Below are 112,227 nucleotides of genomic sequence, written 5' to 3'. Positions count from 1 at the left end.
CCAGGCCGGCCCCATGTTCTGGAAGCCGTGGCAGCCGGAGTTGTCGTGCTGGAGGTAGTGCAGCAGTTCCTGGAGGAGCCAGGCGTGTGCGGCGTTGCCGACGCCCTCGTGGCGGATCAGCATCTGGGCCTGGTGGGTGACCTCCGCCCAGGAGAGGTGCCAGAGCGCCACCTTGTGCTTGCGCCGTCGGTCGATCTTGACGTCGACGAGTGGGCTGCCCTCCAGCGCGACGTCGTTCGAGAGCGTGATCACGGCTTCGTACCCGCGGCGGGCGGCGATGTCCATGTACGCCTGCACCTGATCGGCCTTGAGGGCGTTGCCGTTGGTCTTCGTCTCGACCAGGGCCGTCCACAGCTTGCCGGCCCGCTCGACGCGGATCACTCCGTCGGGGCGCCGCGGTGAGTCGCCGTGCGGCAGGGTGACCTCGGCGAAAGTCTCCATGCGGCCGGCCGGCGCTCCGAACGCCGCGGTCAGTCTCCGGCCGAATTCCGGCACCTGTGCCATCACCGACAGCAGCACCGAGGTGGCCCGCATCTCCCGGTCCCGGTCGCTCTTGAGCGCCGACACCGGGAAGAGCCGTGCCTCTCTCCAGGACTCGTTCTCCGCCAGCGTCTTCTTGGCCACCTTGGGCAGGGTGACCTTCTTCTTGGCGGTACGCGGCCGGGTGGCCGGTTTCCGTGACTCGTCGGCTTCGGCCGGCCGGCGGGGAGACGGGACGGCTTCCGGCGTGCTTCGCGGGCCCGGTTCGTCGGCGGGGGCCGGGGCGGTCATGACCTCCTGGTCGTCGGCCGCCGCGTCGTCCTGTGCCTCGACCGCTTCCGCGTCGTCCTCGATGTCGACGCCGAAGTCCGCTGCCAGGCCGGCGAGACCGGTGTCGTAGCCCTGGCCCACAGCGCGGAACTTCCACTCCTCTCCGCGCCGGTACAGCTCGCCGAAGATGATCGCGCTCATCGAGTCGACGTCGTCGATGGGAAAGCGCAGGAGGTCGTCACCGGCCCCGTCGGCCAACGACAGGTGGACGTCATCGAGTTCGCCGAAGCGCGCCGCGTTGTAGCGGCTGGCGGCGACGACTATGCGGTCCACGTCTGCCGGGACCGCGGTGAGGTCGAAGCTGATCCGGTCCTCGTTTCCGCCCGCCGTCGGCGTTTTGCCCAGTAGCTGCACGCTCCCGTCGGCGGCGACCGGGTTGTTGTAGAAGTAGAAGTCGGTGTCGCTGCGGACCTTGCCGTTCACGTCCAGCAGCAGGACGGAGACATCCGCGTCGCCCTCGCCGGTCGGGCTCCCCCAGCCCAGACTGACGATGACCGATCCGACGTTCTCGCTCAGGGATGCAAGAGCCACGTTCGAGCCCTTGACCATTTCATTCATACTGCCCCCCAACCGGCGCGAGTCAGGCGCGAAGGTGGCTGGCCCCAACCGCCCGACGCACGACACAACGTGACGTGTCGCACACATGTAAACTGTAGTGCCCATGGAGTCGGCGGACTCCTGGACCTCGAATCTCGTACGGCAGCTCAAAGGCCCCGGACCGGTGACGGTGCGGGGCCTTTGGTGTCCACCTTGAGATGAGACTCTCTGCCACAGATTGGTGGAGTGGGCGTGGGCTTTGTCAGCCAGATGCCCGGACCTATTCGGGTGCGCTTGGAGGTGGTCTTACCAGCCTCCGCAGTCGGAGCCGACGTCGGTGTACTGGGCGCCCGGGCTGCCCTCGCCGTTGAACAGGTTGCCGAGCACACCGCCGCCGACGTTCACGTTGCCGAAGATGTCGACGTTGAAGTCGTGGGACTTGCAACCGCCGCCATGGCCTCCTCCCATGGGTAGGGCGGCGGCGGGGGCGGCTCCCATGAAGCCGACGCCACCGATGAGGGCGGCCGCCGCAACGGCCGTTCGGAGCTTGCGCATCTGTCGTTCTCCTTCGAATCGGAAGAGCGCACCATCGGAAGATCCACTCGGCGCTCGTTTCGAAGCTAGATCGACTTTCCGCGCGGCGCTCATCGGGGAAGCCATCCGGGGGGTCCGGGAGTTCTCTCGGCTCCCGTCATCGGTCCTGGAGGGACTCCTCGTCGTCGTTGGTGGCGTACGGGTGGACCGGGCTCTCGGCGTCGAAGGGGGTGAACCAGTTCTCCACTCCGGGCGGGGCGTGGTCGAGGGGGTCGTGGGTGGGGTCCTCGTCGAGGGTGTCCGTGAGGGTCTCGAAGGCTGTGGTGACCTCGTCGGTGAGCAGGTCGTAGAGGTCGGCCGCGACCTCGGCCTGGGTGAGCAGGACTCTCAGCAGGATGTCCTCGGCCACGCAGTGGGGGCCGGTGAAGTGGGGCTGGGTGAGGCGGGCCGTCAGGGTGACCGCCGTGACGGTGAGGCGGCGGGCGAAGAGAACGGTGTACTCGCCGGCGTACTGCGAGGGCAGGTCGTCCAGGAGCATGAAGGTGGCGTCGCTCTCGGCCACCGTGGGGCCGTCCTCCTCCAGGCCGGCCAGGTCGGTGAAGAGTTCGTCCACCAGGAGGTCGATGGCGAAGACGAGGGCGCCCGCGGCGATTTCGGCCGCTTCACGGGACACGGTGCGCTCGTTCTCGTCGTCGGAGAAGCCGAAATGGTCGAGGGGGAAGGCCCTCAGGGCCGGCGCCAGGGTGCGGAGTCTGGTGCGCATGGCCTCGACCTCGGCCCGGTCCAGGCGGCCCGGCGCCGGTGCGGGTTCGGCCGCGGCGTGACGGCGGGCGCGTTCCGCCGGGTCGGCGGGCGGGGCGTCGGGGCCGTCGGCGGCGTCGAGGCTCTCCTGCAGGAGCGCGGAGTTCAGTTCCACCGCGCAACGGGTGATCTGCCAGTCGGCGAGCGGTTCGGTGCGTTCCAGGAGTTCCGCCACCACCTCGCGCGCGGCGTCCTCCGCGAACTCCAGCGCCGGTGCGTCCACGAAGAGTTTGAGCAGGGCACCTCCGGGATGGGCGGCTATGACGTCATCCATCAGCTCGATCTCCATGCCGTCCGGTCCCTCGACCGCTTCGAGCGAGTCGAACCCTTTCCGCAGCAGGAAGATGACGCCCTCCCGCTGCAGCGCGTCGAGTTCCGGAGCGCCCTTGGCAGGGGCCATGGTCACGGTCACCACGTAAGTCACGCCCACATCGTGCCCGAGTCGTCCCACATCAGGGGAGGGAATACCGGTCCATCCCCTGCCCAGGGCCCTCCCCGGGCCCGCTCCGGCCTCCGCGCCCGGCCCGCCGTCAGGCCGAGCGCTTGCGGGAGGCCGTCTTCTTCGCGGGGCTCTTCTTCGCCGTCTGCTTCGCCGAAGTGGCTTCCTTGGATGCGGACTTGGCGGTGGTCTTGGCGGTGGTCTCGGTGGTGGTCTCGGTGGTGGTCTCGGTGGTGGTCCTGGCAGTGGATCTGGACGCGGAATCGGCGGGGGGCTCGGACGTCGTCCTCGCGGGCGTGCTCTTCTTCGCGCTCCGGGTGGTTTTGGCCGTCGATTTCTTCGAGTCCGCGGTCTTCTTGGCGGGGGCCTTCTTCGCGGTCGTGGCGGTGGACTTCTTGCCGCCCGTCTCCTTCGGGGCGGAGCGGCGGCGGGTGAGGGGCCTGACCTCGGCCTCCTCCGTCTCCTCGGTGGCCGGGCGCCCGCCCCGGGACTCGCGGGCTGCGCGGACGCTGTTCTCCAGAGCCGCCATCAGGTCCAGCACCTTGCCGCCCTCGGCGGGCTCGGGGGCCTCGGGCGGGGTCTCGCCGGCCGCCTTTGCCGTGATGACCTCCTCCAGCGCCTCGCGGTACTCGTCGTGCAGGTCCTCCAGGTCGACCTCGCCCAGGGTGTCCATCAGGGCGTCCGCGAGGTCGAGTTCCTTGTCCCGGACGGTGACGTCGTCGTCCGGGGCGACACCCTCGGGGGCGCGTACCTCGTCCGGCCAGAGCAGTCCGTGCATGGCGATGGCGTCGCCGACCACGCGCAGCATCCCCAGACGTTCCCGGCCGCGCAGGGCGTACTTGGCGATGGCGACCTTGTTGCTGCGCTTCAGCGCCTCGCGCAGCAGGGTGTACGGCTTGGCGGCCGGGGCTCCGCTCGCGGCGAGGTAGTACGCCGCGTCCATCTGGAGCGGGTCGATCCGGTCGGCCGGCACGAAGGCGACGATCTCGATCGTCCGGGCGGTCGGGAGCGGGAGGTGGGACAGGTCCTCGTCGGAGATCGGGATGATCGTGCCGTCGGCGTCCTCGTACGCCTTGCCGATCTCCGCCTGGCTGACCTCACGGTCCTCCAGCTCGCACACCTTGCGGTAGCGGATGCGGCCGCTGTCCTCGGTGTGGATCTGGCGGAAGGAGATCGAGTGGCTCTCGGTGGCGTTCATCAGCTTGATCGGGATGCTGACGAGTCCGAAGGAGATGGCGCCGTTCCAGATGGATCGCACGTGCCGCGGCCTCCGTTCCGATCGGGCGTTATGCATGCTGCATAGCTATATGCGGCTGCTTGTCTGGGATTGTCATCTTATGACTCCAATCACAGAGGTGGAGGGCCGCAGGGTCGCGCTCAGCAACCTGGAGAAGGTGCTGTATCCGGAGACCGGCTTCACCAAGGGGGAGCTGCTGCACTACTACGTGACCGTCGCGGAGGTGATGCTGCCGCATCTGCGGGACCGGGCGGTGTCCCTGCTGCGCTACCCGGACGGGCCGAACGGGCAGATGTTCTTCACCAAGAACGTGCCGCCGGGTACGCCCGACTGGGTCATGACCGCGGAGGTGCCCCGGTCGGAGGGGCCGGCGCGGATGGTGGTGGTGCAAGATCTGCCGAGCCTGGTGTGGGCGGCGAACCTGGTCGCCGAGTTCCATACGCACCAGTGGCTGGTGCAGTCGCCCGAGGAGGCCGACCGGCTGGTCTTCGACCTGGATCCGGGGGCGCCGGCGACGATCGTCCAGTGCTGCGAGGTCGCGCTGTGGCTGCGGGACCGGCTGGCGGCGGACGGGATCGAGGCGTACGCGAAGACGGCCGGGTCGAAGGGGCTGCATCTGCTGGCGGCGGTGCGGGGCAGTTCGTCGGAGCGGACGAGTGAGTACGCGAAGGCGCTGGCGGTGGAGGCGGAGCGGGCCATGCCGCGGCTGGTGGTGCACCGCATGACGAAGAGTCTGCGGCCGGGGAAGGTGTTCGTGGACTGGAGCCAGAACGCGGCGCGGAAGACGACGGCGGCGCCGTACACCGTGCGGGCGCGGGTCGCTCCGCTGGTTTCCGCGCCGGTGACGTGGGAGGAGGTTGAGGGGTGCCGGGGGGCGGAGGAGCTGGAGTTCTTGGCGGGGGACGTCGTGGCGCGGGTGCGGGGGTCGGGGGATCTGATGAGGGGGCTGGTCGAGGGGCGGGGGGCCAGGTTGCCTTAGGGGTGGTGCCCAGGAAACGAGGGGAACTGTGCGGGGGTGGCTTCAGGGCTTCTTTCGCCCCCGCCGCCCCTTCCCGTCCCTGGGAGGGGACTCCGTCCCCTCTGACCCCTGCTGGGGGCTTGCCGCCCCCAGGCCCCCGCTTCGGCCCTGCGGGGCCAGCCCCCGTCCCGGCCCCGCCCTCAAGGCGCCGGACCGGCTGATGATGCCGGCCCCCGTGCTCAGACGTAGGACCGGCTGATGCTGGCCCCGTCCTCAAGGCGCCGGTCGGGCTGGTCCGGCCTACGCCGCCTACAGCCTCGCCCACGTTCTCCTGTCGCGGGCCATCGCGTGGAGGGCCTCGGCGTCCGCCGGCTTCAGTACGGCGCCCAGGCGGGCCAGGGTCGGGAGGTCCTCGGTGCGGAGGATGCGGAGGCCCCTAGGTGGGGCGGGGGTGCGTATGTCGGTGGGGTCCAGGAGGGCCAGGACGGGGTGGACCTCCGCGGTCAGGGCGTAGGAGGCGCGGTCGGCGTCGGCGCGGAGGCGGCGGAGGACGGGCTCGGGGTCGTGGCGGCCCAGGGTGATCATCGGGTCGGCGACCAGGACCCGCTGCTTGCGGGCGTACAGGGCGTGTACTGCGAAGAGGCCGCCGGGGCCGACGAGCAGATGGTGGATGCGGTCGCTGCCGGGGAGCGGGACGGAGTGCAGGGTGTGCCAGCCTGCGCCTTCCAGGCGGTCCAGGGCCTCGCCGGTGGTCTGCTCGGCGGTCAGGGCGCGGCGGCGCGGGTCGGGGCGGAGCCGGTGGGCGGGGGCGGGGTCGCGGTCCAGGGCGACGAGCAGGGCCTCGCCGGGGCGGTTGGGGGCGAGGTCGTCGTCGGGGTGGAGGGTGAGCCGGGCCAGTTCGGCGGGGGTGGGCACCGGGGGCGGGCCCACGGTCACCGGGCCGGTCAGGAACGGCTTGAGGGCGTCCATCACGTCCGCCTCGCGGTCCGCCGCGATCAGGTTCACCCGGCCGGTGTCACGGTCGTACCAGGCGGCGTTCGCTCCATCCGGCCCACACACGTACAGGCGTTCGTGGCCCTGCCGCCGGGCCGGCACCACGCGCAGTCCGTTCATGCCGCCCTCGCCGCCCATGCCGCTCGTGCCGCTCATGCGTGCATCACCCCCTGAACCATGGGAACAGGCGGGCGCGGTGACGGCAAGAACAAGGTCGGCCTCGGCGGCAGGACCTGGGCGGGCGGGTGAGAAGGCCGCGGTCCCGGTCCCGTTGGCGAGCGGCATCCGCGGCCGGCCGGGCCTCCGGCGCACAGAGCCCGGGGCTCGGGTGTACAGAGCCCGGGGCTCGGGTGCACAGAGCCGGGCCTCCGGTGCGCGGAGCCGGGGCTCGGGGCCTCCGGTACACAAAAAGGACTTTCCTACGAGTTGCACATAGGGTGTACCGGCCCCGGTCGACGCCGTCGCCCTCACTCTCCTCTCTGTCCTCACTGTCCCCTGAAGCACCAGGAGCCCCGTGTCAGCCCGCAGGCCGGCCCGTCGCGGCGCCCGTGCAGCGGCCGTCGTCGCCCTTCTGTCGGTGGCGGCGGTGGGCTGCGGGGACCGGGGCGGGCTCGAGGGCGCCGGGGCGACACCGACGGCGGTCAGCCCGGCGCGGCTCTGGCCGGATCTGCGGCCGGCGTCCAGTCCCGCGTACCCGTACGCCGTGGCGACCCGGGAGAACGTCAAGGGCGTCTCGGTGCCGGGCGACGACATCCGGAAGGTCGATCCGGTGGACGTCGTGCGGGCGGAGATCGCCGCGCACCCGGACGACTACGGGTCGAAGGGGGCGTACCACGCGACCGTGGACCGGGTGCGCGAGTGCGGACCGGGCCGGGTACGGGCGCGGTGTCCGCTGCTCAGTGCGTACTACCGGGATCTGACCGGGGACGGCCGGGACGACATGACGCTCGGATTCCGGCTGTACCCGACCAACCAGACGGCGGTACGGGTCTACACGGTCGAGAAGCACCGGCTGGTGCGGGTGCTGGCCGACAACGACGCGATCATCGGGGTGGAGCTGGCCGGGCGGGCCCTGATCGAGCGCTCTCCGGCCGGGATCGCCGGGTACGAGTACCGGACCACCTGGATCTGGGATCCGGACCGGCGCGCCATGGTGTTCTCCCGGGACGAGTTCCTGCGCACCGGCAGGGTTCCGCACGGCCGCAAGCCGTCCCCGTCGGCATCCGCGGCCCCGCCGGCATCTGCGGCCCCGCCGGCATCCGTATCCGCGACCCCGTCGGCGTCCGCGACGGCGTCCCCCGGCGCGTCCGCGAGCGGCTCATGAGGCTCGCGCTGCCCCGGTGGGCCGGGGCGCTGGCGGTGAAGGCGGCCGCGTTCATCACGGTGATGAGCTGTGCGCTTGCCGCGCTGCTCGGGATGCTGGTGCATGTGTCGGTCACCAACCAGACGGTCGGCAGGGCCCGTGAGCTGGCGCTGTCCCGGCTGGACGACGCCACCGCCGCGTACGAGGCCGGGGACGCGCTGCTGCCGGGTGCGGGTCTGGACCCCGAGGGGCTGCCCGGGCGGCTGCGGGCGCTGGCGGTGGCCGGGAAGCGCGGCACGATGGTCTCCTCGCACCAGGGGCGGCCGACGATGTGGGCGGCGGGTCCGGCCGACGGGCACCGGGCACTCGCGGTGGAGGTCGACTACTCGCAGCAGGCGCGGACGATCGCCGGGCTCGACCGGTCGATCCTTTGGTCGTCGGCGCTGGCCATCGGGGCGACGGTGCTGGTCGGCGCGTTCGCGGTGACCCGGGTGACGCGGCGGCTGAACGGCACCGCGCGGGTGGCCCGGCGGATCAGCGCGGGCGATCTGGACGCCCGGGTGAACGACCCGCGGACCAAGGATCCGACGCGGCCGCAGGACGAGGTGGCCGTGGTCGCCGCCGCGCTGGACTCCATGGCGTCGTCGCTGCAGGGCAAGCTGCTGAGCGAGCAGCGGTTCACCGCGGACGTGGCGCACGAGCTGCGCACCCCGCTGACCGGACTGCACGCGGCGGCGGAGCTGCTGCCGCCGGGCCGGCCGACCGAGCTGGTCCGGGACCGGGTGGCGGCGCTGCGCACGCTCACCGAGGACCTGCTGGAGATCTCCCGCCTGGACACCCGGCGGGAGCGCCGCGAGCTGGACTTCGAGGAGCTGGGCGCGCTGGCCCAGCGGGTGGTGCGGGCCTCGGGGACGGACACCGAGGTGCGGATCGTGCGTGACGCCCGGGTGGAGACGGACCGGCGGCGTCTGGAGCGGGTGCTGGGCAACCTGGTGGCGAACGCGCACAAGCACGGGCGGGGGCCGGTGGTGCTGACGGTGGACGGTCCGGTGGTGACGGTGCGGGACCACGGGGACGGCTATCCGGAGTACCTGGTGGCGCACGGCCCGCAGCGGTTCCGGACGGAGGGCGGTGCCAAGGGCCACGGGCTGGGGCTGACGATCGCGGCCGGTCAGGCGGAGGTGCTGGGCGCCCGGCTGACGTTCGGCAACGCGGTGGGCGGGGGCGCGGTGGCGGTTCTCACCCTGCCCTGAGGGAGGGAGGCGAAGGCCGGCGCGTGCCCGGTTCCGCCCGGCGGTCGCCCGCTGACGCGCCCCGCTGGGGCGCCTGCCCGGCCGGACTGTCCTGTTTGGGTAAGTTCCGGACATGACTGAGGCCGGAACCGCCGTGGCCGAGCCGCGGGCCCCCGCGCACGGCCCACGCCTGCCCCGGCGCCGTGGCGTCGAGCTCGCGCTGATCGTGCTGGCCGTCCTGCTGTCCGTGTACGGCTACTGCGCGGTCGGTCTGGCCAGGAGCGGCAGGGTTCCGCCGGGGGCCGCCGGCTACGGTGCCGGGCTCGGGGTGCTCGCCCTGTTCGCGCACTTCGTGGTCCGCAAGCGGGCGCCGTACGCCGATCCGCTGCCGCTGCCCATCGGTGTCCTGCTCAACGGGCTCGGCCTGGTGCTGATCTACCGGCTGGACCTGGAGACCCCGGGCGACCGGGCGGCGCCGGCCCAGCTGGTGTGGTCGACGCTCGGGGTGGGGCTGTTCATCCTCGTGGTGCTGATGCTGCGCGACCACCGGGTGCTGCAGCGCTACTCCTACGTGTGCGTGGTCGCCGCCCTCGTCGCGCTGCTGCTGCCGATCCTGTTCCCCGCGGTGAACGGCGCGCGCATCTGGATCAGGATCGGCGGATTCTCCATCCAGCCGGGCGAGTTCGCGAAGGTGCTGCTCGCGGTGTTCTTCGCCGCCTATCTGGCCGCTAACCGCAACGCGCTCGCCTACACGGGCCGGCGGCTGTGGCGGCTGCAGTTCCCGACCGGGCGGGTGCTCGGCCCGATCGTGGCGATCTGGCTGCTGAGCGTCGGCGTGCTGATCCTGGAGCGGGACCTCGGTACGTCGCTGCTCTTCTTCGGTCTGTTCGTCGTCCTGCTGTACGTCGCCACCGGCCGCACCGGCTGGATCGCGGTGGGCCTGCTGCTCGCCGTGCTCGGCGCGGTCGCCGTGGGCCGGCTCGAACCGCATGTGGGCGGCCGGATCGAGGACTGGCTGCACCCGTTCGCCACCATCGAGGCCGGGCAGGGCCCCAACCAGCTCTCCCAGTCCCTGTTCGCCTTCGCCGCGGGCGGGGTCCTCGGCACCGGGCTGGGGCTCGGCCACTCCGTGCTCATCGGCTTCGCCGTCAAGTCGGACTTCATCCTGGCGACGGCCGGGGAGGAGCTGGGCCTCGCCGGCCTCACCGCTGTCTTCCTGCTGTACGCCCTGCTCGTGGAGCGCGGATTCCGGGCCGGTCTCGCCCTGCGCGAGCCGTTCGGGCGGCTCCTCGCGGTCGGGCTGGCCTCGATCCTGGCGCTCCAGGTGTTCGTGATCGCGGGCGGGGTCACCGGGCTGATCCCGCTGACCGGCATGGCGATGCCGTTCCTCGCGCAGGGCGGCTCCTCGGTCGTCACCAACTGGGCGATCGTGGCGCTGCTGATCCGGGTCAGCGACTCGGCCCGCAGCCAGTACGACGGGCAGGAGGCGTCGTGAGCGAGTACGGCGCGCGGACCCCGGTGACCGGACTCGACGGACAGGAGGCGTCGTGAGCGAGTACGGCGGCGGGCCGGCCATGACCCGGTACATCCGGCACGCCTCCGCGTTCTGCGCCCTGCTGCTGGCGGCGCTGCTGGTCAACGCCGCCCGGGTGCAGGTGTTCCAGGCCGGTGCCTACGAGTCCAACTGGGCCAACCGCCGTGCCACCATCGCCCGTTACCAGCAGCCGCGCGGTGACATCCTGGTCGGCGGCGAGCCGGTCACCGGGTCCACGGACACCGGTGAACAGCTGCGCTACGAACGCACTTACCGGGACGGCCCGTTGTACGCCCCGGTCACCGGGCACGCCTCGCAGCTCTACGGCACCACGTTCCTGGAGGACGCGGAGGACGGGGTGCTCTCCGGCGCCGACCCGATGCTGGCGCCGCTGCCGCTGTGGAACGACGTGACGCGGGACACCGGTCCGGGCGGCAACGTCGTCACCACCCTCGACCGGAACGCCCAGCGGGCCGCGTACGACGGGCTGCACGGGCGCAAGGGCGCGGTCGCCGCGATCGAGCCGGCCACGGGCCGCGTCCTGGCGCTGGTGTCGACGCCGTCGTACGACCCCGCCGAGCTGTCCGGCAACAGCGAGGCGGCGGCCTCGGCGTGGGCCCGGCTCAACCACGACCCGGAGAAGCCGATGCTCAACCGGGCGGTGCGGCAGACCTATCCGCCGGGGTCGACGTTCAAGGTGGTCACCGCGGCGGCGGCGCTGGACGCCGGGGTGGTCCGGGACCTGGACGCGCTCACCCGCTCCCCCGACCCCTACCGGCTGCCCGGCACCAGGACCCGGCTGACCAACGAGGGCGACGGCTGTAAGGACGCCTCGTTGCGGGAGGCGTTCAAGTGGTCGTGCAACACGGTGTTCGCCAAGCTGGGCGTGGACGTCGGAGTGCCGGGCATGTCGGCCACGGCGCAGGCGTTCGGCTTCAACGACACCCGGCTGCGCGTCCCCTTCGCCGTCTCCCCCAGCACCTTCGACACGCGTGTGGACAGGGCGCAGCTGGCGCTGTCCTCGATCGGCCAGTACAACACCCGGGCGACTCCGCTGCAGATGGCGATGGTGGCGGCGGCCGTCGCCAACGGCGGCCGGCTGCGGACGCCGTATCTGGTGGAGTCGACCACCCGCCGGGGCGGTGAGACGCTCACGGGCGGCGGGATGCGGCCGGACCGGCAGGTGATGCGCCCGTCGACGGCCGCGCGACTGAAGGAGCTGATGACCGACGTGGTCCGGGCGGGCACCGGCACCAACGCGGCCATTCCCGGCGCCACGGTGGGCGGCAAGACCGGCACCGCCCAGCACGGCCTCGGTAACGCCGGTGTGCCGTACGCCTGGTTCGTCTCCTGGGCGCAGGGCGACGACGACCTGGAGCCGAAGGTGGCGGTCGCGGTGGTGGTCGAGAACGCGTCGGCGGACCGGGGCGAGATCAGCGGCGGCGGGGACGCGGCTCCGATCGCGAAGGACGTGATGCGGGCGGTTCTCGGCCTGTGAGACGGGGGTACCGGGAGCGTCACCGGCCGACCTAACGTCCGGTCATGACGGATTCGGAGCCCGTGCACCACCTCGCCCAGGTGAACATCGCTCGCCTCAAGTACCCGCTCGACTCGCCCCAGTTGAAGGACTTCGTCGACGGCCTCGATCCGGTGAACGCGGTGGCGGACGCCTCGGACGGCTTCGTCTGGCGGCTGCAGAGCGACTCCGGCAACGCCACCGACATCGCCTTCCTCGGCGACGCCTGGCTGATCGTCAACATGTCCGTGTGGCGGGACGTCGACGCGCTCACCGCGTTCATGTACCGGGGACGGCACCGGGAGTTGCTGGCCCGGCGCCGGGAGTGGTTCGAGCGTCCCGAGGACGCGGTGACCGCCCTGTGGTGGGTGCCGGCGGGGCACCGGCCCGAGGTCGCCGAGGCGGAGGAGCGGCTGCTGCATCTGAGGGCGCACGGCCCGACGCCGTACGCCTTCACGCTGCGGACCTCGTTCCCCGCTCAGGAGGGGGTGGCGGTCAGCCGATCGACTTGATCATCTCGGAGCGGATCTTCAGGGTGTTGCGCGCCGCGGTGTCGAGGTCGATGTCGGCGGAGTCCTTCCGCTGCAGGTCGACCTCACCCACCACGGCCGCCGTGTTGCCGTCCGCCCAGGTGCAGACCGGGTAGGTGATCGTGACCAGGGCCTGCTTCTGGGTGAGCACCTCGCAGGAGACGGTGACGTCCGCGCCCGCCGGGGTGACGTCCCGCGCGGGCTCGGCGACCGTCACGCCGTCGGCCTCGCCGGCGCCCTTGAGCATGCCGCCGCGGACGTCCGCCTCGTTCTTGAACCGGCCGTACATGCCGGAGACCAGCAGCATGCCCTTTGTGTCGTCGCCGCCCGGGCTGTAGCGGCCGACCACGGCATGGATGTCCTTGGCGTCCCAGGCGCCGTCGGCCTCGTCCTCGACCTTCTGCCCCTCGGTGTCGGAGAGGTCCTCGGCGAGTCGGTACTTCTCGTCCAGCAGCTCGTGGGGCAGGGCCAGTTCGTTCTCGGCGGCGGGGAAGCCGCTCTCGAGCACCGCCCCGACGCCGACGGAGCCGAGCACGACCAGACCGATGACCCCACCCACGATGGCGAGCGCCAGACCGGGCCCGCGCTTCTTCGGGGGCGGACCCATCGGCGGCACGCCCCAGCCGGGGTACGGCTGCTGGGGGTGGGGCTGCGGCGGGTACGGCTGCGCTTGCGGGTACGGGGAGCCGTACGGGCCCGGGGCCGGGGCCGGGGCCGGGGCCGGGGCCGGGGCCGGCGGAGTCTGCGGGCCGTAGGGCCCCGGGGGCCGCTGACCGTAGGGCCCGGGTGGCTGCTGGCCGTACGGGTACTGCGGCTGCTGAGGGGGCGGAGGCATGGACACGCCAGAACGGTACTGCACCTGAGACGGGGCTCAGGCCTCGGCCGCCCCCGACTCGATCGCCTCCCCCACCTCGGCGACCCGTTCCCGTTCCTCCGCGGCGAAGCGCTCCGCGTCCAGCCGCTCGGCGATCTCCTCGTCCTGCGCCATCAGCAGGTCCAGGCTCGAGTCGCCCATCTCGAGAACGCCCATGTCGACATAGGCCCGCTGGAGCCGGACGCCCCACAGGCCGATGTCCTTCACACAGGGCACGATGCGGCTGAACAGCAGCTTGCGGAAGAGCCGGAGGAACTCGGAGTCCTCGCTGATCCGCTCGGCCTCCGGGCGCGGGATGCCGAAGTTCTCCAGCACCTCGACGCCGCGGAGCCGGTCCCGCATGAGGTAGCAGCCCTCGATGACGAACTCCTCGCGTTCGCGCAGTTCGGCGTCGGTGAGCTGCTTGTAGTAGTCCCGCAGGGCCATGCGGCCGAAGGCCACGTGCCGGGCCTCGTCCTGCATGACGTAGGCGAGGATCTGCTTGGGCAGCGGCTTGTCCGTGGTGTCCCGGATCATGCCGAAGGCGGCGAGCGCCAGCCCCTCGATCAGGACCTGCATGCCGAGGTAGGGCATGTCCCAGCGGCTGTCGCGGAGGGTGTCGCCGAGCAGTGCCTGGAGGTTGTCGTTGATCGGGTAGAGCATCCCGATCTTCTCGTGCAGGAAGCGGCCGTAGATCTCGGCGTGCCGGGCCTCGTCCATGGTCTGGGTCGCCGAGTAGAACTTGGCGTCCATGTCGGGCACCGACTCGACGATGCGCGCCGCGCAGATCATCGCGCCCTGCTCGCCGTGCAGGAACTGGCTGAACTGCCAGGAGGTGTAGTGCTTGCGCAGTTCGCCCTTGTCCCGGTCGGTGAGCTTGGCCCAGTAAGGGGTGCCGTAGAGCGACATCGCCTCGTCGGGGGTGCCGAGCGGGTCGTACGGATCCACCTCCAGCTCCCAGTCGATGCGCCGCTGCCCGTCCCACTGCTTGTCCTTGCCCTTCTGGTACAGGGCGAGCAGGCGGTCACGGCCCTCGTCGTACTCCCAGCTGAACCTGGCCGCCCCGCTCGCGGGCACCTGCCAGGGGGAGTCTCCCGGCTCGTCGGTGTACAGGTCATGCGTCGGCATACTTCGCAGGCTCACACGTAGACGCCGAGTCAACAAGTCATGCGCAGGGGATTGACGGGCTTGCTGACAGGCAGTCTCATAAGAAGCGGAACGTACCCCCGGGTAACGAGGTGAGGGAGCCATGACGACCCTGACGGAAGCGGACGCGCTGGACGGACTGCGCGACGCGCTCGGCCTGCTCAAAGACCGTGAACAGGTGGCCGAACGGCTGCTCGTCTCTTCCGCCAAGCACTCCTTCGACCCGGACAAGGAGCTGGACTGGGACGCGCCCTTCGAGGAGGGCAAGTGGTTCTGGCCGCCGGAGCTCGTCTCGCTCTACGGCACGCCGATGTGGGAGCGGATGAGCGAGGAGCAGCGGATCCTGCTCTCCCAGCACGAGGCCGCGGCGCTCGCCTCGCTCGGCATCTGGTTCGAGCTGATCCTGATGCAGCTCCTCGTCCGGCACGTCTACGACAAGGCGGCGACGAGCGCGCACGTGCGGTACGCCCTCACCGAGATCGAGGACGAGTGCCGGCACTCGAAGATGTTCGCGCGGCTGATCTCGCACGGCGGCACCCCCTGGTACCCGGTGAGCCGGGTCCACCAGAACCTGGGCCGGCTGTTCAAGACCATCTCCACCACGCCCGGCTCCTTCACGGCCACACTGCTCGGCGAGGAGGTGCTGGACTGGATGCAGCGGCTGACCTTCCCGGACGAGCGGGTGCAGCCGTTGATCCGGGGCGTCACGCGCATCCACGTGGTGGAGGAGGCCCGGCATGTGCGGTACGCGCGTGAGGAGCTGAGGCGCCAGATGCTGACGGCGCCGAAGTGGTCGCAGGAGTTCACCCGGGTCACGTCCGGCGAGTTCGCCCGGGTGTTCTCGGTGGCGTTCATCAACCCCGAGGTCTACACGAACGTGGGACTGGACAAGCGGGAGGCGATGGCGCAGGTGAAGGCGAGCGGCCACCGCCGGGAGGTCATGCAGACCGGCGCCAAGCGGCTCACCGACTTCCTCGACGACATCGGCGTGCTGCGGGGCGTGGGCCGCCGGCTGTGGAAGTCCTCGGGGCTGCTGGCCTAGGCGGGAACAGAGCGCGGGGGCGGGCCCGACCCGTCGCGCGCGGGGTGCGGGCACGGCCGGGTGTGGCCGTGCCTGCGCGGCTTCTTCACGGTCCGATTACGCTGCTTGGCATGACCCCGCAGGCCGCCACCCCCGCCTACCGTCGTCTCAGTGTCGAGGAACGGCGCAGCCAGCTCCTCGACGCCGCTCTCTCGCTCTTCGCACACCGTGCGCCGGAGGACGTGTCGCTGGACGACGTGGCCGAGGCGGCCGGGGTCTCCCGTCCGCTGGTGTACCGGTACTTCCCCGGCGGCAAGCAGCAGCTCTACGAGGCCGCGCTCAGGTCGGCCGGCGAGGAGCTCCAGCAGTGCTTCGACGAGCCCCGGCTCGGTCCCCTGCTGCCCCGCCTGTCCCGCGCGCTCGACCGCTATCTGGCCTTCGTCGACCAGCACGACACCGGCTTCAGCGCGCTGCTGCAGGGTGGCAGCGTGGTGGAGACCTCCCGTACGACGGCCATCGTGGACGGCGTACGGCGGGCCGCTGCCGAGCACATCTACAGCCACCTCGGTGTCTCCGCGCCGGGGCCGCGCCTGCGCATGACGGTCCGGACGTGGATCACGGCGGTGGAGGCCGCGTCGCTGATCTGGCTGGACGAGGACAAGCAGCCGCCCGTCGAGGAGTTGCGCGACTGGCTGGTCGAGCAGTTCCTGGCCGTCCTGACGGTGACCGCCGGGCGTGATCCGCAGACGGCGGACGTGGTCGGCGCGCTCGCCGAGGAAGGCTGAGGGCCGGACCGGTGAAGAGTGAGGACACCCCGTTCGAGGGCGGGCCCCTGGACGGGCGCGTGCTGCCGGTGCTGCTGGGCCTGACCGGCCATCCCCCGAAGACGTACAGCGTGCCGGTGCCGGACGCGGGCGGCGGCCCGCCCACCGTGCACGTCTACCGGCGCGTGCCGAGGGGGCACAGCAAGCGGCTCGGTCTGGTGCGGGGCTGGAAGTACCGGTACGACCCGGAGGGCGGGCCCGGTGAGCGGCTCAGATGGCCCTGGTCCAAGCCGGACAGCGCGCCGTCCCGCGAGCCGGGTGACCCGACCGGGTGAGAGCGTTGGGCCGTCTCGCCCACAATCGGCACACAAGCCCATGAACACGTCTGAATATCACCGTGCGGATACGGACGGAGGGGCCGTCCGCCCCGCACCGGAGGTGATGACGTGCCGGCAGTACTCCTACGCCTGGCCTGCGCGGCCGCGGTGGCGGCCCAGGCCGTCCTCGCGCCCGTACCCGCGGCGGCCGAGCCCGCACCGCCGCGGTCCGTCTCCCAACTGCTGACGGACCTTCAGCGGCTGTACCGGCAGACCGAGGAGGCCACCGAGTCCTACAAGGCGACCGCGGAGCGGCTGAAGCGGCAGCGTGCCGAGGTGACCCGCCTCGACGGCGAACTGGCCCGCGCCCGGCTCGCGCTCGAGGGCGGCAGGAGCGACGCCGGGCGCCTGGCCCGGCAGCAGTACCAGAACAGCAGCGACCTCTCCCCCTACGTCCGTCTGCTGCTCGCCCGCGACCCGCAGCACGCGCTGGACGAGGGCCATGTCATCGGCCGGCTCGCCCACGAGCGCGCCGAGACCGTGGCCCGGCTCACCGGTGCCGAGCGGAAGCGGGACGCGCTCGCCAGGGCGGCCCGCAAGGCCCTGGACGAGCAGCTCACCCTCACCGGGAAGCAGCGGAAACAGCGCGACGACGTCACGGCCGGACTCGGCGACATCGAGCGGCTCCTCGCCCGACTGACCCCGCAACAGCTCGCCGCGGTGGCGGCGCTGGAGCGGACCGGGGCCGCCGAGGCCCAGCAGCGGCTCACGGCCTCCGGTGCCCTCGGCGACGACAAGCCCCCGTCCGGCGAGGGCGACCGGGCCGTCCGCTACGCCCTGTCCCAGGTCGGCAAGCCGTACCAGTGGGGAGCGCAGGGCCCGGCGTCGTACGACTGCTCGGGGCTCACCTCGCAGGCGTGGGACTACGCCGGCACCCCGATCCCGCGCACCAGCCAGGAGCAGTGGGCCCGGCTGCCGAAGGTCCCGCTGAACGGGCTGCGCCCCGGTGACCTGGTCGTCTACTTCCCCGGGGCGACCCATGTGGCGTTGTACGTCGGGGGCGGCCGGGTGGTGCAGGCACCGAGGCCCGGGCGGCGGATCGAGGTCTCGCCGCTGGCGTCCGCCCCCGTCCTCGGCGCCGTACGTCCGGACGGCCCCCTGCGGGGTCGGGCGACCGAGGCCGGGTAGGCCCACGCCTGCCGGTGGCCATGGGTCGATCACCGCATGGAGCGGCCCACGGCCTGGACGACCAGGGCCTGTCCGGGGCGCGTCACCGACCCCGCACCCGACTGCACTATCACCCGAATGGCCCAACGTGACGCGCCACCCATATGGGTGAAGATCAAGCTGGTTAGTGCCCCAACCGAGGCAATCCGTGAAAGGCGAACCAAATGCGCATTCGACGAATCCTCGCCGCCGTCACCGCCACGGCAGCCCTCGCCGGACTCGGCCTCACAGGCGCTGCCACCGCCACCGCGGCCACCGCACAGGGTGCCCCATCCGTCGTCAGCCCTTCTGAGTGCAAGCAGGGCGGCGGGATGCCCGATCTGACGGACAACGTCTGCAAGGGCGGTACGCACAACGGGGAGCAGGTCGACTGAGCCCCGCAAGGCGCCCCGCGGCCACGCGCCGCGGGGCGCCGACGTGCCCGTCAGGCTCCCGCGACCGAGGCCAGGTACGCGTTCGTCTTCTCCGGCTCGGAGAAGCAAGCCCACGGCCCTGCGGTGCTTCCACCAGCGGTTTCGTCCCGACTGGTCACCGTGCACGGGGCCGTGGGCCGTCCGTGGGCCGTCAGACGGTACGTCGGGCCCTGGCATAGACCGTCGCGATTGCCGTACGGGTTCGCTCCTGGCTACTCGGCATGAGGTGCGCGTAGATGCCGAGGCCCGCAAGGGCGCCGGCGTCTTCGTTCGCGCGTTCCGGCCTCTTCGACGCCGAGGCATCCAGCGCCTTGCCCAGCAGCAGTGGGGCAGCGGCCGTTCCATCTGGTCGGCGGACATCGAGAACCGTGCGCTAGAGGTGGACCAAGTCAGCGTGTCCCAGGAGGCCGCGCCCGATCACGTAAGCGCGGTCCTAGAGCTGGGCGACGAACACACGGTGTGCGTGAGGCGTCGGCGCTTCGTTCTGGATGGGAAGCCCGTCATGTTCGCGACGAGCTACTTGCCCACGTCACTGGTCGCGGGGTCAGCGATCACGCAGGAGGACACCGGGCCAGGCGGAACGTACGCCAGGCTTGCCGAGCTGGGCTACAAGCCCGTGCACTTCCGCGAGGAGATCCGCTCGCGCATGCCTGCGAAGGGCGAGGCTTCTCAGCTGAGCGTATCCGCGGGCACACCCGTCATCCTCATTTGCCGCACCGCGTTCGCGGACGAGGCACCCGTCGTCGCTTCGCTCCTCCGGGCGGGCGCGGGCGGCCGGCGGCGCCCGCGCTCATGTCTCTGCCCCGCTCGGCACCGCCGGCCGCCCGCTCCCGCCCAAGAGGACAGGCACCCAGTGCATGAGGTCAGAACACGTCGTGGCTGGGGCGGTCGCCTCCGCGACTTCAGCCAGCCACTTTGGCGCGAGCCTCGAAGATCATGGCCCCACATCGGGCACTAACGGGCAGGTCCACAAGCCTGCCCGATCCGCGGGCCAGCGTAAGGGGCCATGATCACTCGCGCCAAAGCAGCTCCCGGCCAAAGTCGCTACGCCGACCTAGGTGTGCTGTCCGGCGGGTCGCCCCACCGACCCCGCATCCGACAGCTATGTCACCCGAACGGCCCAACGTGACGTGCCACCCACATGGATGAACATCAAGCTGATTAGTGCCCCAATCAAGGCAATCCGTGAAAGGGGAACCGAATGCGCATTCGACGTATCCTCGCCGCTGGCATCGCCACGGCAGCCCTCGCCGGACTCGGCCTCACAGGTGCCGCCACCGCCACCGCCGCCAACCTCACCCCAAGTCAGGGCGCCGTCAATGCCCTCACCCCGGGTGAGTGCATCGACGGCGGCGGAACGGTCGATTGGACCCCCAACCCGGCCAACCCCGGCACCGGGACGTGCAGGGGCGGCACGGGCAACGGGCAGGCAGTCGACTGAACGCCACTAGGCGCTAGGAACGCTCCGCAGCCACGCGCTGCGGGGCGTTCCTGCGCGAGCGTAGCCGTGGAGAGTCGCAGGGACCGTGCCGACCCGTCGGGCACGCTAAGTGGCCAACAGCCGTCCAGTCGTCCTTGTCTCAGCCCTCCCGCTCGGGGCCGTCTCTGGGCCGTGCGGGGGTGCTCAACGACGACCAACGCTGACAACCACCGACAGCTAAGCCGCAGGTCGCAGCGTTGATCGACTGCACGGCCGCAGGTCAGAGACCCGGCCCTTCACTTCTTCGGCTACTGATCGCATCCAACCGCGCTTGACTCGCCCATTGAAACTCCAGCCCAAAGCCGTTCCACCAACCTTGACCGCTTCGCGCGGTAGGTTTCAGCCCATCGCTGACGGGCTGGAGGTAGTTGTGGCTGATGACCTCGTGTTGGAGTCACTCCACCGACCTCACGTGATTTCGGTCCACGGGCCGGTGGTCTCGTCTTTTGCAATCCATAGCAGTGGTTGCCCCGTGCGACAGCGCTCGTCTGCTCCCTCTTCCCAAGGGAACCGCCCGGCCTTGTCCGGCCAGAACAGCTGCATGATCGGCAATGGCGGGGTCTGGTAGAAGTCGATGCCGGCGCCGAAGAAGTCGTGGTACCAGCTGGGATGCACGGGCCGGACGGCCACGTCGTAGCCGTTGAGGACGTCACCCCGGCGCTGGTCGGGCTCAAGTGGGTTGCCGTCCCGTATTGCTGCCCCAGCGGCGTTCGCCACGCGCATCGCGGTCTGCGACGGCAGGCCGAACACGCTTACCTCGGGACTGCGCAGTGTGTGCCAGAGACCGATGGAGTAACCCCAATCGCCAGGGGCATCATCGCCGGCCACGCCCATGACATGCCAGCCGAAGTCCACCACGTTCTTGGCTACGCGGCTGTCGCGCTCCTCCGACACGGGGCCGCCCCATTCCGTCGGGGCGCACAGGAGGCAGAAGCAAGGGGCGTCGTCCATTCAAGGAGAATAGGCATGCTCGCGCACTGGCCGTCGTCGGGGGTGGCTGTACAGCAGCGCAGTACAGCAACCGTCGCGACCAGCCCCGACAACTACCGGCCCTGAGCACCCGTCCGACATGCCCGGGAAACGTCAGCAACCATCGTGCCCATAGTTCGCATCGAGGGGCTGAACGCCAGTAACGTCAGCGGCCCCGGAGAGGTATCTCCGGGGCCGTCTGTGGGCCGTGCGAGGGCGGCCGACGTCGACCAACAACGACAGACGACGACGGCCGGAGCCCAGGTCAGAGGCCCGTCAGGCTCCGGCGACCGAGGCCAGGTAGGCGTTCGTCTTCTCCGGCTCGTAGAAGAAGTTCTCGAAGTCGGCCGGGTCGTTGAAGGCGTTGGCGAACCGGTCGGCGACGGGCTGGAGCTGGCCGGCCGCGCCGATGAGGTTCAGAATGTGCTCCGGCGGCGGCGCCAGCATGGCGTTCGTCCACTTGGTGACGTGCTGGGCCGTGGCCCAGTACCGGTCGAAGGTGGCCCGCATCCAGTCCTCGTCGAACGGCTTGTCGCCCTGTTCGAGGATCGAGGCGAGGTACGCGGCGGCGCACTTGGACGCGGAGTTGGACCCCTGGCCGGTGATCGGGTCGTTGGCCACGACCACGTCGGCGACGCCGAGGACCAGTCCGCCCGAGGGGAGGCGCCCGATGGGGTTGCGCACGGTCGGGGCGTAGCGGCCGGCGAGGGTGCCGCCCGCGTCCGTCAGCTCGGCCTTCGTCGCGCGCGCGTACTCCCAGGGCGTGAACTTCTCCATGAGCTCCAGGGTCAGGGAGAGGTGCTCGGCCGGGTCCTTGACGCCGTTGAAGACGTCCAGCGGGCCGCCGGGGATGCCCTCCCAGAACAGGATGTCGGCGCGGCCCGAGGTGGTGTACGTCGGCATGATGAACAGCTCGCCGACCCCGGGGACCAGGTTGCAGCGGACCGCGTCGAAGTCCGGGTGCTCCGGGCGCGGGCCGAGTCCGTGCACGTAGGCCACCGCGAGGGCGCGCTGCGGCTCGCTGTACGGGGAGCGCTCGGGGTCACGGGCGAACATCGACACCAGCTCGCCCTTGCCGGCGGAGACCAGCACGAGGTCGTAGGCGCGGGAGAAGTAGTCGAGGTCGCCGACGGCCGCGCCGTGGATGACGAGCTGGCCGCCGCGCTGGGCGAAGGTCTCCATCCAGCCGGCCATCTTCACCCGCTGGTCGACGGACTGCGCGTACCCGTTCAGCTTGCCCACCCAGTCGATCGCGCGCTGGGAGGGACCCGGGTCGAAGGAGCCCGGGGCCGCGACCGAGACGCCGAGGCCCTCGATCTTCGGGGCCTGGGACTCCCAGAAGTTGAGCTGGAGGTCGCGCTCGTGTCCCAGGGCCGTGTCGAACATGCACTGCGTCGACATGACCCGGCCGGAGCGGATCTCGTCCGCGGTCCGGTTCGACATCAGGGTGACCTCGTAGCCGTGCGACTGCAGGCCGAGGGCGAGCTGGAGTCCGGACTGGCCGGCTCCGACGACGAGTATCTTCCGCATGCGGGTGGTGCTCCTAGGTCGGGACTACTCGGGGGTTTCGTCCAGCGCGTGGCCCACGAGGGCCAGAAGGGTCTCGATGGCCGAGATCCGGCGCCGCGCGTCCATGATCATGACAGGGATGTGCGCGGGTATGGTCAGCGCCTCGCGTACGTCCTCCGGCTCGAACAGCTCGCTGTCGTCGAAGTGGTTGACCGCGACGACGTACGGCAGTCCGCAGCTCTCGAAGTAGTCCAGTGCGGGGAAACAGTCCTTCAGGCGGCGGGTGTCGGCCAGCACGACGGCGCCTATCGCGCCGCGCACCAGGTCGTCCCACATGAACCAGAACCGCTGTTGGCCCGGCGTGCCGAACAGGTAGAGCACCAGGTCGTCGTCGAGCGTGAGGCGGCCGAAGTCCATGGCCACGGTGGTGGTCGACTTGCCCGGCGTGGCGGTGAGGTCGTCGGTGCCCTCGCTCGCCTCGGTCATCAGCGCCTCGGTCTGCAGCGGCGTGATCTCCGAGACGGCCGTGACCAGCGTGGTCTTGCCGACGCCGAAGCCGCCCGCCACCACTATCTTCGTGGCTATGGGGGCCTGCGTGCGGTCCTGCTGCCAGGCCTTCAGGTCCTCGTCGGGTTCGTTGAACCCGGCGACGAGGGGGGCGACGCCAGTGGCGTCAGAGACGGCGGAGTCCACTCAGCACCCTTTCCAGCAGAGCGCGGTCCGGGCGGCCGGTGCCGTGACCGGTTCCGGTGCCGTACACACGGATCTTTCCCTGGTCCGCGAGGTCGCTCAGCAGCACGCGGACCACGCCGAGCGGCATCTTCAGCAGCGCGGCGATCTCGGCCACCGTGCGCATACGGCGGCACAGTTCGACGATGGCCCGCAGCTCGGGCATGACCCGGGTGGTGAGGGAACCATTCGTCAGTTCCTTGCGCTCCTCGGGGGCCTCCAGCGCGGCCACGAAGGTCTCCACGAGGAGGACGTGGCCGAAGCGGGTGCGGCCGCCGGTGAGCGAGTAGGGGCGCACGCGGGCGGGTTTGCGCTCGCCCCCGCGCACGGGAAGTTTCTTCGGTGTGCCGCTCATCGGGCGCTCCCCGTCGACTCGGCTTCCAGTGATTTGCGCAGTTCGCTGCGGAGTTCGGGGGTCAGGACATGGCCGGCCCGGCCGACGAAGAGCGCCATGTGGTACGACACGACGCTCATGTCGCACTCCGCCGAGCCGTGCACGCCGAGCAGCGAGCCGTCGCTGATGGACATCACGAACAGGCTGCCCTCGTCCATCGCGACCATCGTGTGCTTGACCCCGCCGAACTGCATCAGCTTGGCGGCGCCGATGGTGAGGCTGCCGATGCCGGAGACGATGGTCGCGAGGTCGGCGGCGGAGCCCCGGGGGCCTTTCACCGGGCGGGACCTGCGGGACTGCTCGGCGTGGCCGGGGTCGGACGACAGGAGCAGCAGCCCGTCCGAGGAGACCACGGCGACGGACTGGATGCCGGGGACCTCCTCGACCAGGTTGGTCAGCAGCCAGTGCAGGTTGCGGGCCTCACTGCTCAGTCCGAAGGTACTGGGCGCGGTCAACTGCTTGCCTCCTCGACGGTGCCCCCCGTGGTGTCTTCGGTACGTTGCGCGATCTCCGCCTCTACGTCCCGGTAGCCGGCCTGCGCTCCCTGGCGGAAGCCGCCGAGCCTGCGGCGCAGGGCGTCGGCGTCGACGGACGTGCCGCGCCGACGGGGCTGGGCGGCGGCGGGAGCGGTGATCTTGGGTGTGCGCTTGGGCAGGCCCTTGCTGGTGAGCCGGTCCTCCGCCTCGTCCGCCGCGCGGTCGTGTACCGCCTCGGCTTCGCCTTCGGCGGGGCGGCTCCCGACCGCACCCGTGCGGCTCTCCTCGTCGGGTGCGGGCGGCCCCTGCGGGGTGTCCTCGCCGTCGGCGGCCGCGGGATCCGTCGCGAGCTCCGGCAGCAGGAGTTCCATCGTCGTCTCGGCCGGCGCCTCCGCGTGCGGCCGCTCCGCCCCCGCCGGACCGGCCTCGGCCTCGGCCTCCCGGGCCGCCTTTTCGGCGAGGGCGACCAGGGGGTCGGTGTCCTTGGTGCGGGCGTGCAGGACGTTGGAGTTGACCTCGGCGTCGGCGCCGGGGAGGGAGAAGCTCTGGGTGTCCGAGAGGCCGGCCGGGCGCGGGGCCGCTGCCGCGGGGGCCTCGGCGAGCAGGGTCCGGGGCAGGACGACGACCGCCGCCACCCCGCCCTGCTTCTGCTCGCGCAGTTGCACGCGGATGCCGTGGCGGTGGGCGAGGCGGGCCACGACGTACAGGCCGAGGCCGAGACCGTCCTCGCCCTCCTGGTCGTACGCCGACTCGGGGTCGAACTGGGCGAGGCGGGCGTTGAGGCGGTCCAGGCGGTCGGTGGTCATGCCGATGCCCCCGTCCTGGACGGACAGCATCACCTCGCCGGACTCCAGCAGCCAGCCGGAGACCTCGACGGGCAGGTCCGGCGGGGAGAACGAGGCGGCGTTCTCCATGAGTTCGGCGAGCAGGTGGGACAGGTCGTCGGCGACGAAGCCGACCACGTGGGCGTGCGGGGGCAGGGCGGCGATGCCGACGCGCTCGTAGCGTTCGATCTCGCTGACCGCCGCGCGGACCACGTCCACCAGCGGGACCGGGCCGTGGGACTGCTGGACGTGCTCGGTGCCGGCCAGGACCAGCAGGTTTTCGCTGTGCCGGCGCATGACCGTGGCGAAGTGGTCGAGCTTGAACAGGGTGGCGAGCCGCTCGGGGTCGTGCTCGCGCTCCTCCAGGCCCTCGATCACGGCCAGTTGCCGCTCGACCAGGCCGAGGGTGCGCAGGGCGAGGCTGACGAAGGTGCCGCCGATGCTGGTGCGCAGCCGCTCCAGCTGGGCGGCGGAGGCGTCGAGTTCGGCGCTCAGTTCCTCGCGGGCGTCGGCCATCTTCTGCCGCTGGCCGACCAGGTGCTTGCGGTCGGCCTCCAGGGTGGCCACTCGCTCCTGCAGGGTGGCGGCGCGCGCGTGCAGGGCGTTGACCGAGCGGACGACCTGGGCGAACTCGTCGTTGCGGCCGGTGAAGGCGACCGGCTCCTGACCGACCGGGTCCTCCGCCTCGGCCAGCCGCGCGGAGCCGCGGCGCAGCACCGACAGCGGGCGGGTGAGGGTGCGGGCCATGGCGGTGGCGATGCCGACGGCGAGGATCATCAGGGCGCCGAGGACGGCGATGCGGATCTCCAGGGCGGTGACGTCGTCGTCCCGGAGCTGCTCGAGGTCCTTGGTGCGGTGGTCGTAGAGGGCCGACTCGGCGCCGCGCATCAGGTCCACGCGGGCGGACAGGGCGGCGTCCAGCTTCCTGGAGTTGGTGGCGGGTTCACTGCCGGTGAAGGTGGGCTGGTCGGTGAGGGTGGCGAGGTACTTGTCGGCGGAGTTGACCTCGGGGCCGGTGACCGTGGAGTCGTAGGAGGCGACGGACGCCTTGGGGGCGCCGGCCCGGAAGTCGGCGAGGGCCGCGTCGGCGCGCAGCCGGGCCTGCTGGGCGGCGGCGGTGAGCGCGTCGCGCTGCTTGCGGCCCTCCTCGGTGGGTTCGCTGGTGGTGCTGGGCAGGCCGGTGGCGGGGTCGATCACCGTCCGGGTGGTGGACGGGATGCCGAGCGCGGCCAGCAGCAGGCCCCGGGCGGCTGCCGACTGCTGGACGGCGGAGTCCAGTTCGGCGAGCGCGTGGCCGCCGGAGCCGGCCCGCGGCGGCATCCGCTCGGCCAGTTCACCGGCGAGCCGGTGCAGTTCCGTGATGGTCCCCGAGTACGCCTGGTGCGTCTCGAGCGCGTCGGACTTGCCGGTGAGCGCGGCGTGCCGGACGGCGGCGATCCGGTCGAGGGCGGTGCGCAGGGCGGCCGGGGTGTCGGGGTCGGCGCGCAGGTCCTCGGCCTGGCGGTCGACGCGGGCGCTGCGCTGCTCGGTGGGCGCCTTGGACTTGGGACGGCCCGCGGCTATGTAGGCGGTGACCTCGTCGCGTTCGTCGGCCAGCGAGTGGGCGAGCGCGAGGGCGTCCTGGGTGCGGGCGGACAGGGTGACCAGGTCCTGGGAGTCACTGACGTCCTGGGAGGCGGTGAGCAGCGAGGGTGCTCCCGCTCCGGCGATGGCGGCGGCCACCACGGCCGCGGCCACGATCAGCCGGGTCCGCACGTGCCGGGGGCGGCCCGTGCCCACGGGGGTCTGTTCGACGCCTCCTTCGGGAGCCGTCCGCCTGCCTGTGCGCCGAGGCCACTTCTTCTGCACCGGTGCTCGCATTCCTGAACTCGTCTGCTCAAGGGCCCGGGTGGCGCCCCGTCGTCTCGGGGCCAAGTGGTGCGTACACCCGGTTCATACGGTTCCCGACCCTCCCAGCGCCGGTGGGCAGGGGTCGCGCATCACCTGACCCGCCACTCGAAGGAGTGAACATCGGAGGGGAGTTGGCGGGCAAGTTCCGGCGGCGCGTGCACCACGCGGGCGCGGCGGGCCGGTTGGACGCGCGCCGCAGGCTTTGGCAGTATTCGCCACCACGCGTTGCCGGAGTACGTCATTTACCCTCAAAGCAGGCACCTGACCTGCGAGGCCGTGCCAATTCGGCGGTAGTTGCCGACCTTTGGCGGAGGCTGTGAAGGGCTGGTGCAGACTGGCCGGATGCGAACCGATCTCGTTTCGGAACCCGGCGACGCGAACCGCCCCAACGAGGACTTCGCGGGCGTCGGACTACCCGCTTCCGGTCAGGGCGGTTGTGTGATCTTGCTGGACGGAGTGACGCCGCCGCGCGGCGCCACGGGCTGTACACACTCCGTTCCCTGGTTCACGTCACGGCTCGGCGGCGCGCTGACCGAACTGGCCGTTTCGGGCCGAGATCTGACGCTGCCGGAGGTCCTGTCACGGGGTATCGCCCGGACGGCAGGGGCCCACGCGGGCGCTTGTGACCTTTCTCACCCGCGCACTCCGCAGGCAACCGTGGCCCTGGCACGCTGGTCCGCCGACCTGGTGGAGTACCTGGTGCTGTCCGACGCGGCCCTGCTCCTGCGGGCACCCGACGGCACGGTCACCGCGGTGCTGGACGACCGGCTGGCACGGCTGCCCCGCTCCGCCCTGGCCACCGACGCGCTGGTCGACGCCAATCTCCGCAACCGGGAGGGCGGCTTCTTCACGGCCGCAGCCGACCCCTCGGTCGCCGGCCGGGCGGTCGCGGGCACTCTCCCGCGCGGCCGGGTCCGTGCGCTGGCCGCGCTGTCGGACGGCGCGACCCGCTGGACGGAGCGGTTCCGGCAGGGCGACTGGGCGGACCTGTTCGCCCTCGTCGCCGAGGAGGGCGCCCGCTCGCTGGTGGACCGGGTGCGCGGGCTGGAGTCGGCGGACCGGGAGGAGCGGGCGTTCCTGGGCCGCGGCAAGACGCACGACGACGCGACGGTGGTGTACGCCGAGCTGTGAGCGCGGGCGCTCAGCGCTCCATGACGCCGTTCAGCTCGTGCAGAAGCCTCGCCAGTTCCGCCACCTCGCGGCGGTCCCAGTGGGCGAGCTGGCTGACGTAGCGGGCGCGGCGGGCCTCGCGGACGGTGCCGACGCGGCCGCGGCCCTCGTCGGTGAGGGTGACCAGCCAGGCGCGGCCGTCGGCCGGGTCGGGCTCTCGGGCGATCAGTCCCAGTTCCTCCAGGGCACGCAGCTGGCGGGACATGGTGGCCTTGCCGACGCCGATGTAGGCGGCGAGTTCGGTGGCGCGCTGGCCGCCGTGCTCGTCGAGGCGGATGAGGAGCCCGTACGCGGAGGACTCCAGGTCGGGGTGGACCTCGCGGGCCATCTCGCCCTGGTTGGCCCGCGCTCGCCTGAGCAGCACGGTCAACTCGCGTTCCAGTGACAGGAATTCCTGGTCTGCACCACTGGGCGTCACCTGTCCGGTGACACGGCGTCCGTCGCCGTTTGCGTCCTCGTGCACGTCAGCACCCCTGCTCGGTTTCGCCGTCCTGAAAGTTTCTGCCAACCGCCGTCATAGCCGCAGCTCTTCAAGTATTTCGCAGGCTTAGACCAACGGCAGCATCCGGATCCCCTTCCCACGGTGTCATCTACGTGCGTAGCTTCTTCATCAGGCAAGCAATGACATGCCCACGCCAGTGGTCAAGCGGTCACCCCACGATCCCCCCACCCCTCTCCCCGGAGGCACGTCATGCCCGTGCACAGACCTGGTTCCCTCCGTCCGCGCCCGCTCGCCGTCCTCGTCACGGCCCTGCTCACGGCGCTCGGCCTCGCCCTTCCGCTCACCTCCGCCCAGGCGGCGACCACCCCCAGCCGCGGCTCGGCGTCCATGGGCATGGGGGTGGCCGCCCACGACGGGCAGCACGGCACCCCCAGCACCGGTGACGCCACCCAGACCGAGGGCGTCGACGTCTCCGGCCACCAGGGCAACGTCGCCTGGTCCACCCTCTGGAACAGCGGCGTCCGCTGGGCCTACACCAAGGCCACGGAGGGCACGTACTACACGAACCCGTACTTCGCCCAGCAGTACAACGGCTCGTACAACGTCGGCATGATCCGCGGCGCGTACCACTTCGCCACCCCCGACACCACGAGCGGCGCCACCCAGGCCAACTACTTCGTCGACCACGGCGGCGGCTGGTCGCGGGACGGCAAGACCCTGCCCGGCGTGCTCGACATCGAGTGGAACCCGTACGGCGCCGCCTGCTACGGCAAGACCGCGAGCGGGATGGTCAGCTGGATCGCCGACTTCCTGAACACCTACAAGGCGCGCACCGGCCGGGACGCCGTGATCTACACGGCGACGAGCTGGTGGACCGACTGCACCGGCAACTACGGCGGCTTCGCCGCCAACAACCCGCTGTGGATCGCCCGCTACGCCTCGACCGTGGGGACGCTGCCGGCGGGATGGTCGTACTACACGATGTGGCAGTACACCTCGTCCGGACCGACGGTCGGGGACCACGACAAGTTCAACGGCGCACTGGACCGGGTGCAGGCACTGGCCAACGGCTGATCCGCACCCCCCTGTTCCGAGACGGCGGCCGTCCCCGCGGACGGCCGCCGTCCCGCTGCGTTGGTGCTCCGCGCCGCCCGGGATCATGCTGGTCAGGGAGAGCCTGCCGGACAAGGGCGAGATGAGCGGCGATGGAGCGACAGTCGACGTACACGGCCACGGCCACCATCGATGAGCAGGGCATCCTCACCGGCTGGAGCGAGGGTGCCCGCCGGCTGCTCGGCTACGAGGCGGCGGCCGTCGTCGGACGGCCGGCCGCCGCGCTGCTCGCCGCCGCGGACGAGCCGGCGGTCCGGCACACCCTGGCCGGCCGGGACCGCTGGCACGGCACGGTTCCGCTGCGGCACCAGGACGGCCGGCGACTGGAGCAGTGGCTGCTCGTCCACCGCCGGCCCCCGCGCGCCGGGGAGTCCGACTGGCTCGTGGTCACCGCCGTGGCGGACCGGCCGCAGCCGCGCGGTGAGCCACTGGAGGAGTGGACCTTCATCCAGTCCCCCTTCCCGCTGGCGATCTTCGACACCGAACTGCGGCTCATCCGCGCCAACCGGCGTCTGGAACGGGCGCTGTCCCTGCCCGAGACGGCGATGCGCGGGCTGCGGCTGACGCACATCGCGCCCGGGCCGGCGCGGGACGAGGCCGAGCGGACCATGCGCCAGGTGCTGGAGACCGGGGAGACGCGCGAGGTGCAGTCCGTCCTCGGCCCCGACCTCGACCGACCCACCGTGCTCACCCCGCTCAAGGACGGGACCGGCGCGGTGCGCGCGGTCTGTCTCGCGACCCACCGCAACGCGCCCGGCCCCGCCGCCCGGCAGCGCGCCCCGGACGAGACCGCCGCGCGCGATCCCATCGCCCCCGGCCTGGAGCGCACCGCGCGCGAACTCGCCGACGCCACGGTCCCCCGGCTCGCGGACTTCATGGCCGTGGACCTCTTCGACTCCCCGCACGACCCCGGCGGGGCGGAGGACGCGTCCGGCACCGGCACCCGCTCGGTCGTCCTGCGCCGCGCCGCGGTACGGGCCGAGTCGGACAACGGCGGCCACCCGGCCGGGCCCGGCGTGGGCGGTATGGTCGCCTACGAGCCGGGGACGCCTCCCGCCGAGTCCCTGGCCACCGGCCGGTCCGTGCTGCACGATGCCCCGGACCCGGTGATCTCGGGGTGGGCGGCCGTGGACCCGGGCGCCGCGTGGCTGAGCGCGTCCGGGACGCACTCGCTGATCGTGGTGCCGCTGCTCGCCGAGGGCAGCACGCTCGGCGTCGCCCTCTTCGGCCGCGACCGGCGCGCGGAGCCGTTCGGCCCGGAGGACCTGCGGCTCGCCGAGGAGCTGAGCGCCCGGGCGGCCACCGGCCTGCACAACGAGCGGCGGTACTCCCGCACGCACGTCACCACCATGAACGCGCAGCGCGGCCTGCTGCCGCACCCGCTGCCCGACCAGGCGGCACTGGACATCGCCGGCCGCTATCTGCCCGCGGCCACTCCGGCCGGGGTGGGCGGCGACTGGTTCGACGTGATCCCGCTGTCCGGGGCACGGGTCGCCCTGGTCGTCGGCGACGTCGTCGGACACGGGACGCGCGCCTCCGCCACCATGGGCCGGCTGCGCACGGCGGTGCGCACCCTGGCCGACGTCGACCTCCCGGCGGACGAACTGCTCACCCATCTCGACGACCTCGTGCTGCGGCTGGCCGCGGACGAGGGCAGTTCGGACCCGGGCGCCGAGACGGCGGGAGGCATCGGGACCACCTGTCTGTACGCGGTCTACGATCCGGTCTCGCGCCACTGCGCCCTCGCCCGGGCCGGCCACCCCCCACCCGCCGTGGTCACCCCGGACGGCGCCGTCCGCTTTCTCGACGTGCCCGCCGGCCCGCCGCTCGGCCTCGGCGGGCTGCCCTTCGAGGCCCTGGAGACCGAGCTGCCCGAGGGCAGCCTGCTCGCGCTCTACACCGACGGCCTGCTCGAGGCCCGCGACCATGACATCGACGAGGCGCTGGACAAGATGTTCGACGCGCTCGGCCGGCCCGCGCCGACCCTGGAGGCGGTCTGCGACCGGGTCCTGACCGAACTGCTCAGCCACCGCCCCGACGACGATGTCGCCCTGCTCGTCGCCCGCACCCGGGCGCTGCACCACGACCGGGTGGCCTCCTGGGAGCTGACGAGCGATCCCACGGTGGTGGCCCGGGCCCGCAAGCACGCGAGCGACCAGCTCTCCGCGTGGCGGCTGGAGGACGCCGTGTTCACCACCGAGCTGATGGTCAGCGAGCTGGTCACCAACGCCATCCGCTACGGCCGGCCGCCCATCCGGCTGCGGCTGATCCACCAGGACGCCACCCTGATCTGCGAGGTCTACGACGCCAGCGGCTCCACCCCGCACATGCGGCGCGCCCGGATCTACGACGAGGGGGGCCGGGGCCTGCTGCTGGTGGCCCAGCTCTCCGAACGCTGGGGCACCCGGCACGACAGGGTGGGCAAGACGGTGTGGGCGGAGCAGTCGCTCACCGGGGGCCGATGACGGCGCCGCCCCGCCGCCGGACGCGGCGAGGGCCCGGGCCCCGCACGGGACCCGGGCCCTCCCTCATCCGGGGGCGTCCGTCACGCCGCCACCGGAACCTCCGGCTCCGCGCCGTTCGCGGCGGGCGCGAGGGCCAGCTCCAGCACCTGGCGGACGTCGGTCACGGTGTGGACGTCGAGCCGGTCCAGCACCTCGGCCGGGACGTCGTCCAGGTCGGGCTCGTTGCGCTTGGGGATGATCACGGTGGTCACCCCGGCGCGATGGGCGGCGAGCAGCTTCTGCTTCACCCCGCCGATGGGCAGCACCCGGCCGGTCAGCGAGACCTCTCCGGTCATCGCCACGTCGGTGCGGACCAGCCGGCCGGAGAGCAGGGACGCGAGGGCGGTGGTCATGGTGACGCCCGCGCTCGGCCCGTCCTTCGGGACCGCGCCCGCCGGGAAGTGGATGTGCACGCCCCGGTCCTTCAGATCGCCCACCGGCAGCTCCAGCTCGGCGCCGTGGCTGCGCAGGAAGCTCAGCGCGATCTGCGCCGACTCCTTCATCACGTCGCCGAGCTGGCCGGTCAGGGTCAGCCCGGCCGCGCCGGTCTCCGGGTCGGCGAGGGACGCCTCCACGAAGAGCACGTCGCCGCCTGCGCCGGTGACCGCGAGGCCGGTCGCCACGCCCGGGACGGAGGTACGGCGCTCGGCCGGGTCCTGTGCGGACTCGGGCACGTGGTGCGGGCGCCCGATCAGCGCGCGCAGGTCCTCGTCCCGGACGGTGAACGGCAGCTCGCGCTCGCCGAGTTCGTGCTGGGCCGCGACCTTGCGCAGCAGCCGGGCCAGGGACCGTTCGAGGGTCCGTACGCCCGCCTCGCGGGTGTACTCGCCGGCGAGCCTGCGCAGCGCGCCCTCGTCGATCGTGACCTCGTCCCGGTCCAGGCCGGCCCGCTCGAGCTGGCGCGGGAGCAGGTGGTCGCGCGCGATGACGACCTTCTCGTCCTCGGTGTAGCCGTCCAGGCGGACGATCTCCATACGGTCCGCGAGCGCCTCCGGGATGGCCTCCAGGACGTTCGCGGTGGCGAGGAAGACGACGTCGGACAGGTCGAGTTCGACCTCCAGGTAGTGGTCCCGGAAGGTGTGGTTCTGCGCGGGGTCGAGGACCTCCAGCAGGGCCGCCGCCGGGTCGCCCCGGAAGTCGGAGCCCACCTTGTCGATCTCGTCGAGCAGCACCACCGGGTTCATGGACCCGGCCTCCTTGACGGCGCGGACGATCCGGCCGGGCAGCGCGCCGACGTACGTGCGCCGGTGGCCGCGGACCTCGGCCTCGTCCCGTACGCCGCCGAGGGCGACCCGGACGAACTTGCGTCCCATGGCGTGCGCGACGGACTCGCCGAGGCTGGTCTTGCCGACGCCGGGCGGGCCCACGAGCGCCAGCACGGCACCCCCGCGCCGCCCGCCGATCACGCCCAGGCCGCGCTCACCGCGCCGCTTGCGCACGGCCAGGTACTCGGTGATGCGTTCCTTGACGTCCTCGAGCCCCGCGTGCTCGGCGTCGAGCACGGCCTTGGCGCCCTGGATGTCGTAGGCGTCCTCGGTGCGCTCGTTCCACGGCATCTCCAGGACCGTGTCCAGCCAGGTCCTGATCCACGAGCCCTCGGGCGACTGGTCGCTGGACCGCTCCAGCTTGTCGACCTCCTTCAGGGCGGCCTCGCGGACCTTCTCCGGCAGGTCGGCGGCCTCGACGCGGGCCCGGTAGTCGTCCGACTCCTCGCCGTCGCTCTCGCCGTTCAGCTCGCGCAGCTCCTTGCGGACGGCCTCGAGCTGGCGGCGGAGCAGGAACTCGCGCTGCTGCTTGTCGACGCCCTCCTGGACGTCCTTGGCGATGGTCTCGGCGACGTCCTGCTCGGCGAGGTGGTCGCGCAGCTGCTGGGTGGCGAGCTTGAGCCGGGCCACCGGGTCGGCGGTCTCCAGCAGCTCGACCTTCTGCTCGGTGGTCAGGAAGGGCGAGTAGCCGGAGTTGTCGGCGAGCGCGGAGACGTCGTCGATGGCCTGGACCCGGTCCACGACCTGCCAGGCGCCGCGCTTGCGCAGCCACGCGGTGGCCAGGGCCTTGTACTCCTTGACCAGGTCGGCGACCTGGCCGGGCAGCGGTTCCGGCGCGGTCTCGTCGATCCGCGCGCCCTCCACCCACAGGGCCGCGCCCGGACCCGTCGTACCGGCGCCGATGCGCACCCGGCCGCGGCCCCGGATCAGCGCGCCCGGGTCGCCGTCGGCCAGCCGGCCGACCTGCTCGACGGTACCGAGCACACCGGTCTTCGCATAGGTGCCGTCGACACGCGGCACCAGCAGGACCCTGGGCTTGCCGGGCTCCGAGCGGGCGGCGGCCTGCGCCGCCTCCACCGCGGCGCGCACCTCGGCGTCGCTCAGATCCAGCGGGACCACCATGCCGGGCAGCACGACCTCGTCGTCGAGCGGCAGCACCGGCAGTACGAGCGTGAACGCCGTGGACTCAGCAGCCATGATCTCCCCTTAGGCAGTCAACTTGAGCTATGCCGACTCAATGCCTGGCGCCCCGCCGTTGTTCCCGGCTCGCCGTTCGCTGTGAGCGATCACCGAAATCGCGGTGCCCCTGACGCCGGATCAGAGCAGGATGGGCACATGACTGCCGTGTACGACTCCCCCGTGGTCCTGGACCGTCGCGAAGGCCCCTACGGCGAGGTGGTGCTGCGCAGGCACGGCGCGCTGCTGCAGATCATCGCCAACGGCTGCTTCCTGATGGACACCTCCGACGGCCGCTCGGAGCGGCTGCTGGTGGACGCCGCGTACGACGCGCTGGACGGACGCCCGGCGCCCGGGGTGCTGATCGGCGGGCTGGGCGTGGGGTTCTCGCTCGCGCACGCCGCGGCCGACGGACGATGGGGGCGGATCACGGTCGCCGAACGGGAGTCCGCCGTCATCGACTGGCATCGCGACGGGCCCCTGGCGGAGCTGTCCGCCGAGGCGCTCGCCGATCCGCGCACCCGGATCGTCGAGGCGGATCTCCTCACTTACCTCAGGGAGACATCGGACACGTTCGACGCCCTGTGCCTCGACATCGACAACGGACCGGGCTGGACCGTCACCGAGGACAACGGCGGCCTCTACTCCCCGGCCGGACTCGCCGCGTGCGCACGGGTGTTGAAGCCGGACGGGGTGTTTGCCGTATGGTCGGCTGAGCCCTCTCCGGAATTTGAAGGAACCTTGCGGAATGCCGGATTCCGTCAGGTGCGTACCGAAGAGGTCCCCGTTGCCCGGGGCGTTCCGGACGCTGTGCACCTCGCCGTCCGCCCTGGATAGCGACGGCGCGGCCTGTCCCCGTAATGTGCTGCCCTGGCGCGGATCATTCAAGCGTCAATCGCAGTCATGGGATCACCCCACTGATTCCGGAAAGCAACAGGGGCGGGCGATGGAGCAGACACACACCTCCCAGACCGGCGCGGCCACGACCACCCCCGGCGCACAGCGCCGGGTGCTGGTGGTCGAGGACGATCCCACGATCGTCGACGCCATCGCGGCCCGGCTTCGCGCTGAGGGATTCCTCGTGCAGACCGCGGCCGACGGGCCGGCCGCGGTGGACACGGCCGAGGCCTGGCAGCCCGACCTGCTGATCCTCGACATCATGCTGCCCGGCTTCGACGGCCTGGAGGTCTGCCGCCGCGTGCAGGCCCAGCGCCCGGTGCCGGTGCTGATGCTCACCGCGCGCGACGACGAGACCGACATGCTGGTCGGACTCGGGGTCGGCGCCGACGACTACATGACCAAGCCGTTCTCGATGCGGGAGCTGGCCGCGCGGGTGCACGTCCTGCTGCGGCGGGTGGAGCGGGCGGCCGTCGCCGCCTCCACACCCCGCTCGGGCATCCTGCGGCTCGGCGAACTGGAGATCGACCACGCCCAGCGCCGGGTGCGGGTGCGGTCCGAGGACGTCCACCTCACGCCCACCGAGTTCGACCTGCTGGTGTGCCTGGCGAACACTCCGCGCGCGGTGCTCTCCCGGGAGCAGCTGCTGGCCGAGGTGTGGGACTGGGCGGACGCCTCCGGCACCCGGACCGTGGACAGCCACATCAAGGCGCTGCGCCGGAAGATCGGCGCCGAGCGGATCCGCACGGTGCACGGCGTCGGATACGCGCTGGAGACGCCGACGCCATGAGCGAAGGGCGGGAGGCCGCACGGAGGAGCCCCGGGAACCCCACGGAGGAACCCTGGGGCGGCGTACGCCCGTTCTCGATCAAGACCAAGCTGGGCGCGCTGGTCGTCATCTCGGTGCTGATCACCACCGGTCTGTCGATGATCGCGGTGCACACCAAGACGGAGCTGCGCTTCATCACGGTCTTCTCGATGATCGCCACACTGCTGATAACGCAGTTCGTGGCCCATTCGCTCACCGCTCCGCTGGACGAGATGAACACGGTCGCCCGCTCGATCGCGCAGGGTGACTACACCCGCCGGGTGAGTGAGGGACGCCGGGACGAGCTGGGCGACCTCGCCGTGACGATCAACGTCATGGCGGACGAGCTGGAGGCCCAGGACCGCCAGCGCAAGGAGCTGGTGGCGAACGTCTCGCACGAGCTGCGCACCCCGATCGCGGGCCTGCGCGCGGTGCTGGAGAACATCGTCGACGGGGTCACCGAGGCCGATCCGGAGACCATGCGGACGGCCCTGAAGCAGACCGAGCGGCTCGGCCGGCTCGTGGAGACCCTGCTGGACCTCTCCCGGCTCGACAACGGCGTCGTACCGCTGAAGACGCGGCGCTTCGAGGTGTGGCCGTACCTGTCCGGCGTGCTGAAGGAGGCCAACATGGTCGCCTCCGCGCGCGCGGGCATCGCCTCGGGCTCCGGCAGCCACACCCGGACGGACGTGCATCTGCACCTCGACGTCTCCCCGCCGGAGCTGACCGCGCACGCGGACCCCGAGCGCATCCACCAGGTGGTCGCCAACCTGATCGACAACGCGGTCAAGCACAGCCCCCCGCACGGGCGGGTGACCGTGAAGGCGCGGTGCGGGCCCCAGCCGGACTCGCTGGAGCTGGAGGTCCTGGACGAGGGTCCGGGCATCCCGCGGTCGGAATGGCACCGTGTGTTCGAGCGGTTCAACCGCGGCGCGGTGACCCGGCCGCACGGTCCGGGCAGCGACGGCGGCACGGGCCTCGGCCTGGCGATCGCCCGCTGGGCCGTCGATCTCCACGGCGGCCGGATCGGCGTGGCCGAATCCGAGCGGGGTTGCCGGATTATCGTCACTCTTCCGGGAGAGACTTCCATCCGAAGTTGACGTAGGGTCCGAACCGGAACCTCAAGATCCACGAGCGTCCGCGCAGCGGGACACGTGTGATCAGGGCCGGGCCCCGAAGACGCGCGCCGGACGGCTGCCGCCGGGCCCCACTCGGCGATCCCGCACATCCACTCACGCATCCGGAACCACACTTGTTTCCCGCCATATCAAGCCCTGAAACAAGATTTCTGGTGTGACTTTCGCGACGATGGACGGGCCCGACCTGACCTTCACGGTCTTGGAGGCGTAGCCTTTATTCCCGCTGTCCATCACCTTGTGAAGCGGAAGAGGGCGGTTGCCGCCGTGTCGCCACAGTCCCCCAGTAACTCGAGCATCTCGACCGACACCGACCAAGCCGGGAAGAACCCCGCGGCCGCGTTCGGTCCCAACGAGTGGCTCGTCGACGAGATCTATCAGCAGTACCTCCAGGACCCGAATTCGGTAGACCGTGCCTGGTGGGACTTCTTCGCCGACTACAAGCCGGGCGCGCCTGCCGCGTCGGCTACGGCGGGTACTGCGGCCGCGGGGGCCGCAGGGACCACCACTCCGGCTCCCCAGGCCCAGCCGGCCGCTCTGGCCCAGGCCGCTCCCGCGCCGGCGGCCGCTCCGAAGCCCGCCGCGGCCCCCGCCGCCGCTCCGGCTCCCGCGCCCGCCCCCGCGGCGAAGGCGCCGGCCCCCGCTCCGGCCAGGCCGGCGACGCCCGCACAGGCGCCGGCCCAGCCGAAGCCCAAGGCCGCCCCGGCCGCGGAGGCCCCCGAGGGCCCGGAGTACGTGACGCTGCGCGGTCCGTCCGCCGCCGTCGCGAAGAACATGAACGCCTCGCTGGAGCTGCCGACGGCCACCTCGGTCCGCGCGGTCCCGGTGAAGCTGCTGTTCGACAACCGGATCGTCATCAACAACCACCTGAAGCGCGCCCGGGGCGGGAAGATCTCCTTCACGCACCTGATCGGCTTCGCGATGGTGCAGGCCATCAAGGCCATGCCGTCGATGAACTACGCGTTCGGCGAGAAGGACGGCAAGCCGACCCTCATCAAGCCGCCGCACGTCAACCTCGGCCTGGCCATCGACCTGGTGAAGCCCAACGGCGACCGCCAGCTCGTCGTGGCCGCCATCAAGAAGGCCGAGACGCTGAACTTCTTCGAGTTCTGGCAGGCCTACGAGGACATCGTCCGCCGCGCCCGTGACGGCAAGCTGACGATGGACGACTTCACCGGCGTGACGGTCTCCCTGACCAACCCCGGCGGTCTCGGCACCGTCCACTCCGTGCCGCGCCTGATGCCCGGCCAGGCCGTGATCATGGGCGTCGGCTCCATGGACTACCCGGCCGAGTTCCAGGGCACCAGCCAGGACACGCTGAACAAGCTCGGCATCTCGAAGGTCATGACGCTCACGTCGACCTACGACCACCGGGTGATCCAGGGCGCCGCCTCCGGCGAGTTCCTCCGCCAGGTCGCGAACCTGCTGCTCGGCGAGAACGGCTTCTACGACGACATCTTCGAGGCGCTGCGCATCCCCTACGAGCCGGTCCGCTGGCTCAAGGACATCGACGCCTCGCACGACGACGACGTCACCAAGGCCGCCCGGGTCTTCGAGCTGATCCACTCCTACCGGGTGCGCGGCCACGTCATGGCCGACACCGACCCGCTGGAGTACCAGCAGCGCAAGCACCCCGACCTGGACATCACCGAGCACGGCCTCACCCTGTGGGACCTGGAGCGCGAGTTCGCCGTCGGCGGCTTCGCCGGCAAGTCGATGATGAAGCTGCGCGACATCCTCGGCGTGCTGCGCGACTCGTACTGCCGCACCACCGGCATCGAGTTCATGCACATCCAGGACCCCAAGCAGCGCAAGTGGATCCAGGACCGCGTGGAGCGCCCGCACTCCAAGCCGGAGCGCGAGGAGCAGCTGCGCATCCTGCGCCGGCTGAACGCGGCGGAGGCCTTCGAGACCTTCCTGCAGACGAAGTACGTCGGCCAGAAGCGCTTCTCGCTGGAGGGCGGCGAGTCCGTCATCCCGCTGCTGGACGCGGTCATCGACTCGGCGGCCGAGTCCCGCCTGGACGAGGTCGTCATCGGCATGGCCCACCGCGGCCGCCTGAACGTCCTCGCCAACATCGTCGGCAAGTCGTACGCACAGATCTTCCGCGAGTTCGAGGGCAACCTCGACCCGAAGTCGATGCACGGCTCCGGCGACGTGAAGTACCACCTGGGCGCCGAGGGCACCTTCACCGGCCTGGACGGCGAGCAGATCAAGGTGTCGCTGGTCGCGAACCCCTCGCACCTGGAGGCCGTCGACCCGGTCCTCGAGGGCGTCGCCCGCGCCAAGCAGGACATCATCAACAAGGGCGGCACGGACTTCACCGTCCTGCCGGTGGCGATCCACGGCGACGCGGCCTTCGCGGGCCAGGGCGTGGTGGCCGAGACCCTGAACATGTCGCAGCTGCGCGGCTACCGCACCGGCGGCACGGTCCACATCGTCATCAACAACCAGGTCGGCTTCACCGCGGCCCCCGAGTCCTCGCGTTCGTCCATGTACGCGACGGACGTGGCCCGCATGATCGAGGCCCCGATCTTCCACGTGAACGGCGACGACCCGGAGGCCGTCGTGCGCGTGGCGCGGCTCGCCTTCGAGTTCCGCCAGGCGTTCAACAAGGACGTGGTGATCGACCTCATCTGCTACCGCCGCCGCGGTCACAACGAGTCGGACAACCCGGCCTTCACCCAGCCGCTGATGTACGACCTGATCGACAAGAAGCGCTCGGTGCGCAAGCTCTACACCGAGTCCCTGATCGGTCGCGGCGACATCACCCTGGAAGAGGCCGAGCAGGCGCTGCAGGACTACCAGGGCCAGCTCGAGAAGGTCTTCACCGAGGTCCGCGAGGCCACCTCGCAGCCGGCCGCCGGTGACACCCAGGCGCCGCAGGACGGCTTCCCGGTCGCGGTCCCGACCGCGATCTCCTCGGAGGTCGTGAAGCGGATCGCGGAGTCCCAGGTCAACGTCCCCGACCACATCACCGTGCACCCGCGTCTGCAGCCGCAGCTGCAGCGCCGGGCGGCGATGGTCGAGGACGGCACGATCGACTGGGGCATGGGCGAGACCCTTGCCGTCGGCTCGCTGCTGCTGGAGGGCACCCCGGTCCGCCTCGCGGGCCAGGACTCCCAGCGCGGCACCTTCGGCCAGCGCCACGCGGTCCTGATCGACCGCAGCACCGGCGAGGAGTACACGCCGCTGCAGTACCTCTCCGAGGACCAGGCCCGCCTGAACGTCTACAACTCGCTGCTCTCCGAGTACGCGGCGATGGGCTTCGAGTACGGCTACTCGCTGGCCCGTCCCGACGCGCTGGTGATGTGGGAGGCCCAGTTCGGCGACTTCGTCAACGGCGCCCAGACGGTCGTGGACGAGTTCATCTCCTCGGCCGAGCAGAAGTGGGGCCAGACGTCCGGCGTCACCCTGCTGCTGCCGCACGGCTACGAGGGCCAGGGCCCGGACCACTCCTCGGCCCGCCCGGAGCGGTTCCTGCAGCTCTGCGCGCAGAACAACATGACGGTCGCGATGCCGACCTCGCCGGCGAACTACTTCCACCTCCTGCGGTGGCAGGTGCACAACCCGCACCACAAGCCGCTGGTCGTCTTCACCCCGAAGTCGATGCTGCGCCTGAAGGCGGCGGCCTCGAAGGCGGAGGAGTTCACCTCGGGCGAGTTCCGTCCGGTCATCGGCGACAGCACGGTCGACCCGGCGGCGGTCCGCAAGGTCGTCTTCTGCGCCGGCAAGGTCTACTACGACCTGGAGGCCGAGCGGCAGAAGCGCGGCGCCACGGACACGGCGATCATCCGTATCGAGCGCCTGTACCCGCTGCCGGGTGCGGAGCTCCAGGCGGAGGTCAACAAGTACCCGAACGCCGAGAAGTACCTGTGGACGCAGGAGGAGCCGGCGAACCAGGGTGCGTGGCCGTTCATCGCGCTCAACCTGATCGACCACCTGGACCTGGCGGTCGGCGCGGACATCCCGGCCGGCGAGCGGCTGCGGCGCATCTCGCGCCCGCACGGCTCGTCCCCGGCGGTGGGCTCCGCCAAGCGTCACCAGGCCGAGCAGGAGCAGCTGATGCGTGAGGTCTTCGAGGCGTAGGCCTCCGGCGGTTCAGCCGTGATCGGGCCTGGTGCCGAGTTTCGACTCGGTACCGGGCCCTTTCGCCTTTTCGGGGGGGTGGTTGGGCTTGTGCGCGGCTGCGGGTGGGTGGGGGTTGGTCGCGCAGTTCCCCGCGCCCCTTGGGGTGGCTGGGATTGTGCGCGGCTGCGGGTTCGTTGTGGCTGGTCGCGCAGTTCCCCGCGCTCCTTTGGGGCGCTCTCGTTGCCTGTTCAGCCCAGGTAGGGCTCGAAGTCCCAGTAGGGGCGGGTTCGCTGGCGGGCCGAGATGGTGTGGGGGTGTTGGGCGCCCAGGGTGCGGGTGAGGCCGAGCAGGCCGTCCTCCTCCAGCTTTCCGGCCTCCTCGTGCTCCCGCGCGGCCCGCAGGTCGGCGGCCAGCGCCACCTGACTGGAGAGCGTGAGCGGATGCTCGTGCCCCAGCGTGTGCCGGGCCCGGCGCAGGGTCTCCCGGCTCAGCTCCACGGCGTCGGTGATCCGGTCGGCCAGGTTGCGGGCGCTGGCCGCGTTGAGGGCGCAGCCGAGGACCCAGGGGTGGTCGGCGCCGAGGGTGGCGGTGAGGCCCGCGAAGGACGCCTCGAACATGGACAGGGCCTCGGCGCGTTCACCGGCGGCCTGCATGACGAGACCGGTGTTGGAGAGCATGCCGGTGGCGACCGGGTGGGCCGGGCCGAGCAGCGCCCGGTAGCCGGCCTCGGCCTGGTCGATCAGCTCCCGGGCCTGCGAGAGGTCGCCGTGCTCCCGCAGGTAGTTGCCGTAGTTGGTGGTGAAGGCGAGGGTGCGGTAGTGCTCACGGCCGTGCACCTGCGCCAGTTGCTCGAGCAGGTTCGCCATCTCGGGCCCCAGGTCCTGGGTGTGGCCGCCTTCCCGGCGGCGGCACATGACCAGCTGGCCGCGGGCAGAGAGGGTCTGCGGATGCCGTGCGCCGAGCACCTGCAGGCTCAGCCGGACCACGGTCTCCTGACGGGCCAGCGCGTCCCGGTACCGGCCCAGCATCCGCAGGTCGTGGGCGACGGCGCCGCCCGAGTTGAGGGTGCTGATGTGCCGGGCGCGCAGTACGTTGTCCCGTCTGGCGAGCGTGTCCAGGTCGAGTTCGTACGCCTCCTGGTAGCGGCCGAGCAGCCGCAGGCCGACGCCGTGGTTGTGCCGGGCGATCAGGGCGGGGCCCTCGTCCGGGCCGAGCAGTCTGCCGTAGCCGTCGAGGACTTCGCTCTGCAGCTCGTGCGCCTCGTCGTAGCGGCCCAGGTGGCGCAGGCTGGCGGCCATGGCGCCCTTGGTGGACAGCTCGGCCAGCTCGGAGCGCGACTCGGCGGCGCCGAGGCGCTGGTGGACGGCGCGGTCGAGCTCGTAGGCGTCGCGGAACCGGCCGCTGGCCCGCAGGATGTTGCTCTCCTGGGTGGTGAGGTCGAGCATGGGCTGGGCCAGCGGGTCCATGATCCGGGACCAGTGGTCGCGGATCCGCCGGGCCAGGTCGAGGCCGCCCTTGTACTCGCCGCTGCGGTAGCAGTAGCGCAGACAGTTCAGCACGGTCTCCTGGACGCGCGGCTGGGCGCTGCTGAGGGCGCCCGAGGGCTCCAGGTGGGGCAGCAGTTCCGCGTACCGGGGCCAGTTGCGGCTGTCCAGCGGGTTGCCGGGGTCGGCCTGGGCCAGCAGGGTGCGGACCGCCTGGCGGTGCACGACCCGGCTGTCCTCGCTGGTCAGCTTGGAGACGATGTCGTGGACCAGCCGGTGCATGTGGACCGACTCCTGGTGCGGGCCCATCTCGACGCCCACCGGGCCGCGGGTCTCCCGGGTCAGCACCGAGTAGTTGACGAGCGTGTCCAGGGCCCGGGTCCAGGCGGTCAGGTCGCCGGACATCCAGCGCAGTTGCTCGGGCAGGTCGGCGTGCGGGTAGGCGCGGATGAGACCGAGCGGGATGCGCCCGGGGGCGAACGAGGTGCACAGGCCCAGGATGTCGATGGTCTGCGGCTGGGCGCCGCGCAGCCGGTTGAGCAGTATCGACCAGGACGTCATGGACGACCGCGGGAAGCCCTCGCCGGTGGCGGGCTCGTCCACGGTGGACAGCCGGCGCTCACGGACCATGCGCAGGTACTCGGGCACCTCCATGCGTGACTCGCCGAGCCAGGAGGCGGCCTGGACGAGCGGCAGTGCCACGTCGCCGAACTCGGCGGCGACCTCGTCGGCCTCGGCGGCGCTGATGTGCGGTGCGCGGCGCAGCAGGTAGGCGGTGGACTCGGCGCGCAGGAAGGCGGGGATCTCGAGGATGTCGGTGTGCTCGCCCCAGCCGCGGTTGCGGGAGGTGACGAGGACGTGGCCCGCGCCCTGCGGGAGCAGCGTGTCGATGCCCTCGGTGTCGTCCCAGCCGTCGAAGATCAGCAGCCAGCGGCCGTAGGGCTCGCCGCGGCGCAGTGCCTCCCGGACGGCCCGGATGCGCTCGCCGGGCTCGTTGCCGACCCGCAGGCCGAGCTCCACGGCGAGTTCGCCGAGCCGGTCGCGCTGGATGTTGCGGTCGTCGGAGTTGACCCACCACACCACGTCGTAGTCGGTGCTGAACCGGTGCGCGTACTCGGCGGCGAGCTGGGTCTTGCCGATGCCGGACATGCCGAGCAGCGTGCAGACGGCGGCGCCCCGGTCGGCGTCCGCGAGTTGCTGGTGGAGGCTGGTGAGCAGGTCGTCGCGGCCGGTGAAGCGCGGGTTGCGGCGGGGGATCTCGCCCCAGATCTCGCAGCGGTTCTCGGGATAGCGGGCCCGGTGGGCGGTCGGCCGTGGGACCCGGCGGCGCTCCAGGCCCAGCCGGCGCAGCAGCCGCTCCTCGGCGGCCTCCTCGCTCAGCCCCCACAGGCTGGCCGGTTCGAGGACCGCGGTGGCCGGCAGCAGTGAGCGGTTGGTGAGGTTGACGGCGGCGAACCGGCCGGCGTTCGCCGCGACGAAGCCGCGCAGCGCGTCGTTCCACTCCCCCGCCGGGCGCGGTCCGAGTTCGAAGAACCAGTCGTCCAGGACGAGCAGCACCGGGCCGGAGGCCAGCAGCAGGTCGGCGAGGGAGTCCTCCAGCGGGGTCTCGCGCGGGGGGTCCCAGCGTTGCAGCGTGGCCTGGTGCCCGTGGCTCTCCAGGCACTGGGCGATCCAGGCCGCCCAGGCCCGGTGGTAGCCGGGGAAGACCACCAGGACGCGTTCGGATGCCGGGGCCCCGTCCCCGCCCGACCGCCGCTGTTCCGCCATCGCACGCTCCCTGTTCCCGCCACCGCACTCTCACGGCACACGCTAACGCACAGAAATTACGCCCCTGCGGAGCGTCACGGTACATTTTGGGCCGTCACGCCGAGACCGGCGTGGTGGCGCGTCATGCCCCGGACGAACTCCCTTCCTGCTTGGGTCAGTTCATCGGATTCCAGGAGGAGGGACAAGGCCTGCCCCACCTCCTCGCGGAACGCCTCGAACCGTTCACCGGCCCGGCGCCGCCACGCCGGGTCGGCCCCGGCGCCGGTCCGCACCCTCCACCACAGGTCGGTGAGCGCCAGATGCGCGTACGCGCCCTGCAGCACCGCCGGTACCGGACGGGGGTCGGGGCGCCAGCCGACCCGGTGCACCGCGTCCCCGCCCGGCCCGCACAGCGGGACCAGCTCGTCCAGGGCCGCCAGCTTGGTGTGGTGGGTCTCGTGCACCAGTGCCTCGGCGAGTTCCCGCGCCGTGTCCGGGAGCTGGATCAGCGCGGCGCCGGGCGCGGACCTGAGCGTGGCCCCCATCGGCGTGGCGCCCGGCCCGGCGGCGGCCAGCGGTACGACGGCGCGCAGTACGGCGCCGGTCTCGGCGGCGCGCCGCGCGTCGACCGCGGCCAGCAGCTCGCGGGCCCGGCGCCAGCGGCCGGCCCAGGTCTCCCAGGGGCAGTCGGGGCGGCCGGCGGCGCGCAGTGATCCCGGAGCGGTGCCGGGCGGGGGTGTCCGGTACGGGTCGAGGTCGTCGAGGCGGACGGTGCCGCCGGGCAGCGTCCGCAGCTCGCTCCAGCCGGTCCCGCCGTCGGCCCGCCGGGGCACGCCGGGCCTGTTCCGCCCCGCCGGGTGCAGGACGGCCTCGGCGTGGCCGCCCTCGTCCGCGATGCGCGCCCCGTCCGGGCCGCCGTCCAGCCGGACCCGGCCCGACGGGCAGCGCAGTACGCCGAGGCCGGGCAGCACCAGCGGACCGGTGGGCACGGCCAGGGTCCCGGTCACCGGGTGGCCCGCGCGGACGGCGGCCGCGACGGCGACTCCGGCAAGGTGGGCCAGGTGCCGTTCGAACGCGGCGCCCTGGGGTGCGGCGAGCGCGGCTGTCAGCCAGGCGCCGGTCGTCGGGTAGTCGAGCACCTCACGGACCGCGGCGGGACCGGTCCGTTCCGCGGCCGCCAGCAGCGCCCAGGCCCGCTCGAAGTCCCGGCGCGCGGCGGGATCCAGCAGCCGGCGCTGCCGGTCGGTGCGCACCAGGAGGGACTTGAGGAGCAGCATGCGACGCGCGTGGATCGCGGCACGCAGTGTCGCCGTGCTCCGGGGTGCGGGGCGGGTGCGGGCGAGCGCCGCGAAGACCTCGGCGGGTATCGGCGCCGAGGTCATCCCCGCTCGTCCGGGGACCGGCCACTCTCGGCGAGTCCGGCCGAAAACGTATGCACGGCGGACGGCTGCACCTCGCCCTCGCTGTCTCCGCTGAACCAGACCTGCTGGCACTCGGTGGCATCCCGCAGGACACGGTCGACGGCGGCGGTCAGGGCGGGATCATCGAGAAACCGCAGGGTACGCAGGTCGACGTCGACGAGGTCGGGCAGGCGCGCGGCACGCCCGGCGTCCCGACCGGGGGCGGCCACCCCGCTCCACTGCTCCGACACGCTCGGCTCCTCCCTGCCCGCGAACGGCCCGCTCCGTCGCCATGGCTGCCCAGTTCTTCCCGACAGCCCGGAAGCGGAAACCCTGACCAGATCAACTCCGGTCAAGTTCCGACCAGTTCGCCCACTCTCCGGTCCACGGCCACCAGGGCGGAGCGATCCGCTCCCATTCCTCGTCCGGCAGCCCCCGTACCGCACGCGCCGGCCCCTCCCCCGTCGCCGGCTCCGCCGCGGCCCGCCGGGTCAGCTCGACGTCCGCCCAGTCGACCTGGCGCAGCGCCCCGGCCAGCCGCTGCCACTGCTCCCGGGCGGCCCGGTAGGCCCCGCGCGCCGCGGCGGGCCGGCCCATCAGGGCCAGCACCACCCCGCTGCCGTGCCGCGCCCGGGCGGAGGTCACCGACCCCGGGTCCTCCCCGTGCGCGGCCCGCGCCTCCCGCTCCGCGTTCTCGTACGCCTGCAGGGCGTCCGCCAGCACCGGCGCCCCGGCCCGGCGCCAGCCCTCCAGCCGCACCCGTCCCAACTGCAGCCAGACCTCGGCCCGTACGGCCGCGTCGGCGGCCGCGCGCACCGCCTGGCCGAGCAGGTGCCGGCTCTCGAACAGGTCGGGCAGGAAGCCGAGGTGCCGGAAGCGCTGGGCGAGCGCGCTGCCGACCAGGCCCTGCAGCCGCCCGCGGTGCGCGGACCGGGCGGGCAGCGCCTGCAGCGCCTCGCGCAGTACGTACTCGGCCCGGTCCACGATCCTCGCGCCGTCCCGCGTCGAGGCCCGCCGCAGCAGCGACTCGCCCCAGGAGGTGAGGAGCTGGCCGCGCAGGGTTCCGTCGGCGGGGGCGAGCAGCGCGGCCCGCTCGTAGGCCTCGTCGGCCTCCGGGGCCTCGCCCGCCGTGTCGTGGAAGGCGGCCAGCGCGGCCAGGCTGGGCAGCAGCAGACCGGGGTCGTCCCCGGCGGCCCGCCGGGCCCGCAGCAGCGCTTGCCGGGTCTCGCCGTCCTCGGCCCCGGCCTCCCGCAGCGCCCGCGCCAGGTCGAGCAGGGCCGGCCCGCGTACGGCGTCGGGGGCCCGCTCCAGGTCGAGCGTCGCGCAGGCCTCGCGGAGTTCGCCGACGGCGGCGGCGGGACGCCGCAGGTCGAGCAGGATCCGGCCGCGCAGCAGCAGCCGGGAGCGGTGGGCGGTGACGGGCCAGGGTGCCTGGCCCGCCCCTGCCGGCACGCGGTGCGGTGCCGCGGTCCCGCCGCGCGCCGTCTCGTCCCCGTCCGCCGGGGCAGCCGGGTCCGTCCCGCCGGGCGTCCCGTCCCCCGTGTCCGGGCCGGGCCCGGCGTCCTCCCCGGTGCCGTCGGACCGCGCGGAGGCGTCGTGGTCGTCCGGATGCCCGGCGCCGGACCAGGCCCGTGCCCGTTCGGTCAGGAGCGGCCAGGGAGCGGCCTCGGCGTCCAGGACGTCCAGGGCGGCGCCGAGTTGGCCGCCCTCCGCCGTCAGACGCCACAACTCACGGCGGCAGGAAGCGAGTTCAAGCGCGGCGTCCGCGCGTTCGCGGCTGCCGGTACCGGCAGCGGCGTGCGCGGCGGCGAGTTCGGCCACCGCCTCACGCAGCAGTTCGGCGCGGCGTCCCGCCGTGCGCGCGGCCGCCGTGCCCGCCTCGGCGCGCAGGATGCGGCCGAGGACAAGGTGGGGCGGGGCGGCGGCACCGGCGCCCGGAAGGACCGTGGGGGCCGGGGCGGTCGCCGCGCGGGCCTGTTCACGGGCGCGGCGCAGCACCTCCGGATCGGCCAGGTGGTGCCACTGGTCGAGCAGGCGCTCGGCCTCGGTGAGCGGGTCGGGCGTGACGAGGTCCGGGAGGTAGAAGCGCAGGACGCGGGCCGGGATGCGGGCGAACAGCTCGGCCTCGACGCTGCCGCCGTCCTCCGGCGGGACGCCGTCCGGGGTGAGGCGGCCGGCGCCTGCGGACGGGTCGTGGTCGGCGAGCCGGGCCGCGGCGAGGGCGGCGAAGTTGCGGGTGCCCCGGCCGAAGTGCCGTTCCACATAGGCCGAGCAGTGTTTCAGGACGAGCCCGGCGGTGTCCTGGTCGAGGGAGGACAGCAGCAGGTTCTGCACCCGTCCCGAGTAGGCGAAGCAGGGCTGCTCGCCGGTGCCCGGAAGCTGTCTGAGCAGTCCGCCGAGCAGCACCTCGGCCAGTTCCATGGGCCCGGTGTCCGGCAGCATCGCCCGCTGGACCAGTTGCATCACGGGCAGGGTGAGCGGGGCCGCGGCCAGGTAGACCGCCAGCCGTACCGCGCCGGGCGAGGCTCCGGCGCGGAAGGCCCGCAGCAGTTCGTCGTCGCTGCGCGGCTCCTCGTGGACGTGCGATCGGCCGTCGTGGACGTACGACCGGTCGTCGCCCTGCGGAACGCCGTCGCCGTCCGGTTGGCCGTCGCCGTACGGGGCCGCGCCGGCAAAGGCCGTGGGCACCGGGGCCGTACCCGGGCGGGTGAGCGCCGCCCAGGCCCGCTCGCGGACGGGGCCGCTGCCGCCGAGCAGCCGGGCGAAGGCCTCGAAGGCCTCCGGGGTGGGCTGCAGCACCGGTACCGGCCGGGCGTGCGGCGCCGGTTCCTCCCAGGGCTCGTCGTCGGGCTCGAAGTACAGCCGTCCGCCCACCCCGGCGGGGCGCTCCAGCAGGCCCGGCTCGGCGGGCAGCTCGGTACGGCCCCACAGCCGGGGCGGCAGTGGCTGGACGACGGCCAGCGGGGCGGTGCGCGGCCACTGGTGCAGCAGCCGCTGCGCGCTGCCGTTCTGCCACAGCGGGCCCACGCAGTCGCTGATGACGAAGGTGACCCGGCGGCCGGTGGGATCGTGCAGCTCGTCTGCCGGGCGCAGCCGGGTGCGACGTCCGGGGCCGGCGGTCGTACCGACGAGGAGGGCGCCGGAGTCGTCGGCGTACAGGTGGTGGACGCCGACGGAGGCGAACGCGCCGGACTGCTGGCAGGCCTGCCGCAGTTCCTCGACCAGTTGTCCCCAGACGGCCATGTTGGGCCCGGTGTCCATGAGCAGCTGGACGTCGCAGCGCCGGCGGCGGTCGGGCCGGACGACCGGGAGCAGGATGCCGCTGGCGGCGGCCTGCTCGGCGGTGGCCTCCTCGTCGATCCGCTCGTCCCGGGGCGGGGCGGCGGCGACCTGGTAGCCGCCGAGGGCGCGCAGCGCCTTCTCCAGGCCGAGCAGCCCGGGCAGGGCGCCGGCGGCGGGCGCCCGGACGGGAACGGCGGTGGGGGTGCCGGCGTCACCGTGCGGGCGCGCCGGAAGGCCGGGGGTGAGCAGGGGCACCGGGGCGGCGGGGGCGTCCACCCGGGGCCGGGGCGGTCCGGCGGCGGTCGTCGCCGCGTCGGCACCGGCGGGTGATGCGTCCGGTCCGGTGGCGGGCGGGGCCGCCGGACCGGTGGCGGGCTGCCGGGCGGGTGCGTCGCGGGGCGGGGCCGCGCCGAACCGCCGGGCCAGCCAGACCGCGTCGGCCACGTCCTCCGCGGTGAGGTCGAGCCCGCCCTGGCGCAGCTTGCCGATCAGCTCGTCCAGGCGCATCCCGGGCATCCGTCCCTCACCTCGTACGGTCGAGCGGCTGCATGAGCATCTCGGCGATCCGCTCCCGGGTGAGGCTCTGCGCGCGCGGGTCGTGGCGGGTGAGGAAGAGGGCGTTGAGGAGCTGGTCGGCGGCGAGCACCTCGCCGGGCTCGCGCTCGAGGAACCTGCGGATGAGATCGGCCCCGCCGGCGACACCGTCCGCGCCGAGGTGCGCCTCGACCATCGCGGTGAGCTGCTCCTCACCGGGCGGGTCGAGTTCGAGCTGGACGCAGCGCCGCAGCAGCGGAGCGGGGAAGTCGCGTTCGCCGTTGGAGGTCAGGACGATCACCGGGAAGGCGGTGCAGGCGATCCGCCCGCCGTGCACGGCGACCCGGTCGCCGTCGTGGGTGAGCACCTCGACGACGGGTTCGCGGTCGGCCAGCCGCTCCAGCTCGGGGATCGAGAACTCGCCTTCCTCCAAGGTGTTGAGCAGGTCGTTGGGGAGGTCCAGGTCGCTCTTGTCGAGTTCGTCGATGAGCAGTACGCGGGGCTGCTCGGCGGGCAGCAGGGCGGTGCCGAGCGGGCCGAGCCGGATGTAGGAACCGATGCCGGGCGCGGCCGTGCCGCCCTCACCCCCGCGGGCCCGCTCGAGCTGGACGTCCTGGAGGCGGCCTATGGCGTCGTACCGGTACAGCCCGTCCTGGAGACTGGTACGGCTGACGATGGGCCAGCGCAGCACCTTGCCGAGCCCGAGTTCATGGGCGATGGCGTACGCCAGGGTCGACTTGCCCGTGCCCGGGTTGCCGGTGACCAGCAGCGGCCGGCGCAGATACAGGGCCGCGTTGACCGCGTCCACCTCGGCCGGCCGGGGCGCGTAGCTCTCCACCAGACGGCGGCGGACACCGAGCCGGCGGGCGCTGCTGGGGTCCTCGGGGCCGGCCTCCGCGTCATCGCCCCGGGAGGCCGTGAAGTCACGCCAGGGCGGCGGGGGCGGCAACCGCCGCATGCCGTCGTGCGGCTGACCCACTCCGCAGTAGATCCGCCAGTCGTTCACCTTGGGCTCCTCCCAAATCCGGTGATCATGCAGCGGGCCCGGCCATTTGACCTACGAGGCTACCGTCAGGCGGCCGTGTCTGCCGAGGTTCGAGCGGCCCGGCGTTCACTTCCGGACCTCCGAACAGCCGTGTTGCGGACGGGGTTTGACGGGTGGTCCGGGCGTGCCGGACGGATCGGGCGCGGGGCGGCCGCCGGATCGATGGTCGGTCCGGCGGTCGGGCCGGCCGTAGGACCAATCGCCGGGCCGACCGCCGGGCCGCCCCGGGATCATCCGTCGGGAGCGGCCAGTGGCGGCGGCCGCATCGTCCCGGCGGCGCGCGGTGGGCGGTCCGGTGGATCGAACAGCACGGCCAGTTTCCCGCGCAGGCCCCGGGCCCGGGCCGACTCGGGGTCGTACAGGCGGATGCGCAGGTCACGCACCGGTTCGTGCAGGTCCTCGGCGTGCCGGGCGGCGCCCACCGCATGGGCGGCCTGCTCATGGAAGGCCTTGCACTCGTCGTGGTCGTGCCGGTCCCGGCGCCACAGCACCACCGGATGGCCCGCCATCAGCGCGTCCCTCATCGCCGCCTGCCCCTCCCCGCTCGCCACGGGGCCGCAATAGACAAGAACACAGGTGTCGTCCAGCGCCGACAGGGTGCCGTAGTACAGGTAGCGGCTCCCCGAGCGGGACAGGGCGGCATGGCCGTCGGCCGGGGTCCGGCCGTGCAGCGGCTCGTGCGTGAGCGGCCCGCGGGCCACGCCCCGCCAGCGCCTGCGCCACTCCGGGGAGGGCGGCCGCTCGCTGCGCCGCAGGTCCCGGATGACGACGGTCCGGCGCATGCCGAGCGGCATGGACCGCTCGTCCACGAAGTCGTCGTCCTCGTCGTCCTCGTGGCCCTCGCCGTCCCAGTCGCCGGGGCCGCGGCCGTCGCCATGGCCGCGGTCGTCGTGGTCGTCGCGGAAGGCGCCCGGGTGGTCGGGCAGCAACTGCCATTCGTCCACCGGCAGGTCGAACAGCCTGCGGGGCAGGAAGACCTCGATACCGGCCAGATGCTCTCCGTGGTCCCCGAGGTTCAGCGCACGGTCCAGCGGGTCGCGCAGCACCGCCGCGAGCTGGTCGACGCGCACCCCCCGGTCGTCGGCGGCGACCGGAGTGACGTCGAGGCCGTCGTGGATCAGCTCCACGCTCCAGGGGTGCAGCCCGCCGTACATGGCCGCGCCGACCCTGACGAGGACGTCGGTACGGCCGGTGGTCACCGCCTCGGCGGTCACGGCCGTCGGCCCGAGGGCACCCCGGGGGTCGGGGATGAACGGGGGCTCGGGCGCGGACCGGAGCTCGGACGTGGCCGGGAGCACGGGCGAGAGGGGGGACGCGGGTAGGGCCTGGAGCTCGGAGGCGGGAGGCGCCACGGTCACCTGGGCGGGCGCGGCCGTGGTCGCGGCAGCGGCCACGGGCGTGATCGCCGCGGTGCGGCCGGCGGCCGGCCCTCCCCCGATCGCTCCGTCCGGTCCCCCGTCCGGCCCGCGGCCGTCGATCCCGTTCAGCAGTCCCCGGATGGCCCCGCTCACCGCCCAGTGCCGATGCCGCCCGGCCTGCGCGCCGAGCCATTCGGTGAACGCGCCGAGCCGGGCCGGGTCGATCTCGCCGGAGCGCTCGCGCGCGGTCTTCCGCACCACGTTCGCCGCGTACAGCAGGACGGCGTCGAGATCGACCAGCGTCCCGCCGCCCTCCGTGTCCAGGGTGCGCAGTCCGTACAGCAGGGCCGCGCCCTCACGCCAGGTCCGCACGTTCCGCGGCACCAGCGAGCGCAGCCTCTCGCCGCGCACCCGCTCCTTGACCTCCTCCACCAGGTGGACGATCTCGCCCGCTCCGGCAGGCGGCGGCAGCTCGGCGAGATGGCCGTAGAGCCGGGCGCGCAGTTCGGCGGTGATCCCGGAGACGGGCGGCGCCAGTGCGGGCAGCCCGGCCTGCAGCGTGGTCCAGTTCGCGTGCGGCGACGGGTCGTCCAGGAGGCGGAGATGGTGCCGGTCGTGTGCGCGCAGTACCTCGCGCAGGACGCCGGACGTGTCGCGCCGGTCCAGCAGCTCGTGCAGCGCGGTGACCGGGACGGCGACGCCCTCCTCCCGCCGGCGGCCCTTGATGACGCCGACGACCGAGCCGTGCCGCAGGTCGAGCACGGGTCCGCCGGACAGTCCGCCGATCGGCAGGCTGCCGCCGAGCAGCAGCGCGCGGGCGTCGGAACCCGCGAGTTCGCCGGTGCCGTGCCGGACGCCCAGCTCGCCGGTCTGCAGGGACCAGCCGTACAGCCCGATCGGGGCGCGGGCCCCGGGCTCCCGGTCGCCCAGCCAGAGACACCGCGCGTCGTCCGCGCCCTCGACCCGGACGAGCGCCAGGTCGGGGAACGGCCAGGGGTCACGGAGCGACTCCGGCTCCTCGGGCCGGGGTGCCAGGAGTACGGCGGTCCCGGTGCCGGAGCGTTCCTCCCAGGCGTCGGTGGCGGCGGGTTCGGTGGTGCGTTCCTGCCAGGTCACGCGTAAGGCGCTCTCCCCTCGGCACACCGCGGCTCCCCCCTTCCCCACGACATGGGCGCAGGTCAACAGCCAGCCCGGGGCTATGAAGAACCCCGATCCCCAGTACGGGTCACGGTCCGTTGCATACCCGTCACCCGCTGCGCCGATGCGCGCGAGAGAGGGGCGCACCATCTCGTCGAAGGCGCTCATGCGGAGCCGGGGGCCGGCGAGCGGGGCGGTGCTACTCCGCCCCCGGATGCCGCGGGATCCGCGCCGTCCCCGGCCGTCGCCGGTTCGGTCCAGGTCAGGGACACCGTCAGGGAGGACGTGCCGCCGCCCTGCGCTATGGCGCTCACGATCCTGCCCGACTGCGCCGTCAGTTCGATTCCGAAGCTGACGGACACCTCGACCGCGGCGGGCGTGTCCAGACCGGCGCGCAAGGAGCGCACGACACCACCGACCGTGCCGGCCAGACCGCCCGCCATGTCGACGACGCGGTCACCGAGCCCCGTGTCCCAGTAACCGCCCTCGTCGAGCGCCTCCTGGTCACGCCCGCCGATCCTGGCCCAGACGACCGTTCCGTCGTCGAGCCGTACGCGTTCGACTCCTCCACCCATGACGCCCCCGTTCACCGAATGGGAGAAGAAGGCTAACTCCGGTGACAGGTGAGGGGGAGGGGCAACGGACGATACGGCCGACTCGTCGGGCCGCTCGTGCTACTCGTCCTACTCGTCGTCCTCGTCGTCGAGCCGGGCGAGCCAGGTCGCGAGCCGCTCGACGGGCACCTCGAAGTCCGGGTTGAGATCGACGAAGGTGCGCAGTTGCTCGGCGAGCCACTCGAAGGTGACCTCTTCCTCGCCGCGCCGCTTCTCCAGCTCCTCGATCCCGCGGTCGGTGAAGTACATGAACTGCCTCTCCTGCGAATCCACCCGGCCCCTGTGGGCCCACCTACAGCCTATGCCTTGACTTTCCGCATCCACGATATATCGTGTTTCACAGAAGACGCGATATGGCGTGTCCGCGCCCCGGCCTAGGAGGCCCCATGTCCGAGTGGTCCATCGCCGACCCCCAGAAGCTGACCTTCGACACCCCGGTGCGCGACCTGCACGTCCGCATCGTCAACGGAACGGTGAACGTCGTCGGCACGGACGAAGGTTCCGCCCGCCTGGAAGTCACGGACATCGAGGGCCCACCCCTGATCGTCACCCACCAGGGCGGCACCCTCACCGTCGCCTACGACGACCTGCCGTGGAAGGGCTTCCTCAAGTGGCTCGACCGCAAGGGCTGGCGCCGCAGCGCGGTCGTCTCCCTCGCGGTCCCCGCGGACACGCGCGTGGAGGTGGGCGTGGTCGGTGCCGGCGCGGTCGTCTCCGGGATAAGCGGCGCCTCGGTGATCAAGGGTGTCACCGGTGACACCACCCTCGTCGGCCTCTCCGGGCAGGTCCGCGCCGACACCGTGTCCGGCAACCTGGAGGCCCAGGCCGTCACGGGCGACCTGCGGTTCCACTCGGTCTCCGGCGACCTGACCGTGGTCGAGGGCTCGGGCCCCTCCGTCCGGGCCGACTCGGTCAGCGGCTCCATGATCATCGACCTGGACCCGGACGGCCCCACCGACGTCGGCCTGACCAGCGTCTCCGGCGAGATCGCGATCCGCCTGCCGCACCCGGCGGACGCGGAGGTGGAGGCCAACACCGCGAGCGGCACGATCTCCAACGCCTTCGACGGACTGCGCGTGCACGGCCAGTGGGGTGCCCACAAGATCACCGGCCGGCTCGGCGCGGGCAACGGCAAGCTCCGGGCCACGACGGTGTCCGGCTCCATCGCCCTGCTGCGCCGCCCGCCGGGTGAGGACGAGTCCGACACCCCCCGCGAAGCCGGCACCGGCTCGCCCGCCGACGGCACGACCGACGGCACGACCGACAAGAAGGTGCTCTGACATGCCTCCCGTCTTCGCCCACGGCCGCCTGCGCCTGTACCTGCTCAAGCTGCTCGACGAGGCCCCCCGCCACGGCTACGAGGTGATCAGGCTCCTCGAGGAGCGCTTCCAGGGCCTGTACGCCCCTTCGGCGGGCACGGTCTACCCCCGGCTGGCCAAGCTGGAGGCCGAGGGCCTGGTCACGCACACCACGGAGGGCGGCCGCAAGGTGTACGCGATCACGGACGCCGGCCGCGCCGAACTCGCCGACAGAAGCGGCGAGCTGGCCGATCTGGAGCTGGAGATCCGCGAGTCCGTGGCGGAACTCGCCGCCGAGATAAAGGCCGACGTGCGCGGCGCGGCCGGCGATCTGCGGCGCGAGGTGCGCGCCGCCGCGTCCGAGGCCCGCCGGGGCTCAGGGAAGAACGGCGGCGAGGCGGGGCCCCTCGGGGAGAGCGGGGACCTCGGGGACAAGGAGGCCTGGCGGGCCGCCAAGGAGGAGATGCGCCGGGTCAAGCAGGAGTGGAAGGAGCAGGCCCGCCGCGCCAAGGACGAGAGCCGCCGGGCCCGCGAGGAGGCCCAGCGCGCCCGGCACCAGGCCCAGGAGGCCCAGGCGCGGGCACGGGCCCAGGCGCAGGAGGAGATGCAGCGCATCGCTCACCGGGTCCAGGAGCGCGTGCAGGACCACTTCACCCGCGGCGACTGGCCGACCGGCGTACGCGAGGGCCTGACCGAACTCGCCAAGGAGTTCGGCGAGTTCGGGAAGGAGTACGGCAAGGACCGGGGCTTCGGCCGCACCGCGGACGGATCGGGCGCCGGCTCGCGCAAGTCGGCCCCCGCGACGCCGGAGTACTCCGTACCCCCGGAGGACTTCCCGGCCGAGTACGAACCGTCTTGGGCGCACGAGGCCCCCACCGGCGAACCGGCCCGTGACCTGGACCGCCTGCTGGACCGCTTCCGCGACGACATCCGCGACGCGGCCCGCGACCACGGCGTCACCGCCGACCAGCTCAGGGACGCCCGCGGGCACCTGTCGGCGGCGGCGGCCCACATCGGCGCGATACTGCGCCGCCCGAGGGTCTGACCCGCCGGCGGCCGGGGCCCGCACGGCGGCGTGGCCTCGGCCCCCACCTGGGCCATGCCGCGGGCGGGCACGGTCACTCGTTCGTCAGCACGATCTTCCCGAACTGCTCGCCGGACGCCAGCCGTTCGAAGCCCTCACGGGCCCGGTCCAGCGGCAGGACCTCGTCGATGACGGGGCGTACGCCGGTGGCGGCGCAGAAGGAGAGCAGGTCCTCCAGCTCGTCCTTGGTGCCCATGGTGGAGCCGACGACCTTCAGCTCGAGGAAGAAGATCCGGGTCAGTTCGGCGTGCGAGGGCCGGTCACCGCTGGTGGCGCCGGAGATCACGAGCGTGCCCCCGGGCCGCAGGGACTTCACCGAGTGGGACCAGGTGGCGGCGCCCACGGTCTCGATGACGGCGTCCACACGCTGCGGCAGCCGGGCTCCCGACTCCACCGCCTCGACCGCGCCGAGTTCCAGCGCCCGCTTCCGCTTGGCCTCGTCCCTGCTGGTCGCGAAGACCCGCAGTCCGGCCGCCTTGCCCAGCACGATCGCGGCGGTGGCGACACCACCGCCGGCGCCCTGGACGAGGACCGAGTCACCGGGCCGCACCCCGGCGTTGGTGAACAGCATCCGGTAGGCCGTCAGCCAGGCCGTCGGCAGACACGCGGCCTCGGCGAAGGACAGCTCCTTCGGCTTGGGCAGGATGTTCCAGGCCGGCACGGCGACCTGCTCGGCGAACGTGCCCTGGTAGCGCTCGGTGAGGATGGAGCGGGGCTCCTTGGGGCCGACCCCGTGGCCGCTCTGTCCGATGACGGAGTGCAGGACGACCTCGTTGCCGTCCTCGTCGATCCCGGCGGCATCGCAGCCGAGGATCATCGGCAGCTTGTCCTCGGCGAGGCCCACACCGCGCAGGGACCAGAGGTCGTGGTGGTTCAGGGAGGCGGCGCGGACATTCACCGTGCTCCAGCCCGGCCGGGCCTCGGGGGCCGGACGCTCCCCCAACTCGAGTCCGGTGAGCGGCTGGTCGGGGTCGATTCGGGCGGCGTAGGCAGCGAACATGGCCTCGACGATAGGTGCGCCGCGCAGCCGGCGGAACGGCGGGGGGCTGTGACACATGCCCTCTTGCGCAAGGGCACCCGACCGGAGCAGCCCGGCGCGCGGCCACGGGGGGCCCAGCGGCCCCGCCCACCGGCCCGCGGCGGAGAGCACCCGGACGGGCGGCCGGCCGGGCAGGCGACCGGGCAGAAGAATGGCCCCGCCCGAACGGGCGGGGCCATCCGGCGCAACGTCAGCGACGGGCGACACCCTCGGCCCGGGCGGCCGCCGCCACCGCGGCCGTCACCGCGGGAGCGACCCGCTCGTCGAACGGCGACGGGATGACGTAGTCGGCGGCGAGGTCATCGCCCACGACGGCGGCCAGCGCCTCCGCGGCGGCGATCTTCATGCCTTCGGTGATCCGCGAGGCCCGCACCTGCAGCGCGCCCGCGAAGATCCCGGGGAAGGCCAGCACGTTGTTGATCTGGTTCGGGAAGTCCGAGCGCCCGGTCGCGACGACCGCCGCGTACTTGTGCGCCACCTCCGGGTGCACCTCCGGGTTCGGGTTGGCCATCGCGAAGACGAAGGCACCCTCGGCCATGGAGGCGACCGCCGCCTCCGCGACCGTACCGCCGGAGACGCCGATGAACACGTCCGCACCCGCCAGGGCGTCCTCCAGCGACCCGCTGAGGCCGGCCTTGTTGGTGAAGGAGGCGAGCTCGCGCTTGACCGGCGTCAGGTCCTCCCGGCCGGCCGACACGACGCCCTTGCGGTCCGCCACCGCCACGTCCCCGATGCCGGCTTCGATCAGCATCTTGGCGATGGCGACACCGGCCGCGCCGGCGCCCGAGATGACGGCCCGGAGCTGCCCGATCTCGCGGCCGCTCAGCCGGGCCGCGTTCCGCAGCGCCGCGAGCGTCACGACGGCCGTGCCGTGCTGGTCGTCGTGGAAGACCGGGATGTCCAGGCGCTCCTGCAGCCGGCGCTCGATCTCGAAGCACCGGGGCGCCGAGATGTCCTCCAGGTTCACTCCGCCGAAGGAGGGAGCGAGCCGGACCACGGTCTCGACGATGTCGTCGACGTCCGTGCAGTCGAGCGCGATGGGCACCGCGTCGACTCCGCCGAACTGCTTGAACAGGATGGCCTTGCCCTCCATCACGGGGAGGGAGGCCTCGGGTCCGATGTCCCCGAGTCCCAGCACGGCCGTACCGTCGGTCACGACGGCGACCACCGAGGACTTCCATGTGTAGTCGTTGACCAGTTCCGGCTGCTCCGCGATCGCGGTGCACACGCGCGCGACGCCGGGCGTGTACGCGAGGGAAAGGTCGTCCTTGTCGCGGACCGGAACGGTGGCCTGCACGGCCATCTTGCCGCCGCGATGGAGCGCGAACGCCGGATCGAAGGAATCCAGGGGCTCGGCCCCGTCCTGATCCGCGGTGTTGTCGCTGCGAGGATTGACGATCTCCGCTGCCACTTTGTCTTACCCCTTAGGTATGCATGGTTTGAGGGTCGACCACTCCTGGTGAGGGGTGGGCGGGCACCGCGCAGGCCCGGTTACCGATACGTACGAGCGGCTGCGCGACGGGCGCGCCGCACACGCGCCCTGAGCCCCGGATGAGGGGTGTAAAGAACCTTCTTACCGGACGGACGGCGCTGACGACGAGTCCATTAGGTGCAAGGTCACATCTGGGAACCAGAAAGCCACACAGGGGTGACACGCGGCTGACAGGACGGTCACACGGTTGGCAAGGGCCCTGCTGGATGGGAAAAACCACGATCTTCGCCGACCACATGGTGAGACGAGTAGAAGTTTTTACGGCTGAAGGCCGGGATCACCGCAGATGGTCCGGGGTGCGGTGCCGGGCAGGGGCCGTCCTGACGTGGTTGGGGGATCACCCGTTATCCGATTTTGACATTGCGACTCCCCTGGATGGGCTAACCCGAATGGCAAGATGCCGTAAACCCACGAGGTCGCGACACCCGAAGGGGTGTGTTTCCGTCGACCCATCGGCACCTCTCTCCACCCGCCGGAGGAACCACCATGACCGCAAGCTCCACCCGTCGTACTTCCGCCCGCGCCCGGACTGCAGCGGTCGGTGCGATCGCGGTCGCCGGCGCCCTGATCCTCACCGGTTGCGGTGACCAGACGGACAAGGGCAACGACGGCGGCTCCACCACGTCGTCCTCCGCCAACGCGCCGCTCGCCGACAAGCTCCCCGCCGACATCAAGAAGGCCGGCGTCATCAAGGTGGGCTCCGACATCGCGTACCCGCCGGTCGAGTACATGCAGGGCGGCAAGGCCGTCGGCATCGACCCCGACGTCGCGGACGCCCTCGGCAAGCAGCTGGGTGTGAAGTTCGAGTTCCAGAACGGCAAGTTCGACCAGCTCATCGTGGGTCTGCAGAGCGGCCGTGCCAGCGCGATCATGTCCGCGATGAACGACACGAAGGACCGCCAGAACGGCATCGACTCCGACACCGGCAAGAAGGTCGGCAACGGCGTCGACTTCGTCGACTACTTCACCGCCGGCACCTCGATCCTGGTCCAGAAGGGCAACCCGAAGGGCATCAAGACGCTGGACGACCTGTGCGGGCAGGTCGTGGCCCTGCAGCGCGGCACCACGTCCGAGGGCATCGCCAAGGCGCAGAACACCAAGTGCAAGAAGGACGGCAAGAAGGCCATCACGCTGCAGACCTTCGACACCGACCCCGAGGCGCTCCTCCGCCTGAAGCAGGGCGCGTCCGTCGCCGACCTGAACGACTTCCCGGTCGCCGCCTACAACGCCAAGACCTCGGGCGGCGGCAAGGACTTCGAGGTGGTGGGCGAGCAGATCGAGGCCGGTCCGTACGGCATCGCGGTCAGCAAGGACGACACCCAGCTCCGGGACGCCATCCAGGCCGCCGTGAACGCCATCATCAAGAACGGCGAGTACAAGAAGATCCTCGAGAAGTGGAACGTCACGCAGGGCGGGGTCACCGAGGCGAAGATCAACGGCGGCTCCTGAACAGTCTCGGCAACACTGAAGGGCTGTCACTGTGACTGACACGGTCGACAAGACTCCGGCGCCATCGGTGCCACCGGAGCAGATCAAGGCCATCCCGGTGCGCCACTACGGCCGCTGGGTGGCCGGTGTCGCCGTCATCGCCGTCCTGGTGCTGATCGGCCTCGCCTTCTCCAACGCGAACATCAACTACGGCGTCATCCCGGACTACCTCACGGACGGAACGATTCTGTCCGGTGTCTGGCACACGCTGTACATCTCGGTGCTCGCGATGGTCCTGGGCCTCGCCCTGGGCATCATCCTCGCGGTGATGCGCATGTCCTCGAACCCCGTCACCAGCACCGTGGCGTGGCTGTACATCTGGCTCTTCCGCGGCACACCGGTACTGGTGCAGTTGCTGCTCTGGTACAACATCTCGCTCGTGTTCCCCATCCTCAACCTGGGGTTCTACAAGGACGAGATGAACCAGGTGATGACCCCGTTCCTGGCGGCTCTGCTGGGTCTGGGTCTGAACGAGGCCGCCTACATGTCGGAGATCGTCCGGGCCGGCATCCAGTCGGTCGACCTGGGACAGACGGAGGCTTCGCACGCGCTGGGCATGACCCAGGGCAAGACACTGCGCCGGGTGATCCTGCCGCAGGCGATGCGGGTGATCGTGCCGCCGACGGGCAACGAGTTCATCAACATGCTGAAGACCTCGTCGCTGGCCTACTCGGTGCAGTTCCCCGAACTCCTGAAGCGGTCCACGGACATCTCCAGTACCTCGCTCGCGGTCGTGGAGATGTACTTCGTGGCCTCGATCTGGTACCTGATCCTGACCACGGTCTTCAGCATCGGCCAGTACTACCTGGAGCGCCGTTACGCCCGCGGCTCGACGCGCTCCCTGCCGCCGACCCCGTTCCAGCGTCTGAAGAAGAACCTCCGTCTGTTCGGTTCGTTCCGCCGCCCGGAGGTGGCCCGATGAGCAGTCTCAGCAAGGACGTCGTCCGGACGAGCGGCGGCCCCATGGTCAAGGCCGAAGGCGTGCACAAGTCCTTCGGGCTGGCGCACATCCTCAAGGGCATCGACCTGGAGGTGAACCAGCGTGAGGTCTTCTGCCTGATCGGCCCCTCCGGCTCCGGGAAGTCGACCTTCCTGCGGTGTATCAACCACCTGGAGAAGATCAGCGCCGGCCGGCTGTACGTCGACGGCGACCTGGTCGGGTACCGGCAGAAGGGCGACAAGCTCCACGAGTTGAAGGAGAAGGAGGTCGCGGCGCAGCGACGGGACATCGGCATGGTGTTCCAGCGCTTCAACCTCTTCCCGCACATGACGGCTCTGGAAAACGTCATGGAGGCGCCGGTCCAGGTCAAACGCGAGTCCAGGGCGGCGGCCCGGGAACGCGCCGAGCGGCTGCTGGACCGGGTCGGCCTCGGCCCGCGCAAGGACCACTACCCCGCGCAGCTCTCCGGCGGTCAGCAGCAGCGCGTCGCGATCGCCCGCGCGCTGGCGATGCAGCCGAAGCTGATGCTCTTCGACGAGCCCACCTCGGCGCTCGACCCGGAGCTGGTCGGTGAGGTCCTCGACGTGATGCGGGACCTCGCCGAGGACGGCATGACGATGATCGTCGTCACGCATGAGATGGGCTTCGCCCGTGAGGTCGGCGACTCGCTGGTGTTCATGGACGACGGCGTGGTGGTGGAATCCGGCCATCCGCGTGAGGTGCTGACGAATCCGCAGCACGACCGGACGAAGTCGTTCCTGTCGAAGGTCCTCTGATCATCAGAGTGCGGGAAAGGGCCGGTGCGGAAGGGGAGACCCTTCCGCACCGGCCCTTCTCACCGCTCAGTGCAGGTACGTGGTCCAGCCCTGGCCGGGCACGTAGACCTGGTGTCCCCGCTTCTCGATGATGTCACGTGAGTCGCAGGTCGCCTTGCTGCTGCCCGTCCCGGTGATTGTTCGCCCGTACTTCTTCGTGCGGTAGAACGTGTCGGTGTAGATGCAGCCGAGATAGGCGCGAACCTTTCGGCCGCACGGGTTCTTGGTGAAGTTGACCGTGTACGACTTGCCGCTCGTGGAACCGGTGGCGCTGACGGTACAACTCGGGTCGGCCTGGGCCCCGGCCACGAATACCGGAAGGCCGCTGAATGCCAGTACCGAGACTGCGCCCACGGCAACCTTCTGCCTGAGTTTCACGTTTCCCCCTCAGTTCGGCGCAGCCGTCAGCCGCTGATGTACCCGGTGTACGCGTACGAGATGAACTTCGCCTCGCCCCGCGGGCCCTTCTGGATGAAGCCCGTGAACAGGACGTAGTTCTGCGGCCCCTCCTTGAAGTCGTAGTCGCACACCTTCGGGTCGTTGAAGGCCCCGTCCGTGTCCGCGCACTGGCCGACACGGCCCGACCCGTCCATCGCCTTCCACTTCACGACGGCCCGCATGTCGTCCTTGCGCAGGTCGTTGACGATGAACTTGTCCCCGTCCGCGTCGAAACAGATGTCGTAGACGGATCCCTGGTCAATGGCACACACTTTGTGACTGGACGCGCTGGCGGGAGTCCCCGCCATCAATGTCCCGGCCCCCGCGATGGTCAGCGCGGTAACCAGGGACAGCGGTCGAAATTGCATTTCGGCCCTTTCCCCTCTCCAAGCCCCCCGAGGCCTTGGTGTGCACATCCGATCATCGAGCTTCAGAAAGCGCAAGGAATTTGCTGCCGCAACCCCGTTGGCCGGTCGGCTGCCGGATCGGCCGGTCAACGGAATTCAGGGGATTCACAGGGAGGTGGGCGACATGTCTGACCGCGTGCCTTTTCGCGCCCAGGTCCGCTCAGGGCGCCGCAGACCTACTTCACCGCGAGCAGCAGCGTGTCCGAGGGCGAGCACCACACCGGCCGCGCCTCCCCGAAGCCCTTCTCGCGCAGTACGCGCGCGTGCCAGGCCGGGGCCGGCATGTCACCGTCGGCGTGCTCGCCGTAGATCTCGAAGCGGCGGGCCGTCGGCTCGGCCAGGACCGGGTCCTCGGCGGCCACCCGCCACCACTCGGCCCAGTCCAGCGCGCCGTCCCGTCTGGCCTGATCCATGCGGGCGTGCCGCTGGGCACGCTCGGCGGCGTTGATCCTCGGGGTGCTCTCGTCGATCATGTGGTCCGCGTTCATGAACACACCGCCGGCGCGCACCAGTTCCGCGAGCCGTCCGTAGAGTGCCGCGAGGGGTTCGCTGTGCAGCCAGTGCAGGGCGGTGGCGGTCAGCACCGCGTCGTAGGAGCCGTACGGCAGCCGCGCCGGCCAGTCGGGGTCCTTGAGGTCGGCGGTGACGAAGGAGACGCGGTCGTCGCCTTCGAAGGTGCCGCGGGCGATGGTGAGCAGGGCCGGGTCGAGGTCGACCCCGGTGCTGGTGGCGTCGGGGAAGCGGGCCAGCAGCCGGGCGGTGATGGTGCCGGTGCCGCAGGCGAGGTCGAGTACGCGCGGTGCCGTGCCGGCGAGCGCCTCGACCATGTCGAGCATGATCCGGAAGCGCTCCTCGCGGTCCGGCATGTACCACTCCTGCTGCCGGTCCCAGCTCTCCTGCCAGGCGGCCCAGTCGGTTCCGGTGCTGGTACTGGTGGTCACGGAAAACCCCGTCTCCTCACGCACGCGTAATACCCTGGATGCACGACCGGCTGTTACCCGACCGCAGACACGACCATAGAGCGCCTCGGTAAGGACTACAAGTGGAACTGGCCTATTACTCGGATTACGCCGTACGCCTCGTCAACAGCGAGGAGCCGGTCCGGGGCAAGGACTCCCTGACCTCGGTCGAGGCTGTCCGCGACCTCTTCGGCGCCAACGCCTCGGCGGCCCGCCGCGCCGCCGACGCCGACGTCACCCGCTTCCGCTCGGTGCGGTCCCGGCTGCGTTCGGTCTTCGAGGCGGCCGACCGGGGCGACGAGACCCTCGCCGTCGATCTCCTCAACTCACTGCTGCTGGAGTTCCCGGTCAGCCCGCAGATCTCCGGCCACGACCACCGCGACGAGGACGGCCGCCCGCTGTGGCACATGCACCTGGCCGACCACCCCTCCAACGCCACCGCCGGCTACGCGGCCATCGCGGCGATGGGCCTGGCCTTCCACCTGACCGAGTACGGCGTCGACCGGCTGGGCCTGTGCCAGGCGGCCCCGTGCCGCAACGCCTACCTCGACACGTCCACGAACCGCTCCCGGCGCTACTGCTCCGACCGCTGCGCGACCCGCGCCAACGTGGCCGCTTACCGGGCCCGCAAACGCCTGGAGGCCGACCGGTCGGTGAGCAGCGGTCTCGCCGCGGAGAACACCCAGCGCGCGAGCGCCAGCGGCGAACGCTGACCCGGCCGCAGCGGCCGGTAGCGCAGCCGCGCCCTTCCCAGGACCAGTTCGTCGGGCACCACCCCGTAGTCGGTGCTGTCACCGCCGGCGTACGGGTTGTCCCCGAGCACCCACCAGCCGCCCTCCCGCCGCTCCACGGCACGCTTGACGACGAGCAGGTCCTGCTGGAAGGGGTGCCGCAGCACCACGATGTCCCCGGGCCGGACCGCGGCGCCGTACTGCAGGAGCAGCCGGTCCCCGTGGTGCAGGGTGGGCACCATGGACGGACCCGTCACCTCGGCCAGCCCGAAGGGCGCCCCGGTTCTCCCCCGCTCGCTCTCCTGCGACAGCTCCGGCATCCCGGTACCTCCCCGGTCCGTTCCTCCACCAGTCCAGTGTGACCCTGGACTTTTGTCCTAAGCCCTAGGGGGCACTCACGAAAACAGGTCCCTCAGGGAGTAATGTCGCACCTGAGAAGACGATCACGAGGAAGGAATGCTCCATGCTTTCCCGCCTGTTTGCCCCCAAGGTCAAGGTCAGCGCGCACTGCGACCTGCCCTGCGGCGTGTACGACCCGGCCCAGGCCCGCATCGAGGCGGAGTCGGTGAAGGCCGTCCAGGAGAAGATGGCCGGCAATGACGACCCGCACTTCCAGGCGCGTGCCACCGTCATCAAGGAGCAGCGCGCCGAGCTGGCCAAGCACCACGTCTCCGTGCTGTGGAGCGACTACTTCAAGCCCCCGCACTTCGAGAAGTACCCGGAGCTGCACCAGCTGGTCAACGACACCCTGAAGGCCCTCTCGGCCGCCAAGGCGTCCACCGACCCGGCGACGGGCCAGAAGGCGCTGGACTACATCGCGCAGATCGACAAGATCTTCTGGGAGACCAAGAAGGCCTGATCTCACGATCACGCCTGTGACCCGTTTTTCCAGGTCGCCAGGTCCGCCTCCCCGCACCCGGATCGTCAGCATGCCCGCGAGGGCGTCCTGACGGTCCGGGTGCGGTCCTTCGCGCACCTTTTTCCGCGCCGGTCGCGCCGGTCAGACCGCGGGTGGCGGGGGTGGCGGGTCCTCGCCGAAGACCCAGGGCGCCAGCACGACCTGCCAGCCGTCCGGGTCCTCGAAGAGGACGGCGCCGCGTTCGGTCCAGTACGGGTTCGCGGCGGGGACCGGGCTGTGCCCGTGGCCGGCCAGCCGGCGGGCGGCGACGGAGACGGCCTCGGGGCCGCGCAGGTACAGCACCAGCTGGTTCTCGGGGTGCGGCTCGGGGATGCGGGGCGGATCGCCGTGCTGGAGGAGTTCCATGTGCACCGGGGTGCCGGGCAGACCGACGACGATGCCGTCGTAGCCCGCGTGGCCGCGCCACTGGGCGAGCACGGGCAGACCGAGGACGTCGCGGTAGAAGACCACGACGTCGTCGTAGTGCGCGGTCGGCCGGGCGAACCGGACCGCTCCCACATCGAGGTGACCGGGCCAGGAATGCGTCATGGGACGAGGCTGGCACGCGCCGGCGGGAGACGGATCGGGCCGCGGACCTACAGCGGGAGACCGATGCCGCCGGGCGGGCGCACCATGAACACGTCGACCGGGTCCTGGGCTTCCACGACGAAGCCGTGACGCTCGTAGAGCCTGCGGGCGGCGCTGCCCCGCAGGACGTTCAGGGCGACGGTCGCCCCCTGGGCGTCGGCGTGCTCCAGCAGGGTGCGCAGGACGGCGGAGCCAAGCCCCCGGCCCTGATGACGCGGGGCGAGGTAGAAGTGCTCCAGCCACCGCCTGTCCCCGGCGCCGGGCCGGACCGTGACGCAGCCGGCGAATTCGCCGCCGCTCAGGACGACGGACGTGTACCGGGTGGAGAAGGAGTCCCGCAGCCGCTGCCGGACCCGGTGCTCGTCGTAGCGTCCGAGGCGTTCCAGGTCCGGGCGCATCACCTCGGCCCGCAGCTCGGCGATCGTCTCGATGTCCATGGTCGTCGCGGCCCGCGTCGACCACTCCGCGGCGCTCGCCCGGTCGGCCGGGTCCGGCCGTCGGCCGCCCGCTGTCGTCCCCGTGTTCATGGCTGGAGTATCGCAGCCGCACCGTGCCAAGCTGTCGGGATGAGCCTGGAGGACCTGGTACGGCTGCGGCGGGTGCGCGACCGCATGGACCGCGAGTACGCCGAGCCGCTCGACATGACCGAGCTGGCCAGGGGCGCCCACATGTCGCCCGGCCACTTCCAGCGCAGCTTCCGCAAGGCGTACGGGGAGACGCCGTACAGCTATCTGATGACCCGTCGGGTGGAGCGGGCCAAGGCGCTGCTGCGGCGCGGCGATCTGACGGTGACCGAGGTGTGCTTCGCCGTCGGCTGCACCTCCCTCGGCTCCTTCAGCTCCCGGTTCACCGAGCTGGTCGGCCTGACGCCGAGCGCCTACCGGGCCGGCTCCCACGAGGAGAGCGCGGTGATCCCGTCCTGCGTGGCCCGCTCGCTCACCCGGCCGCGCCGCCGGCCGTACTGAACGGTTCCGGCCCGCACCTCCGCGATCGCTCCGGCCGGGAGTTTCCGCGCACGGTGGCCCGGCTGCGCCTAGCGTGAGGCCATGGACCTGAAACTCAAGCAGTGCTTCATCGCCGTGGACGACCACGACAAGGCACTCCACTTCTACTGTGACGTGCTCGGCATGGAGGTCCGCAACGATGTGGGCTTCGAGGGGATGCGGTGGGTCACCGTGGGCTCGCCGCTGCAGCCGGACGTGGAGATCGTGCTGGAGCCGCCGGGTGCCAGCCCGGACATCTCGGCGGCCGACAAGCAGGCGATCGCCGAACTGCTCGCCAAGGGGCTGCTGCGCGGCGTCATCTTCACCACCGCCGACTGCGACGCGCTGTACGAGCGGGTCCGGGAGGCCGGCGGCGATGTGCTGCAGGAGCCGACGGACCAGCCGTACGGGGTGCGGGACTGCGCGTTCCGCGACCCGGCCGGGAACATGCTGCGGTTCCTCCAGCGGCCCGCGGAACCGGACACGGGTCGCTGGCCCGTGGACCCGGAGTCGGGCTGAGACTCCGCGCGCTCGACGCGGCCGGCGCCCTACGATCCCGGCCATGGACACCATCCGCTGGACGTACGCCTTCGCCGACCGCCCCTTCGGCCGTCTCGCCGAGGCCCATGCCTTCTGGACGGCGGTCACGGGCACCCGGCTCTCCGGATTCCGGGGCGAGCGGCAGGAGTTCGTGACGCTGCTGCCGGACGGCGCGGATCCCTGCCTGAAGCTGCAAGGGGTCCTCGACGGGGACGGCGGGGCCCACCTCGACTTCTTCGTCGACGACGTGCGAGCGTTCATGGCGACGGCCACCGGACTCGGCGCTGTGACGGTCGCCGATCACTCGGACTGGGCCGTGCTGCGCTCGCCGGGCGGGCAGCCGTTCTGCGCCGGGCTCTGGCAGGGGGAGAAGGTACGGCCGCCGGTCGTCGACGGCAGCCGCCTGGACCAGGTGTGCCTGGACATCCCGCCCGCCGGTTTCGACACCGAGAGCGCCTTCTGGGCGGCGCTGACCGGCTGGGACCTGCTGACGGGGTCCAGACCGGAGTTCCGGGTGCTCAGGCCGCCGGCCGGTCAGCCGGTGCGGATCCTGCTGCAGCGCATCGACGACGACCGTCCGGCCTCCGCCCACCTGGACCTCGCCTGCGCGGACATCGGGGCGGCCCGGACCCGGCACGAGCGGCTGGGCGCCACCCACGTCCAGGACGGGCCGCACTGGACGGTGATGCGCGACCCGGCCGGCGGCACCTACTGCCTGACCGGACGCGACCCCGGCACAGGAGCGCTGCCGACGGCGGCCGGGGAGCCGTAGTCGGGTACGCGCGGAGGGACCTCCCCACACGGCCCGGGCCACCGGCGCCGACGGCGCGCGCCCTCCTGCCGGTCACCCCCAGGGCTCGACGTCCACCACGGCGCCGACCGGGACGGGCCCGTACACGTGCGGGAACTCCTCGCCGTTCGGCGGCATGGCCTCGTACCTCACCGGCACGCCGAGCAGGGCCGGGTCCACGACCAGCACGACCAGCTCGTCCGGACCCTCGTACCCGCCGTACAGGAAGGCCGCGATGCGCGGGAGCTGTTCGCGGGTGGAGAAGTGGACGAACCCCTGCTCCTGAAGGGTGCGGCCACGGGTGGACACCTCGTAGGTGCCGCGTGCGCGGGCTTCGTCCCACAGCGCGCGTTCGGTGATGTGGACGATGTGCGGAAGCTTCGGCATGCGGCCACGCTACGGCCCCGGCCGGGCCGCGCACACGGCGAGAAGCGGCCGGTGCGAGGGCTCGGCACGGGTTCAGGACTGTCGCGCGGTGGACCCACCGGGCCGTGACGGCTCGGTCCCGGTGTCCGGGGCGGCCGGTACGGCGGGCTTGGCGTGCTCCGCGCGGGACGCGCAGTCGGGGTTGTGGCAGGGACCGGGGCCCCACTTCGGCACCCACGCGCCCAGCGTCTTGTGCCGGCCGACGACGGTTTCGACGGGCTGCCCGCAGTCGGGACAGACCCTGTTCTCGCTGCCCATGTCCTCAGGGTAGGACGGGCGAGGACTCAGCGCTCCCTGCGGTACGTCCGCACGGTCACCCCGCTGCCGAAGGTGCGGACCGAGTCCAGGGCGAACTGGGTGATTCCCTGGCCGATGCCGAACATCGGCATGCCGGTGCCGTAGACGATCGGGTAGCTCTTGACGACGAGTTCGTCGATCTCGTCGAGCAGGGTTCCGGCGAGCCGCGAGCCCCCGCCCAGGTAGATGTCCGGGCCGCCTTGCTCCGCCTTCAGTTCGCGCACGCGGCCGTACTGGCGCGGGAGGGCGCACGCGGGCTGACATTCCGCGCGGTGGACGGGGTGGCCGGCGTGCCACCGGAGGTGCTGGAGCGGGCAAACGGCGGGTCCCGCGCACGGTGGGGGTGCGCGGGCCCCGCCCGGGGCCGGAGCCCCGGTGACCGCGCGGGGTCAGGAACCGCACGGTCCCGGTGGCTCCGGGGTCCTCGGCCGCCCGTCGGGCGACGGCCGGCTCAGCTGCTGCGCCGGGTCACGAACTCGGCGAGGGCCAGCAGTCCGCCCGCCGTCTCCGGGGCGGGGACGGCGCGGGCCAGTTCCTGCACCGCCCGGGCCATCCGGTCGGCCGCCTCGGCCTGCGCCCAGTCCCGGCCGCCGGCCCGCTCGACCGCCAGGGCCGTGCGCGCGATCTCCCCGCTGTCCCCGTCCTCCCCGTCGGCGTACGGCTTGCCGTACAGCGCGGCGAGTTCGGCTCCCGCGGAGGTGCCGGAGGTCAGCGCCGCCACCACCGGCAGGGACTTCTTGCGGGCGGCGAGATCCGCACCGGCCGGCTTGCCGGTGCGCAGCGGGTCGCCCCATATGCCGATCACGTCGTCGATCAGCTGGAAGGCGAGCCCGGCCTGGCGCCCGAAGCCGTCCAGCGCCGCCACTTCCTCCTCCCCGGCACCCGCGTACAGCGCACCCAGCGCACAGGCACAGCCCAGCAGCGCGCCGGTCTTCGCCTCGGCCATGGCGAGCACCTCGCCCAGGGTCACCTCCTCGGGAGCGCGCCGCTCCAGTGCCGTGTCGGTGTGCTGCCCGGCGCACAGCTCGACGACACAGTCAGCGAGCCGGGCGACGGACGGTCCGGAAGCCGGGTGCGGATCCGCGGCGAGCAGCCGCAGCGCCAGTGCCTGCATCGCGTCCCCGGCGAGGATCGCGTCGGCGTCGCCGAAGACGGTCCAGGCCGTGGGCCGGTGTCTTCGGGTGGTGTCCCGGTCCATCACGTCGTCGTGCAACAGCGTGAAGTTGTGGACCAGTTCGACCGCGACGGCGGCCCGGACGGCCGCCGCCCTCGCTCCCGGGCCGCCGAGTGCCGCGGCCGCGGCAAGGACGAGCGCCGGCCTGATCGCCTTGCCCGCGTTGCCCGCCGCCGCGGTGCCGTCGGCGTGCTCCCAGCCGAAGTGGTAGCGGGCGATCCGGCGCATCGGACCGGGCAACGAGTCGACGGCCGCGCGCAGTTCCGGGTCCACGACGGCCCGGGTCCGCTCCAGCAGCACCGTGGCCTCCTGCCCGTCCGGCGGGCCGGCCGCGGCGCCACCGGTGGACTCGCGCGGCTCACGCGGTCCGGGTGCGCGCTGTCTGGTCTCCGTCATGAAGTCGGCCATGGCTCCCCCTCGCGATGCCCGCGGACGGCGGCGCTCCCGCCCCGGGTGAACGCATCCCCCGAGGATGTACCCGCCCCGGAGGGCGGGGACACGGCGGCGCGGTGCGCGGACGTCACCTCCACCGGCCGATCTCGACGTTCTCCAGCACGCCGAGCGCATCGGGCACCAGGACCGCGGCCGAGTAGTACGCCGTCACCAGGTACTTGATGACCGCCTGTTCGTTGATGCCCATGAACCGGACGGACAGGCTCGGCTCGATCTCGTCCGGGATACCTGACTGCCTCAGCCCGACGACGCCCTGGTCGGCCTCGCCGGTACGCATGGCGATGATCGAGGTCGTGCGCTCAGCGGTGACGGGGATCTTGCTGCACGGGTAGATCGGCACGCCACGCCAGGTGGGGATGCGGCTGCCGCCGATGTCGATGGTCTCCGGGACCAGTCCGCGCTTGTTCAGCTCACGCCCGAACGCGGCGATCGCGCGCGGGTGGGCGAGGAACAGCTTGGTGCCCCGCCGGCGGCTGAGCAGCTCGTCCATGTCGTCCGGGCCGGGTACGCCGTCGTGCGGCTGGATCCGCTGGTCGTACTCGCAGTTGTGCAGCAGCCCGAAGTCCCGGTTGTTGACCAGCTCGTGCTCCTGACGTTCCTTCAGCGCCTCTACCGTCAGCCGCAGTTGCTGCTCGGTCTGGTTCATCGGCTGGTTGTACAGGTCGGCCACGCGCGAGTGGATGCGCAGCACGGTCTGGGCGATGCTCAGTTCGTACTCGCGCGGCCGGGCCTCGTAGTCGACGAAGGTGTGCGGGATGTCCGGCTCGCCGCTGTGGCCGGCGGCCAGCTCGACCTCCTTCTCGCCGAACTTGTTGGTCCGCTGCTGGGGGATGGAGCGCAGCCGCCGGAGGTGTTCGCGCAGCGAGTCGGAGCGCTCGGCCACCTGCTCGAAGTCCTCGCGGCCGAGGACCAGCACCGTGCACGCGGTGTCCGCGCGGGCGGTGTACTCCCAGATCGAGTCCGGATCCAGCAGCGCCGCCTCGCCGAAATAGGCGCCGTCGGCGAGGACGCCGAGGACCGCGTCGTCGCCGTACGGACCCGAGCCGATCTTCTCGACCCTGCCGTGGGCCAGCAGGTAGACCTTCTCGGTCCGGGCGCCGAAGGAGGCGATGACCTCTCCCGGCGCGAAGTTCCGCTGGCGGCAGCGCCGGGCCAGTTCGGTGAGGACCTCGTCGTCCTCGTACGAGCGCAGCGCCGGCAGCTCGCCGAGTTCGGCCGGGACGACCTCCACCTGGTCCCCGGTCTTCACGAACGTGATGCGGCCGTCGCCGACGGCGTACGTCAGCCGCCGGTTCACCCGGTACGTGCCACCCTGGACGTCCACCCAGGGCAGCGTGCGCAGCAGCCAGCGAGAGCTGATCTCCTGCATCTGCGGAACGGACTTGGTGGTGGTGGCCAGGTTCCGCGCTGCCGCCGTGCCGAGAGACTGCTGCGGCTTGCCCTGCTCCGTGCGGACCTCTTCGCCTACCGACATATGGGGATGCCCTCTCATGTATGCCCGGCGCCGAATCGCACACCGGTCTCACGAGCAAGCTTCCATTACGTAACGTAGCCGTGCCATTACCCGAAAGAGCGGGAATGGATCATCGCACTAGTGGGCAGAAAGTGGGATCTTGTCCAGCACCACCCGGGATGCGCCACGTGTCCGGATCGGCTCGCACGGTGTGCGAAGGAGGTGGTCCGGGACGTCCGGCTTCGGTAGAAGCAGCCTTACGAGTGGGCCGCGACCGGCGGCCGACCGGGCACAGCACGAAGGAGGCGGTCATGGCCCCACCCATGTCCGCGAGCGGGTTTCTGGCCGCACTGCGAGCGGAGGGCGCGACGGTCGTCGAGGTCGGCGACTGGCGGCACCACAACCGCAACCACAAGGGCCCCTGGGGCCCGGTCCACGGCGTGATGATCCACCACACGGTGACCCGCGGCAGCGCCCACACGGTCGAGGTCTGCCGCGACGGGCACGCGGCGCTCCCCGGCCCGTTGTGCCACGGCGTGATCACCAAGGACGGAAGGATCCACCTGGTCGGCTACGGCCGCGCCAACCACGCCGGGCTCGGTGACGACGAGGTGCTGCGGGCCGTGATCGGCGAGAAGCGGCTGCCGCCGGACAACGAGGCGAACACCGACGGCAACCGGCACTTCTACGGCTTCGAGTGCGAGAACCTGGGCGACGGCGACGACCCGTGGCCCGATGCGCAGCTGGACGCGATCGCGCGGGCGGCGGCGGCCGTGTGCCGCCACCACGGCTGGACGGAACGGTCGGTGATCGGCCACCTGGAGTGGCAGCCGGGCAAGGTGGACCCGCGCGGCTTCTCGATGGCGTGGCTGCGGGAACGGGTGAGGGATCGCCTGAAGTCGTAGCCGTCCGCGGCCCCCGCCGGGCGACAATGGGGGCGTGACCAGCACCGACCCGCTCGCCCCGCGCCTGCCCTCGCCCCTGCGGGAGGTACGGGACGACCGGTTCGGCCGACGCGGCCTGCGCCTGCTCCTCAAGCGGGACGACCTGATCCACCCGGAGCTGATCGGCAACAAGTGGCGCAAACTGGCGCCCAACATCGAGGCGGCACGGGGGCGGGCGCTGGTCACCTTCGGCGGCGCCTACTCCAACCATCTGCGCGCGACGGCGGCGGCGGGCCGGCTGCTGGGGCTGCCCACCACCGGCGTGGTCCGGGGCCAGGAGCTGGCCGGGCGGCCGCTCAACCCGTCGCTGGCCCGGTGCGCGGCCGACGGCATGCGACTGCACTTCATCGACAGATCGACATACCGTCACAAGCACGAGCCGAAGACCCTGGCCGCGATCCTGCGCGCGGCCGGGGCCGAGGACGCGTACGCCGTCCCCGAGGGCGGCAGCAACGCCGCGGCCGTGCGCGGCTGCCTGGCCCTGGGAAGGGAGTTGGGCGGACAGGCCGATGTCGTCGCGGTGGCCTGCGGCACCGGCGGCACGCTCGCCGGACTCGCCGCCGGGCTGCCCCCCGACAGCCGGGCGCTCGGCATACCGGTGCTCAAGGGCGGCTTCCTGGCCGCCGACGTACAGGCCCTGCAGGAGGACGCCTTCGGCGCCCGCAGCGGGAACTGGTCCGTGGACGACCGCTTCCACTTCGGCGGCTACGCCCGCACGACGCCCGCGCTCGACGCCTTCGCACAGGACTTCGAGCAGCGCCATTCCCTGCCCGTGGAGCGGCTATATGTCGCCAAGATGCTCTACGGACTCGTCTCCCTGGCCGAGGAGGGCGCCTTCGCGCGCGGGACGACGGTCACGGCGGTGGTCACCGGGCGGCCCTTCCCGTAGCCCCGCCACCCACCAGCCGGTCGAGTCGCCCTACGCGGCCTCCCGGTACGCGGCCGCCTCCTCCAGGTCGAGCCTGCGCAGCAGCGCGCGCAGCATCTCGTCGTCGATGTGGCGGCTGTCGCGGAGCCTGACGAACACCTCGCGCTCGGCGCTGATCATCTCGCGGGACAGGCGGCGGTAGGTGTCGTCGACGGACTCACCCGTGACCGGGTTGACCTGGCCGAGCCGCTCCCAGACGGCGTTGCGGCGGTGTTCCAGCACCGAGCGCAGGCGGTCGGCGAGCGGCGGCGGCAGGGCGTTGCGCTCGTCGGAGAGGAGTTCCTCGAGGCGGCTCTCCGCGGCCCGGGAGGCCTGGGCCTGGGCGTTGGCCTCGGCCAGCGTCTCCGCCTGCCGGTCGCGGCCGGGGAATTTCAGCAGGCGGATCAGCGGCGGCAGGGTCACCCCCTGGATGACCAGCGTGCCGATGACGGTGGTGAAGGTCAGGAAGAGGATCAGGTTGCGCTGCGGGAAGGGGTGGCCGCCGTGCACGGTCAGCGGGATGGAGAACGCGATGGCGAGGGAGACCACTCCGCGCATCCCGGCCCACGAGGTCACCAACGCCCCCCGCCAGGTCGGGTTCTCCTCACGCGTTCTGATCCGCTCCGACAACAGGCGGGGCAGGAAGGTCGCAGGGTAGACCCAGATGAACCGGGCCAGCACGACGACCACGAAGACCACGACCGCGTACCGGGCGGCCGTGACGCCCTCGTACTCACCGAGGCCCTTCAGGACGACCGGAAGCTGGAGGCCGATCAGGGCGAAGACGACGGACTCCAGGATGAAGGCGACCATCTTCCACACCGCTTCCTCCTGGAGCCGGGTGGCGAAGTCGACCTCCCACGCGCGGTGCCCGAGATAGAGGGCGACGACCACGACCGCGAGGACGCCGGAGGCGTGCACCTGCTCGGCGACGCTGTAGGCGACGAACGGGATCAGCAGGGACAGCGTGTTCTGCAGCAGCGGTTCCCTCAGGTGCGTGCGCAGCCAGTGCAGGGGCGCCATGAGCAGGAGGCCGACGCCGACACCACCGACAGCCGCGATCAGAAACTCCTCGATGCCGTCCGCCCAGGTGGCACTCTCGCCGATGGCGGCGGCCAGCGCCACCTTGTAGGCGGTGATCGCGGTGGCGTCGTTCAGCAGGGACTCCCCCTGCAGGATCGTGGTGATCCGGGACGGCAGCCCGACCCGACGGGCGACCGCCGTGGCGGCGACCGCGTCGGGCGGCGCCACCACCGCGCCCAGCACCAGGGCGGCGGGCAGCGGCATCCCGGGGATGACCAGATGGGCGGCCCAGCCCACGACGACGGTCGCGAACAGCACGTACCCCACCGACAGCAGCGCCACCGGCCTGAACTGGGCCCGCAGGTCGAGGTAGGAGCTGTCGCTCGCCGAGGTGTACAGCAGCGGGGGCAGCACGAGCGGCAGGACCACCTCGGGGTCGAGCCGGTAGTGCGGCACGCCGGGGATGTAGGAGACCGCCAGGCCGGCCGCGACCAGCAGCAGGGGCGCCGGCAACGGAGTACGCCGGGCCGCTCCCGCGACCGCGGCACTCCCCGCCACCAGCAGGAGCAGCGGCATCACGTCCATGGTCCTCGCCCACCCTCGATTTTCCGCGCGGCCACCCGCACGCCCGTCGTAACCTGGCAATCATGAAACAGTGCACGCACTCTGGCGCGCTGCCGCACCCTCCACCCGATCCGCTCAGCGAGACGTGCCCGGAGTGTCTCGCGCAGGGCACACATCCGGTTCAGCTGCGGCTCTGCCTGACCTGTGGCCACATCGGCTGCTGCGACTCCTCGCCGGGACGGCACGCCACGGGGCACCACACGGAGACCGGCCACCCGGTGATGCGGACGTTCGAGCCCGGCGAGGACTGGCGCTGGTGCTTCGTCGACCACGTACTCGTGTGACACTTCAGGGAGTGGCCACCGCCGACGGTTCGGGCGTGTGACGCCGGGGTACGTCAACCCGGCGCGCGCTCTTCCCATTTGGGCCCGCAGACCCCCTAGACACGGAGCGTGTCCGCAGCTTTACTGTGAGTGACGTCAGGGGGTTGGGGCCCCGGGGACAGAAACGTTCGGAGCGCGATAGCGTCACCGCGGAACCACGTATGCGTTAGCCCGGGGGGCGACCCTCGGCCCCGTAAAGCTTGTACCACCATGGAGGTGAGGGGTGTCCCAGATCGCAGGCGAGCCCGCGACCCAGGACTTCGTGGAAGTCCGGCTGCCGGCTGCGGGTGCCTACCTGTCGGTGCTGCGGACGGCCACGGCCGGTCTCGCGGCCCGCTTGGACTTCACCCTGGACGAGATCGAGGATCTGCGGATCGCCGTGGACGAGGCCTGCGCGATCCTGCTGCAGCAGGCCGTGCCCGGCTCCGTGCTCAGCTGTGTCTTCCGCCTCGTCGACGACTCGCTCGAGGTCACGGTGTCGGCGCCGACCACCGACGGCCACGCCCCCTCGCGGGACACCTTCGCCTGGACGGTGCTCTCGGCACTGGCGGGGAAGGTCTCGTCCGCCGTCGACGAGGACAAGACCGTGTCGATCAGCCTCTACAAACAGCGCGGCGCGGGCCCCGGGCCGGCGTGAGGAACGGGGACGGGCCGGTGCGGGACGAAGAGCGCGGCACACGGGAGCTGCCCGCGGAGGGCCGAGGCCCCACGGACGGCGCCCGACGCATGGCGGACGGCGTCGACGGCATCCCCGAGCAGGCCAGGCCGCACCCGGAGGACGACTCCGCTGAGGCCGCCGGCGACGGTGCCGTGCAGAGCGCGCCTCCGAAGGCACGCGGCGGATCTGGGTCCGCCGCCCGTGCGGAGGCGGCTCGGGGAAGGGCTACGGGCGGGACGATGAGCGAGCACGAGCGAAACGCGGAGGACGACGCGGTGGGCGCCGAGGCCGTGCACGCCACCCAGCACGATCCCCAGGACCGCAGCGGGGCCCGTGCGATGTTCCTCGAACTGCGCCGGCTGAACGCGGGCAGCGCGGAGTACGCGGAACTGCGCAACCAGCTCGTCCGTATGCACCTGCCGCTCGTCGAGCATCTCGCGCGCCGCTTCCGCAACCGGGGCGAGCCGCTGGACGACCTCACCCAGGTCGCCACGATCGGCCTGATCAAGTCCGTCGACCGCTTCGACCCGGAGCGCGGCGTGGAGTTCTCCACGTACGCCACCCCGACCGTCGTCGGCGAGATCAAGCGGCACTTCCGCGACAAGGGCTGGGCGGTCCGGGTGCCGCGCCGGCTGCAGGAGCTGCGCCTGGCGCTGACGACGGCCACGGCGGAGCTGTCCCAGCTGCACGGCCGCTCGCCCACGGTCCACGAGCTGGCCGAGAAGCTGGCCATCTCCGAGGAGGAGGTCCTGGAGGGGCTGGAGTCCGCCAACGCGTACTCCACGCTGTCGCTGGACGTCCCCGACACCGACGACGAGTCCCCCGCGGTGGCCGACACCCTCGGCGCCGAGGACGAGGCGCTGGAGGGCGTGGAGTACCGGGAGTCCCTCAAGCCCCTGCTGGAGGACCTGCCGCCCCGCGAGAAGCGGATCCTGCTGCTGCGTTTCTTCGGGAACATGACCCAGTCGCAGATCGCGCAGGAGGTCGGCATCTCCCAGATGCACGTGTCCCGGCTGCTGGCGCGGACCCTGGCCCAGCTGCGGGAGAAGCTGCTGGTGGAGGAGTGAGCGGACCGGAGCGGGCCGCCTACTCGGCCCGGCCCGGCCCCTTGATCCCGAGCGCCCGGGTCGTCGCGGGGCTCACCAGGAGCACCAGGGCGGCGACCGCCACGACGGCGAGGGCGATACCGCCCGGAATGGCCATGCTGTCGGCCTGGAGCAGGTTGTAGGCCACCGGCAGGGCCATGAGCTGGGTGATCACCGCCGGCCCGCGGCTCCAGCCGCGCCGCAGCAGCAGGCCGCGCGCGGCGAGCAGCGGCAGCAGTGCCAGTACCAGCAGGGTGATTCCGCCGGTCACGGCCTGCTGACGGTCGTTCGGGTCGCCGGTGAGCCCGAGGACCAGGATCCACACGCCGCCGATCACGAGGGCGGCCCCCTCCAGCGCGGCCAGCGCCGCCGCGTACGTCAGCCGGCGCGGGCGCGGCCCGGGAGTAGCGGGGGCTTCGGCGGTGTCCGGGGCGGGGTTCTGCTCACTGCTCACCCCTGAAGGGTATCCGCCGGACGTCCGGGGCAGCCGCGGGGAGGTGCCGCGCGCGGACCGCCGCGCCGGGGGCCCGCGTGGGCAGGCTCACGCCCTCTCCTCTTACCGGATCCCTACCTCGGTCTGGGCCGGGTACCCCCCAGTAGGTACGCTGCCATCCATGCGTGCACTTCTCGTGGTCAATCCGGCGGCAACCACCACAAGCGCACGCAGGCGTGATGTGCTGATCCACGCGCTGGCGAGCGAGATGAAGCTCGAGGCGGTCACCACCGAGTACCGCGGCCACGCCCGTGACCTGGGTCGGCAGGCCGCGCAGAGCTCTGACATCGACATGGTCGTGGCCCTCGGCGGCGACGGCACCGTCAACGAGGTGGTCAACGGCCTGCTCCACGCGGGCCCCGACCCGGACCGGCTGCCCGGTCTCGCCGTGGTGCCGGGCGGTTCCACCAATGTCTTCGCCCGTGCGCTCGGTCTGCCCAACGATCCGGTCGAGGCCACCGGCGCCCTGCTGGACGCCCTGCGCGAGAACAGCGAGCGGGTCGTCGGCCTGGGCCTGACCTCGGGCACGCCCGGCACCGAGGACGAGTCGGTGCCGTCGCGCTGGTTCACCTTCAACGCGGGTCTGGGCTTCGACGCGGGCGTGGTCGGTCGGGTGGAACAGCAGCGTGAACGCGGGAAGAAGTCGACCCACGCGCTGTACGTACGTCAGGTGATGCGCCAGTTCCTCGGTGAGCAGCACCGCCGGCACGGCACGATCACGCTCGAACGGGCCGGCGAGGACCCGGTCACCGATCTCGTGGTCGCCATAGCCTCGAACACGTCCCCGTGGACGTATCTCGGCAATCGCCCGATGTACACGTCACCTAAGGCCTCGTTCGACACGGGCCTCGACGTACTCGGTCTCAGCCGCCTGTCCACGGCCGCGGTTGCCCGGTATGGCACCCAGTTGCTCACTTCGTCCCCCGAGCGGGGACCTCATGGGAAGCATGCCGTCTCACTCCATGATCTGGACCGCTTCACCTTGCATTCGAAGGTGCCACTGCCCCTTCAGATGGACGGTGACCACCTGGGGCTGCGAACCAGCGTGACGTTCACAGGCGTACGCCGCGCACTGCGTGTGATTGTGTGAGCGGAAGAGGCGAAAGTCCTTTCACTCGAACGTTTAGGCCAGGATCCACCCCATGGAAGTACGGCTGTGACCCAGTCGACACCGAGGAATCAAAAAAAACTTTCCGGAAGGGGTTGTATCCGCCGCTGAGGTTTGCGAGTCTCTACCTGGCGATCGGGACGGCCCGCAACACCGGCCTCCACTGATCACCGGAACCCCTCTTCAAACCAAAGGACCACGCCGGGGAGACTCGGCGCTCGGCCCTTCACTTGTTGAGGGATTCGTGAAAGCGTTCACATTCACAAGCAACTTGCACGTAATACCAAGGAGAGGTAGCAGCCATGGACTGGCGTCACAACGCCGTTTGCCGCGAGGAAGACCCCGAGCTCTTCTTCCCCATCGGCAACACCGGTCCTGCGCTGCTGCAGATCGAGGAAGCCAAGGCCGTCTGCCGTCGCTGCCCCGTTATGGATCAGTGTCTGCAGTGGGCGCTCGAGTCCGGTCAGGACTCCGGCGTCTGGGGTGGTCTCAGCGAGGACGAGCGCCGCGCCATGAAGCGCCGCGCCGCCCGCAACCGGGCTCGTCAGGCCTCCGCCTGACATCCCCACCCCGATGACAGCCTGAGCTTGGCGGCGCGTACACCGCGTACGCATCTCCCGCCCCCGAGCCGCAGCGCGCAGTACCCCCGATGCGCATAGCTTCGAGCTTCAGCCCCGGATCACCAAGTGGTCCGGGGCTCAATGCTGTTCGGGCCCGGACGGGCTCACTTCTGCGCGCTCACCGGGATGTCGAGGATCACCCGGGTCCCCCGCTCCGGCGCCGGGACCATGTCGAAGGTGCCGCCCAACTCGCCCTCCACCAGCGTCCGTACGATCTGCAGGCCGAGGTTGCCCGAGCGGTGCGGGTCGAATCCCTCGGGCAGTCCGACGCCGTCGTCCTGGACGGTGACCAGCAGGCGGGCCTCCTTGCTGGTGCCGCCGCGGATCGCGGAGACCTCGACCGTGCCGGTGTCGCCCTCACGGAAGCCGTGCTCCAGGGCGTTCTGCAGCACCTCGGTGAGCACCATCGACAGCGGGGTGGCGACCTCGGCGTCGAGCACGCCGAAGCGCCCGCTGCGCCGGCCGGCCACCTTGCCCGGTGAGATCTCGGCGACCATCGCGAGCACGCGGTCGGCGATGTCGTCGAACTCCACGCGCTCGTCGAGGTTCTGGGAGAGCGTCTCGTGCACGATCGCGATCGAGCCGACCCGGCGGACGGCCTCCTCCAGAGCCTCCCGGCCACGGTCGGAACCGATGCGCCGGGCCTGCAGCCTGAGCAGGGCCGCGACCGTCTGCAGGTTGTTCTTCACCCGGTGGTGGATCTCCCGGATCGTCGCGTCCTTGGTAATCAACTCACGTTCGCGGCGCCGGAGTTCGGTGACGTCCCGGCACAGCACCAGCGAACCTATGCGGGTGCCCTTGGGTTTGAGCGGAATGGCCCGGAACTGGATGACCCCGTCGTTCCCCTCGATCTCGAACTCACGCGGCGCCCAGCCGCTCGCCACCTTGGCGAGCGCCTCGTCCACCGGGCCCCTGGTGGGTGCGAGTTCGGCGGTGGTCCGCCCCAGGTGGTGGCCGACCAGGTCGGCGGCGAGGCCGAGCCGGTGGTAGGCGGACAGGGCGTTAGGTGAGGCGTACTGGACGGTGCCGTCCGCGTCCAGCCGGATCAGTCCGTCGCCGACCCTCGGCGAGGCGTCCATGTCGACCTGCTGGTCGGGGAAGGGGAAGGAGCCGGCTGCGATCATCTGCGCGAGGTCCGAGGCGCTCTGCAGATAGGTCAGCTCGAGCCGGCTCGGGGTGCGGACGGTGAGCAGGTTGGTGTTGCGGGCGATGACGCCGAGGACCCGGCCGGCGCGGCGTACGGGGATGGACTCGACCCGGACGGGCACCTCCTCGCGCCACTCCGGGTCGCCCTCGCGCACGATCCGGCCCTCGTCGAGCGCCGCGTCCAGCATGGGCCGCCGGCCGCGCGGGACCAGATGGCCGACCATGTCGTCCTGGTACGAGGTCGGGCCGGTGTTGGGGCGCATCTGGGCGACCGAGACGTACCGGGTACCGTCACTGGTCGGGACCCACAGGACCAGGTCGGCGAAGGAGAGGTCGGAGAGCAGCTGCCACTCCGAGACCAGCAGGTGGAGCCACTCGAGGTCGGAGTCGTCGAGGGCCGTGTGCTGGCGTACGAGTTCGTTCATGGAGGGCACGATGCGAGCGTACCCGGGGTCGCACGGGTGACCGAAAAACACCCGCGGGCCGCGGCGCCTGGAAGGGACCCTCAACCCTTCCGGCACCGCAGCCCGGAGCATCATCGGCCGCGGGGTGTGCGGTCCCGGCCGGCCGAAGGCCGAGGAGCCGGGGCAGTCAGGGCAGAGAGCGCCGGGTCCTCGGTCCGCCTTCCTGTGCGGGGAAGACGGAAGCTGTTCATTTTTCCCTACGGGATCCCCTTACGCATTGTGGACTAGACCACGAGGGCATGTCCATGCGCGCGGGGGCATGCGTCGATACGGCACGCGATGCCACGCAGCCTAGCCCGCCCGGCTCAGCCGCGGGGCCAGATGGCCATGGCAATTTCGGCGAGCGCCTCCAGCTCCGCCCGCGTCGCACCGTCCCGGGCCTGCTGGGACATGCCGTGGAGCACCGCGGTCGCGTGCCGGGCGAGGGCCGCGGCGTCGGCACCGGCGGGCAGCGCACCGGCCGCCGCGTCGGCCCTGATCCGGGACTCCAGAGCGGCCAGGGACGCGTCGCGCCGGTCCCGCAGCAGCCGCTCGACCTCGGGACTCGTGCAGTTGGTGGCCGCGTGCGCGACCAGGCAGCCGTAGGGGTGCTCGGGGTCGGTGTACCGGGTGGCGGCCTCGCGCAGTGTGCGCTCGACGGCGGCCCGGGCGGTGGGCTCCTCGGCCAGGGCCCGGTCGGCGAAGGCGCCGTGGGTGCCTGCGTAGACCCCGACGACCTCCTCGAACAGGGTCCGTTTGTCACCGAAGGCCGCGTAGAGGCTCGGGGCGCCGATACCCATGATCCGGGTGAGGTCGGAGACCGAGGTCGCCTCGTAGCCGTGCCGCCAGAAGGCCGTCAGCGCCTTCTCCAGGGCGGTCGTCCGGTCGAAGGAGCGTGGGCGGCCACGTGATTTCGAGGGTCTGGCCTGCGCGTTCGTCCCCTGACCGGTCTCCATGCAGGGCATTCTATAGCGATCCCTAAAGAAATGTCGGCCTGGCGTAGTACAGTTTTAATGTAGCGATCACTAGAAAACAAGGGCGAGCGGCTCGCGAACCACTGCCTGCGGCCGTCCATTCTGTTAGATTGGTCTAAACCACATGGCACGTTTCCCAGACTCCAAGCCCTCTTGAGAACGGCAGGCCCAGCGTGGAAGTTGTCATCGTTCCGGACGCCGCGGCGGGCGGCGAGCTGATCGCCGAGGCCATGGCCGGGCTGCTGCGACGCAAGCCCGACGCGCTGCTCGGTGTGGCCACCGGTTCCACTCCGCTGCCCGTCTACCAGGCACTGGCCCTCAAGTGGCGCTCCGGTGCGGTGGACACCTCCGGAGCCCGCATAGCCCAGCTCGACGAATACGTGGGGCTGCCCGCCGACCACCCCGAGTCCTACCGCTCGGTGCTGCGCCGGGAAGTGCTGGAGCCGCTCGGCATCGCAATGGAAGCCTTCCTCGGACCCGACGGCACCGCCGAGGACGTCCAGGCGGCCTGCGAGGCCTACGACCGCGCGCTCGCCGAGGCCGGCGGTGTGGACCTGCAACTGCTCGGGATCGGGACGGACGGGCACATCGGGTTCAACGAGCCGTGCTCCTCGCTCGCCTCGCGCACCCGGATCAAGACGCTGACCGAGCAGACCCGGATCGACAACGCGCGCTTCTTCGACGGTGACATCGAACAGGTGCCGCACCACGTGATCACCCAGGGCATCGGCACCATCCTGGAAGCCCGCCACCTGGTGCTGCTCGCCACCGGCGAGGGCAAGGCGGACGCGGTCGCCGCCACCGTCGAGGGGCCGGTCGCGGCCGTCTGCCCGGCCTCGGCGCTCCAGCTGCACCCGCACGCCACGGTGGTCGTCGACGAGGCCGCCGCGTCCAAGCTCAAGCTGGCCGACTACTTCCGCCACACCTACGCCAACAAGCCGGACTGGCAGGGCATATAGGGGGCGTCCGGCGCGTCCGCCCCGGCGCGCCAGGGGGTGGCGCCGGGGCCGCTGGACTAGACCAGCAGAGGGTGCGCCGGTATACAGAGGAGATCACGGAGCGTGCGGGTGGAGCCCGCCACACGAAGCCGTGCCACGATGTGAGCCGTGGCCGACGGTCGGTCGGTCGCTTTCGGCATCCGGAGCCGGGAAGGCAGAGCATGAGCACCGACGTCAGCAGCGCGGAGCACGAGACCGGCACGACGGTCCGTACCGCGCGCGTGCCCAAGTACTACCGCTTGAAGAAGCACCTGCTCGACATGACAGAGACGCAGGCGCCGGGCACGCCGGTCCCGCCGGAGCGCACGCTGGCGGCCGAGTTCGACACCTCCCGCACGACCGTCCGGCAGGCCCTGCAGGAGCTCGTCGTCGAGGGCCGGCTCGAGCGCATCCAGGGCAAGGGCACCTTCGTCGCCAAGCCGAAGGTGTCCCAGGCGCTGCAACTGACCTCCTACACCGAGGACATGCGCGCCCAGGGCCTGGAGCCCACCTCGCAACTGCTGGACATCGGGTACATCACCGCCGACGACCGGCTCGCCGAGCTGCTCGACATAACGGCCGGCGGCCGGGTGCTGCGCATCGAGCGGCTGCGCATGGCCAACGCCGAGCCCATGGCCATCGAGACCACCCATCTGTCGGCCAAGCGCTTCCCCGCGCTCCGGCGTTCGCTGGTGAAGTACACGTCCCTGTACACCGCACTCGCCGAGGTCTACGACGTCCATCTCGCCGAGGCCGAGGAGACCATCGAGACCTCGCTGGCCACCCCGCGCGAGGCGGGTCTGCTCGGCACCGACGTCGGTCTGCCGATGCTGATGCTCTCCCGCCACTCCCTGGACCACGCCGGCCGGCCGGTGGAGTGGGTGCGGTCCGTCTACCGGGGTGACCGGTACAAGTTCGTCGCCCGCCTGAAGCGTCCTCAGGACTGACCGGCGCCCAGGACCTTCACGCTCCGCACGCGAAATCGATGTGCCGATATGCGGACGAGGTCTTCCGCTTCCGTGACGGCGTCACCTAGATTGCCTGCGCATTACACAGGTGATCAGCGAGGGGACGGAGCCGTGGCATGTCCGAAACGCAAGAAGTGAGACCACCGGTGGTGACACCGGTCCGGGTGGTCATCGGCCTGAGTCTCGTCGCGCCCTTCGTGGCGCTGCTGTGGGTCGGCTCGTACGCCAAGACGGATCCCGCGTTCATCGGGATCCCGTTCTTCTACTGGTACCAGATGCTGTGGGTGGTCATCTCCACCGCGCTCACGATGCTGGCGTACAAGCTGTGGCAGCGTGACCAGCGCGCCCGTGGTGCCCGGAACGGGGGTGCGGCGAAGTGAAGGACGGCGTCAACGGCGTCGCGCTCGGCGTCTTCATCTTCTTCTTCCTGGCCGTCACGGTCATGGGCTTCCTGGCCGCACGCTGGCGCAAGGCCGACAACGAGCACTCCCTGGACGAATGGGGCCTGGGCGGACGGTCGTTCGGCACCTGGATCACGTGGTTCCTGCTCGGTGGCGACCTGTACACGGCGTACACCTTCGTCGCCGTACCGGCGGCGATCTACGCGGCGGGCGCGGCCGGCTTCTTCGCGGTCCCGTACACGATCCTCGTCTACCCGCTGATCTTCACGTTCCTGCCCCGCCTGTGGTCGGTCTCGCACCGCCACGGCTACGTCACCACCTCTGACTTCGTACGCGGGCGGTTCGGCTCCAAGGGCCTGTCGCTGGCCGTGGCGGTCACCGGCATCCTCGCGACGATGCCGTACATCGCGCTCCAGCTCGTCGGCATCCAGGCGGTGCTGGACGTGATGGGCGTCGGCGGCGGCGAGAGCACCAACTGGTTCGTGAAGGACCTGCCGCTGCTGATCGCCTTCGGCGTACTGGCCGCGTACACCTACTCGTCCGGTCTGCGTGCCCCCGCCCTGATCGCGTTCGTGAAGGACACGCTGATCTACATCGTCATCGCGGTGGCGATCATCTACATCCCGATCAAGCTGGGCGGGTTCGACGACGTCTTCGCCAAGGCGGGCGACGCCTTCAGCCAGGTCAACCCGGCGACCGGCAAGCCGCGCGGCGCGCTCGCACCGCCGGAGGCGGGCCAGTGGACGTACGCCACCCTGGCGCTCGGTTCCGCGCTCGCCCTGTTCATGTACCCGCACTCGATCACCGCGACCCTGTCGTCCAAGAGCCGTGAGGTGATCCGCCGCAACACCACCCTCCTGCCGCTGTACTCGCTGATGCTGGGTCTGCTGGCCCTGCTCGGCTTCATGGCGATCGCGGCCGGGGTGAAGGTCACCAACGGCCAGCTGGCGATCCCGCAGCTGTTCGAGGACATGTTCCCCGACTGGTTCGCGGGTGTGGCCTTCGCGGCGATCGGTATCGGCGCCCTGGTGCCCGCGGCCATCATGTCCATCGCGGCGGCGAACCTGTTCACCCGCAACATCTACAAGGACTTCATCAAGCCGGACGCCACGCCGAAGGAGGAGACCCGGGTCTCCAAGATCGTGTCGCTGCTGGTGAAGGTGGGCGCGCTGGTCTTCGTCCTGACGATGGACAAGACGGTCGCCATCAACTTCCAGCTGCTGGGCGGCATCTGGATCCTGCAGACCTTCCCGGCCCTGGTCGGCGGCCTGTTCACCCGCTGGTTCCACCGCTGGGCGCTGCTCGCCGGCTGGGCGGTCGGCATGGTGTACGGCACGCTCGCCGCGTACGGGGTGGCCTCGCCGACCCAGAAGCACTTCGGCGGTTCCGCGAAGGAGATCCCGGGCATCGGGGAGATCGGCTACATCGGCCTCACCGCGTTCGTGCTCAACGTCGTGGTCACCGTGGTTCTCACCTTCGTCCTGAAGGCCGTGAAGGCCCCGGAGGGCCTCGACGAGACCCGGCCGGAGGACTACACGGCGGACGCGGGCGACCCGGGGGTCGAGGTGGAACTCCCGCCGGCCACCGCGGGCAGCGCCCACTAGCGCGAGCCGGCCACGAACCACCCCGCAGCGGGCCGCCGAGGGCACCTCCCACGGCGGCCCGCTGTCATGCGAGTTGACCCTGCGGAGCCACCACAACACGCAACAGGCACAACATGTGGGGGTGACACGACAGCCCGGCACTAGATGTATGCTCATGCTCGCTGTCGCCGCAGGGGAATCCGGTGCGAATCCGGAACTGTCCCGCAACGGTGTACTTGCGTGTTTCCGCACGCCTGTTTCAGTCCGAGGACCTGTCGGCAGCGCGCGCCCGGCCGTCCGGTCCGGGTGCTCATCGACGTCCGGGCCTCGTGGAATGGGCCGGGGACGCGACGCCGTGCGCGCTCGCGCTGACCCCTGCCCTCCGCAAGGCCCCGTGCCGAGCGAGGGAGAGCCCCACGTGACCATCGCGCCAGCCGACCCGGCTTCAGCCACCCCGGCGAGCGGAGCCCCGGTGGAGACCGACGGTCCCGGTACCGCGCTGCTGCGGACCCTGACCGAGCTGACCGCCGACCTCCCCGACGCCGACCCCGGCCGGGTCGCCGCGGCCGCGCTGCGCGGCCGGTCCGCCCGGGCCGACGAGGCGGAGTTGCGCGAGCTGGCCACGGAGGCGGCCGCCGGACTGATCTCCGAGGACCCCGCCTACTCCCGGCTGGCCGCCCGGCTGCTGACCGTCTCCATCCGCGCCGAGGCCGCCTCGCAGGGCGTCACGTCCTTCACCGGGTCCGTCGCCGTGGGCCACCGGGAGGGCCTCATCGCCGACCGCACCGCGGAGTTCGTACGGCTGCACGCCGAACGGCTCGACGCGCTGGTCGACCCGGCGGCCGACGACCGCTTCGGCTACTTCGGCCTGCGCACGCTGCACAGCCGGTACCTGCTGCGCCACCCCATCACCCGCCAGGTGATCGAGACGCCCCAGCACTTCATGCTGCGCGTCGCCGCCGGGCTGGCCGAGGACGACACCGCCCGCTCCGTGGACGAAGTCGCCGCGCTCTACGGGCTGATGAGCCGCCTCGACTACCTGCCCTCCTCCCCCACCCTCTTCAACTCCGGCACCCGGCATCCGCAGATGTCGTCCTGCTACCTCCTCGACTCCCCGCTGGACGAGCTGGACTCCATCTACGACCGCTACCACCAGGTCGCCCGCCTCTCCAAGCACGCCGGCGGCATCGGCCTGTCGTACTCCCGTGTCCGCAGCCGCGGTTCGCTGATCCGGGGCACCAACGGGCACTCCAACGGCATCGTGCCGTTCCTGAAGACGCTGGACGCCTCGGTGGCCGCGGTGAACCAGGGCGGCCGGCGCAAGGGCGCCGCCGCCGTGTACCTGGAGACCTGGCACTCCGACATCGAGGAGTTCCTGGAGCTGCGCGACAACACCGGTGAGGACGCCCGCCGTACGCACAACCTGAACCTCGCGCACTGGATCCCGGACGAGTTCATGCGCCGGGTCGACGCCGACGAGCGGTGGTCGCTGTTCTCGCCGGCGGACGTGCCGGAGCTGGTGGACCTGTGGGGCGAGGAGTTCGACGCCGCGTACCGCAGGGCGGAGGCCGCCGGGCTCGCGAAGAAGACGATGCCCGCCCGGGACCTGTACGGCCGCATGATGCGCACCCTCGCGCAGACCGGCAACGGCTGGATGACCTTCAAGGACGCCGCCAACCGCACCGCCAACCAGACGGCGACCGCCGGCCACGTCGTGCACTCCTCCAACCTGTGCACCGAGATCCTGGAGGTCACGGACGACGGCGAGACCGCGGTCTGCAACCTGGGGTCGGTCAACCTCGGCGCCTTCGTGGACACGGCGGCCGGCGGCCTCGACTGGGAGCGGCTCGACGAGACGGTCCGCACGGCCGTCACCTTCCTCGACCGCGTGGTCGACATCAACTTCTACCCGACCGAGCAGGCGGGCCGGTCGAACGCCAACTGGCGTCCGGTGGGGCTGGGCGCGATGGGCCTGCAGGACGTCTTCTTCAAGCTGCGGCTGCCCTTCGACTCCCCCGAGGCCAGGGCCCTGTCCTCCCGGATCGCCGAGCGGATCATGCTCGCCGCGTACGAGGCCTCCGCGGACCTCGCCGAGCGCAACGGCCCGCTGCCGGCCTGGCGGAAGACCCGTACCGCGCAGGGCGTCCTGCACCCCGATCACTACGGGGTCGAGTTCACCTGGCCGGAGCGCTGGGCGGCCCTGCGGGCACGGATCGCCGAGGTCGGCATGCGCAACTCGCTGCTCCTGGCCATCGCGCCCACGGCCACGATCGCGTCCATCGCGGGCGTGTACGAGTGCATCGAGCCGCAGGTGTCCAACCTGTTCAAGCGCGAGACGCTGTCCGGCGAGTTCCTTCAGGTCAACTCGTACCTGGTGAGGGAGCTGAAGGAGCTGGGCGTGTGGGACGCCCGCACCCGCGAGGCGCTGCGCGACGCCAACGGATCCGTGCAGGACTTCGCCTGGATCCCGGCGGACGTACGGGCCCTGTACCGCACGGCGTGGGAGATCCCGCAGCGCGGTCTGATCGACATGGCGGCGGCCCGGACCCCGTTCCTCGACCAGGCGCAGTCGCTGAACCTGTTCCTGGAGACGCCGACCATCGGCAAGCTCTCCTCGATGTACGCGTACGCCTGGAAGTCGGGCCTGAAGACGACGTACTACCTGCGCTCGCGCCCGGCGACCCGGATCGCCCGCGCCGCCCGGGCGCAGACCCAGACCCCCATCCCCGTGCAGCAGGCCGCCGACCCCGACGCCGTCGCCTGCTCCCTTGAGAACCCCGAGTCCTGCGAGGCCTGCCAGTGATGACCAGCGAAGCCAAGAACCTGCTCGACCCCGGCTTCGAGCTGACTCTCCGCCCGATGCGCTACCCGGACTTCTACGAGCGCTACCGGGACGCCATCAAGAACACCTGGACCGTCGAGGAGGTCGACCTCCACTCGGACGTCGCCGACCTCGCGAAGCTGACGCCGGCCGAGCAGCATCTGATCGGCCGTCTGGTCGCCTTCTTCGCGACGGGCGACTCGATCGTCGCGAACAACCTGGTGCTGACCCTCTACAAGCACATCAACTCCCCCGAGGCCCGGCTCTATCTGAGCCGCCAGCTCTTCGAGGAGGCCGTCCACGTCCAGTTCTACCTGACGCTGCTGGACACCTATCTGCCCGACCCGGACGACCGGGCGGCGGCGTTCGCGGCGGTGGAGAACATCCCCTCCATCCGGGAGAAGGCCGGGTTCTGCTTCAAGTGGATCAACGAGGTCGAGAAGCTGGACCGGCTGGAGTCCAGGGCCGACCGCCGCCGCTTCCTGCTGAACCTCATCTGCTTCGCCGCGTGCATCGAGGGCCTGTTCTTCTACGGCGCCTTCGCGTACGTCTACTGGTTCCGCAGCCGGGGTCTGCTGCACGGTCTGGCCACCGGCACCAACTGGGTGTTCCGCGACGAGACGATGCACATGTCGTTCGCCTTCGACGTGGTCGACACCGTCCGCAAGGAGGAGCCGGACCTGTTCGACGACGAACTGCGAGGGCAGGTCACGGACATGCTGCGGGAGGCCGTCGAGGCCGAGCTGCAGTTCGCGCGCGACCTGTGCGGTGACGGCCTCCCGGGCATGAACACCGAGTCGATGCGGCAGTACCTGGAGTGCGTCGCCGACCAGCGCCTGACGCGCCTCGGCTTCGCCCCGGTGTACGGCTCGGAGAACCCCTTCTCCTTCATGGAGCTTCAGGGCGTTCAGGAGCTGACGAACTTCTTCGAGCGCCGCCCGTCGGCGTACCAGGTGGCCGTGGAGGGCACGGTCGACCTGGACGAGGACTTCTGAACCTCCTTCTCCCGGCTCTTCGCACCCCGGGCCTCCTGAGCCTCCCTGAGCTGTCGGTCGACGCGCCTTTCGCGGGCGATGCCGAGGACGGACGGGAGGATCAGGAGGACCAGGATGCCCAGGGTGGTGAGCATTCCGATCAGGCCTTCGATCTGGTTTCCGGTCATGACACCACTGTCGCGCCGCATGCTCCTTACCGACAGTGGCAGGACTGCCGCACACCCTCGATTTACTGCCAGCTTCGGGGCACACTGGCAGCATGCTGAGGAACGTGGCGGCAGTGCTGCTGGACGGCGTGCATCCCTTCGAGCTGGGGGTGGTGTGCGAGGTGTTCGGCATCGACCGCAGTGACGAGGGGCTGCCGGTGTACGACTTCGCCGTGGTCTCGGCGGAGGGCCCGGCGCTGAGCACCCATGTCGGCGGGCTCACCGTGTCGACGCCGTACGGTCTGGAGCGGCTGGAGGAGGCCGACCTGATCGCGGTGCCGGCCGGGAGCGAGTACGTGACCCGGGAGTATCCGCCCGCCCTGCTCGACGCCCTGGTGCGGGCCGTGGAGCGGGGCACCCGGGTGCTCAGCGTGTGCTCGGGCGTGTTCGTGCTCGGCGCCGCCGGACTCCTCGACGGGCGGCGGTGCAGCGTGCACTGGCGGCAGGCGAGGGAGCTGGCGCTGCGCAATCCCCGGGCGATCATCGAACCGGACGTCCTCTACGTCGACGAGGACCCGGTGATCACCTCCGCCGGCACCGCGGCCGGCATCGACGCCTGTCTGCACCTCGTGCGCAAGGAGCAGGGGCCGGAGGTCGCGAAGAAGATCGCCCGGCGGATGGTGGTGCCGCCGCACCGGGACGGCGGACAGGCGCAGTACATCGAGCGGCCGCTGCCCGAGACCCCGTGCGACACGGTCGGCGAGGTGCTGGCGTGGATGGAGGGGCACCTCGACCAGGAGGTGACCGTGGAACAGCTCGCCGCCCGCGCGCACATGGCCCCGCGCACCTTCGCCCGCCGCTTCCAGCAGGAGACGGGGACGACCCCCTACCGCTGGCTGCTGCGCCAGAGGGTGCTGCTGGCGCAGGAGTTGCTGGAGGGCACGGACGAGACCATGGACGCGATCGCCTCCCGCACCGGCTTCGGTACGGCGGCGGCGCTGCGCCACCAGTTCGTCCGCGCCCTCGGCACGACCCCCAACTCCTACCGGCGCGCTTTCCGCGGCCCCGAGGCCGCCTGAGCGCGCCGGCGGCGGCCTACCAGGGCACCGGCCTCAGCAGCAGCTTCTGCGGCCGGAGCGTGATGCCCACCCGGGTGGTGTCGTCCGACCCGCCGACCTGCTCGAAGCGGTACTTCGCCGAGACCGCCGCCGTGATCAGGGTCAGCTGGGCCATGGAGAAGTGGTCGCTGGGGCACTTGCGGTTGCCGACGCTGAAGGGGCTCATCGCGTACTTCGGCACCTCCTTGGCCCGCTCCGGCAGCCAGCGGTCGGGGTCGAAGCCGAGGTGGTCGCCGTAGGAGCGGGCGTCGCGCTGGATGGCGTACGGGCTGTAGACGATGTCCGCTCCCTCCGGAATGCGATAACCGCCGAGCGTGGTGTCGGTGATCGCGCGCCGCGTCAGAATCCATACGGCGGGCCGCAGCCGCATGGCCTCGACGACGACATTGTTGGTGTGCGTGAGCCGGCGGACGTGCTCGAATCCGACGGGTTGCCCCCCGGTCACGGATTCGACCTCGGCGCGCACCTTCTCCGCGTGTTCCGGATGTTCCGCGAGCACCTGGAGCAGCCACATGATCGTGGAGGCGACGGTTTCACTGCCCGGGGTGACTATCGCCACCACCTGGTCGTGGATCTCCTGTTCCCCGATGGGCTCCCCATTGTCGTCCTTCGCCTCCAGCAATGCCGTCAGCAAATCGTCCGGCTTTTGACCAGATGCCCTCCGCTCGGCGACGATCTCGTCGACCAGGAGATGCAAATCGGCCAGTGCCCGGTTGAATTCACGGTTGGCCGGGAACGGCAGCCGGTACAGCGGTCCGAGCGGAACGACCATCCGGCGGTACATACCGCGGAAGACGGTGGCGAGGTCGGCGCTCAGCCGCTCGGCGCGCTCGTCCATGTACTCGCCGCGCAGCAGGCAGCGGGCGGCGACGCGCACCGCGACCCGGAAGGACTCCGAGGTGCAGTCGACGGTCTCGCCGGGCCGCCAGCGCTCGGTCAGCGCGTGCGCCTCCTCCTCCATGACCGGCCCGTACGCGGGGATCGCGTCGAGCCGGAACGCGGGCTGGATGGTGCGCCGCTGGCGCCGGTGCCGGGGGCCGTTGGCGGTGGCCACGCCCTCCTTGCCGAGCAGGCCCTCCAGGGACTCCCACAGCGGCCCGTCGATGCGGTAGTCGGTGCTGAGCGCGAGCGCGCCGGTGAGCTCGGGGGTGGTGACGGCGTAGACCGTCTTGGGGCCGAGCTTCAGGCGCACCACGTCACCGTGCGCGCGCAGCCCGGACATGAAGGCGAGCGGGTCGCGGACCAGTTTCAGGCCGTGGCCGAGGACCGGGACGGCGCCGCCGGCCAGGGGCGCCTCGGGCGGTTCCGCCGTCTCGGCTGTCTGGGGCTTCACGGACTCGACGGTCATTTCTCACCTGCCGCTTCGTTGTTGACGTACGGGGGTGTGGACCGGTCCTCCCAGCTGTCGACCATGTACCGGCCCGACTCGTGGTGGAACCAGTAGACGGAGCTGAACCAGTTCCGCATGTTGCCGACACAGGCGCGGACGGTGGCGCCGAGTTCCTTTCCCGATACCGTGCCGTCGTCGGCGAGTTCGTCGGCAAACCGCAGCGCCTCGCGTTCGGCGCCGATGAATTCGGCGACGCATTCCTCGACGCGCCGCCGGATTTCCTCGACCGCCTCCTCGAGGGTCAGGCCCTGATGGGTTACGAGACTGATTCCGAGATTGTGCACCTCGTCGCCCGCGATTTCCTTGGGCAGTGAGCAGAGGTCGTTGTACCAGGCGGCGAATTCCTGACTCAGCAGAGCCGGACGGCGATAGGCCGGATTTCTCCGTACGGCGTCCGGGAGTTCACGTCCGGCGCTCGGTTCCAGGAGGTCCGTCCATATCCAGTGGGCGAAGGTGAGCCGCCGCAGGGCAAGGTACTCCTCGACCTGCGGGACGTATCCCCGGGTGCGGTTGTGGAACTCGCGGTCGTAGGCGTCGATCACCGCGTGGAAGTGCCGGGTGAACCGCTGGTTCCAGGTGTGCGGCAGGAACGAGAACAGTCGCAGCACGCTGTCCGCGAGCCCCGCGACCACCGGGTCGGGATGGCCCAGGTACTGCCGGGGCGCGTCGAGGGCCGCGTGCAGCCGGTGGCGCAGATGCCGCCAGTCGGCGGCCCGGCCGTGGACGATGTCACGGTCGTGGCGGTCGTCCCAGACGAAGAACCAGGCGCTGTAGTCGGCGATGGCCTGCAGGACCTCGTCGGGGGCGTCGGTGTAGTACCCCGCCATGAGGTCGGTGTAGCACAGTCCGTCGGCATGTTCCCGCACCTTGTCCGCCGGCATGAGCCGCTTTTCGAGCAGCCACTGCCGGGTCTTCTCCTGGAGCTTCGGCCAATACGGGTGGAGTTGTCGTGGAAAGGAGTCCTCGATCACCGGAAGTGCGAGAGACGGCGGTACCGCCACCGAGGTCGTCGATGTGGTGCCGTGTGAGAAAGCGTGCACGAACTGTCCCCTCTCAGCCGCCAGGCGCGCACGGCCCTCCTTGTCGTGCCGGGCGTGCGCCGTTGCGTAATCCCCGCACTTCCCATTCAGCACCACAACTGACCGTCGAGGGAACGGATTTGCTTCATCACCACCCCAGGTTGCCGGGATTCACGTGACGAACAAATGAACGACGCCCGGCCGGGACGGATCCCGGACGGGCGTCGTGACGGACGTCGTCGCTGCTCTGCGCGGTGGCCGGGGTTCCGGCCGGGCGGCTCAGTCGTTGGCGACCACAGGGTAGCGTGGCTCGTTCTCGGCCATCTGCCGCAGCGCGTCCTTGCGGTCACGCTTGGACAGGCGGTCGATGTAGAGGTAGCCGTAGAGGTGATCGGTCTCGTGCTGCAAACAGCGTGCGAAATAGCCGGTGCCACGGACCTTGATCGGGTTGCCCTTCTCGTCCTGGCCGGTCACCTCGGCGTAGTCGGGACGCGCGAGCGGCGCGTACGCCGTGGGCACGGACAGGCAGCCCTCGTTGCTGTCGTCCAGCCTGCGCCGGTCGGCGGGCAGGTCGACCAGCTTCGGGTTGCACACCACGCCGACGTGCCGGACGCCCTCGTCGTCCTGGCAGTCGTAGACGAAGACCTTCAGGTCGACGCCGATCTGGTTGGCGGCCAGGCCCACGCCCTCGGCGGTGCGCTGGCTGGCGAACATGTCGGCGACCAGCCGGTCCAGCTCCGCGCCGAACTCGGTGACGTCCTTGCACTCCTTGTGCAGCACCGGATTGCCGACGACCGTGATCGGCCGTGAGGTGCCGCGCTCGCGCCAGGCCCCCTCGCGCTCCTCGCAGTCCCCCGTGTCGACGACGTAGCCCTCGTCGTCGACGGGGAGCACGCCCGCGTGCTGCTGATCGGTGTCCTGCTGCGCCATGACCGACGTATGCCTTCCTGCAAGCCTTGGAAATCTCGGGTACAGCCTAAAGGTGGCCGGTCACCGGTGGTCAGCAAACCTCTTCGAGATCACGCCAGTCCCTGGAGTCCGGGCTGTCCGCGACCCAGCCGTCCAGCAGCCCCCGGACGAGCGACGCCGGTGCGGCGACGCCGCACTCCCGCTCCGGCACCCAGAGCTGCCCGTCGGTACGGTGCCCGAGGGGTCCGGGGTGACCGGGTTCACTGTGGTCGTGGGGGTCGAGGTGCTCTCCGTCGCCCTCGTCCGACGGCATCCGCGACTCCGAGCACATCCGGCACAGCAGCCGCACCGAGGAGGACCAGTCCTCCGCGGCGAACCCGGCGTCCGCCGCGAGCTGCTCCAGGGCGTCCCGGTCGGCCTCCGTGGCCGCCTCCAGCAGCACCACCCAGGTGGGCACGGGCGAGGGCGCCCACAGCTCGATCTCGTCGAACACCGGGAAGGAGTGCCCGGCGGACGTGGTGCGCTCGCCGTGCGGGACGCCGTCGTGCAGCACGACCTCCCCCCAGCGCCGGCCGGACGAGGGCAGCGGAATGGACAGCACCTCGATCCGTGCCGGGTCCAGCCTGCGGCCCCACACCACCTCGGCCTCGCCCTCCGGCGAGAGCCGTACGGCAGCACTGCCCAGGTCCATGCCGAGCGGTTCGCCGGCGGCGGTGGCGCCGCCGGGCACCCGCAGCCCGTAGGCCTGCCAGGCGCGCCGGGCCAGCGGCCAGTCCTGCAGGGCGGTGGCGGCGATGCCGACGTTCCACCAGTCGGGGGCGCCGGTCTCCCGGTCCAGCAGCGCGACCGCCCGCAGACCGGCGGCGCGGGCCTGCTCCCAGTCGTGCCTGAACTTGTGCAGCAGAGCGAGGTTGAACCAGGACTCCGCCAGCCAGGGTTCCAGGTCGGCGGCGCGTGTCAGCAACTCGCCCGCGTCCTCGTACCGGCCGTCTCCGATGAGCGTGAACGCCCGGTCGGTGGCCTGCCGCCAGGAGGCGGAGGGCCGGTGTCGTCCCTTTCCGAAGATCCTCACGATTCCCGCCTGCCAGTTCCATTTCCGCACAGTGGGCTGGCTTGTGCCCCCGGACACCCTCTCCATCGCATCCAACCACGTACGGCCTCAAAGGCGCTCATTACCCATGGGTTACCCCATCACCCGCAGGGTCAGACAGCGCCTGGGCAAGTACCCGGGCAAGGGATTCGACAACCTCGGGAGCGTAGTCCCCGGCGGTGGCCAGGCGCAGCTCCTCCAGGGCCATGAGCGGCCCCTCGGGTCCGGCGTCGCGGGCCTTCTCCTCGTAGGCGTTCACGGCCCGCACGATCCGCGCGGCGAGCGGCTGCTCCGGGTACGGGTCGGCCTGCCGCTCCACGACGGTGGCGACCCGCGCGTCCACCCCGGTCTGCCGCACGACGGCGCCGCCGAGCAGCGCGATGCGCCGCTGCTCCTCGCCGGGCAGTGCGGCGGTGGCTCCGGCCGGGACCGGGTCGACGAGGCTGAGCTGGCCGATGTCGTGCATCAGCGCCGCGTACTCGAGCACGGTCAGCTCGGGCCGGGACAGGCCCAGGTCGCGGCCGACGGCCCGGCTGAGGGCGGCGACCCGGCGGGCGTGCCCGGCGGGGGTGCAGCCGGCCACCTCGGTGGCCCGGGCCAGGGAGGCGATGGTCTGCCGGTAGGTGGCCCGCACGGCGGCGTAGCGGCGGACCGACAGCTGGGTGAGCAGCAGCGGCAGGCAGAACACGGGCAGCGCCCACAGCCCGGCGACGGCGACCGCGAGCGCCATGACCGCGCCGGTCGCGCACACGGCGGAGCCGATGCCGAGCAGTCCGCGCAGTTCCTCGCGCAGCAGTGGGCCGAAGCGCCAGCGGGTGCGGGAGTGCGCGAGGGCGGCGGCGAGGACGGCGTCGCAGAGCGCGGTGAGGACGAGCAGCGCGACGAGCAGCAGGGCGTAGGCGGGGCCGTCCCAGCCGCGGAAGACGCCTCGGTTGAAGAGGGGCTGGAAGCAGACGGCGGCGAAGCCGGCGGTGAGGACGCGGCGGGCGAGGTGGTCGAGGGTGGGAGTGCGGCCGCACCAGATGTGCGGGACGCCGCCGAGCAGGGACGCGGCGAGGACGACGGTGACGACCTGCGCGGCACTGTGCCCGGTGGGATGCCCGGCGTCGGGCCCCAGCAGGGCGTACGACAGCGATCCGGCGGTGCCCAGCGGCGCGGTGCGGCGCGCCCCGGTGCCGGACCAGCGGGTCAGCTCGCCGACGGCTATGAGCAAGCCGAAGGCGAGCGCGACGCCCGGGTCGTCGATGCCGTTCCACAGGGTGAGGGCGAGACAGACGGTGGCGGTGAGGGCGGCGCAGCCGTGGATGAGCCGGAGGGCGGTCACCGGTGCGCCCCGCTGCGGCGGCCGGCGGCCGGCTGGGCCGGGACCGTGCGCGGGGCGTCGTCGGCGGTGACGGCCGGGTGCCAGCCGTGCCGGCCCAGCGCCCGGACGAGTGCCGTGACCATGCGCGGGTCGAAGTGGGTGCCCGCGCAGCGCTCCAGCTCCTTGACCGCCGCCTCCACCGGGCGGGCTCTGCTGTAGGACCGGGTGGAGGTCATCGCGTCGAAGGCGTCGGCGACGGCGACCACGCGGGCGCACTCCGGGATCTGACCGCCCGCCAGCCCGTACGGGTAGCCGCTGCCGTCGAGCCGTTCGTGGTGGTGCAGGATCGCCGCGCGGGCCTCGCCGAGGAACGAGATGCCGCGGACCATCTCGTGGCCGTACTCCGGGTGCAGTTCGATGATCCGCCGCTCCTCGGGGGTCAGCGGGCCGTCCTTGCGCAGCAGCCGGGTGGGGACGCCGAGTTTGCCGACGTCGTGCAGGATGCCGGCGAAGCGCAGCACCTCGACGCGTTCGTCGTCCAGGCCGAGTTCGCGGGCGATCAGCACCGAGGCCTGGCCGACCCGCTCGCTGTGGCCGCGGGTGTAGCCGTCCTTGATGTCGACGGCCTGCACCAGGGCGCGGATGGTGGCCTGGTGGGCGGCCCGCTCCCGGTGGTACTGGGCGAAGACCCAGCAGGAGACGCCCATCGGCAGCAGCACGAGCAGCGCGGAGGCGGGGCCGTACCGGCTGCGCCACAGCACGGCCATCATCAGCCCGGCGAGCCCGTGCACCGCGACCGGCGCCAGCGAGCGGGACAGCAGCCCGCGCCAGGGCCTGAGCGCCGGCACCCGCCCCCACTGCCTGAAGGACGTGGGCGGTACCCCCACGCCTGCGGCGAGGATGCCGCCGTCGAGCACGGTGAGCACCACGCAGAAGGCGAGCACGGCCGCCCCCGCGGGTACGAGGGCGTAGGGGAAGGCGTGGGCCACGACGGCGTCCCGGCCGCCGAGCGCCCAGTGGACCTGGGCCGCGGCCCACACGGCGAGCGCCGGCTGCGCGGCCCGCCAGACGCGCCGGGGCAGCACCGGCCCGTGCTCGACGTGGGCGAGCAGGGCGGCCGGCAGCGGGACCAGCGCGGCGGCGGGCGGCGGCAGCAGGAAGGCGCCGGCGAGCAGCACCGGATAGAACGTTCCGCCGAAGCGGCGCCGCACGACGTGCTCGCAGGCCGCGTACAGCGCGGCGAGCAGGGCCAGCGCCCACCAGGGCGTGCGGGTGGTGTGCAGGGGCAGGACACAGAGCGCGGCGAGCAGCGCGACACAGGCCACATAGCCTTGCGCTCTCGCCGGAACCGCCGCCTCCATCGCGCCCTCCCCCGACCGTGCCGGTGCAGGCTCGGAGCCTAGGGCGGGGTTCGGGGGGTCCGGGGGCCCATGTCCCGAGGATTAGCACGTTCGGGTGACAGGGGCGACCGGCCGGAGGGCGCGGGTCAGGACTCCTGCGGTGTCACCGGGGTGGCGGGGGCCTTGGTGACGTCGTGCTCGGGGACGGTCTGCCCGGAGCGGATCAGGTCGATCCGCCCCATGACCTTGGCGCGCAGGTCGGCGGGCACGTCGTCATGGCCGCAGCACCGCTTGACGAGCTTCTTCACGGCCTGCTCCAGGCCGTACTTCTCCAGGCACGGCGAGCATTCCTCGAAGTGGTGCTGGAACTTGTCGCGGTCGACGTCCGGCATCTCGCTGTCGAGGAACTCGTAGAGGTGGTCGAGTACCTCACTGCAGTCCGTCTCGTGCGGCTCTCCGCAGCTCATGAGCCCGAGCCTTTCGCTTCGTTCGACTCTCCGGCGCCCGCCGGGACCAGTCCGCGTTCGCGGGCGTAGTCCTCCAGCATGCCGCGCAGTTGACGGCGGCCCCGGTGCAGCCGGGACATCACCGTACCGATGGGTGTCCCCATGATGTCCGCGATCTCCTTGTACGCAAAGCCCTCTACGTCCGCGAGGTAGACGGCGATGCGGAACTCCTCGGGGATCGCCTGCAGCGCTTCCTTCACGTCCGAGTCGGGCAGGTGGTCGAGCGCCTGCGACTCGGCGGAGCGCAGACCCGTCGACATGTGCGACTCGGCGCGGGCGAGCTGCCAGTCCTCGATCTCCTCGGCCGCGCTGCGCTGGGGTTCGCGCTGCTTCTTGCGGTACGAGTTGATGAAGGTGTTGGTCAGGATCCGGTACAGCCACGCCTTGAGGTTGGTGCCCTCACGGAACTGGTGGAAGGACCCGTACGCCTTGGCGTAGGTCTCCTGCACCAGGTCCTCGGCGTCGGCCGGGTTGCGCGTCATGCGCAGGGCGGCCGAGTACATCTGGTCGAGGAATTCGAGCGCGTCCCGCTCGAAGCGCGCGCTGCGCTCCGCGGTCGACTCGGAGCCGGTCTCCGTGTCCGCGCTCATGCCCTGGCCCTCGGGCTGCTCCGCCTGGCCGTTGTCGGTCCCTGCGTCGGTACCGGTGACCGGACCCACCTCCTCAAGTTCCCGGAGGGGACCGAGACCGGTCCCTCCTGTTTCGGAGGATAGAACACGACCCGTGCCCGCCGCCGCTCGAATAGGAGCGGTCCTGGCCGCGTGCAGCACCGTCCAGTCCAGGTCAGCACGGCTGCTGCGGCTCGGGCAGTACGTCGAACCCATGCGGCGGACTTCCTTTCCCACGACGTCGGCGCTGATCCCTCAGCACTTCTGTCCGCCTCAACAGCGCCCCGCCGCCGGGCATTCCCGGGTCACCCGAGTGAGCCGGCCCACTCCACGACACCGTCGGTGACGATCTCCAGCGCCCGCTCCTGGGTGATCTCCGCGCGCTTGGCGACGGCGAACCCGTGATCGCCGCAGGGCACCTCGATCAGCCGGTGGGCTCCCTCGGGGAACTCCGCCGGCCTGCCGAAGGGGTCGTTCCCACCCTGCACGACCAGCGTGGGCACCCCGGCGCCGAGCAGTTCCGCGGCGCGGGACTTCTCCGGTCTGCCGGGCGGGTGCAGCGGGAAGCTCAGCGCGAGCACGGCGTGCGCGCCCAGCTCGGCGGCGGTGCGGCAGGCGACCCGGGCGCCCGCGCTGCGGCCGCCGGAGACGACGGGCAGTCCTGGCGCCGCCAGCGCGGGCCACAGGCCGCGCCAGCCGGTGTCCAGGGTCTTCGGTGCGGGCGCGAGCTTCTTGCCGGCCACCCGCCAGGGCTGCTCGACGAGGGCCACGGTCACCCCGTGCCCAGGGAGCACCCGGGCGAGCGCCTGGAGGTCGCGGGCCTCGATGCCGCCCCCCGCGCCATGGCTCACCGCGAGGACGAGCCGGGCCCCGTCCGCCCGGTGCCAGGTGATCCGGGCGTCGCCGGCGTCCGTCGGGACGGTCTGTGTGGTCATGGTGGTCACGTCAGAAGAGTGTGCCGACTTCCGGGGCGTCCAGCTCCTTCAGCAGCTCCGGGCCGCCGTTGCGGACGTTGCTGACGGCGGTGGAGACCGGGTAGGCGCGCATCAGGCCGTGCGGCGGCGGGTCGAGCAGCTCGCGCAGGCCGTCCGGGTCGGTGCTGGACGGGTCGAGCCAGGCGTCCCAGCGGTCCGGGGTGAGCATGAGCGGCATGCGGGGGTGGATGTCGGCCAGGGAATGCGGTCCCTCGGCCGGCGCGACGGCCAGCGGCGTTCGCTCCGCCTCGGTGGTGATCACCGAGCAGGTGACCCACCAGGCGCCCGGGTGGTCGTCGGGCAGGGTCCGGTCCCGCCAGAACTCGTACAGGCCGGCCATCGCGAAGACCGAGCCGTCGGCGGGCAGTACGAAGTACGGCTGTTTGCGCGGCCGCTTCTTCTTCCCCTCGGCCTCCAGCGCGCGCTCCTCGGTGCCGGTGACCCACTCGTAGTAGCCGTCGGCGGGCAGGATGCAGCGCCGGGTGGCGAAGGCGCGGCGGTAGGCGGGCTTCTCGTGCACGGTCTCGGCGCGCGCGTTGATCATCCGGGCACCGCCCTCGGGCGTCTTGGACCAGGAGGGCACCAGGCCCCACTTCAGCCTGCGCAGCTGCCGAACCGGACGCGGGTCCGCGGCGTCTTTCAACGGACGGTCCAGGACGGCGTAGACCTCCTTGGTGGGAGCCACGTTGTAGTCCGGCTCCAGGGTCTCCTCCGGCTCCCACTTCTCGATCTCAAAGATTCCTGCGAGATCCTCGGGCCTACGACTGGATGCATACCGTCCGCACATACGTGCCACACTGCCAGACTCCGTACGAGGACAGGGAGCTACTCGGTACATGGAAAGCCTCACCGCCGGTCTCTGGGACCGGCTCACCGGCACCCAGCCCGATCCGGACCTGTGGGTGGTGCTGGCCACCGGGGTCGCCGCGCTCGCCGTCGTCGTACCGCACAGCCTGTGGCGCATAGCCCGCAACGCCATCACCATCGCGCACGAGGGCGGGCACGGTCTGGTGGCGCTGCTCACCGGCCGGCAGCTCACCGGCATCCGCCTGCACTCCGACACCAGCGGCCTCACGGTCAGCCGTGGCAAGCCGTACGGCCTCGGCATGATCCTCACCGCGGCGGCGGGGTACACGGCGCCCTCGCTGCTGGGCCTGGGCGGTGCCGCGCTGCTGGCCGCCGGCCGGCTCACCCTGCTGCTGTGGGCGGCGACCGCCCTGCTGGTCGTCATGCTGGTGATGATCCGCAACGCTTACGGGGTACTGACCGTGGTGCTGGCCGGCGGCGCCTTCCTGCTGGTGTCGTGGCTCACCGGGCCGCAGGTGCAGGCGGCGTTCGCGTACGCGGTGGTGTGGTTCCTGCTGCTCGGCGGGGTGCGGCCGCCGTTCGAGCTGCAGGCCAAGCGGATGCGGGGAAACGCGGGCGACTCCGACGCGGACCAGCTGTCCCGTCTGACGCACGTCCCGGCGGGCCTGTGGCTGTTCCTGTTCCACGCGGTGTCCCTGTGCTCCTTGATCGGCGGCGGCCGCTGGCTGCTGGAAGGTTGATACCGGGCCCTCCTTATAAAGTGGCCCCATGGCCCCGAACACCGCCCACCCCGCCCTCTGGCCCGCCCCGCACGCGAGCGGAGCCGTCGACGCGACGGTCCACGTGCCCGGGTCCAAATCGGTGACCAACCGAGCCCTCGTGCTGGCCGCCCTCGCCTCCGAGCCCGGCTGGCTGCGCCGTCCGCTGCGCTCCCGCGACACCCTGCTGATGGCCGGCGCCCTGCGGGCCATGGGCGTGGAGATCGAGGAGACCGTGTCGTCCAGCTCCTCCGGCGCGGGCGGCCCCGACGGCTCGGGTGAGGCCTGGCGCGTGCTGCCCACCGGCCTGCACGGTCCGGCCACGGTCGACGTCGGCAACGCCGGCACGGTGATGCGCTTCCTGCCGCCGGTGGCCGCGCTGGCCGACGGCCCGATCCGGTTCGACGGGGACCCGCGGTCGTACGAGCGTCCCCTCAACGGCGTGATCGACGCGCTGCGGGTGCTCGGCGCCCGGATCGACGACGACGGCCGGGGCGCGCTGCCGCTGACCGTGCAGGGCGCCGGGGCGCTGGACGGCGGTCCGGTGTCGATCGACGCCTCCTCGTCCTCCCAGTTCGTCTCGGCGCTGCTGCTGTCCGGCCCGCGCTTCAACCAGGGTGTCGAGGTCCGGCACACCGGGGCCTCCCTGCCCTCCATGCCGCACATCCGGATGACCGTGGACATGCTGCGCGCGGTCGGCGCCCAGGTGGACACCCCGGAGTCGGGCGGCGAGCCGAACGTGTGGCGGGTGACGCCGGGTGCGCTGCTCGGCCGGGACCTGACGATCGAGCCGGACCTGTCCAACGCCCAGCCGTTCCTGGCGGCGGCCCTGGTCACCGGCGGCAAGGTGCTGATCCCGGACTGGCCGGAGCGGACCACGCAGCCGGGTGACCGGCTGCGCGAGATCTTCACCGAGATGGGCGGCTCCTGCGAGCTGACCGAGTTCGGGCTGGTGTTCACCGGCTCGGGCGCCGTGCACGGCATCGACGTCGACCTGAGCGAGGTCGGCGAACTGACCCCGGGCATCGCCGCGGTCGCCGCGCTCGCCGACTCCCCCTCGACCCTGCGGGGCGTGGCCCATCTGCGGCTGCACGAGACGGACCGGCTGGCCGCGCTCACCAAGGAGATCAACGAACTCGGCGGCGACGTCACCGAGACCGCCGACGGCCTGCACATCCGCCCGCGCCCGCTGCACGGCGGGGTGTTCCACACTTACGAGGACCACCGCATGGCCACCGCCGGCGCGATCATCGGCCTCGCGGTCGAGGGTGTGCGGATCGAGAACGTGGCGACGACGGCGAAGACCCTGCCGGACTTCCCCGAGCTGTGGACCGGGATGCTGGGGAACTGACGGGCGGAGTGGGATCATGCGCCGCTACGGCAAGCACACCGACGAGGACGACATCCGCAGCCGCCCCAACCGCAAGGGCAACCGGCCGCGCACCAACATCCGGCCCAAGCACGAGGACGCGGCCGAGGGCATGGTCCTCACCGTCGACCGGGGCCGGCTGACCTGCCTGGTCGAGGGCCGGACCGTGCTGGCCATGAAGGCCCGGGAGCTGGGCCGCAAGGCGGCCGTCGTGGGCGACCGGGTGGCCCTGGTCGGCGATCTGTCGGGCAAGAAGGACACCCTCGCGCGGATCGTGCGCATCGAGGAGCGCACCTCGGTGCTGCGCCGCACCGCCGACGACGACGACCCCTACGAGCGGGTGGTCGTCGCCAACGCCGACCAGCTGGCGATCGTCACGGCCCTCGCCGACCCCGAGCCGCGCCCGCGCCTGATCGACCGCTGCCTGGTGGCGGCCTACGACGGCGGCCTCGAGCCGCTGCTGGTGATGACGAAGTCCGACCTGGCGTCGCCGGACAAGCTGCTGGAGCTGTACGGCGCGCTCGACATCCCGTACGTCGTCACCAGCCGGGAGGAACTGGAGAACGACGACGCCGCCGACCGGGTGCGCGAGTACCTGGACGGCCGGATCACCGCGTTCGTGGGCCACTCGGGGGTGGGCAAGACGACCCTGGTCAACGCCCTCGTCCCGGCGGACCTGCGGCGTACGACCGGCCATGTCAACGCGGTGACGGGCCGCGGCCGCCACACCACCACCTCCGCCCTCGCGCTGCCCCTCTCCGGGGCGGCCGACTGGGTCATCGACACCCCGGGCGTGCGCTCCTTCGGCCTGGCGCACATCGATCCCTCCCGGGTGATCCACGCCTTCCCGGACCTGGAGCCGGGCACCGAGGGCTGCCCGCGCGCGTGCAGCCACGACGAGCCGGACTGCGCCCTCGACGCGTACGTGGCGGAGGGCCACGCCGACCCGGCGCGGCTGTACTCGCTGCGCCGGCTGCTGGCCACGCGGGACCGCAGGGAGGGCGACTGAGGGCCGCGGGGTTTGCCGGGGGTCGCGTTCGGTAAGTGCATAATCGCACCGAGCCGGAGATCCGGACCTACGGGAGGACCGCACATGGCGTGGCTGCTGGTCATAGTGGCCGGGATTCTGGAGACCGGTTTCGCCGTGTGCCTCAAGCTCTCGCACGGGTTCACCCGGCTGTGGCCGACGATCGCCTTCGCGTCCTTCGCCCTCGGCAGCTTCGGCCTGCTGACCCTGTCCCTGAAGAAGCTCGACGTCGGTCCCGCGTACGCGGTGTGGACCGGGATCGGCGCGGCGGGGACCGCGATCTACGGCATGGTCTTCCTCGGCGACCTGGTGTCGACCCTGAAGATCGTCTCGATCTCCTTCGTCATCATCGGCGTGATCGGCCTCCAGCTGTCGGGCTCGGCGCACTAGGCGCCACTCACGGCCGGAGCCGGCTCACACCAGGTGCCGGACCAGGACGCCGCGCACCAGTTCCGCCACGCCGTCCTCCCCCGGTGGTGCCGCGACGCAGGACAGGGCGAGGCGTACGGCCAGTTCGCAGGAGCGGGTCAGGTCGGCGGTGTCCTCCGTGGCCGCGGCGGGTCCGGCCAGCACGGTCACCGCCCGGTCCCGCACGAGCCGCACGAAGTCGCCGGGCGAGGGCAGCGGCCCGTCCGCCCGGCGCTGCGCGGGTACGGCGGAGGAGGACCGCACCGCGGTGAGCGCCGGCGCCGGGAGGCGTTCGCTCCAGCAGCCGGTGAGCATGGCCCGGACCAGCGCGCTGTCCCGGGCCGCCGACGCCATCCACTCGGCGGTGGCGGTGAGGCGGTCGCGCGGGTCGGTGTGCGCGGCGAGGGCCCGTTCCACCCCGGCGAGATATCCGTCGGCCTCCCGCCGTACCAGCGCCCTGGCCAGCCCCTCCTTGCTGCCGAACTCGTTGTACAGCGTCTGCCGGGACACCCCGGCCGCCGCGGCCACGTCGACCATCCGCACCGCGGGCCACGGCCGGCGCGCGAGCGCCGTGGCGGCGGCGTCCAGTAGGGATTCCCGGGCCGCAGGCATCATCGCCTCCCTGGAACGGACAACTCTGCGCCCAGATTTGACGCGCTCCCCCGCACTGTCAAGGGTGCGCGGGCCACCGTTCCGCCCCGCCCGGTCCGGCCCTTTGTGGCCCGCGGCCTCCATGGCAGATACGGTTCAAGGCATGCCGGACTACCTTGACGACCTCCGCCTCGCCCACGTACTCGCGGACGCGGCCGACGCCACCACCATGGACCGTTTCAAGGCGCTCGACCTGAAGGTGGAGACGAAGCCGGACATGACCCCGGTGAGCGAGGCGGACAAGGCGGCGGAGGAACTCATCCGCGGCCACCTCAAGCGCGCCCGGCCACGGGACGCGGTGCTCGGGGAGGAGTACGGCGTCGAGGGCACGGGGCCCCGCCGCTGGGTGATCGACCCGATCGACGGCACCAAGAACTACGTCCGGGGCGTCCCGGTCTGGGCCACCCTGATCTCGCTGATGGAGGCGGGCGAGGGCGGCTACCACCCGGTCGTCGGCCTCGTCTCCGCTCCCGCGCTGGGCCGCCGATGGTGGGCCGCCAAGGGCCACGGCGCCTTCACCGGCCGCAGTCTGACCTCCGCGTCCCGCATCCACGTCTCGCACGTCGGCGAGCTGGCGGACGCGTCCTTCGCGTACTCCTCGCTCTCCGGCTGGGAGGAACAGGGCCGCCTGGACGGCTTCCTCGACCTGACCCGCGAGGTGTGGCGCACGCGCGCGTACGGCGACTTCTGGCCGTACATGATGGTCGCGGAGGGCTCCGTCGACATCTGCGCCGAACCGGAGCTGTCCCTTTGGGACATGGCGGCGAACGCGATCATCGTCACCGAGGCCGGCGGCACCTTCACCGGGCTCGACGGCCGTCCGGGCCCGCACAGCGGCAACGCGGCGGCCTCCAACGGCCTGCTGCACGACGTTCTGCTGGACCATCTGGACCGGCGCCGGCGCCCCTGAGCACCCGGCGAGTTCCGCGCACGCCCTCAACTGGCCGCGCGCGCCCTCTTGTTGACCCGCTCTTTACCGGGCACTCTGAGGTCGACCCCCACTTGTGAATTTGTGAATCCATGCACAACGTCATGGATTCCTAGGAGGTGGCCTCATCCCATGCTCGTCCGAGACGCCATGAGCACGGTGGTCCTCACCGTCGGCCCCGCCCACACTCTCCGTCAGGCAGCCGCCCTGATGTCCGCCCGCCACGTCGGCGCCGCCGTGGTGCTCGACCCCGACGCCGGCGGGGTCGGCATCCTCACCGAACGCGACATCCTCAACTCCGTGGGCCTCGGCCAGAACCCGGACACGGAACGCACCCACGCCCACACCACCACCGACGTCGTCTTCGCCACCCCGACCTGGACCCTCCAGGAGGCGGCCCGCGCCATGACCCGCGGCGGCTTCCGGCACCTGGTGGTCCTCGACCGTGGCGAGCCCGTCGGCATCGTGTCGGTCCGCGACATCATCCGCTGCTGGGTCCCGGCCCGGGAGCCCGCACCGGCGCACTGAGCACACAAAAGCGGGCCGGACCCCCTCGGGGTCCGGCCCGTCCTGGCGGGCGGCCGAGTCGGCACAGGCGACCCGGCCGGCGCGGCTCAGCCGCGCAGCGCCCGCACCGCGGCCTCCAGCCGCTTGCCGAAGTCGGCGTCGGCGTCGCGGAAGTTACCGATCGCGCGCTCGGCGATGTCCTCGCGCGAGACCTGGGAGATCGCCCCGGCGAGGTTGGCGACCAGGCGCTCCTTCTCCTCCTCCGACATCAGCCGGTAGAGGTTGCCCGCCTGCACGAAGTCGTCGTCCTCGGCGTGCAGCGGCGTCGGGTGGCCGCCGGTGCCGGCGCGGAAGCCGTCGAACGGCTCCCACAGCGGCCGGCCGGTCTGCGCCGGACCCCCGAAGCTGTTCGGCTCGTAGTTCTTCGCGCCGCCGTGCCGGCCGTCGTAGAGGTAGCCGTCGCGGGAGTTGGTGCGCGCCTCGGCGGCGTGCGGGCGGTTCACCGGCAGGTGGTCGGCGTTGATGCCGACGCGGTAGCGGTGCGCGTCGCCGTAGGCGAACAGGCGGCCCTGGAGCATCTTGTCGGGCGAGGGGCCGATACCGGGCACGAAGTGCGCGGGGCTGAAGATCGACTGCTCGACCTCGGCGAAGACGTTCCGCGGGTTGCGGTTCAGCTCCAGCCTGCCGATCTCCATGACCGGGTAGTCCGCGTGCGGCCACACCTTGGTCAGGTCGAACGGGTTGAAGCGGTACGTCGCCGCGTCCGCCGCCGGCATGATCTGCACGCCCACGGTCCAGCTCGGGAACTCGCCGCGCTCGATCGCCTCGCGCAGGTCGCGCTGGTGGGAGTCGGGGTCCTTGCCGGCCAGGACCTCGGCCTCCGCGGCGGTGAGGTTCCTGATGCCCTGGTCGGTCTTGAAGTGGTACTTGACCCAGAAGACCTCGCCGGCCTCGTTGCTCCACTGATAGGTGTGCGAGCCGAAGCCGTCCATGTGCCGGTACGACGCCGGGATGCCGCGGTCACCGAACAGCCAGGTGACCTGGTGGGTGCTCTCCGGACTCAGGCTCCAGAAGTCCCAGACGTTGTCCGCCTCCGTGGAACCGGTGTACGGGTCGCGCTTCTGGGTGTGGATGAAGTCCGGGAACTTGATCGCGTCGCGGATGAAGAACACCGGGGTGTTGTTGCCGACGAGGTCGTAGTTGCCCTCCTCGGTGTAGAACTTCAGCGCGAAGCCGCGCGGGTCACGTACCGCGTCCGCCGCGCCCAGATTGCCGGCCACGGTCGAGAAGCGCAGGAAGGTCTCGGTCTCCTTGCCGACCTCGGAGAGGAATGCGGCGCGCGTGTACGGGGTGACGTCGGCGGTCACCGTGAAGGTGCCGTACGCTCCGGCGCCCCGGGCGTGCACGACGCGCTCCGGGATGCGCTCGCGGTTGAAGTGGGCCAGCTTCTCCAGGAGCAGCTGGTCCTGCACGAGCACCGGGCCACCGACGCCTGCGGTCTCGCTGTTCTGGTTGTCGGCCACCGGTGCACCGGCCTCCGTGGTGAGCGGTCCCTGCGTCACGTACGCCTCCTGCGTCATTACCGACCAGTCCTGTCCATTGGTCAAAGCCAGCTTCGATCCTACATTGGACATTGTCCAAGTCAAACATCTTTCCAAAGTCACACCTGTTCGGGATCTGGTCCTCTTGCTGTTACGCTGCTTCCATGAGCGACCTACTGGAACGGCTGCGCGGACGCGGATGGCGGATGACCGCACAGCGACGCGTGGTGGCCGAGGTTCTCGACGGCGAGCACGTCCATATGACGGCCGACGAGGTCCATGCGCGGGCCGTCACGAAGCTGCCGGAGATCTCCCGGGCGACCGTCTACAACACGCTGGGCGAGCTGGTGACCCTCGGCGAGGTGATCGAGGTCACGACGGACAAGCGCGCCAAGCGGTACGACCCGAACGCGCACCAACCGCATCACCATCTGGTCTGCGCCCGGTGCGGAGCGATCCGTGACGTGCACCCCACGGGCAACCCGCTCGCCGACCTCCCGGACACCGAGCGTTTCGGCTTCACGGTGTCGGACGTCGAGGTGACGTACCGGGGACTGTGCCCGAACTGCGCGGGCGCGTGACCCGGGGCATGTGACGCAGAGCATCGAGGAGAGAGGGGCCGCGGCCCCTCTCTTTTTGCGCGCTCGCGCCTGGGAAGCGGAAACGACCGAGGGCCGGAACCCATTTCTGGATTCCGGCCCTCGGCCTTCAGTAGCGGGGACAGGATTTGAACCTGCGACCTCTGGGTTATGAGCCCAGCGAGCTACCGAGCTGCTCCACCCCGCGTCGGTGAACACGACACTACGGGAGGGAAGCCCGCGGAAGCAAATCCATTACCGGTGAGTGGTGGGGTCACGCCGAGAGCTCCTCCCGCAGGGCGTCCCGCAGCCGGCCCGCCCGCTCGGACACCTCCGCCGGCCCCAGGGCCACCGCGCGGTCGGCCCATCTCTGCCCTTCCGCCAGCTCACCGCGACGCGCGTAGACCAGGGCCAGCCGGAGCGCCGCTCGGCCGTGCCCGGCGTCGGCGGCCCGCGTCCACCACACCGCCGCCTCGGGCTCGCTGCCCTCCCGGGCCAGCAGCAGGCCGAGGTTGAACGCCCCGTTGCGCGATCCGGCCTCGGCCGCCGCCCGGTACCACCGCGCGGCCTCGACCACGTCGCCCCGGGCCGCGGCGAGCATGCCGACCCGCACCTGGGCACGACGGTGCCCCTGGGAGGCCGCCCGCTCGTACCACTCCTCGCACTCGGTCTTCTCGTGCACGATCTCGCCCAGCTCATGGGCCGGCTCCGGGGGCCGGCGCGCGTCCAGCAGGGTCGCGAGCCGGTACGCCGCCTCGGGGTTGCCGCCGCCGGCCGCGCAGCGCAGGTGCCGCTCGGCCCCCTGCTCGTCGCCCTCGCGCAGCCGGGCGATGCCGACCTGCAGCGCGGCCTCGGTGTGCCCGGCGGCGGCCGCGCGCTCGTACCAGCGCAGCGCGATCCCGGCGTCCTCCCCGGTGCCGCGCCCGGCGTGCAGGATGCCGAGGTTGAACGCGGCGTCCACGCTGCCGGCCTCGGCCGCCTTGGAGAACCAGGGCTCCGCACCGGCCGGGTCGTCCCCCTGGAGCAGCAGGATGGCCAGCGCGTTCGCGGCCTCCCGGTGTCCGGCGTACGCCGCCCGCCGGTACCACTGCTCGGCCTGCGCGGTCCGGCCCTGCTCGGCGCAGAGCAGCCCGAGGTTGTAGGCCCCGTTGTCGTCCCCGGCGTCCAGCGCGGCCCGGTACCAGCGCTCGGCGGTCTGGGTCTCGCCGCGCTCGGCGTGCAGCGCGCCCAGCGCGTTGGCCGCGTTGCCGTCGCCGTCCTGGGCGGCCCTGAGCCACCACACGGCGGCGCTCTCGGTGTCCCCTGCGTCGCGCAGCAGGAACCCCAGCGCGCACGCGGCGCGGGCCTCCCCGTCCTTGGCGGAGGTCAGGTACCAGCGGCCGGCCTCCTTGAGGTCCCCGCGCTTCTCCAGGATCGCCCCGAGGTGCAGCGCGGCCCGCCGGTGACCGCGCGCGGCGGCCTGCCGGTGCCACTGCTCGATCTCCTCGACAGCGTTGTCCGGCCCGGTCTCGTCCTCGGCACCGGCCTTCCGGTCGAGCGCGCGCGCCAGCCGGTAGGCGGCCTCACGGTGCCCGCGTTCGGCGGCGGCCCGCATCCAGTCCCAGGCCGCGGCGTCCCCGCGGTGCTCCAGCAGGTCGGCGAGCGCGTAGGCGCCCAGGGCGTGGCCCTGCTCGGCGGACTGGCGCAGCCAGTACTCGGCGGCGGGCTCGTCCCCGCGCTCACGGTGGTGGCGGCCCAGCGCGTGCGCGGCGGCGGCCGAGCCGGCCACGGCGGCGATCCGCCACCAGCCGGCGGCCTCCTCGGCATAGCCGCGCTGGTGCAGGAGGACACCCAGGTTATTGGCGGCGGCGCGGTCGCCGGCCGCGGTGGCGGCACGCAGGTGGGGCTCGGCTCCGTCGAGGTCTCCGCTGCGCAGGAGCATGGCACCGAGGACGCTCATCGCCTCGGTGTCGCCGGTCCGCGCGGCGAGCCGGAGGCGTACGTCCTCGGCCGCATCCCCCGTGTCGCCCGTCTCGCCCATTTCGTCCCGGGTCGGCCCCTCACCCGGAGACTGCACAAATCGCCCTGTCTCGAACAGAGTTGCCTTGTCCCCCATAACGTCCATCGTCGCACCACCCGCAACCTGGGTACACCCGGTATACCGCAGCCCGTAAGGTCACTTCAGCGTTTTGTCGACATGCCCACAGAGAGATAAGTCAAACACAGATAGCCCAACTCCCCACGGCGGCGCGGCCGTCCCTCCCGATCTGTACATGAGTTCGCACACCACGAAGGCCCGGATCCCTGTAAGGAATCCGGGCCTTCGTTTTCAGTAGCGGGGACAGGATTTGAACCTGCGACCTCTGGGTTATGAGCCCAGCGAGCTACCGAGCTGCTCCACCCCGCGCCGTTGTTCACAACCGTATCACGGCGCGGGGTGGTCTTGATCAGCTCTTGCCGCCGCCCGCGGCACTGTCCCCGCCCGCGGCCTTGTCCGCCTTGGCCTGGGCGTCCTCGGCCCGCTTCAGCGCGGCCTCGAGATCGTCCTGCGCCTTGGCGTACGCGGACCAGTCCGGCTTCGGCTTCTGCAGGGCCTCCTGCCCCGCCTCGAACGCCTTCTGGGCGTCGTCGAGCGCCTGCCTGACCGTCGGGTTGGTGGTGTCCGGCGGGTTGTTCCCCGTCTTCGGCGGTGTGGTCGAACCCTGTACGCCGAACACCTTGTTGAGCGCCTCGTCCAGGGTGTCCTCGAAGGCGGTCCGGCCTTCGTAGGTGACCAGCACCTTGCGCAGCAAGGGGTACTTCAGCGAACCACCACGGACGTAGACCGGCTCCGCGTAGAGCAGTCCTCCGTCCAGGGGCACGGTCAGCAGGTTGCCGTACTCGACCTTGGAGTGGCCTCTGCTCAGCAGGCTGATGGTCTCGGCGATGTCCGACTCGGAGTTGAACTGGCTCTGGACCTGCTTGGGACCGTAGACAGTGGTGCTCGCCGGCAGTTTCAGAACTCTGATCTTGCCGTAGTCGCTTGTGCCCGGGTCGGAGTCGACGGCCATGAAGGCGCTGAGGTTGTCCCGCCCGTTCGGCGTGAACGTCGTCGTCAGCGAGAACGCCTGGGCGCTCTGGTCCGGCATCTTCATGCTCAGGTAGTACGGCGGCACCGCGTTGCCCGAGTCGTTGGACGGGTCGTCGGGCACCTCCCACACCTCGCTGCCGCTGAGGAAGGTCTGCGCGTCGGTCACGTGGTAGCGGGTCAGCAGCTCGCGCTGGACC

The 112,227-nt window shown here is 71.7% G+C and carries 104 protein-coding genes, 2 tRNA genes, 2 pseudogenes and 1 riboswitch (2 of these 109 running past the window's edge); of the genes and pseudogenes, 51 read left to right on the top strand and 57 right to left on the bottom strand.

Features of this window, described 5'->3' with window-relative positions; all coding sequences use genetic code 11:
* The 4 genes from AB0924_RS09895 to AB0924_RS09880 all read right to left on the bottom strand — a co-directional run.
* A protein-coding gene (locus AB0924_RS09895) for a TerD family protein (RefSeq protein ID WP_366911091.1) crosses the window boundary here: on the bottom strand, positions 1–1,368 show its 5' portion. Its footprint begins 675 nt before the window's first position; only the first 1,368 of its 2,043 coding nucleotides appear in the window; its start codon is at positions 1,366–1,368; its stop codon lies beyond the left edge, outside the window.
* A gap of 285 nt (positions 1,369–1,653) precedes the next feature.
* Complete coding sequence (locus tag AB0924_RS09890) at positions 1,654–1,902, bottom strand: hypothetical protein (protein ID WP_358939612.1); 249 nt, start codon at positions 1,900–1,902, stop codon at positions 1,654–1,656.
* 136 nt (positions 1,903–2,038) lie between these two features.
* Positions 2,039–3,106: a hypothetical protein gene (locus AB0924_RS09885; RefSeq protein WP_366911090.1), complete on the bottom strand. Its 1,068-nt coding sequence runs from the start codon at positions 3,104–3,106 to the stop codon at positions 2,039–2,041.
* Positions 3,107–3,212: 106 nt separating this feature from the next.
* Positions 3,213–4,379: a Ku protein gene (locus tag AB0924_RS09880; RefSeq protein ID WP_366911088.1), complete on the bottom strand. Its 1,167-nt coding sequence runs from the start codon at positions 4,377–4,379 to the stop codon at positions 3,213–3,215.
* A 79-nt stretch (positions 4,380–4,458) separates the two neighbouring features.
* Here AB0924_RS09880 and ligD point away from each other — a divergent pair, with 79 nt between their 5' ends.
* Positions 4,459–5,337 carry a non-homologous end-joining DNA ligase gene (gene ligD, locus AB0924_RS09875; protein ID WP_358939618.1) on the top strand — a complete coding sequence of 293 codons (879 nt, stop codon included), beginning with the start codon at positions 4,459–4,461 and terminating at the stop codon, positions 5,335–5,337.
* A gap of 288 nt (positions 5,338–5,625) precedes the next feature.
* On the opposite strand, the gene AB0924_RS09870 is transcribed toward ligD, so the two are convergent.
* Positions 5,626–6,429 (bottom strand): nuclease-related domain-containing protein, encoded by an 804-nt coding sequence (locus AB0924_RS09870; RefSeq protein WP_358939644.1) that lies wholly within the window; start codon positions 6,427–6,429, stop codon positions 5,626–5,628.
* Between the two features lie 394 nt (positions 6,430–6,823).
* Between AB0924_RS09870 and AB0924_RS09865 the strand changes: the two genes are divergently transcribed.
* The 5 genes from AB0924_RS09865 to AB0924_RS09845 all read left to right on the top strand — a co-directional run bounded on the left by AB0924_RS09865 (position 6,824) and on the right by AB0924_RS09845 (position 12,406).
* Positions 6,824–7,633: a hypothetical protein gene (locus tag AB0924_RS09865; RefSeq protein WP_366911087.1), complete on the top strand. Its 810-nt coding sequence runs from the start codon at positions 6,824–6,826 to the stop codon at positions 7,631–7,633.
* On the top strand, positions 7,630–8,865 hold the full coding sequence (locus tag AB0924_RS09860; protein ID WP_366911086.1) for an ATP-binding protein: 1,236 nt from the start codon (positions 7,630–7,632) through the stop codon (positions 8,863–8,865). The genes AB0924_RS09865 and AB0924_RS09860 overlap by 4 nt, the downstream gene beginning before the upstream one ends.
* A gap of 112 nt (positions 8,866–8,977) precedes the next feature.
* The gene (locus AB0924_RS09855; protein WP_366911085.1) at positions 8,978–10,339 is read left to right on the top strand and encodes an FtsW/RodA/SpoVE family cell cycle protein; all 1,362 of its coding nucleotides are present in this window, start codon (positions 8,978–8,980) and stop codon (positions 10,337–10,339) included.
* A gap of 79 nt (positions 10,340–10,418) precedes the next feature.
* A complete protein-coding gene (locus AB0924_RS09850) occupies positions 10,419–11,876 on the top strand; it encodes a penicillin-binding transpeptidase domain-containing protein (protein ID WP_366911123.1) in 1,458 nt (485 codons plus the stop codon).
* Positions 11,877–11,920: 44 nt separating this feature from the next.
* Entirely contained in the window at positions 11,921–12,406 is a 486-nt protein-coding gene (locus tag AB0924_RS09845) for a DUF3291 domain-containing protein (protein ID WP_366911084.1), read from the top strand.
* Here the strand turns inward: AB0924_RS09845 and AB0924_RS09840 are convergent.
* Both AB0924_RS09840 and AB0924_RS09835 read right to left on the bottom strand, forming a co-directional pair.
* The gene (locus AB0924_RS09840) at positions 12,390–13,259 is read right to left on the bottom strand and encodes a hypothetical protein (RefSeq protein ID WP_366911122.1); all 870 of its coding nucleotides are present in this window, start codon (positions 13,257–13,259) and stop codon (positions 12,390–12,392) included. The two genes, AB0924_RS09845 and AB0924_RS09840, sit on opposite strands and share 17 nt — an antisense overlap.
* Before the next feature lie 36 nt (positions 13,260–13,295).
* On the bottom strand, positions 13,296–14,405 hold the full coding sequence (locus AB0924_RS09835) for a ferritin-like domain-containing protein (RefSeq protein WP_358939628.1): 1,110 nt from the start codon (positions 14,403–14,405) through the stop codon (positions 13,296–13,298).
* Positions 14,406–14,526: 121 nt separating this feature from the next.
* Here AB0924_RS09835 and AB0924_RS09830 point away from each other — a divergent pair, with 121 nt between their 5' ends.
* The 7 genes and pseudogenes from AB0924_RS09830 to AB0924_RS09800 all read left to right on the top strand — a co-directional run bounded on the left by AB0924_RS09830 (position 14,527) and on the right by AB0924_RS09800 (position 19,606).
* Positions 14,527–15,465: a diiron oxygenase gene (locus AB0924_RS09830; protein WP_358939630.1), complete on the top strand. Its 939-nt coding sequence runs from the start codon at positions 14,527–14,529 to the stop codon at positions 15,463–15,465.
* Between the two features lie 110 nt (positions 15,466–15,575).
* Positions 15,576–16,229: a TetR/AcrR family transcriptional regulator gene (locus tag AB0924_RS09825; RefSeq protein WP_366911082.1), complete on the top strand. Its 654-nt coding sequence runs from the start codon at positions 15,576–15,578 to the stop codon at positions 16,227–16,229.
* Positions 16,230–16,240: 11 nt separating this feature from the next.
* Complete coding sequence (locus tag AB0924_RS09820; protein WP_358939634.1) at positions 16,241–16,543, top strand: hypothetical protein; 303 nt, start codon at positions 16,241–16,243, stop codon at positions 16,541–16,543.
* Positions 16,544–16,654: 111 nt separating this feature from the next.
* Positions 16,655–17,713, top strand: coding sequence for an NlpC/P60 family protein (locus tag AB0924_RS09815; protein ID WP_366911081.1), 1,059 nt, complete (start codon positions 16,655–16,657; stop codon positions 17,711–17,713).
* Positions 17,714–17,916: 203 nt separating this feature from the next.
* On the top strand, positions 17,917–18,126 hold the full coding sequence (locus AB0924_RS09810) for a hypothetical protein (RefSeq protein WP_366911080.1): 210 nt from the start codon (positions 17,917–17,919) through the stop codon (positions 18,124–18,126).
* A gap of 277 nt (positions 18,127–18,403) precedes the next feature.
* Positions 18,404–18,898, top strand: a pseudogene (locus AB0924_RS09805) (UTRA domain-containing protein); the annotation flags it as partial.
* A gap of 468 nt (positions 18,899–19,366) precedes the next feature.
* Positions 19,367–19,606, top strand: coding sequence for a hypothetical protein (locus tag AB0924_RS09800; protein ID WP_358927615.1), 240 nt, complete (start codon positions 19,367–19,369; stop codon positions 19,604–19,606).
* Between the two features lie 447 nt (positions 19,607–20,053).
* Here the strand turns inward: AB0924_RS09800 and AB0924_RS09795 are convergent, their stop codons facing one another.
* The 6 genes from AB0924_RS09795 to AB0924_RS09770 form a co-directional block, all read right to left on the bottom strand.
* Positions 20,054–20,596: a DUF4262 domain-containing protein gene (locus AB0924_RS09795; RefSeq protein ID WP_366911079.1), complete on the bottom strand. Its 543-nt coding sequence runs from the start codon at positions 20,594–20,596 to the stop codon at positions 20,054–20,056.
* A gap of 294 nt (positions 20,597–20,890) precedes the next feature.
* A complete protein-coding gene (locus AB0924_RS09790; protein WP_358927613.1) occupies positions 20,891–22,144 on the bottom strand; it encodes a styrene monooxygenase/indole monooxygenase family protein in 1,254 nt (417 codons plus the stop codon).
* 24 nt (positions 22,145–22,168) lie between these two features.
* The gene (locus AB0924_RS09785; protein WP_358927612.1) at positions 22,169–22,816 is read right to left on the bottom strand and encodes an ATP/GTP-binding protein; all 648 of its coding nucleotides are present in this window, start codon (positions 22,814–22,816) and stop codon (positions 22,169–22,171) included.
* On the bottom strand, positions 22,797–23,207 hold the full coding sequence (locus tag AB0924_RS09780) for a DUF742 domain-containing protein (protein WP_358927611.1): 411 nt from the start codon (positions 23,205–23,207) through the stop codon (positions 22,797–22,799). Before AB0924_RS09780 ends, AB0924_RS09785 begins: the two co-directional genes overlap by 20 nt.
* The gene (locus AB0924_RS09775; RefSeq protein WP_358927610.1) at positions 23,204–23,701 is read right to left on the bottom strand and encodes a roadblock/LC7 domain-containing protein; all 498 of its coding nucleotides are present in this window, start codon (positions 23,699–23,701) and stop codon (positions 23,204–23,206) included. Before AB0924_RS09775 ends, AB0924_RS09780 begins: the two co-directional genes overlap by 4 nt.
* Positions 23,698–26,406, bottom strand: coding sequence for a nitrate- and nitrite sensing domain-containing protein (locus AB0924_RS09770; RefSeq protein ID WP_358927609.1), 2,709 nt, complete (start codon positions 26,404–26,406; stop codon positions 23,698–23,700). Before AB0924_RS09770 ends, AB0924_RS09775 begins: the two co-directional genes overlap by 4 nt.
* Before the next feature lie 372 nt (positions 26,407–26,778).
* On the opposite strand from AB0924_RS09770, the gene AB0924_RS09765 reads away from it, so the two are divergent.
* On the top strand, positions 26,779–27,567 hold the full coding sequence (locus tag AB0924_RS09765; RefSeq protein WP_366911078.1) for a hypothetical protein: 789 nt from the start codon (positions 26,779–26,781) through the stop codon (positions 27,565–27,567).
* Positions 27,568–27,577: 10 nt separating this feature from the next.
* Here AB0924_RS09765 and AB0924_RS09760 read toward each other — a convergent pair whose 3' ends face one another.
* The gene (locus AB0924_RS09760; protein ID WP_358927607.1) at positions 27,578–28,069 is read right to left on the bottom strand and encodes a MarR family transcriptional regulator; all 492 of its coding nucleotides are present in this window, start codon (positions 28,067–28,069) and stop codon (positions 27,578–27,580) included.
* 228 nt (positions 28,070–28,297) lie between these two features.
* Here AB0924_RS09760 and AB0924_RS09755 point away from each other — a divergent pair, with 228 nt between their 5' ends.
* Positions 28,298–29,122 carry a lysozyme gene (locus AB0924_RS09755; RefSeq protein WP_358927606.1) on the top strand — a complete coding sequence of 275 codons (825 nt, stop codon included), beginning with the start codon at positions 28,298–28,300 and terminating at the stop codon, positions 29,120–29,122.
* Positions 29,123–29,253: 131 nt separating this feature from the next.
* A complete protein-coding gene (locus AB0924_RS09750; protein WP_366911077.1) occupies positions 29,254–31,626 on the top strand; it encodes a SpoIIE family protein phosphatase in 2,373 nt (790 codons plus the stop codon).
* An 80-nt stretch (positions 31,627–31,706) separates the two neighbouring features.
* On the opposite strand, the gene lon is transcribed toward AB0924_RS09750, so the two are convergent.
* Complete coding sequence (gene lon, locus AB0924_RS09745; protein ID WP_366911076.1) at positions 31,707–34,127, bottom strand: endopeptidase La; 2,421 nt, start codon at positions 34,125–34,127, stop codon at positions 31,707–31,709.
* A gap of 138 nt (positions 34,128–34,265) precedes the next feature.
* Here lon and AB0924_RS09740 point away from each other — a divergent pair, with 138 nt between their 5' ends.
* From AB0924_RS09740 to AB0924_RS09725, 4 genes are all read left to right on the top strand, one after another.
* The gene (locus AB0924_RS09740) at positions 34,266–34,943 is read left to right on the top strand and encodes a spermidine synthase (protein WP_366911075.1); all 678 of its coding nucleotides are present in this window, start codon (positions 34,266–34,268) and stop codon (positions 34,941–34,943) included.
* A 109-nt stretch (positions 34,944–35,052) separates the two neighbouring features.
* Complete coding sequence (locus AB0924_RS09735) at positions 35,053–35,793, top strand: response regulator transcription factor (RefSeq protein WP_351662751.1); 741 nt, start codon at positions 35,053–35,055, stop codon at positions 35,791–35,793.
* On the top strand, positions 35,790–36,911 hold the full coding sequence (locus AB0924_RS09730; RefSeq protein ID WP_358927601.1) for a HAMP domain-containing sensor histidine kinase: 1,122 nt from the start codon (positions 35,790–35,792) through the stop codon (positions 36,909–36,911). Before AB0924_RS09735 ends, AB0924_RS09730 begins: the two co-directional genes overlap by 4 nt.
* Before the next feature lie 303 nt (positions 36,912–37,214).
* On the top strand, positions 37,215–41,036 hold the full coding sequence (locus tag AB0924_RS09725) for a multifunctional oxoglutarate decarboxylase/oxoglutarate dehydrogenase thiamine pyrophosphate-binding subunit/dihydrolipoyllysine-residue succinyltransferase subunit (RefSeq protein ID WP_366911074.1): 3,822 nt from the start codon (positions 37,215–37,217) through the stop codon (positions 41,034–41,036).
* Positions 41,037–41,266: 230 nt separating this feature from the next.
* Here the strand turns inward: AB0924_RS09725 and fxsT are convergent, their stop codons facing one another.
* The 8 genes from fxsT to AB0924_RS09685 all read right to left on the bottom strand — a co-directional run bounded on the left by fxsT (position 41,267) and on the right by AB0924_RS09685 (position 53,867).
* The gene (gene fxsT / locus AB0924_RS09720) at positions 41,267–44,269 is read right to left on the bottom strand and encodes an FxSxx-COOH system tetratricopeptide repeat protein (protein WP_358927599.1); all 3,003 of its coding nucleotides are present in this window, start codon (positions 44,267–44,269) and stop codon (positions 41,267–41,269) included.
* A 74-nt stretch (positions 44,270–44,343) separates the two neighbouring features.
* Positions 44,344–45,630 (bottom strand): HEXXH motif-containing putative peptide modification protein, encoded by a 1,287-nt coding sequence (locus AB0924_RS09715; protein WP_366911073.1) that lies wholly within the window; start codon positions 45,628–45,630, stop codon positions 44,344–44,346.
* Complete coding sequence (locus AB0924_RS09710; RefSeq protein ID WP_358927597.1) at positions 45,627–45,899, bottom strand: hypothetical protein; 273 nt, start codon at positions 45,897–45,899, stop codon at positions 45,627–45,629. Before AB0924_RS09710 ends, AB0924_RS09715 begins: the two co-directional genes overlap by 4 nt.
* 91 nt (positions 45,900–45,990) lie before the next feature.
* A complete protein-coding gene (locus AB0924_RS09705; RefSeq protein ID WP_366911072.1) occupies positions 45,991–49,446 on the bottom strand; it encodes an SAV_2336 N-terminal domain-related protein in 3,456 nt (1,151 codons plus the stop codon).
* Between the two features lie 7 nt (positions 49,447–49,453).
* On the bottom strand, positions 49,454–50,470 hold the full coding sequence (locus AB0924_RS09700; protein ID WP_358927595.1) for a MoxR family ATPase: 1,017 nt from the start codon (positions 50,468–50,470) through the stop codon (positions 49,454–49,456).
* Between the two features lie 269 nt (positions 50,471–50,739).
* Positions 50,740–53,154 carry a trypsin-like peptidase domain-containing protein gene (locus tag AB0924_RS09695; RefSeq protein ID WP_366911121.1) on the bottom strand — a complete coding sequence of 805 codons (2,415 nt, stop codon included), beginning with the start codon at positions 53,152–53,154 and terminating at the stop codon, positions 50,740–50,742.
* 14 nt (positions 53,155–53,168) lie between these two features.
* Positions 53,169–53,579: a CU044_2847 family protein gene (locus AB0924_RS09690; RefSeq protein ID WP_358927594.1), complete on the bottom strand. Its 411-nt coding sequence runs from the start codon at positions 53,577–53,579 to the stop codon at positions 53,169–53,171.
* Between the two features lie 108 nt (positions 53,580–53,687).
* Positions 53,688–53,867 (bottom strand): DUF6104 family protein, encoded by a 180-nt coding sequence (locus AB0924_RS09685; RefSeq protein ID WP_003992906.1) that lies wholly within the window; start codon positions 53,865–53,867, stop codon positions 53,688–53,690.
* 137 nt (positions 53,868–54,004) lie between these two features.
* On the opposite strand from AB0924_RS09685, the gene AB0924_RS09680 reads away from it, so the two are divergent.
* Together AB0924_RS09680 and AB0924_RS09675 are read left to right on the top strand one after the other, a co-directional pair.
* Positions 54,005–54,898 carry a DUF4097 family beta strand repeat-containing protein gene (locus AB0924_RS09680; protein ID WP_358927593.1) on the top strand — a complete coding sequence of 298 codons (894 nt, stop codon included), beginning with the start codon at positions 54,005–54,007 and terminating at the stop codon, positions 54,896–54,898.
* A 1-nt stretch (position 54,899) separates the two neighbouring features.
* A complete protein-coding gene (locus tag AB0924_RS09675) occupies positions 54,900–55,961 on the top strand; it encodes a PadR family transcriptional regulator (protein WP_366911071.1) in 1,062 nt (353 codons plus the stop codon).
* 73 nt (positions 55,962–56,034) lie between these two features.
* On the opposite strand, the gene AB0924_RS09670 is transcribed toward AB0924_RS09675, so the two are convergent.
* Positions 56,035–57,000, bottom strand: a complete 966-nt coding sequence (locus tag AB0924_RS09670) for a zinc-binding dehydrogenase (RefSeq protein WP_358927591.1) — start codon at positions 56,998–57,000, stop codon at positions 56,035–56,037.
* A 229-nt stretch (positions 57,001–57,229) separates the two neighbouring features.
* Entirely contained in the window at positions 57,230–58,450 is a 1,221-nt protein-coding gene (locus tag AB0924_RS09665; protein WP_358927590.1) for an NADP-dependent malic enzyme, read from the bottom strand.
* Between the two features lie 567 nt (positions 58,451–59,017).
* On the opposite strand from AB0924_RS09665, the gene AB0924_RS09660 reads away from it, so the two are divergent.
* From AB0924_RS09660 to AB0924_RS09650, 3 genes are read left to right on the top strand one after another with little or no spacing between them, the layout of a single operon-like run.
* Complete coding sequence (locus AB0924_RS09660) at positions 59,018–59,980, top strand: ABC transporter substrate-binding protein (protein ID WP_358927589.1); 963 nt, start codon at positions 59,018–59,020, stop codon at positions 59,978–59,980.
* Positions 59,981–60,011: 31 nt separating this feature from the next.
* Complete coding sequence (locus tag AB0924_RS09655) at positions 60,012–60,941, top strand: amino acid ABC transporter permease (protein ID WP_358927588.1); 930 nt, start codon at positions 60,012–60,014, stop codon at positions 60,939–60,941.
* Complete coding sequence (locus tag AB0924_RS09650) at positions 60,938–61,735, top strand: amino acid ABC transporter ATP-binding protein (RefSeq protein ID WP_366911070.1); 798 nt, start codon at positions 60,938–60,940, stop codon at positions 61,733–61,735. The genes AB0924_RS09655 and AB0924_RS09650 overlap by 4 nt, the downstream gene beginning before the upstream one ends.
* 66 nt (positions 61,736–61,801) lie before the next feature.
* On the opposite strand, the gene AB0924_RS09645 is transcribed toward AB0924_RS09650, so the two are convergent.
* The 3 genes from AB0924_RS09645 to AB0924_RS09635 all read right to left on the bottom strand — a co-directional run bounded on the left by AB0924_RS09645 (position 61,802) and on the right by AB0924_RS09635 (position 63,560).
* Positions 61,802–62,128, bottom strand: a complete 327-nt coding sequence (locus tag AB0924_RS09645) for a hypothetical protein (RefSeq protein WP_358927586.1) — start codon at positions 62,126–62,128, stop codon at positions 61,802–61,804.
* Between the two features lie 50 nt (positions 62,129–62,178).
* Entirely contained in the window at positions 62,179–62,484 is a 306-nt protein-coding gene (locus tag AB0924_RS09640) for a hypothetical protein (RefSeq protein ID WP_358927585.1), read from the bottom strand.
* A 311-nt stretch (positions 62,485–62,795) separates the two neighbouring features.
* Positions 62,796–63,560 carry a class I SAM-dependent methyltransferase gene (locus tag AB0924_RS09635; protein WP_358927584.1) on the bottom strand — a complete coding sequence of 255 codons (765 nt, stop codon included), beginning with the start codon at positions 63,558–63,560 and terminating at the stop codon, positions 62,796–62,798.
* Positions 63,561–63,661: 101 nt separating this feature from the next.
* On the opposite strand from AB0924_RS09635, the gene AB0924_RS09630 reads away from it, so the two are divergent.
* Entirely contained in the window at positions 63,662–64,291 is a 630-nt protein-coding gene (locus AB0924_RS09630) for a CGNR zinc finger domain-containing protein (RefSeq protein ID WP_358927583.1), read from the top strand.
* Here the strand turns inward: AB0924_RS09630 and sodX are convergent.
* Complete coding sequence (gene sodX / locus AB0924_RS09625) at positions 64,195–64,629, bottom strand: nickel-type superoxide dismutase maturation protease (RefSeq protein WP_358927582.1); 435 nt, start codon at positions 64,627–64,629, stop codon at positions 64,195–64,197. The two genes, AB0924_RS09630 and sodX, sit on opposite strands and share 97 nt — an antisense overlap.
* Before the next feature lie 143 nt (positions 64,630–64,772).
* On the opposite strand from sodX, the gene sodN reads away from it, so the two are divergent.
* Positions 64,773–65,168 (top strand): superoxide dismutase, Ni, encoded by a 396-nt coding sequence (sodN, locus tag AB0924_RS09620; RefSeq protein WP_004983535.1) that lies wholly within the window; start codon positions 64,773–64,775, stop codon positions 65,166–65,168.
* A 141-nt stretch (positions 65,169–65,309) separates the two neighbouring features.
* Here sodN and AB0924_RS09615 read toward each other — a convergent pair whose 3' ends face one another.
* Complete coding sequence (locus AB0924_RS09615; protein ID WP_366911069.1) at positions 65,310–65,756, bottom strand: VOC family protein; 447 nt, start codon at positions 65,754–65,756, stop codon at positions 65,310–65,312.
* Positions 65,757–65,803: 47 nt separating this feature from the next.
* Positions 65,804–66,232, bottom strand: coding sequence for a GNAT family N-acetyltransferase (locus tag AB0924_RS09610; RefSeq protein ID WP_366911119.1), 429 nt, complete (start codon positions 66,230–66,232; stop codon positions 65,804–65,806).
* Positions 66,233–66,361: 129 nt separating this feature from the next.
* Here AB0924_RS09610 and AB0924_RS09605 point away from each other — a divergent pair, with 129 nt between their 5' ends.
* From AB0924_RS09605 to AB0924_RS09595, 3 genes are all read left to right on the top strand, one after another.
* The gene (locus AB0924_RS09605) at positions 66,362–66,760 is read left to right on the top strand and encodes a helix-turn-helix transcriptional regulator (protein WP_358927580.1); all 399 of its coding nucleotides are present in this window, start codon (positions 66,362–66,364) and stop codon (positions 66,758–66,760) included.
* A gap of 81 nt (positions 66,761–66,841) precedes the next feature.
* Positions 66,842–67,297 (top strand): VOC family protein, encoded by a 456-nt coding sequence (locus AB0924_RS09600; protein WP_358927579.1) that lies wholly within the window; start codon positions 66,842–66,844, stop codon positions 67,295–67,297.
* A gap of 43 nt (positions 67,298–67,340) precedes the next feature.
* On the top strand, positions 67,341–68,090 hold the full coding sequence (locus AB0924_RS09595; protein WP_358927578.1) for a VOC family protein: 750 nt from the start codon (positions 67,341–67,343) through the stop codon (positions 68,088–68,090).
* Positions 68,091–68,162: 72 nt separating this feature from the next.
* On the opposite strand, the gene AB0924_RS09590 is transcribed toward AB0924_RS09595, so the two are convergent.
* The 5 genes and pseudogenes from AB0924_RS09590 to AB0924_RS09570 form a co-directional block, all read right to left on the bottom strand.
* Positions 68,163–68,495, bottom strand: a complete 333-nt coding sequence (locus AB0924_RS09590; RefSeq protein ID WP_358927577.1) for a DUF952 domain-containing protein — start codon at positions 68,493–68,495, stop codon at positions 68,163–68,165.
* 72 nt (positions 68,496–68,567) lie between these two features.
* Complete coding sequence (locus tag AB0924_RS09585) at positions 68,568–68,792, bottom strand: hypothetical protein (RefSeq protein ID WP_358927576.1); 225 nt, start codon at positions 68,790–68,792, stop codon at positions 68,568–68,570.
* 26 nt (positions 68,793–68,818) lie between these two features.
* Positions 68,819–69,061, bottom strand: a pseudogene (locus AB0924_RS09580) (dihydrofolate reductase family protein); the annotation flags it as partial.
* 221 nt (positions 69,062–69,282) lie between these two features.
* A complete protein-coding gene (locus tag AB0924_RS09575; RefSeq protein ID WP_366911068.1) occupies positions 69,283–70,413 on the bottom strand; it encodes a family 2 encapsulin nanocompartment cargo protein polyprenyl transferase in 1,131 nt (376 codons plus the stop codon).
* Between the two features lie 112 nt (positions 70,414–70,525).
* A complete protein-coding gene (locus AB0924_RS09570) occupies positions 70,526–71,932 on the bottom strand; it encodes a family 2B encapsulin nanocompartment shell protein (protein ID WP_366911067.1) in 1,407 nt (468 codons plus the stop codon).
* A 290-nt stretch (positions 71,933–72,222) separates the two neighbouring features.
* Here AB0924_RS09570 and AB0924_RS09565 point away from each other — a divergent pair, with 290 nt between their 5' ends.
* Both AB0924_RS09565 and AB0924_RS09560 read left to right on the top strand, forming a co-directional pair.
* Positions 72,223–72,816, top strand: a complete 594-nt coding sequence (locus AB0924_RS09565; protein WP_358927573.1) for an N-acetylmuramoyl-L-alanine amidase — start codon at positions 72,223–72,225, stop codon at positions 72,814–72,816.
* A gap of 34 nt (positions 72,817–72,850) precedes the next feature.
* The gene (locus AB0924_RS09560; RefSeq protein ID WP_366911066.1) at positions 72,851–73,744 is read left to right on the top strand and encodes a pyridoxal-phosphate dependent enzyme; all 894 of its coding nucleotides are present in this window, start codon (positions 72,851–72,853) and stop codon (positions 73,742–73,744) included.
* A gap of 30 nt (positions 73,745–73,774) precedes the next feature.
* Here the strand turns inward: AB0924_RS09560 and AB0924_RS09555 are convergent, their stop codons facing one another.
* A complete protein-coding gene (locus AB0924_RS09555; RefSeq protein WP_358927571.1) occupies positions 73,775–75,370 on the bottom strand; it encodes a Na+/H+ antiporter in 1,596 nt (531 codons plus the stop codon).
* A 62-nt stretch (positions 75,371–75,432) separates the two neighbouring features.
* Here AB0924_RS09555 and AB0924_RS09550 point away from each other — a divergent pair, with 62 nt between their 5' ends.
* The 3 genes from AB0924_RS09550 (at position 75,433) to AB0924_RS09540 (ending at position 77,457) form a co-directional block, all read left to right on the top strand.
* Positions 75,433–75,693 carry a UBP-type zinc finger domain-containing protein gene (locus AB0924_RS09550; RefSeq protein ID WP_358927570.1) on the top strand — a complete coding sequence of 87 codons (261 nt, stop codon included), beginning with the start codon at positions 75,433–75,435 and terminating at the stop codon, positions 75,691–75,693.
* Positions 75,694–75,955: 262 nt separating this feature from the next.
* A complete protein-coding gene (locus AB0924_RS09545; protein WP_004925829.1) occupies positions 75,956–76,369 on the top strand; it encodes an anti-sigma regulatory factor in 414 nt (137 codons plus the stop codon).
* Complete coding sequence (locus AB0924_RS09540; protein ID WP_358927569.1) at positions 76,366–77,457, top strand: RNA polymerase sigma factor SigF; 1,092 nt, start codon at positions 76,366–76,368, stop codon at positions 77,455–77,457. Before AB0924_RS09545 ends, AB0924_RS09540 begins: the two co-directional genes overlap by 4 nt.
* Positions 77,458–77,476: 19 nt before the next feature.
* Here AB0924_RS09540 and AB0924_RS09535 read toward each other — a convergent pair whose 3' ends face one another.
* A complete protein-coding gene (locus AB0924_RS09535) occupies positions 77,477–77,929 on the bottom strand; it encodes a hypothetical protein (protein WP_366911065.1) in 453 nt (150 codons plus the stop codon).
* 160 nt (positions 77,930–78,089) lie between these two features.
* Here AB0924_RS09535 and AB0924_RS09530 point away from each other — a divergent pair, with 160 nt between their 5' ends.
* A complete protein-coding gene (locus tag AB0924_RS09530; protein WP_358927567.1) occupies positions 78,090–79,058 on the top strand; it encodes a diacylglycerol kinase family protein in 969 nt (322 codons plus the stop codon).
* 320 nt (positions 79,059–79,378) lie between these two features.
* Positions 79,379–79,636 carry a WhiB family transcriptional regulator gene (locus AB0924_RS09525; RefSeq protein WP_006142322.1) on the top strand — a complete coding sequence of 86 codons (258 nt, stop codon included), beginning with the start codon at positions 79,379–79,381 and terminating at the stop codon, positions 79,634–79,636.
* Between the two features lie 164 nt (positions 79,637–79,800).
* Here the strand turns inward: AB0924_RS09525 and AB0924_RS09520 are convergent, their stop codons facing one another.
* Positions 79,801–81,267, bottom strand: coding sequence for a PAS domain-containing sensor histidine kinase (locus AB0924_RS09520; RefSeq protein WP_358927634.1), 1,467 nt, complete (start codon positions 81,265–81,267; stop codon positions 79,801–79,803).
* A gap of 344 nt (positions 81,268–81,611) precedes the next feature.
* A complete protein-coding gene (locus AB0924_RS09515; protein WP_358927566.1) occupies positions 81,612–82,241 on the bottom strand; it encodes a TetR/AcrR family transcriptional regulator in 630 nt (209 codons plus the stop codon).
* Between the two features lie 191 nt (positions 82,242–82,432).
* On the opposite strand from AB0924_RS09515, the gene nagB reads away from it, so the two are divergent.
* The 6 genes from nagB to AB0924_RS09485 all read left to right on the top strand — a co-directional run bounded on the left by nagB (position 82,433) and on the right by AB0924_RS09485 (position 90,004).
* A complete protein-coding gene (gene nagB / locus AB0924_RS09510; RefSeq protein ID WP_366911064.1) occupies positions 82,433–83,218 on the top strand; it encodes a glucosamine-6-phosphate deaminase in 786 nt (261 codons plus the stop codon).
* 200 nt (positions 83,219–83,418) lie between these two features.
* Positions 83,419–84,183: a GntR family transcriptional regulator gene (locus tag AB0924_RS09505; protein ID WP_358927564.1), complete on the top strand. Its 765-nt coding sequence runs from the start codon at positions 83,419–83,421 to the stop codon at positions 84,181–84,183.
* A gap of 137 nt (positions 84,184–84,320) precedes the next feature.
* The gene (locus AB0924_RS09500; protein ID WP_358927563.1) at positions 84,321–84,584 is read left to right on the top strand and encodes a DUF3311 domain-containing protein; all 264 of its coding nucleotides are present in this window, start codon (positions 84,321–84,323) and stop codon (positions 84,582–84,584) included.
* Positions 84,581–86,209: a monocarboxylate uptake permease MctP gene (mctP, locus tag AB0924_RS09495; protein WP_358927562.1), complete on the top strand. Its 1,629-nt coding sequence runs from the start codon at positions 84,581–84,583 to the stop codon at positions 86,207–86,209. Before AB0924_RS09500 ends, mctP begins: the two co-directional genes overlap by 4 nt.
* 135 nt (positions 86,210–86,344) lie before the next feature.
* Positions 86,345–86,483: riboswitch (cobalamin riboswitch) on the top strand.
* 123 nt (positions 86,484–86,606) lie between these two features.
* Entirely contained in the window at positions 86,607–88,991 is a 2,385-nt protein-coding gene (locus AB0924_RS09490) for a ribonucleoside-diphosphate reductase subunit alpha (RefSeq protein ID WP_366911063.1), read from the top strand.
* Positions 88,991–90,004 (top strand): ribonucleotide-diphosphate reductase subunit beta, encoded by a 1,014-nt coding sequence (locus AB0924_RS09485; protein WP_351662632.1) that lies wholly within the window; start codon positions 88,991–88,993, stop codon positions 90,002–90,004. Before AB0924_RS09490 ends, AB0924_RS09485 begins: the two co-directional genes overlap by 1 nt.
* On the opposite strand, the gene AB0924_RS09480 is transcribed toward AB0924_RS09485, so the two are convergent.
* Positions 89,917–90,171, bottom strand: a complete 255-nt coding sequence (locus AB0924_RS09480; RefSeq protein WP_358927559.1) for a hypothetical protein — start codon at positions 90,169–90,171, stop codon at positions 89,917–89,919. The two genes, AB0924_RS09485 and AB0924_RS09480, sit on opposite strands and share 88 nt — an antisense overlap.
* A 92-nt stretch (positions 90,172–90,263) precedes the next feature.
* Here AB0924_RS09480 and AB0924_RS09475 point away from each other — a divergent pair, with 92 nt between their 5' ends.
* Complete coding sequence (locus tag AB0924_RS09475) at positions 90,264–91,229, top strand: helix-turn-helix domain-containing protein (RefSeq protein ID WP_358927558.1); 966 nt, start codon at positions 90,264–90,266, stop codon at positions 91,227–91,229.
* 16 nt (positions 91,230–91,245) lie between these two features.
* Here AB0924_RS09475 and AB0924_RS09470 read toward each other — a convergent pair whose 3' ends face one another.
* From AB0924_RS09470 to AB0924_RS09425, 10 genes are all read right to left on the bottom strand, one after another.
* Positions 91,246–92,616 (bottom strand): cytochrome P450, encoded by a 1,371-nt coding sequence (locus AB0924_RS09470; protein ID WP_358927557.1) that lies wholly within the window; start codon positions 92,614–92,616, stop codon positions 91,246–91,248.
* Positions 92,613–93,698 carry an epi-isozizaene synthase gene (gene cyc1 / locus AB0924_RS09465; protein WP_366911061.1) on the bottom strand — a complete coding sequence of 362 codons (1,086 nt, stop codon included), beginning with the start codon at positions 93,696–93,698 and terminating at the stop codon, positions 92,613–92,615. Before cyc1 ends, AB0924_RS09470 begins: the two co-directional genes overlap by 4 nt.
* Positions 93,699–93,956: 258 nt before the next feature.
* Complete coding sequence (def, locus tag AB0924_RS09460) at positions 93,957–94,607, bottom strand: peptide deformylase (RefSeq protein ID WP_358927555.1); 651 nt, start codon at positions 94,605–94,607, stop codon at positions 93,957–93,959.
* A gap of 70 nt (positions 94,608–94,677) precedes the next feature.
* Positions 94,678–95,658 (bottom strand): hypothetical protein, encoded by a 981-nt coding sequence (locus tag AB0924_RS09455; RefSeq protein WP_143627102.1) that lies wholly within the window; start codon positions 95,656–95,658, stop codon positions 94,678–94,680.
* Positions 95,659–95,758: 100 nt separating this feature from the next.
* Complete coding sequence (locus AB0924_RS09450; protein WP_358927554.1) at positions 95,759–97,000, bottom strand: HD domain-containing protein; 1,242 nt, start codon at positions 96,998–97,000, stop codon at positions 95,759–95,761.
* On the bottom strand, positions 96,997–98,340 hold the full coding sequence (locus AB0924_RS09445; RefSeq protein ID WP_366911060.1) for an HD-GYP domain-containing protein: 1,344 nt from the start codon (positions 98,338–98,340) through the stop codon (positions 96,997–96,999). Before AB0924_RS09445 ends, AB0924_RS09450 begins: the two co-directional genes overlap by 4 nt.
* Positions 98,341–98,465: 125 nt before the next feature.
* Positions 98,466–98,786, bottom strand: a complete 321-nt coding sequence (gene rsrA / locus AB0924_RS09440) for a mycothiol system anti-sigma-R factor (protein ID WP_358927552.1) — start codon at positions 98,784–98,786, stop codon at positions 98,466–98,468.
* Positions 98,783–99,484, bottom strand: coding sequence for an RNA polymerase sigma factor SigR (gene sigR / locus AB0924_RS09435; RefSeq protein ID WP_250403396.1), 702 nt, complete (start codon positions 99,482–99,484; stop codon positions 98,783–98,785). Before sigR ends, rsrA begins: the two co-directional genes overlap by 4 nt.
* A 254-nt stretch (positions 99,485–99,738) precedes the next feature.
* On the bottom strand, positions 99,739–100,368 hold the full coding sequence (locus AB0924_RS09430; RefSeq protein ID WP_366911118.1) for an alpha/beta family hydrolase: 630 nt from the start codon (positions 100,366–100,368) through the stop codon (positions 99,739–99,741).
* Between the two features lie 10 nt (positions 100,369–100,378).
* A complete protein-coding gene (locus AB0924_RS09425) occupies positions 100,379–101,194 on the bottom strand; it encodes an SOS response-associated peptidase (protein ID WP_358927550.1) in 816 nt (271 codons plus the stop codon).
* 49 nt (positions 101,195–101,243) lie between these two features.
* On the opposite strand from AB0924_RS09425, the gene AB0924_RS09420 reads away from it, so the two are divergent.
* From AB0924_RS09420 to AB0924_RS09405, 4 genes are all read left to right on the top strand, one after another.
* Positions 101,244–101,954, top strand: coding sequence for a M50 family metallopeptidase (locus AB0924_RS09420; protein ID WP_358927549.1), 711 nt, complete (start codon positions 101,244–101,246; stop codon positions 101,952–101,954).
* Positions 101,955–101,982: 28 nt separating this feature from the next.
* Positions 101,983–103,323 carry a 3-phosphoshikimate 1-carboxyvinyltransferase gene (aroA, locus tag AB0924_RS09415; protein ID WP_358927548.1) on the top strand — a complete coding sequence of 447 codons (1,341 nt, stop codon included), beginning with the start codon at positions 101,983–101,985 and terminating at the stop codon, positions 103,321–103,323.
* Between the two features lie 16 nt (positions 103,324–103,339).
* The gene (gene rsgA / locus AB0924_RS09410; RefSeq protein WP_366911059.1) at positions 103,340–104,350 is read left to right on the top strand and encodes a ribosome small subunit-dependent GTPase A; all 1,011 of its coding nucleotides are present in this window, start codon (positions 103,340–103,342) and stop codon (positions 104,348–104,350) included.
* Positions 104,351–104,434: 84 nt separating this feature from the next.
* Positions 104,435–104,758 (top strand): multidrug efflux SMR transporter, encoded by a 324-nt coding sequence (locus AB0924_RS09405; RefSeq protein WP_358927546.1) that lies wholly within the window; start codon positions 104,435–104,437, stop codon positions 104,756–104,758.
* Between the two features lie 24 nt (positions 104,759–104,782).
* Here the strand turns inward: AB0924_RS09405 and AB0924_RS09400 are convergent, their stop codons facing one another.
* The gene (locus AB0924_RS09400; RefSeq protein WP_358927545.1) at positions 104,783–105,391 is read right to left on the bottom strand and encodes a TetR/AcrR family transcriptional regulator; all 609 of its coding nucleotides are present in this window, start codon (positions 105,389–105,391) and stop codon (positions 104,783–104,785) included.
* Between the two features lie 139 nt (positions 105,392–105,530).
* Here AB0924_RS09400 and hisN point away from each other — a divergent pair, with 139 nt between their 5' ends.
* Positions 105,531–106,337, top strand: coding sequence for a histidinol-phosphatase (hisN, locus tag AB0924_RS09395; RefSeq protein WP_358927544.1), 807 nt, complete (start codon positions 105,531–105,533; stop codon positions 106,335–106,337).
* A 150-nt stretch (positions 106,338–106,487) separates the two neighbouring features.
* The gene (locus AB0924_RS09390) at positions 106,488–106,883 is read left to right on the top strand and encodes a CBS domain-containing protein (RefSeq protein WP_358927543.1); all 396 of its coding nucleotides are present in this window, start codon (positions 106,488–106,490) and stop codon (positions 106,881–106,883) included.
* Between the two features lie 86 nt (positions 106,884–106,969).
* Here AB0924_RS09390 and AB0924_RS09385 read toward each other — a convergent pair whose 3' ends face one another.
* Entirely contained in the window at positions 106,970–108,424 is a 1,455-nt protein-coding gene (locus tag AB0924_RS09385) for a catalase (protein WP_366911057.1), read from the bottom strand.
* Positions 108,425–108,567: 143 nt separating this feature from the next.
* Between AB0924_RS09385 and AB0924_RS09380 the strand changes: the two genes are divergently transcribed.
* Positions 108,568–108,984: a Fur family transcriptional regulator gene (locus AB0924_RS09380; RefSeq protein WP_358927541.1), complete on the top strand. Its 417-nt coding sequence runs from the start codon at positions 108,568–108,570 to the stop codon at positions 108,982–108,984.
* A 131-nt stretch (positions 108,985–109,115) separates the two neighbouring features.
* Here the strand turns inward: AB0924_RS09380 and AB0924_RS09375 are convergent.
* The 4 genes from AB0924_RS09375 to AB0924_RS09360 all read right to left on the bottom strand — a co-directional run.
* A tRNA-Met gene (locus tag AB0924_RS09375) sits at positions 109,116–109,189 on the bottom strand.
* Between the two features lie 66 nt (positions 109,190–109,255).
* Positions 109,256–111,085, bottom strand: a complete 1,830-nt coding sequence (locus tag AB0924_RS09370; RefSeq protein ID WP_366911056.1) for a sel1 repeat family protein — start codon at positions 111,083–111,085, stop codon at positions 109,256–109,258.
* 208 nt (positions 111,086–111,293) lie between these two features.
* A tRNA-Met gene (locus AB0924_RS09365) sits at positions 111,294–111,367 on the bottom strand.
* A 40-nt stretch (positions 111,368–111,407) separates the two neighbouring features.
* Positions 111,408–112,227: the 3' end of a UPF0182 family protein gene (locus AB0924_RS09360; protein WP_366911117.1), read on the bottom strand. It continues 2,078 nt past the right edge of the window; 820 of the gene's 2,898 nt are visible here — the last part of the coding sequence; its start codon lies off the right edge, out of view; its stop codon occupies positions 111,408–111,410.

It is taken from the genome of Streptomyces sp. NPDC047869 (genome assembly GCF_040704065.1).
Lineage (GTDB): Bacteria > Actinomycetota > Actinomycetes > Streptomycetales > Streptomycetaceae > Streptomyces.
The sequence above is the reverse complement of the archived record's forward strand: the minus strand, read 5'-3'. Positions and strand labels throughout refer to the sequence as shown.

What these genes read in the sequence shown, in the direction of transcription:
- AB0924_RS09890 (WP_358939612.1), bottom strand. Translation starts at nt 1,902, where the DNA reads ATGCGCAAGCTCCGAACGGCCGTTGCGGCGGCCGCCCTCATCGGTGGC.
- ligD (WP_358939618.1), top strand. Translation starts at nt 4,459, where the DNA reads ATGACTCCAATCACAGAGGTGGAGGGCCGCAGGGTCGCGCTCAGCAAC.
- AB0924_RS09870 (WP_358939644.1), bottom strand. Translation starts at nt 6,429, where the DNA reads ATGAACGGACTGCGCGTGGTGCCGGCCCGGCGGCAGGGCCACGAACGC.
- AB0924_RS09860 (WP_366911086.1), top strand. Translation starts at nt 7,630, where the DNA reads ATGAGGCTCGCGCTGCCCCGGTGGGCCGGGGCGCTGGCGGTGAAGGCG.
- AB0924_RS09855 (WP_366911085.1), top strand. Translation starts at nt 8,978, where the DNA reads ATGACTGAGGCCGGAACCGCCGTGGCCGAGCCGCGGGCCCCCGCGCAC.
- AB0924_RS09850 (WP_366911123.1), top strand. Translation starts at nt 10,419, where the DNA reads ATGACCCGGTACATCCGGCACGCCTCCGCGTTCTGCGCCCTGCTGCTG.
- AB0924_RS09845 (WP_366911084.1), top strand. Translation starts at nt 11,921, where the DNA reads ATGACGGATTCGGAGCCCGTGCACCACCTCGCCCAGGTGAACATCGCT.
- AB0924_RS09840 (WP_366911122.1), bottom strand. Translation starts at nt 13,259, where the DNA reads ATGCCTCCGCCCCCTCAGCAGCCGCAGTACCCGTACGGCCAGCAGCCA.
- AB0924_RS09835 (WP_358939628.1), bottom strand. Translation starts at nt 14,405, where the DNA reads ATGCCGACGCATGACCTGTACACCGACGAGCCGGGAGACTCCCCCTGG.
- AB0924_RS09830 (WP_358939630.1), top strand. Translation starts at nt 14,527, where the DNA reads ATGACGACCCTGACGGAAGCGGACGCGCTGGACGGACTGCGCGACGCG.
- AB0924_RS09825 (WP_366911082.1), top strand. Translation starts at nt 15,576, where the DNA reads ATGACCCCGCAGGCCGCCACCCCCGCCTACCGTCGTCTCAGTGTCGAG.
- AB0924_RS09810 (WP_366911080.1), top strand. Translation starts at nt 17,917, where the DNA reads ATGCGCATTCGACGAATCCTCGCCGCCGTCACCGCCACGGCAGCCCTC.
- AB0924_RS09800 (WP_358927615.1), top strand. Translation starts at nt 19,367, where the DNA reads ATGCGCATTCGACGTATCCTCGCCGCTGGCATCGCCACGGCAGCCCTC.
- AB0924_RS09795 (WP_366911079.1), bottom strand. Translation starts at nt 20,596, where the DNA reads ATGGACGACGCCCCTTGCTTCTGCCTCCTGTGCGCCCCGACGGAATGG.
- AB0924_RS09790 (WP_358927613.1), bottom strand. Translation starts at nt 22,144, where the DNA reads ATGCGGAAGATACTCGTCGTCGGAGCCGGCCAGTCCGGACTCCAGCTC.
- AB0924_RS09780 (WP_358927611.1), bottom strand. Translation starts at nt 23,207, where the DNA reads ATGAGCGGCACACCGAAGAAACTTCCCGTGCGCGGGGGCGAGCGCAAA.
- AB0924_RS09770 (WP_358927609.1), bottom strand. Translation starts at nt 26,406, where the DNA reads ATGCGAGCACCGGTGCAGAAGAAGTGGCCTCGGCGCACAGGCAGGCGG.
- AB0924_RS09765 (WP_366911078.1), top strand. Translation starts at nt 26,779, where the DNA reads ATGCGAACCGATCTCGTTTCGGAACCCGGCGACGCGAACCGCCCCAAC.
- AB0924_RS09755 (WP_358927606.1), top strand. Translation starts at nt 28,298, where the DNA reads ATGCCCGTGCACAGACCTGGTTCCCTCCGTCCGCGCCCGCTCGCCGTC.
- AB0924_RS09750 (WP_366911077.1), top strand. Translation starts at nt 29,254, where the DNA reads ATGGAGCGACAGTCGACGTACACGGCCACGGCCACCATCGATGAGCAG.
- lon (WP_366911076.1), bottom strand. Translation starts at nt 34,127, where the DNA reads ATGGCTGCTGAGTCCACGGCGTTCACGCTCGTACTGCCGGTGCTGCCG.
- AB0924_RS09740 (WP_366911075.1), top strand. Translation starts at nt 34,266, where the DNA reads ATGACTGCCGTGTACGACTCCCCCGTGGTCCTGGACCGTCGCGAAGGC.
- AB0924_RS09735 (WP_351662751.1), top strand. Translation starts at nt 35,053, where the DNA reads ATGGAGCAGACACACACCTCCCAGACCGGCGCGGCCACGACCACCCCC.
- AB0924_RS09730 (WP_358927601.1), top strand. Translation starts at nt 35,790, where the DNA reads ATGAGCGAAGGGCGGGAGGCCGCACGGAGGAGCCCCGGGAACCCCACG.
- fxsT (WP_358927599.1), bottom strand. Translation starts at nt 44,269, where the DNA reads ATGGCGGAACAGCGGCGGTCGGGCGGGGACGGGGCCCCGGCATCCGAA.
- AB0924_RS09715 (WP_366911073.1), bottom strand. Translation starts at nt 45,630, where the DNA reads ATGACCTCGGCGCCGATACCCGCCGAGGTCTTCGCGGCGCTCGCCCGC.
- AB0924_RS09705 (WP_366911072.1), bottom strand. Translation starts at nt 49,446, where the DNA reads ATGCCCGGGATGCGCCTGGACGAGCTGATCGGCAAGCTGCGCCAGGGC.
- AB0924_RS09695 (WP_366911121.1), bottom strand. Translation starts at nt 53,154, where the DNA reads ATGGTGCGCCCCTCTCTCGCGCGCATCGGCGCAGCGGGTGACGGGTAT.
- AB0924_RS09690 (WP_358927594.1), bottom strand. Translation starts at nt 53,579, where the DNA reads ATGGGTGGAGGAGTCGAACGCGTACGGCTCGACGACGGAACGGTCGTC.
- AB0924_RS09685 (WP_003992906.1), bottom strand. Translation starts at nt 53,867, where the DNA reads ATGTACTTCACCGACCGCGGGATCGAGGAGCTGGAGAAGCGGCGCGGC.
- AB0924_RS09680 (WP_358927593.1), top strand. Translation starts at nt 54,005, where the DNA reads ATGTCCGAGTGGTCCATCGCCGACCCCCAGAAGCTGACCTTCGACACC.
- AB0924_RS09675 (WP_366911071.1), top strand. Translation starts at nt 54,900, where the DNA reads ATGCCTCCCGTCTTCGCCCACGGCCGCCTGCGCCTGTACCTGCTCAAG.
- AB0924_RS09670 (WP_358927591.1), bottom strand. Translation starts at nt 57,000, where the DNA reads ATGTTCGCTGCCTACGCCGCCCGAATCGACCCCGACCAGCCGCTCACC.
- AB0924_RS09660 (WP_358927589.1), top strand. Translation starts at nt 59,018, where the DNA reads ATGACCGCAAGCTCCACCCGTCGTACTTCCGCCCGCGCCCGGACTGCA.
- AB0924_RS09650 (WP_366911070.1), top strand. Translation starts at nt 60,938, where the DNA reads ATGAGCAGTCTCAGCAAGGACGTCGTCCGGACGAGCGGCGGCCCCATG.
- sodX (WP_358927582.1), bottom strand. Translation starts at nt 64,629, where the DNA reads ATGCCGGAGCTGTCGCAGGAGAGCGAGCGGGGGAGAACCGGGGCGCCC.
- sodN (WP_004983535.1), top strand. Translation starts at nt 64,773, where the DNA reads ATGCTTTCCCGCCTGTTTGCCCCCAAGGTCAAGGTCAGCGCGCACTGC.
- AB0924_RS09615 (WP_366911069.1), bottom strand. Translation starts at nt 65,756, where the DNA reads ATGACGCATTCCTGGCCCGGTCACCTCGATGTGGGAGCGGTCCGGTTC.
- AB0924_RS09610 (WP_366911119.1), bottom strand. Translation starts at nt 66,232, where the DNA reads ATGGACATCGAGACGATCGCCGAGCTGCGGGCCGAGGTGATGCGCCCG.
- AB0924_RS09605 (WP_358927580.1), top strand. Translation starts at nt 66,362, where the DNA reads ATGAGCCTGGAGGACCTGGTACGGCTGCGGCGGGTGCGCGACCGCATG.
- AB0924_RS09600 (WP_358927579.1), top strand. Translation starts at nt 66,842, where the DNA reads ATGGACCTGAAACTCAAGCAGTGCTTCATCGCCGTGGACGACCACGAC.
- AB0924_RS09595 (WP_358927578.1), top strand. Translation starts at nt 67,341, where the DNA reads ATGGACACCATCCGCTGGACGTACGCCTTCGCCGACCGCCCCTTCGGC.
- AB0924_RS09590 (WP_358927577.1), bottom strand. Translation starts at nt 68,495, where the DNA reads ATGCCGAAGCTTCCGCACATCGTCCACATCACCGAACGCGCGCTGTGG.
- AB0924_RS09585 (WP_358927576.1), bottom strand. Translation starts at nt 68,792, where the DNA reads ATGGGCAGCGAGAACAGGGTCTGTCCCGACTGCGGGCAGCCCGTCGAA.
- AB0924_RS09575 (WP_366911068.1), bottom strand. Translation starts at nt 70,413, where the DNA reads ATGGCCGACTTCATGACGGAGACCAGACAGCGCGCACCCGGACCGCGT.
- AB0924_RS09570 (WP_366911067.1), bottom strand. Translation starts at nt 71,932, where the DNA reads ATGTCGGTAGGCGAAGAGGTCCGCACGGAGCAGGGCAAGCCGCAGCAG.
- AB0924_RS09565 (WP_358927573.1), top strand. Translation starts at nt 72,223, where the DNA reads ATGGCCCCACCCATGTCCGCGAGCGGGTTTCTGGCCGCACTGCGAGCG.
- AB0924_RS09555 (WP_358927571.1), bottom strand. Translation starts at nt 75,370, where the DNA reads ATGGACGTGATGCCGCTGCTCCTGCTGGTGGCGGGGAGTGCCGCGGTC.
- AB0924_RS09550 (WP_358927570.1), top strand. Translation starts at nt 75,433, where the DNA reads ATGAAACAGTGCACGCACTCTGGCGCGCTGCCGCACCCTCCACCCGAT.
- AB0924_RS09530 (WP_358927567.1), top strand. Translation starts at nt 78,090, where the DNA reads ATGCGTGCACTTCTCGTGGTCAATCCGGCGGCAACCACCACAAGCGCA.
- AB0924_RS09525 (WP_006142322.1), top strand. Translation starts at nt 79,379, where the DNA reads ATGGACTGGCGTCACAACGCCGTTTGCCGCGAGGAAGACCCCGAGCTC.
- AB0924_RS09520 (WP_358927634.1), bottom strand. Translation starts at nt 81,267, where the DNA reads ATGAACGAACTCGTACGCCAGCACACGGCCCTCGACGACTCCGACCTC.
- AB0924_RS09515 (WP_358927566.1), bottom strand. Translation starts at nt 82,241, where the DNA reads ATGGAGACCGGTCAGGGGACGAACGCGCAGGCCAGACCCTCGAAATCA.
- AB0924_RS09505 (WP_358927564.1), top strand. Translation starts at nt 83,419, where the DNA reads ATGAGCACCGACGTCAGCAGCGCGGAGCACGAGACCGGCACGACGGTC.
- AB0924_RS09500 (WP_358927563.1), top strand. Translation starts at nt 84,321, where the DNA reads ATGTCCGAAACGCAAGAAGTGAGACCACCGGTGGTGACACCGGTCCGG.
- AB0924_RS09485 (WP_351662632.1), top strand. Translation starts at nt 88,991, where the DNA reads ATGACCAGCGAAGCCAAGAACCTGCTCGACCCCGGCTTCGAGCTGACT.
- AB0924_RS09480 (WP_358927559.1), bottom strand. Translation starts at nt 90,171, where the DNA reads ATGACCGGAAACCAGATCGAAGGCCTGATCGGAATGCTCACCACCCTG.
- AB0924_RS09475 (WP_358927558.1), top strand. Translation starts at nt 90,264, where the DNA reads ATGCTGAGGAACGTGGCGGCAGTGCTGCTGGACGGCGTGCATCCCTTC.
- AB0924_RS09470 (WP_358927557.1), bottom strand. Translation starts at nt 92,616, where the DNA reads ATGACCGTCGAGTCCGTGAAGCCCCAGACAGCCGAGACGGCGGAACCG.
- def (WP_358927555.1), bottom strand. Translation starts at nt 94,607, where the DNA reads ATGGCGCAGCAGGACACCGATCAGCAGCACGCGGGCGTGCTCCCCGTC.
- AB0924_RS09445 (WP_366911060.1), bottom strand. Translation starts at nt 98,340, where the DNA reads ATGGAGGCGGCGGTTCCGGCGAGAGCGCAAGGCTATGTGGCCTGTGTC.
- rsrA (WP_358927552.1), bottom strand. Translation starts at nt 98,786, where the DNA reads ATGAGCTGCGGAGAGCCGCACGAGACGGACTGCAGTGAGGTACTCGAC.
- AB0924_RS09430 (WP_366911118.1), bottom strand. Translation starts at nt 100,368, where the DNA reads ATGACCACACAGACCGTCCCGACGGACGCCGGCGACGCCCGGATCACC.
- AB0924_RS09425 (WP_358927550.1), bottom strand. Translation starts at nt 101,194, where the DNA reads ATGTGCGGACGGTATGCATCCAGTCGTAGGCCCGAGGATCTCGCAGGA.
- AB0924_RS09420 (WP_358927549.1), top strand. Translation starts at nt 101,244, where the DNA reads ATGGAAAGCCTCACCGCCGGTCTCTGGGACCGGCTCACCGGCACCCAG.
- aroA (WP_358927548.1), top strand. Translation starts at nt 101,983, where the DNA reads ATGGCCCCGAACACCGCCCACCCCGCCCTCTGGCCCGCCCCGCACGCG.
- rsgA (WP_366911059.1), top strand. Translation starts at nt 103,340, where the DNA reads ATGCGCCGCTACGGCAAGCACACCGACGAGGACGACATCCGCAGCCGC.
- AB0924_RS09405 (WP_358927546.1), top strand. Translation starts at nt 104,435, where the DNA reads ATGGCGTGGCTGCTGGTCATAGTGGCCGGGATTCTGGAGACCGGTTTC.
- AB0924_RS09400 (WP_358927545.1), bottom strand. Translation starts at nt 105,391, where the DNA reads ATGATGCCTGCGGCCCGGGAATCCCTACTGGACGCCGCCGCCACGGCG.
- hisN (WP_358927544.1), top strand. Translation starts at nt 105,531, where the DNA reads ATGCCGGACTACCTTGACGACCTCCGCCTCGCCCACGTACTCGCGGAC.
- AB0924_RS09390 (WP_358927543.1), top strand. Translation starts at nt 106,488, where the DNA reads ATGCTCGTCCGAGACGCCATGAGCACGGTGGTCCTCACCGTCGGCCCC.
- AB0924_RS09380 (WP_358927541.1), top strand. Translation starts at nt 108,568, where the DNA reads ATGAGCGACCTACTGGAACGGCTGCGCGGACGCGGATGGCGGATGACC.
- AB0924_RS09370 (WP_366911056.1), bottom strand. Translation starts at nt 111,085, where the DNA reads ATGGACGTTATGGGGGACAAGGCAACTCTGTTCGAGACAGGGCGATTT.